The organism is Marinobacter changyiensis, from assembly GCF_009193265.1.
Taxonomy (GTDB): Bacteria; Pseudomonadota; Gammaproteobacteria; order Pseudomonadales; family Oleiphilaceae; genus Marinobacter; species Marinobacter changyiensis.
The window spans coordinates 1-110,669 of the sequence record NZ_VZZZ01000001.1; the positions used below are offsets into that span (position 1 = coordinate 1).

119 protein-coding genes and 3 pseudogenes (1 of these 122 running past the window's edge) are annotated in these 110,669 nt (G+C 57.0%); 58 read left to right on the forward strand and 64 right to left on the reverse strand.

Annotated elements, in window-relative coordinates; translation table 11 throughout:
- Positions 1-740, reverse strand: a 740-nt coding sequence (locus F6Y09_RS00005; RefSeq protein WP_152204898.1) for a PEP-CTERM/exosortase system-associated acyltransferase, incomplete at its 3' end; no start/stop codon positions are given.
- 117 nt (positions 741-857) lie between these two features.
- The gene (locus F6Y09_RS00010) at positions 858-2,480 is read right to left on the reverse strand and encodes an FAD-binding oxidoreductase (protein WP_152204899.1); all 1,623 of its coding nucleotides are present in this window, start codon (positions 2,478-2,480) and stop codon (positions 858-860) included.
- A gap of 581 nt (positions 2,481-3,061) precedes the next feature.
- On the opposite strand from F6Y09_RS00010, the gene F6Y09_RS00015 reads away from it, so the two are divergent.
- On the forward strand, positions 3,062-3,502 hold the full coding sequence (locus F6Y09_RS00015) for a universal stress protein (RefSeq protein ID WP_152204900.1): 441 nt from the start codon (positions 3,062-3,064) through the stop codon (positions 3,500-3,502).
- A gap of 47 nt (positions 3,503-3,549) precedes the next feature.
- Here F6Y09_RS00015 and F6Y09_RS00020 read toward each other — a convergent pair whose 3' ends face one another.
- Together F6Y09_RS00020 and F6Y09_RS00025 are read right to left on the reverse strand one after the other, a co-directional pair.
- Complete coding sequence (locus tag F6Y09_RS00020) at positions 3,550-4,548, reverse strand: chemotaxis protein CheB (protein ID WP_152204901.1); 999 nt, start codon at positions 4,546-4,548, stop codon at positions 3,550-3,552.
- 257 nt (positions 4,549-4,805) lie between these two features.
- Positions 4,806-6,107 (reverse strand): MgtC/SapB family protein, encoded by a 1,302-nt coding sequence (locus tag F6Y09_RS00025; RefSeq protein ID WP_152204902.1) that lies wholly within the window; start codon positions 6,105-6,107, stop codon positions 4,806-4,808.
- 216 nt (positions 6,108-6,323) lie between these two features.
- On the opposite strand from F6Y09_RS00025, the gene F6Y09_RS00030 reads away from it, so the two are divergent.
- The 4 genes and pseudogenes from F6Y09_RS00030 to F6Y09_RS20765 form a co-directional block, all read left to right on the forward strand.
- Complete coding sequence (locus F6Y09_RS00030) at positions 6,324-6,515, forward strand: hypothetical protein (RefSeq protein WP_152204903.1); 192 nt, start codon at positions 6,324-6,326, stop codon at positions 6,513-6,515.
- Between the two features lie 88 nt (positions 6,516-6,603).
- On the forward strand, positions 6,604-7,113 hold the full coding sequence (fabA, locus tag F6Y09_RS00035; RefSeq protein ID WP_152204904.1) for a bifunctional 3-hydroxydecanoyl-ACP dehydratase/trans-2-decenoyl-ACP isomerase: 510 nt from the start codon (positions 6,604-6,606) through the stop codon (positions 7,111-7,113).
- A gap of 62 nt (positions 7,114-7,175) precedes the next feature.
- Positions 7,176-7,334, forward strand: a pseudogene (locus F6Y09_RS20395) (beta-ketoacyl synthase N-terminal-like domain-containing protein); the annotation flags it as partial.
- Positions 7,334-7,483 (forward strand): annotated as a pseudogene (locus tag F6Y09_RS20765) (beta-ketoacyl-ACP synthase I); the annotation flags it as partial. The pseudogenes F6Y09_RS20395 and F6Y09_RS20765, both read left to right, overlap by 1 nt.
- On the opposite strand, the gene F6Y09_RS00045 reads toward F6Y09_RS20765, so the two are convergent.
- Positions 7,470-7,823, reverse strand: coding sequence for a helix-turn-helix transcriptional regulator (locus tag F6Y09_RS00045; protein ID WP_152204905.1), 354 nt, complete (start codon positions 7,821-7,823; stop codon positions 7,470-7,472). The pseudogene F6Y09_RS20765 and the gene F6Y09_RS00045 sit on opposite strands and share 14 nt — an antisense overlap.
- A 261-nt stretch (positions 7,824-8,084) precedes the next feature.
- On the reverse strand, positions 8,085-8,471 hold the full coding sequence (locus tag F6Y09_RS00050; RefSeq protein WP_152204906.1) for a cupin domain-containing protein: 387 nt from the start codon (positions 8,469-8,471) through the stop codon (positions 8,085-8,087).
- Between the two features lie 232 nt (positions 8,472-8,703).
- On the opposite strand from F6Y09_RS00050, the gene F6Y09_RS00055 reads away from it, so the two are divergent.
- Positions 8,704-9,009, forward strand: coding sequence for a hypothetical protein (locus tag F6Y09_RS00055; RefSeq protein WP_152204907.1), 306 nt, complete (start codon positions 8,704-8,706; stop codon positions 9,007-9,009).
- Between the two features lie 61 nt (positions 9,010-9,070).
- Here F6Y09_RS00055 and F6Y09_RS00060 read toward each other — a convergent pair whose 3' ends face one another.
- Positions 9,071-9,754: an NAD(P)H-binding protein gene (locus F6Y09_RS00060; RefSeq protein ID WP_152204908.1), complete on the reverse strand. Its 684-nt coding sequence runs from the start codon at positions 9,752-9,754 to the stop codon at positions 9,071-9,073.
- Between the two features lie 249 nt (positions 9,755-10,003).
- Between F6Y09_RS00060 and F6Y09_RS20030 the strand changes: the two genes are divergently transcribed.
- Positions 10,004-10,165 carry a hypothetical protein gene (locus F6Y09_RS20030; protein ID WP_179959302.1) on the forward strand — a complete coding sequence of 54 codons (162 nt, stop codon included), beginning with the start codon at positions 10,004-10,006 and terminating at the stop codon, positions 10,163-10,165.
- A 36-nt stretch (positions 10,166-10,201) separates the two neighbouring features.
- Here the strand turns inward: F6Y09_RS20030 and F6Y09_RS00065 are convergent, their stop codons facing one another.
- Entirely contained in the window at positions 10,202-11,113 is a 912-nt protein-coding gene (locus F6Y09_RS00065; RefSeq protein ID WP_152204909.1) for a LysR family transcriptional regulator, read from the reverse strand.
- 210 nt (positions 11,114-11,323) lie between these two features.
- Between F6Y09_RS00065 and F6Y09_RS00070 the strand changes: the two genes are divergently transcribed.
- The 3 genes from F6Y09_RS00070 to gloA are packed head-to-tail and all read left to right on the forward strand — an operon-like array spanning position 11,324 to position 14,083.
- Complete coding sequence (locus F6Y09_RS00070; RefSeq protein ID WP_152204910.1) at positions 11,324-11,869, forward strand: tat (twin-arginine translocation) pathway signal sequence; 546 nt, start codon at positions 11,324-11,326, stop codon at positions 11,867-11,869.
- A gap of 53 nt (positions 11,870-11,922) precedes the next feature.
- Positions 11,923-13,506, forward strand: coding sequence for a GMC family oxidoreductase (locus F6Y09_RS00075; protein WP_152204911.1), 1,584 nt, complete (start codon positions 11,923-11,925; stop codon positions 13,504-13,506).
- 43 nt (positions 13,507-13,549) lie between these two features.
- Entirely contained in the window at positions 13,550-14,083 is a 534-nt protein-coding gene (gene gloA / locus F6Y09_RS00080) for a lactoylglutathione lyase (protein ID WP_152204912.1), read from the forward strand.
- Between the two features lie 88 nt (positions 14,084-14,171).
- On the opposite strand, the gene F6Y09_RS00085 is transcribed toward gloA, so the two are convergent.
- The 5 genes from F6Y09_RS00085 to F6Y09_RS00105 are packed head-to-tail and all read right to left on the reverse strand — an operon-like array spanning position 14,172 to position 18,958.
- Positions 14,172-15,890 carry a BamA/TamA family outer membrane protein gene (locus tag F6Y09_RS00085; protein WP_246180228.1) on the reverse strand — a complete coding sequence of 573 codons (1,719 nt, stop codon included), beginning with the start codon at positions 15,888-15,890 and terminating at the stop codon, positions 14,172-14,174.
- Positions 15,891-15,903: 13 nt separating this feature from the next.
- Positions 15,904-16,050 carry a hypothetical protein gene (locus F6Y09_RS00090; protein ID WP_246180232.1) on the reverse strand — a complete coding sequence of 49 codons (147 nt, stop codon included), beginning with the start codon at positions 16,048-16,050 and terminating at the stop codon, positions 15,904-15,906.
- Positions 16,051-16,092: 42 nt separating this feature from the next.
- The gene (locus F6Y09_RS00095) at positions 16,093-17,100 is read right to left on the reverse strand and encodes an Acg family FMN-binding oxidoreductase (protein WP_218944073.1); all 1,008 of its coding nucleotides are present in this window, start codon (positions 17,098-17,100) and stop codon (positions 16,093-16,095) included.
- Entirely contained in the window at positions 17,097-17,888 is a 792-nt protein-coding gene (locus F6Y09_RS00100; RefSeq protein WP_152204913.1) for an SDR family oxidoreductase, read from the reverse strand. Before F6Y09_RS00100 ends, F6Y09_RS00095 begins: the two co-directional genes overlap by 4 nt.
- A gap of 20 nt (positions 17,889-17,908) precedes the next feature.
- Positions 17,909-18,958, reverse strand: coding sequence for a mechanosensitive ion channel family protein (locus F6Y09_RS00105; RefSeq protein ID WP_152204914.1), 1,050 nt, complete (start codon positions 18,956-18,958; stop codon positions 17,909-17,911).
- A 192-nt stretch (positions 18,959-19,150) separates the two neighbouring features.
- On the opposite strand from F6Y09_RS00105, the gene F6Y09_RS00110 reads away from it, so the two are divergent.
- Positions 19,151-19,810, forward strand: a complete 660-nt coding sequence (locus F6Y09_RS00110) for a DUF2238 domain-containing protein (protein WP_152204915.1) — start codon at positions 19,151-19,153, stop codon at positions 19,808-19,810.
- A gap of 99 nt (positions 19,811-19,909) precedes the next feature.
- Here F6Y09_RS00110 and F6Y09_RS00115 read toward each other — a convergent pair whose 3' ends face one another.
- A complete protein-coding gene (locus F6Y09_RS00115) occupies positions 19,910-20,290 on the reverse strand; it encodes a rhodanese-like domain-containing protein (RefSeq protein ID WP_152204916.1) in 381 nt (126 codons plus the stop codon).
- 335 nt (positions 20,291-20,625) lie between these two features.
- On the opposite strand from F6Y09_RS00115, the gene F6Y09_RS00120 reads away from it, so the two are divergent.
- Positions 20,626-21,195 carry an NnrU family protein gene (locus F6Y09_RS00120; protein WP_152204917.1) on the forward strand — a complete coding sequence of 190 codons (570 nt, stop codon included), beginning with the start codon at positions 20,626-20,628 and terminating at the stop codon, positions 21,193-21,195.
- A gap of 96 nt (positions 21,196-21,291) precedes the next feature.
- Here F6Y09_RS00120 and F6Y09_RS20770 read toward each other — a convergent pair whose 3' ends face one another.
- The gene (locus F6Y09_RS20770; RefSeq protein ID WP_425481792.1) at positions 21,292-21,537 is read right to left on the reverse strand and encodes a chloride channel protein; all 246 of its coding nucleotides are present in this window, start codon (positions 21,535-21,537) and stop codon (positions 21,292-21,294) included.
- A gap of 213 nt (positions 21,538-21,750) precedes the next feature.
- Between F6Y09_RS20770 and F6Y09_RS00130 the strand changes: the two genes are divergently transcribed.
- Positions 21,751-22,206, forward strand: a complete 456-nt coding sequence (locus F6Y09_RS00130) for an aminoacyl-tRNA deacylase (protein ID WP_152204918.1) — start codon at positions 21,751-21,753, stop codon at positions 22,204-22,206.
- 41 nt (positions 22,207-22,247) lie between these two features.
- On the forward strand, positions 22,248-23,753 hold the full coding sequence (locus tag F6Y09_RS00135) for a hypothetical protein (RefSeq protein ID WP_152204919.1): 1,506 nt from the start codon (positions 22,248-22,250) through the stop codon (positions 23,751-23,753).
- Positions 23,754-23,835: 82 nt separating this feature from the next.
- Here the strand turns inward: F6Y09_RS00135 and F6Y09_RS00140 are convergent, their stop codons facing one another.
- Positions 23,836-25,791 carry a sigma-54-dependent Fis family transcriptional regulator gene (locus F6Y09_RS00140; protein ID WP_152204920.1) on the reverse strand — a complete coding sequence of 652 codons (1,956 nt, stop codon included), beginning with the start codon at positions 25,789-25,791 and terminating at the stop codon, positions 23,836-23,838.
- A 406-nt stretch (positions 25,792-26,197) separates the two neighbouring features.
- Here F6Y09_RS00140 and F6Y09_RS00145 point away from each other — a divergent pair, with 406 nt between their 5' ends.
- A complete protein-coding gene (locus tag F6Y09_RS00145; RefSeq protein ID WP_152204921.1) occupies positions 26,198-28,000 on the forward strand; it encodes an NAD(P)/FAD-dependent oxidoreductase in 1,803 nt (600 codons plus the stop codon).
- Positions 28,001-28,234: 234 nt separating this feature from the next.
- Here the strand turns inward: F6Y09_RS00145 and F6Y09_RS00150 are convergent, their stop codons facing one another.
- The 4 genes from F6Y09_RS00150 to F6Y09_RS00165 all read right to left on the reverse strand — a co-directional run bounded on the left by F6Y09_RS00150 (position 28,235) and on the right by F6Y09_RS00165 (position 32,676).
- Entirely contained in the window at positions 28,235-28,810 is a 576-nt protein-coding gene (locus F6Y09_RS00150; protein ID WP_152204922.1) for an isochorismatase family protein, read from the reverse strand.
- A 35-nt stretch (positions 28,811-28,845) separates the two neighbouring features.
- Positions 28,846-30,183, reverse strand: coding sequence for a nicotinate phosphoribosyltransferase (locus tag F6Y09_RS00155; protein WP_152204923.1), 1,338 nt, complete (start codon positions 30,181-30,183; stop codon positions 28,846-28,848).
- A 125-nt stretch (positions 30,184-30,308) separates the two neighbouring features.
- A complete protein-coding gene (locus F6Y09_RS00160; protein ID WP_246180237.1) occupies positions 30,309-31,253 on the reverse strand; it encodes a homocysteine S-methyltransferase family protein in 945 nt (314 codons plus the stop codon).
- A 334-nt stretch (positions 31,254-31,587) separates the two neighbouring features.
- Positions 31,588-32,676 (reverse strand): class I SAM-dependent methyltransferase, encoded by a 1,089-nt coding sequence (locus tag F6Y09_RS00165; RefSeq protein ID WP_152204924.1) that lies wholly within the window; start codon positions 32,674-32,676, stop codon positions 31,588-31,590.
- 108 nt (positions 32,677-32,784) lie between these two features.
- On the opposite strand from F6Y09_RS00165, the gene F6Y09_RS00170 reads away from it, so the two are divergent.
- From F6Y09_RS00170 to F6Y09_RS00190, 5 genes are all read left to right on the forward strand, one after another.
- Complete coding sequence (locus tag F6Y09_RS00170; RefSeq protein WP_152204925.1) at positions 32,785-33,855, forward strand: GlxA family transcriptional regulator; 1,071 nt, start codon at positions 32,785-32,787, stop codon at positions 33,853-33,855.
- Between the two features lie 94 nt (positions 33,856-33,949).
- Positions 33,950-34,957 carry a zinc-dependent alcohol dehydrogenase family protein gene (locus F6Y09_RS00175; RefSeq protein ID WP_152204926.1) on the forward strand — a complete coding sequence of 336 codons (1,008 nt, stop codon included), beginning with the start codon at positions 33,950-33,952 and terminating at the stop codon, positions 34,955-34,957.
- Between the two features lie 243 nt (positions 34,958-35,200).
- Positions 35,201-35,392 carry a CsbD family protein gene (locus F6Y09_RS00180; protein WP_152204927.1) on the forward strand — a complete coding sequence of 64 codons (192 nt, stop codon included), beginning with the start codon at positions 35,201-35,203 and terminating at the stop codon, positions 35,390-35,392.
- A 314-nt stretch (positions 35,393-35,706) separates the two neighbouring features.
- A complete protein-coding gene (locus tag F6Y09_RS00185) occupies positions 35,707-36,303 on the forward strand; it encodes a DUF1326 domain-containing protein (protein ID WP_152204928.1) in 597 nt (198 codons plus the stop codon).
- Entirely contained in the window at positions 36,300-36,995 is a 696-nt protein-coding gene (locus F6Y09_RS00190; RefSeq protein ID WP_152204929.1) for a DUF2182 domain-containing protein, read from the forward strand. Before F6Y09_RS00185 ends, F6Y09_RS00190 begins: the two co-directional genes overlap by 4 nt.
- Before the next feature lie 90 nt (positions 36,996-37,085).
- On the opposite strand, the gene F6Y09_RS00195 is transcribed toward F6Y09_RS00190, so the two are convergent.
- The 5 genes from F6Y09_RS00195 to F6Y09_RS00210 form a co-directional block, all read right to left on the reverse strand.
- Positions 37,086-39,179 (reverse strand): FUSC family protein, encoded by a 2,094-nt coding sequence (locus tag F6Y09_RS00195; RefSeq protein WP_152204930.1) that lies wholly within the window; start codon positions 39,177-39,179, stop codon positions 37,086-37,088.
- Between the two features lie 13 nt (positions 39,180-39,192).
- Positions 39,193-40,053: an efflux RND transporter periplasmic adaptor subunit gene (locus F6Y09_RS00200; RefSeq protein WP_152204931.1), complete on the reverse strand. Its 861-nt coding sequence runs from the start codon at positions 40,051-40,053 to the stop codon at positions 39,193-39,195.
- 9 nt (positions 40,054-40,062) lie between these two features.
- Positions 40,063-40,263, reverse strand: a complete 201-nt coding sequence (locus tag F6Y09_RS00205; protein ID WP_152204932.1) for a DUF1656 domain-containing protein — start codon at positions 40,261-40,263, stop codon at positions 40,063-40,065.
- 521 nt (positions 40,264-40,784) lie between these two features.
- Entirely contained in the window at positions 40,785-40,949 is a 165-nt protein-coding gene (locus tag F6Y09_RS20035) for a hypothetical protein (protein ID WP_179959303.1), read from the reverse strand.
- A gap of 119 nt (positions 40,950-41,068) precedes the next feature.
- Positions 41,069-42,058: a LacI family DNA-binding transcriptional regulator gene (locus F6Y09_RS00210; RefSeq protein WP_218944074.1), complete on the reverse strand. Its 990-nt coding sequence runs from the start codon at positions 42,056-42,058 to the stop codon at positions 41,069-41,071.
- 152 nt (positions 42,059-42,210) lie between these two features.
- Here F6Y09_RS00210 and ltnD point away from each other — a divergent pair, with 152 nt between their 5' ends.
- From ltnD to F6Y09_RS00255, 9 genes are all read left to right on the forward strand, one after another.
- Positions 42,211-43,137 (forward strand): L-threonate dehydrogenase, encoded by a 927-nt coding sequence (gene ltnD / locus F6Y09_RS00215; RefSeq protein ID WP_152204934.1) that lies wholly within the window; start codon positions 42,211-42,213, stop codon positions 43,135-43,137.
- A 32-nt stretch (positions 43,138-43,169) separates the two neighbouring features.
- Entirely contained in the window at positions 43,170-44,450 is a 1,281-nt protein-coding gene (otnK, locus tag F6Y09_RS00220) for a 3-oxo-tetronate kinase (protein ID WP_152204935.1), read from the forward strand.
- On the forward strand, positions 44,447-45,094 hold the full coding sequence (gene otnC, locus F6Y09_RS00225) for a 3-oxo-tetronate 4-phosphate decarboxylase (RefSeq protein WP_152204936.1): 648 nt from the start codon (positions 44,447-44,449) through the stop codon (positions 45,092-45,094). Before otnK ends, otnC begins: the two co-directional genes overlap by 4 nt.
- Before the next feature lie 35 nt (positions 45,095-45,129).
- Complete coding sequence (otnI, locus tag F6Y09_RS00230) at positions 45,130-45,939, forward strand: 2-oxo-tetronate isomerase (RefSeq protein ID WP_152204937.1); 810 nt, start codon at positions 45,130-45,132, stop codon at positions 45,937-45,939.
- Between the two features lie 54 nt (positions 45,940-45,993).
- Positions 45,994-46,974, forward strand: coding sequence for a D-erythronate dehydrogenase (gene denD, locus F6Y09_RS00235; RefSeq protein ID WP_152204938.1), 981 nt, complete (start codon positions 45,994-45,996; stop codon positions 46,972-46,974).
- Between the two features lie 71 nt (positions 46,975-47,045).
- Entirely contained in the window at positions 47,046-48,050 is a 1,005-nt protein-coding gene (locus F6Y09_RS00240) for a TRAP transporter substrate-binding protein (protein ID WP_152204939.1), read from the forward strand.
- 137 nt (positions 48,051-48,187) lie between these two features.
- A complete protein-coding gene (locus F6Y09_RS00245; RefSeq protein ID WP_152204940.1) occupies positions 48,188-48,814 on the forward strand; it encodes a TRAP transporter small permease in 627 nt (208 codons plus the stop codon).
- A complete protein-coding gene (locus F6Y09_RS00250; RefSeq protein ID WP_152204941.1) occupies positions 48,811-50,091 on the forward strand; it encodes a TRAP transporter large permease in 1,281 nt (426 codons plus the stop codon). The genes F6Y09_RS00245 and F6Y09_RS00250 overlap by 4 nt, the downstream gene beginning before the upstream one ends.
- Positions 50,092-50,107: 16 nt before the next feature.
- Complete coding sequence (locus tag F6Y09_RS00255; RefSeq protein ID WP_152204942.1) at positions 50,108-51,019, forward strand: NAD(P)-dependent oxidoreductase; 912 nt, start codon at positions 50,108-50,110, stop codon at positions 51,017-51,019.
- Between the two features lie 583 nt (positions 51,020-51,602).
- On the opposite strand, the gene F6Y09_RS00260 is transcribed toward F6Y09_RS00255, so the two are convergent.
- Together F6Y09_RS00260 and F6Y09_RS00265 are read right to left on the reverse strand one after the other, a co-directional pair.
- Entirely contained in the window at positions 51,603-51,965 is a 363-nt protein-coding gene (locus F6Y09_RS00260) for a DUF4399 domain-containing protein (RefSeq protein WP_246180322.1), read from the reverse strand.
- 412 nt (positions 51,966-52,377) lie between these two features.
- Positions 52,378-53,022 (reverse strand): cation:proton antiporter domain-containing protein, encoded by a 645-nt coding sequence (locus F6Y09_RS00265; RefSeq protein ID WP_152204944.1) that lies wholly within the window; start codon positions 53,020-53,022, stop codon positions 52,378-52,380.
- 223 nt (positions 53,023-53,245) lie between these two features.
- Between F6Y09_RS00265 and F6Y09_RS00270 the strand changes: the two genes are divergently transcribed.
- Together F6Y09_RS00270 and F6Y09_RS00275 are read left to right on the forward strand one after the other, a co-directional pair.
- Positions 53,246-54,277, forward strand: coding sequence for an AraC family transcriptional regulator (locus tag F6Y09_RS00270; RefSeq protein WP_152204945.1), 1,032 nt, complete (start codon positions 53,246-53,248; stop codon positions 54,275-54,277).
- 111 nt (positions 54,278-54,388) lie between these two features.
- Positions 54,389-55,462 (forward strand): class I SAM-dependent methyltransferase, encoded by a 1,074-nt coding sequence (locus tag F6Y09_RS00275; protein WP_152204946.1) that lies wholly within the window; start codon positions 54,389-54,391, stop codon positions 55,460-55,462.
- Positions 55,463-55,491: 29 nt separating this feature from the next.
- Here F6Y09_RS00275 and F6Y09_RS00280 read toward each other — a convergent pair whose 3' ends face one another.
- The 3 genes from F6Y09_RS00280 to F6Y09_RS00290 form a co-directional block, all read right to left on the reverse strand.
- On the reverse strand, positions 55,492-55,701 hold the full coding sequence (locus F6Y09_RS00280) for a hypothetical protein (RefSeq protein WP_152204947.1): 210 nt from the start codon (positions 55,699-55,701) through the stop codon (positions 55,492-55,494).
- A 141-nt stretch (positions 55,702-55,842) separates the two neighbouring features.
- The gene (locus tag F6Y09_RS00285) at positions 55,843-56,331 is read right to left on the reverse strand and encodes a CBS domain-containing protein (RefSeq protein WP_152204948.1); all 489 of its coding nucleotides are present in this window, start codon (positions 56,329-56,331) and stop codon (positions 55,843-55,845) included.
- 169 nt (positions 56,332-56,500) lie between these two features.
- Positions 56,501-56,929, reverse strand: coding sequence for a hypothetical protein (locus F6Y09_RS00290; protein ID WP_152204949.1), 429 nt, complete (start codon positions 56,927-56,929; stop codon positions 56,501-56,503).
- A 94-nt stretch (positions 56,930-57,023) separates the two neighbouring features.
- On the opposite strand from F6Y09_RS00290, the gene F6Y09_RS00295 reads away from it, so the two are divergent.
- The gene (locus F6Y09_RS00295) at positions 57,024-57,236 is read left to right on the forward strand and encodes a penicillin-binding protein (protein WP_152204950.1); all 213 of its coding nucleotides are present in this window, start codon (positions 57,024-57,026) and stop codon (positions 57,234-57,236) included.
- Between the two features lie 228 nt (positions 57,237-57,464).
- A complete protein-coding gene (locus F6Y09_RS00300; protein ID WP_152204951.1) occupies positions 57,465-58,094 on the forward strand; it encodes an HPP family protein in 630 nt (209 codons plus the stop codon).
- Between the two features lie 77 nt (positions 58,095-58,171).
- Here the strand turns inward: F6Y09_RS00300 and corA are convergent, their stop codons facing one another.
- From corA to F6Y09_RS00315, 3 genes are all read right to left on the reverse strand, one after another.
- The gene (gene corA, locus F6Y09_RS00305; protein ID WP_152204952.1) at positions 58,172-59,245 is read right to left on the reverse strand and encodes a magnesium/cobalt transporter CorA; all 1,074 of its coding nucleotides are present in this window, start codon (positions 59,243-59,245) and stop codon (positions 58,172-58,174) included.
- Positions 59,246-59,459: 214 nt separating this feature from the next.
- Complete coding sequence (locus tag F6Y09_RS00310) at positions 59,460-60,008, reverse strand: PRC-barrel domain-containing protein (protein WP_179959304.1); 549 nt, start codon at positions 60,006-60,008, stop codon at positions 59,460-59,462.
- Between the two features lie 34 nt (positions 60,009-60,042).
- Positions 60,043-60,549 carry a pyridoxamine 5'-phosphate oxidase family protein gene (locus F6Y09_RS00315; RefSeq protein WP_152204954.1) on the reverse strand — a complete coding sequence of 169 codons (507 nt, stop codon included), beginning with the start codon at positions 60,547-60,549 and terminating at the stop codon, positions 60,043-60,045.
- Between the two features lie 377 nt (positions 60,550-60,926).
- Between F6Y09_RS00315 and F6Y09_RS00320 the strand changes: the two genes are divergently transcribed.
- The gene (locus F6Y09_RS00320) at positions 60,927-61,442 is read left to right on the forward strand and encodes a hypothetical protein (RefSeq protein ID WP_152204955.1); all 516 of its coding nucleotides are present in this window, start codon (positions 60,927-60,929) and stop codon (positions 61,440-61,442) included.
- A 101-nt stretch (positions 61,443-61,543) separates the two neighbouring features.
- On the opposite strand, the gene F6Y09_RS00325 is transcribed toward F6Y09_RS00320, so the two are convergent.
- The 10 genes from F6Y09_RS00325 to F6Y09_RS00360 all read right to left on the reverse strand — a co-directional run bounded on the left by F6Y09_RS00325 (position 61,544) and on the right by F6Y09_RS00360 (position 67,630).
- Positions 61,544-61,831, reverse strand: coding sequence for a DUF6632 domain-containing protein (locus F6Y09_RS00325; RefSeq protein WP_343031052.1), 288 nt, complete (start codon positions 61,829-61,831; stop codon positions 61,544-61,546).
- 74 nt (positions 61,832-61,905) lie between these two features.
- A complete protein-coding gene (locus tag F6Y09_RS00330) occupies positions 61,906-62,475 on the reverse strand; it encodes an OsmC family protein (RefSeq protein WP_152204956.1) in 570 nt (189 codons plus the stop codon).
- Positions 62,476-62,604: 129 nt separating this feature from the next.
- Complete coding sequence (locus tag F6Y09_RS00335; RefSeq protein WP_152204957.1) at positions 62,605-63,678, reverse strand: alpha/beta fold hydrolase; 1,074 nt, start codon at positions 63,676-63,678, stop codon at positions 62,605-62,607.
- A 94-nt stretch (positions 63,679-63,772) separates the two neighbouring features.
- On the reverse strand, positions 63,773-65,320 hold the full coding sequence (locus F6Y09_RS00340; protein ID WP_152204958.1) for a cation:proton antiporter family protein: 1,548 nt from the start codon (positions 65,318-65,320) through the stop codon (positions 63,773-63,775).
- Between the two features lie 117 nt (positions 65,321-65,437).
- Positions 65,438-65,560 (reverse strand): hypothetical protein, encoded by a 123-nt coding sequence (locus tag F6Y09_RS20405; RefSeq protein ID WP_246180323.1) that lies wholly within the window; start codon positions 65,558-65,560, stop codon positions 65,438-65,440.
- Positions 65,561-65,576: 16 nt separating this feature from the next.
- Positions 65,577-65,753, reverse strand: coding sequence for a hypothetical protein (locus F6Y09_RS20410; protein ID WP_246180242.1), 177 nt, complete (start codon positions 65,751-65,753; stop codon positions 65,577-65,579).
- Positions 65,754-65,876: 123 nt separating this feature from the next.
- Positions 65,877-66,038 (reverse strand): cation-transporting P-type ATPase, encoded by a 162-nt coding sequence (locus F6Y09_RS00350; protein WP_152204959.1) that lies wholly within the window; start codon positions 66,036-66,038, stop codon positions 65,877-65,879.
- A 15-nt stretch (positions 66,039-66,053) separates the two neighbouring features.
- On the reverse strand, positions 66,054-66,398 hold the full coding sequence (locus F6Y09_RS00355) for a PBPRA1643 family SWIM/SEC-C metal-binding motif protein (protein WP_152204960.1): 345 nt from the start codon (positions 66,396-66,398) through the stop codon (positions 66,054-66,056).
- A 216-nt stretch (positions 66,399-66,614) separates the two neighbouring features.
- Positions 66,615-66,758, reverse strand: coding sequence for a hypothetical protein (locus F6Y09_RS20040; protein WP_179959305.1), 144 nt, complete (start codon positions 66,756-66,758; stop codon positions 66,615-66,617).
- Positions 66,755-67,630, reverse strand: a complete 876-nt coding sequence (locus tag F6Y09_RS00360) for a hypothetical protein (RefSeq protein WP_152204961.1) — start codon at positions 67,628-67,630, stop codon at positions 66,755-66,757. Before F6Y09_RS00360 ends, F6Y09_RS20040 begins: the two co-directional genes overlap by 4 nt.
- Before the next feature lie 301 nt (positions 67,631-67,931).
- Here F6Y09_RS00360 and F6Y09_RS00365 point away from each other — a divergent pair, with 301 nt between their 5' ends.
- From F6Y09_RS00365 to F6Y09_RS00375, 3 genes are read left to right on the forward strand one after another with little or no spacing between them, the layout of a single operon-like run.
- The gene (locus F6Y09_RS00365) at positions 67,932-70,334 is read left to right on the forward strand and encodes an ATP-binding protein (RefSeq protein WP_152204962.1); all 2,403 of its coding nucleotides are present in this window, start codon (positions 67,932-67,934) and stop codon (positions 70,332-70,334) included.
- Positions 70,312-71,190: a universal stress protein gene (locus tag F6Y09_RS00370; protein ID WP_152204963.1), complete on the forward strand. Its 879-nt coding sequence runs from the start codon at positions 70,312-70,314 to the stop codon at positions 71,188-71,190. The genes F6Y09_RS00365 and F6Y09_RS00370 overlap by 23 nt, the downstream gene beginning before the upstream one ends.
- A gap of 39 nt (positions 71,191-71,229) precedes the next feature.
- Entirely contained in the window at positions 71,230-71,955 is a 726-nt protein-coding gene (locus tag F6Y09_RS00375; protein WP_152204964.1) for a ZIP family metal transporter, read from the forward strand.
- 28 nt (positions 71,956-71,983) lie between these two features.
- Here the strand turns inward: F6Y09_RS00375 and F6Y09_RS00380 are convergent, their stop codons facing one another.
- Positions 71,984-72,793, reverse strand: coding sequence for a bestrophin-like domain (locus F6Y09_RS00380; RefSeq protein ID WP_152204965.1), 810 nt, complete (start codon positions 72,791-72,793; stop codon positions 71,984-71,986).
- 496 nt (positions 72,794-73,289) lie between these two features.
- On the opposite strand from F6Y09_RS00380, the gene F6Y09_RS00385 reads away from it, so the two are divergent.
- Positions 73,290-73,955, forward strand: coding sequence for a haloacid dehalogenase type II (locus F6Y09_RS00385; protein WP_152204966.1), 666 nt, complete (start codon positions 73,290-73,292; stop codon positions 73,953-73,955).
- A gap of 181 nt (positions 73,956-74,136) precedes the next feature.
- Here the strand turns inward: F6Y09_RS00385 and F6Y09_RS00390 are convergent, their stop codons facing one another.
- The 3 genes from F6Y09_RS00390 to F6Y09_RS00400 are packed head-to-tail and all read right to left on the reverse strand — an operon-like array spanning position 74,137 to position 77,487.
- A complete protein-coding gene (locus tag F6Y09_RS00390) occupies positions 74,137-74,730 on the reverse strand; it encodes an Isoquinoline 1-oxidoreductase subunit (RefSeq protein WP_152204967.1) in 594 nt (197 codons plus the stop codon).
- Position 74,731: 1 nt separating this feature from the next.
- Positions 74,732-77,002: a xanthine dehydrogenase family protein molybdopterin-binding subunit gene (locus tag F6Y09_RS00395; protein WP_152204968.1), complete on the reverse strand. Its 2,271-nt coding sequence runs from the start codon at positions 77,000-77,002 to the stop codon at positions 74,732-74,734.
- Complete coding sequence (locus tag F6Y09_RS00400) at positions 76,999-77,487, reverse strand: (2Fe-2S)-binding protein (RefSeq protein WP_152204969.1); 489 nt, start codon at positions 77,485-77,487, stop codon at positions 76,999-77,001. Before F6Y09_RS00400 ends, F6Y09_RS00395 begins: the two co-directional genes overlap by 4 nt.
- 395 nt (positions 77,488-77,882) lie before the next feature.
- Here F6Y09_RS00400 and acsA point away from each other — a divergent pair, with 395 nt between their 5' ends.
- From acsA to F6Y09_RS00420, 4 genes are read left to right on the forward strand one after another with little or no spacing between them, the layout of a single operon-like run.
- Complete coding sequence (acsA, locus tag F6Y09_RS00405) at positions 77,883-79,601, forward strand: acetate--CoA ligase (RefSeq protein ID WP_152204970.1); 1,719 nt, start codon at positions 77,883-77,885, stop codon at positions 79,599-79,601.
- A 25-nt stretch (positions 79,602-79,626) separates the two neighbouring features.
- The gene (gene pdhA, locus F6Y09_RS20415) at positions 79,627-81,639 is read left to right on the forward strand and encodes a pyruvate dehydrogenase (acetyl-transferring) E1 component subunit alpha (RefSeq protein WP_152204971.1); all 2,013 of its coding nucleotides are present in this window, start codon (positions 79,627-79,629) and stop codon (positions 81,637-81,639) included.
- Positions 81,636-82,919: a dihydrolipoamide acetyltransferase family protein gene (locus tag F6Y09_RS00415; RefSeq protein ID WP_152204972.1), complete on the forward strand. Its 1,284-nt coding sequence runs from the start codon at positions 81,636-81,638 to the stop codon at positions 82,917-82,919. The genes pdhA and F6Y09_RS00415 overlap by 4 nt, the downstream gene beginning before the upstream one ends.
- Positions 82,916-83,173 (forward strand): acyl carrier protein, encoded by a 258-nt coding sequence (locus F6Y09_RS00420; protein ID WP_152204973.1) that lies wholly within the window; start codon positions 82,916-82,918, stop codon positions 83,171-83,173. The genes F6Y09_RS00415 and F6Y09_RS00420 overlap by 4 nt, the downstream gene beginning before the upstream one ends.
- Here F6Y09_RS00420 and F6Y09_RS00425 read toward each other — a convergent pair.
- The 7 genes from F6Y09_RS00425 to F6Y09_RS00455 form a co-directional block, all read right to left on the reverse strand.
- Positions 83,154-83,765: a class I SAM-dependent methyltransferase gene (locus F6Y09_RS00425; protein WP_152204974.1), complete on the reverse strand. Its 612-nt coding sequence runs from the start codon at positions 83,763-83,765 to the stop codon at positions 83,154-83,156. The two genes, F6Y09_RS00420 and F6Y09_RS00425, sit on opposite strands and share 20 nt — an antisense overlap.
- Positions 83,766-83,938: 173 nt before the next feature.
- Positions 83,939-84,172, reverse strand: a complete 234-nt coding sequence (locus F6Y09_RS20775) for a DUF167 domain-containing protein (RefSeq protein ID WP_152204975.1) — start codon at positions 84,170-84,172, stop codon at positions 83,939-83,941.
- 93 nt (positions 84,173-84,265) lie between these two features.
- On the reverse strand, positions 84,266-85,603 hold the full coding sequence (locus tag F6Y09_RS00435; protein WP_152204976.1) for an MFS transporter: 1,338 nt from the start codon (positions 85,601-85,603) through the stop codon (positions 84,266-84,268).
- A gap of 154 nt (positions 85,604-85,757) precedes the next feature.
- Positions 85,758-86,696: a sulfatase-like hydrolase/transferase gene (locus tag F6Y09_RS00440; RefSeq protein WP_218944075.1), complete on the reverse strand. Its 939-nt coding sequence runs from the start codon at positions 86,694-86,696 to the stop codon at positions 85,758-85,760.
- A gap of 238 nt (positions 86,697-86,934) precedes the next feature.
- Positions 86,935-87,747: a substrate-binding periplasmic protein gene (locus tag F6Y09_RS00445; RefSeq protein WP_152204977.1), complete on the reverse strand. Its 813-nt coding sequence runs from the start codon at positions 87,745-87,747 to the stop codon at positions 86,935-86,937.
- Positions 87,748-87,983: 236 nt separating this feature from the next.
- The gene (locus F6Y09_RS00450; RefSeq protein ID WP_152204978.1) at positions 87,984-89,516 is read right to left on the reverse strand and encodes an arylsulfatase; all 1,533 of its coding nucleotides are present in this window, start codon (positions 89,514-89,516) and stop codon (positions 87,984-87,986) included.
- Positions 89,517-89,753: 237 nt separating this feature from the next.
- Positions 89,754-91,982 carry a tetratricopeptide repeat protein gene (locus F6Y09_RS00455; protein WP_152204979.1) on the reverse strand — a complete coding sequence of 743 codons (2,229 nt, stop codon included), beginning with the start codon at positions 91,980-91,982 and terminating at the stop codon, positions 89,754-89,756.
- Positions 91,983-92,228: 246 nt separating this feature from the next.
- Between F6Y09_RS00455 and F6Y09_RS00460 the strand changes: the two genes are divergently transcribed.
- The 5 genes and pseudogenes from F6Y09_RS00460 to F6Y09_RS20260 all read left to right on the forward strand — a co-directional run.
- A complete protein-coding gene (locus F6Y09_RS00460; protein WP_218944076.1) occupies positions 92,229-94,118 on the forward strand; it encodes an amidohydrolase in 1,890 nt (629 codons plus the stop codon).
- Positions 94,119-94,152: 34 nt separating this feature from the next.
- Positions 94,153-94,965, forward strand: a complete 813-nt coding sequence (locus tag F6Y09_RS00465; RefSeq protein ID WP_152204980.1) for a transporter — start codon at positions 94,153-94,155, stop codon at positions 94,963-94,965.
- Positions 94,966-95,151: 186 nt separating this feature from the next.
- On the forward strand, positions 95,152-95,718 hold the full coding sequence (locus F6Y09_RS00470; protein WP_152204981.1) for an outer membrane beta-barrel protein: 567 nt from the start codon (positions 95,152-95,154) through the stop codon (positions 95,716-95,718).
- 280 nt (positions 95,719-95,998) lie between these two features.
- The gene (locus F6Y09_RS00475; protein WP_152204982.1) at positions 95,999-96,232 is read left to right on the forward strand and encodes an SDR family NAD(P)-dependent oxidoreductase; all 234 of its coding nucleotides are present in this window, start codon (positions 95,999-96,001) and stop codon (positions 96,230-96,232) included.
- A pseudogene (locus tag F6Y09_RS20260) lies at positions 96,208-96,336 on the forward strand (SDR family oxidoreductase); the annotation flags it as partial. The gene F6Y09_RS00475 and the pseudogene F6Y09_RS20260, both read left to right, overlap by 25 nt.
- Here the strand turns inward: F6Y09_RS20260 and F6Y09_RS00485 are convergent.
- The 7 genes from F6Y09_RS00485 to F6Y09_RS00510 form a co-directional block, all read right to left on the reverse strand.
- Positions 96,333-96,788, reverse strand: coding sequence for a GatB/YqeY domain-containing protein (locus tag F6Y09_RS00485; RefSeq protein WP_152204983.1), 456 nt, complete (start codon positions 96,786-96,788; stop codon positions 96,333-96,335). The pseudogene F6Y09_RS20260 and the gene F6Y09_RS00485 sit on opposite strands and share 4 nt — an antisense overlap.
- Positions 96,789-96,879: 91 nt before the next feature.
- The gene (locus F6Y09_RS00490; protein ID WP_246180243.1) at positions 96,880-98,163 is read right to left on the reverse strand and encodes an NADP-dependent oxidoreductase; all 1,284 of its coding nucleotides are present in this window, start codon (positions 98,161-98,163) and stop codon (positions 96,880-96,882) included.
- 29 nt (positions 98,164-98,192) lie between these two features.
- Positions 98,193-98,840: a glutathione S-transferase family protein gene (locus F6Y09_RS00495; RefSeq protein WP_152204984.1), complete on the reverse strand. Its 648-nt coding sequence runs from the start codon at positions 98,838-98,840 to the stop codon at positions 98,193-98,195.
- 77 nt (positions 98,841-98,917) lie between these two features.
- Positions 98,918-99,070 carry a hypothetical protein gene (locus F6Y09_RS00500; protein WP_246180244.1) on the reverse strand — a complete coding sequence of 51 codons (153 nt, stop codon included), beginning with the start codon at positions 99,068-99,070 and terminating at the stop codon, positions 98,918-98,920.
- Positions 99,071-99,211: 141 nt separating this feature from the next.
- Positions 99,212-99,691, reverse strand: a complete 480-nt coding sequence (gene ybiA, locus F6Y09_RS00505) for a riboflavin biosynthesis intermediates N-glycosidase (protein WP_152204985.1) — start codon at positions 99,689-99,691, stop codon at positions 99,212-99,214.
- A 30-nt stretch (positions 99,692-99,721) separates the two neighbouring features.
- Positions 99,722-99,859 carry a hypothetical protein gene (locus F6Y09_RS20045; protein WP_179959306.1) on the reverse strand — a complete coding sequence of 46 codons (138 nt, stop codon included), beginning with the start codon at positions 99,857-99,859 and terminating at the stop codon, positions 99,722-99,724.
- Positions 99,859-100,773, reverse strand: coding sequence for an NAD(P)-dependent oxidoreductase (locus F6Y09_RS00510; protein ID WP_152204986.1), 915 nt, complete (start codon positions 100,771-100,773; stop codon positions 99,859-99,861). Before F6Y09_RS00510 ends, F6Y09_RS20045 begins: the two co-directional genes overlap by 1 nt.
- 274 nt (positions 100,774-101,047) lie before the next feature.
- Between F6Y09_RS00510 and soxC the strand changes: the two genes are divergently transcribed.
- The 4 genes from soxC to F6Y09_RS00530 all read left to right on the forward strand — a co-directional run bounded on the left by soxC (position 101,048) and on the right by F6Y09_RS00530 (position 103,800).
- Positions 101,048-102,328, forward strand: a complete 1,281-nt coding sequence (gene soxC / locus F6Y09_RS00515) for a sulfite dehydrogenase (RefSeq protein WP_152204987.1) — start codon at positions 101,048-101,050, stop codon at positions 102,326-102,328.
- Positions 102,315-102,902, forward strand: a complete 588-nt coding sequence (locus F6Y09_RS00520; protein ID WP_152204988.1) for a c-type cytochrome — start codon at positions 102,315-102,317, stop codon at positions 102,900-102,902. Before soxC ends, F6Y09_RS00520 begins: the two co-directional genes overlap by 14 nt.
- Positions 102,903-102,919: 17 nt before the next feature.
- The gene (locus tag F6Y09_RS00525; protein WP_179959307.1) at positions 102,920-103,285 is read left to right on the forward strand and encodes an aspartate racemase/maleate isomerase family protein; all 366 of its coding nucleotides are present in this window, start codon (positions 102,920-102,922) and stop codon (positions 103,283-103,285) included.
- Between the two features lie 131 nt (positions 103,286-103,416).
- On the forward strand, positions 103,417-103,800 hold the full coding sequence (locus F6Y09_RS00530; protein ID WP_152204989.1) for a PAS domain-containing protein: 384 nt from the start codon (positions 103,417-103,419) through the stop codon (positions 103,798-103,800).
- Between the two features lie 127 nt (positions 103,801-103,927).
- Here the strand turns inward: F6Y09_RS00530 and F6Y09_RS00535 are convergent, their stop codons facing one another.
- Positions 103,928-105,088 (reverse strand): mechanosensitive ion channel family protein, encoded by a 1,161-nt coding sequence (locus tag F6Y09_RS00535; protein WP_152204990.1) that lies wholly within the window; start codon positions 105,086-105,088, stop codon positions 103,928-103,930.
- A 252-nt stretch (positions 105,089-105,340) separates the two neighbouring features.
- On the opposite strand from F6Y09_RS00535, the gene F6Y09_RS00540 reads away from it, so the two are divergent.
- From F6Y09_RS00540 to F6Y09_RS00565, 5 genes are all read left to right on the forward strand, one after another.
- A complete protein-coding gene (locus F6Y09_RS00540; protein ID WP_152204991.1) occupies positions 105,341-105,790 on the forward strand; it encodes a hypothetical protein in 450 nt (149 codons plus the stop codon).
- 116 nt (positions 105,791-105,906) lie between these two features.
- On the forward strand, positions 105,907-106,395 hold the full coding sequence (locus F6Y09_RS00545; protein WP_152204992.1) for a hypothetical protein: 489 nt from the start codon (positions 105,907-105,909) through the stop codon (positions 106,393-106,395).
- Positions 106,392-107,072: a hypothetical protein gene (locus F6Y09_RS00550; protein WP_152204993.1), complete on the forward strand. Its 681-nt coding sequence runs from the start codon at positions 106,392-106,394 to the stop codon at positions 107,070-107,072. Before F6Y09_RS00545 ends, F6Y09_RS00550 begins: the two co-directional genes overlap by 4 nt.
- A gap of 469 nt (positions 107,073-107,541) precedes the next feature.
- The gene (locus F6Y09_RS00560) at positions 107,542-108,429 is read left to right on the forward strand and encodes a hypothetical protein (protein ID WP_152204994.1); all 888 of its coding nucleotides are present in this window, start codon (positions 107,542-107,544) and stop codon (positions 108,427-108,429) included.
- Positions 108,430-108,493: 64 nt separating this feature from the next.
- Positions 108,494-109,261, forward strand: a complete 768-nt coding sequence (locus tag F6Y09_RS00565) for an SDR family oxidoreductase (protein WP_152204995.1) — start codon at positions 108,494-108,496, stop codon at positions 109,259-109,261.
- Here F6Y09_RS00565 and F6Y09_RS00570 read toward each other — a convergent pair.
- Positions 109,258-109,713, reverse strand: coding sequence for a GatB/YqeY domain-containing protein (locus F6Y09_RS00570; RefSeq protein WP_152204983.1), 456 nt, complete (start codon positions 109,711-109,713; stop codon positions 109,258-109,260). The two genes, F6Y09_RS00565 and F6Y09_RS00570, sit on opposite strands and share 4 nt — an antisense overlap.
- Before the next feature lie 39 nt (positions 109,714-109,752).
- Complete coding sequence (locus F6Y09_RS00575; protein ID WP_152204996.1) at positions 109,753-110,052, reverse strand: hypothetical protein; 300 nt, start codon at positions 110,050-110,052, stop codon at positions 109,753-109,755.
- A 78-nt stretch (positions 110,053-110,130) separates the two neighbouring features.
- Here F6Y09_RS00575 and F6Y09_RS00580 point away from each other — a divergent pair, with 78 nt between their 5' ends.
- Both F6Y09_RS00580 and F6Y09_RS00585 read left to right on the forward strand, forming a co-directional pair.
- Positions 110,131-110,343 (forward strand): hypothetical protein, encoded by a 213-nt coding sequence (locus F6Y09_RS00580; protein WP_152204997.1) that lies wholly within the window; start codon positions 110,131-110,133, stop codon positions 110,341-110,343.
- 212 nt (positions 110,344-110,555) lie between these two features.
- Positions 110,556-110,669, forward strand: the 5' end (the start) of a protein-coding gene (locus F6Y09_RS00585; protein WP_152204998.1) for a multicopper oxidase family protein. 1,686 nt of this gene lie beyond the right edge of the window; the window shows 114 of its 1,800 coding nt (coding positions 1-114); it begins with the start codon at positions 110,556-110,558; its stop codon lies beyond the right edge, outside the window.

Below are 110,669 nucleotides of genomic sequence, written 5' to 3' on the forward strand. Positions count from 1 at the left end.
TTTCTGATGCCTTCGATCAGTGACGCAGCTTCAGTGAAAGCAGGACGGCGACGACCGTGATACTCCATCACAGGCCCCACATGATCAAACTCCACACCAAATTTCTTTAGAACACGCAGCAGAGCTGGCTCCATGACCGCCATCCAGTGCGTTATACCATGTTTGACAGACATCTGAAGAATAGCGGCGAAAATCCCCAGACTGATATAGGGCATGGCGCGTTTGCCATTTTCCGAATCGCTGTAACAGACCAAATCGCTGATGCCAGAAGCTGATTTGTCCTCGTTAAGACGCCGCCGAAATTCCCGGCTAACCGCCATCCTGGATATCTCTGCTACCTGCTCGCGGCGTGCGCCTGCAAAAGCGTCCCGCGCATGCTGGTCCATCCGATGGAGACAGGGGCTTTCCATGGGAAAATCGGCCTGCACGGGGTTGTCGCCCGCCATAACGAGACGAACGGCGGCGACGCTCTCTCCCGTCCTTCGGTGCCGGATCAGCGCGTGGGCGGATCGCGGGTCGTATGCGTCGTGCTCGCGTTTATCGGCGAAGCAATTGGGGTCTTCAAAAGGCCGGTCGATGCAATAAACTTGATACCGAACTTCGAATACTTCGTTAATCACCTCTGGAGATGTCGCCAACTGGACGCTGAATGCCGAGTTAAAAATGGTACTGACGTCTTCGTGAGCTTCTTGGTTTTTTGTGTTTTTTATTTCATCTTGAGTTGCAAACCCTGTTTTCATTTTTTGGTCCTCATTCTTTCCCGATCAGGGAGCTGTTATGGCGATAGTCGCAGTGAAAAAAGCGCCGTCTTGATTCCATTTGACGGAGTACTACGGGTGCATCGAGGTTACAGCTCATCAGACCTCGGAATGCTTGATCCTGGGCACGTAACGTCCGGGCGCCAGGATAAAATTTGGGTCGACTGCAGCTTTCAGTTGGCTGGCAAGCCTGGAGAAAGCAGAGCCACCGGTATTCAGAATACCCATCGCGTCAATGTTGAGGCGGTAAGGCAGAAAGCCTTCCTTTTGCCCCGCCTCGCACAGTGCGCGATAACAATCGTTGGCCCGCGCTGTCGCATCCGCGTCCCTGCGATCAAAAAGCAAGGGAACGGTAGAGTCGAAACAGCGATCATTTACCGTCGTCAATGTAATGAGCGGATTGACACCGTACTGTGGGCAAATTCTTTCAATCATATTGATATAGCTGCGAACGTCTTTTCCCCGTATCGGAACCAGCGGCGCGAACCATATGAGCCCACAGCCATCGCGTGCGGGGTTCTTGGGTTGCCCGGGTTCTGGCTGAGTCCCTGAGCGCCAATATGCCAGCGCCAACGCGACGTCATTAGGGGTGCCGTGCATGATTTGCAGTGCCCCCGAAAGCGTATCCGCCATGCCCTTGACCCGTGTAGCAAGCCTATCGGGCAGCACGCGGGCAATGTTCCTCGCCAGGCCAACTTTTCGCCGGTTGATAAAGACGAGACGGTCAGTCACTGGGCCGAGAAGCCGCCGTAACGTGCGTCGGGCCGCTCGGGCCACCTCCTTTGACGCGTAAATCGCGCCGACCCCGCTCCACGCTGAAACGCCATGATTGTTGGCGAGACTTGCGATTTCGTGAGCAGGCAGAACACCGTCAACGGCTTTGTCTTCAGGGAAAGGCGTCATCATCGAGAGCATGCGTTGGCTGTTGAGCAGGTTAACCGCCACAACCGAACCGCCGAGCGCTCGTAACACAGCCCTGACGGTTGGCACCAGCGCTTCCAGATTGGCGTCGTTTTTTGTGGAAAAGAAAAATGCGGTCACGGTTTCGGGAACTGGCGCAAGGACAATGGTCATCTTCACGACCACGCCGAAGTTCCCTTGGCTGAAAAGCCCGTCGAGATAAGGGCCGAGGCCCCATTTGAAAAGCCCGTCTACTTCCGCAGCACCAAGTTCGCTAAGCGGCGTCTGGTAAAGGCTGCCATCGGGCAAGATCGCTTCTATCTTTGTTACCGCCGCAAAATGGTCAGTTATCGGCGTGATGCCGTAACCCCGCTCAAGCGCATTACCCATAATGCTGCAGGTAGGGCCCGCGCCAGTCACCGGAACAAGGTAATTGCCTTCATGACTATCAAGGAAGTCCCTGAGAGCGCCCTGGGTGACACCGGGCTCAACAGTGACAACACCCATTTCGGGATCAAAATCGGAAATACGGTCGAGTTGGCTAAGATCAAGGATGACGCAGCCGTCTTCAACAGGGTTGGCGCTACCATAGCCCCAGTTATTGCCTGTGCTCACGGGGTAGACGGCGACGTGCCAGCGCTGGGCGATCTGGAGAACCGCTGCGACCTGCTCCCGGTTCACTGGGCGAAGCACCGCGGGAATCGATCGCTTCGTTCCTGTTGTGGAGGCGCCAAAGTCTTCAGCACTGGCCGCGACGACGCCGGCTTCACCCAGGAGAGTGACCCACTCGGCAATTGCAGATTGAGTAAAGGTGCTGTTCACTGGCTTTTCCACGGTCGATCGATGATTTCTATAAAAGTTCGATTAATGTTCGATTAATGTTCGCAAGCGCACTGATAATCAGTGGTTGGAAGAGTATAGACGAGATAAGGATGGCAAAACATGTCGTAGCATTACGACTTTGAAAATAATTTTTATCAAGTAATTAATATGGAAACAAACAGTTGGAGTTAAGTAACAATAATACGCTGGAGGTTTATTTATTAAAACAACTTAACTTGGGTTAAGTTCTGTATTGTTAAAACGAGTAAACTAATGTATTTTTGATGACCTGTTATTGCATAAGTAACTGAAAAATAGTGCATTTCAATCTTATTGGCTGTGATGACTGCGGTGCTGTCGGCGATCGAAGTCGGTCCAGTCTTTGGAGCAGAGGCCACAAGAGCGTTTGCAGGCTTCAAAATAAGCCTGTCCTCGTTTCTCGAAAAAAATGGCCTGCACTTAATCGTTATCCCTCATTTTCCAGACTCATAAACCATTCGCCGGTATGACGTGAGTCAACCCTACGGTATACGCATCAATGTTAGATTAGTAATACATTCCATAGGAAGAGAGAGCGTATCATGGCCAATGTTACTTCGAGCATCGTTGTCGCTTGCGACGGTTCAGAGGAATCGTTACACGCAGCAAAAATGGCAGCCGAACTGTCAAAAGCCACCGGTCACCCGCTCAAGCTGTTAACCGTATTCCCAGGCTCAAAGGTAGAGAGGATGGTCATCAGCGGCGTATGGCCCAGTGATCTTGAGGAAGAGCAAAAGGATTTTGGGCGCAAAGTGTTCGATGCCGTGAAAGAGGCCGTGAGAGGGCAAGCCGATCCAACCGAAGAAATTCTGCTCAAAGGTGAACCGGCCCACGAAATCATCGAGTATCTGCAAGCCAATCCGGGCATTCATCTGGTTTTGGGAAGGCGCGGCCATTCGATGGTGCGCAGCCTGACTCTGGGCAGCATCAGCGAAAAGGTCGTCAGGCACGCCACCGGGCCGATTACCGTTGTAAGCGCATAACAGCGGCCCTGCTGCGGGATCAGGTCAGGATGCCAGAAGCGCCAGGCTCATGCTCCGTGATCGTCTGTGTCGGTAGCCTTTAACATGGCACGAATGCGGTCAATGTGGACTTGAGAATCTTTAGCCCGCAAGGAGATTGATGAGGCAGATTTTTTGCTTTCAATTTTACTCATGGTTACGAGTAGGTTCTGGCGCTCTTCAAACATTCTCAGCGCAACCCAGAGAGTTTCTTCGAGCTTTTCAGTTTGTTGAGCAAGCAACGCTGAGGAGGTAAACGCATGGCCGGTATGACAGCGATACCTCAGAAGTTCCTCTTCCGCCACTTTCCACAACACCCCACCACAGTCCGGACAATTATACGGCACCTGCTCGCCGAGCGCCTCGACAGAAGGCAAATCGCTTAAAACCCGCTGTGCAATCTTTGCCTCGATCACTATGTCTTCCGGAGGCTGCTCGTTCTCCGGTAGTTGTCTCCTTACGAGATCGGATAGCAACGCCCCCATCTCGGCTATTGGCAAGCAATAATCGGCGCCAACATTCGCTATTACCGATTGCGACATGTCCGGATAAGACGCTTCCTCAGGATCTTGTGCGATGCAGACTCCTCCGCATCTTTTGATAGCCATCATGCCACTGGTGCCATCATCCAGGTATCCTGTGAGGATAATTCCTATTACCCGGTTGCCATAGGCCACTGCTGCAGAACGAAACAAGGGGTCAATAGCTGGCCGGGAACGGTTTTCCCTGGCACCTTTGGTGACGAGGATCTTTCCTTTCACAATCAGCATGTGTTGATCTGATGGCGCCAGATAAATATGTCCGTTTTTGAATGCTTGTTTATCGTGCGCTTGTACACACGTAAGACTGCCACTCTCATTTAAAACTTTGACTAACGCATCTCCGGTAGTATGCGCACCCATGTGGTTGACTATAAAAATGGGTGCCGGAAAATGCTTCGGAATTTGCGCTACGAACTCCTTTAATGCTGCCATGCCACCGGCGGACGCTCCAATGACAATGAGCATTGAATTTCTGTTTTCCTGCATCGCCACCTCCATCGATGGAGCGGGTTCTAAAAGCCGGGTTTGAGACCACGGATGAATCAATGAGTCAGGCTTAATATAGCCCTGAGCATCCGCCTCCGCATTCACAAAAGCAAGAATCAGGGCAGATCACTCTTGCGCGATCACTGAGCCAACTTTAACCACATTCTTGTAGGAGCCTGGTAAGCCTTATAGGCAACGGATTACAAAAGCGCAGGAGCGAGACAGATTTTGTTTCTCAAGGGCGATGCATTACAACGTCAATTCATTAGCCACGCTGTCACTACCGCCCCAACCACCGCCAATCCCAAAGGCACAACCAGATAGCGGCCCAACCCTTCGCCGATAACCGACGCCATGCCCGCCTTCACCAGACTGTTTACCACTGCTGCAATCAGGATGCCGTAAGTGGCCACCTGCAAGCCCAGCTCGCCCTCTGACCCCGTACCTGCCATGCGCGCAAAGGAAAGGGTGATGGGATCCACATCTGTAATCCCGGTGGCCGCGGCCAGCAGATAGATGCCAGTATCCCCCAGCCAGGATCGCAGCAATTCCGCCAGCACCAGCACCAGTGTCAACACCAGGCCCATCAGCAGCGCCGCTTTCAGGTCCAAGGGGTTAGGCCGCTTGTGGGGGCTGAAATCGTTGCCGTCAGCCAGATTCGTGTGTTTGCGCCACTGGCGCCAGGACAGCCCGTAAAGAATGACGACCGCCACCAGCAACGGCGGCCCCAGCAGCCAGGCCAAAGGCGGGTGAATGATGGCGCTGACCAGAAGGATGCGCGGGAACATGGTGCCCCAGGCCAGCATGATGCCGGTGGCTAGCAGTGGCGTCAGTTCGGGCATCTCCCGCGACAGCCGGGCGTAATGGAGGGTCAGTGCGGTGGAGGAACTGAGTCCGGCAAACAACCCGGTAAACACAATTCCTTTGCGGGCGCCGCCGATGCGCATGGCGAAGTGGCCAACAAAGGAGATCGAGGCGATCAGCACGACCATCCACCAGATTTCGTAGGGATTGAGCACGCCGCCGGGCCCAAAGTCCTGGTTGGGCAGGTTAGGCAGCATCACCACACTGATCAGCAGCAGTTTAAGGGCGGCATCGAGCTCTTTTTCTTCCAGCAGGGTCAACAGGCGATGGATCTCGGCCTTGTTGTCGAGAATGATCGCGGTAACCACGGCCGAACCTGCGGCCAGGGCCACATGCCCCTGCATGGCCAGGGCGCCGAAGGTAAAGGTCAGCAGCAGGCTGATGGCACCGGTAATGCTGACATTCTGATCCTGAGCCGCCCGCAGCCGATAACCATTGACCGCAACAATAGTCAGACACAGCAGCACGACCGCCAACAGCCACTCGCCCATGGTCCGGGCCAGCAACATCGACAGGCCACCGAGCAGGCCGGTGAGAGTATAGGTGCGAATACCGGCGACACGCTCGCCGGCAGAGCGCTCGCGCTGGCTCCAGCCACGCTGGATGCCGATCAGCAAACCCAGCAGCAGGGCCACTGCAAGGCCGGCCAGGTCCGGGTGACTGTCCAGCAGAGGGTTGGCGGCAAAGTCGGGCATAGACGTGGTCTTTTGGGCAAAGGGAAATACGTTTAAACAGTTAATAGATAATAAATGAAAGAGCCATCCGTCTTTATGATGTCCCTCAAGTGTTGCCTTGATAAGCTTTTCAGGCAGCTTGGATCGCGGCATTCAGGACGGAACACTACCTCTCGATGAGGTTGCAGAAAGCCTTAGGCAGTGCTCGGAATGCCATTCGCAAACCGGGAGACTGTTATGCACCAACCCCTGACTCCGAAAACCCTCAGCGTTGGTGCCGAACAGCTGGCGAAGATTGATCCCGATCTTGGGCGCTTATTCCTGCGTTTGGGCACCCCGCCTTTGTGGGCGACGCTGGTACAGATCATTATCTGGAGGCTCGAGACCAGCTTTGATGCAGAAACCGCCGCAATCGCCAGTACAGATTGAGCGAAATAACATCAACCAGAGGTCAATAGCGTCCACACACATTCGGGCTAAGATGATGTAATAGACTTCTCAAAAGAGACGAAACGCCATGCAACCGGACCATTTTGATAAAGAAGCACTGATCGAATGCGGCCACGGCCGACTCTTTCCGGGGGCGACACGACTACCCCTTGACCAGATGCTGATGCTCGACCGCATTACCCACATCAACGACAGCGACGGCCTTTATGGCAAAGGCAGTCTGATCGCCGAGCTGGACATCCACCCCGACCTCTGGTTTTTCCGCTGCCACTTCGAGGGTGACCCGGTGATGCCTGGCTGTCTGGGCCTGGACGCGCTCTGGCAACTGGTTGGCTTCTATCTGGCCTGGGGCGGGGGCAAACACAAGGGCCGTGCCCTGGGCGCGGGGGAAGTGAAATTTTTCGGCCAGGTGCTGCCCCACAACAAACTGGTGCGTTACCACCTGGACATCAAGCGCGTCATCCGGCGCAAGCTGACCATGGCCATCGCCGATGGCCGCATGGAAGTGGATGGCCGTGAGATCTACACCGCCAAGGACCTGCGTGTCGGCCTATTTGAGTCCACCGATGATTTCTAATCCAGTGTGGACAAGGAGCAGTGAGCAACTGAACAGGAGCTTTTGATATGCGGCGCGTCGGAATTACCGGCGTCAACTATGGCATCACTTCTGCCTGCGCTACTGGTGCTCACGCCATCGGCCAAGCCGCCGACCTCATTGTCTGGGGGCGCCAGGACACGATGTTTGCCGGCGGCGGCGAAGATCTCCACTGGACCCTCAGTTTGCTGTTCGATGCCATGGCTCCGCCAACATAGCGAACCTGGATCCCGGCGCAGAGGGCTTTCCCATTGTTCACGAGCGGAAGGACAACGTGTCGCTGCCCTTGGTCATGAGTAACAGCTTCGGCTTTGGTGGCACCAACGCCAGCCTGGTGTTCAGAAAGATTTAACCAACCCGGGGAGGGGCAGCCTAGCCGACCGGAAGGCGGCTGGTGACTGCCCCATCCAGCGCTTGAAGGCACGGCTGAACGCACTGAGTTCCGAGAACCCAAGCATCTCCGCCACCTCAACCAGCGGCCGGTCGCGGTCCTGAATGTAGGTCAGCGCCAACTTGCGCCGGACCTCCTGCAACAGCCCGGCAAAGGTCTGGTTTTCTACCTTGAGGCGTTTATGAAGTGTGTAGCGACTCATGCACAGCTCGGACGAGATCGACTCGACCTTTACCCGCCCCGATTCCAGCTGGCTGGTAATGAGCGCCGCCACTCGCTGGCCCAACGATCCTGAACTCATCTGATCCCCCGATACAAACGTTCAATAATGTCATCTTGCCACCTAACTCATTCAGCGTACACATGTTAGCTTAATCAGGAGTCTCCGTCCTTGAGACTGGTCAATTTGCAGCTGCGTTCGTGGCTTGCCAAGAGTATGGAGGGCTTCCGCGGTGTCGACGATCAAATAGGGGCGTCCGGAAAAAGGATAAAGCAGATGGCAGCCGAAATTTAATTGGGGACTTTTGCAACGAAGGCAAAAGCCCCTTAAACCTTGGATGGGTTAACTGCTGAGTTGTTGCTTGATGTGATCCAGCACCAGACCATGTCCATGTTGAGGACTGAATATTACAGTGTCGGTATCCTCTTCAGCCCGAACGCTGTGTCCCGGAGGCCAGCAGAACATGTCTCCCGCCCTGGAGGTTTCCTCGGTATGATCAGAATATAGCGCTGTAATCGCACCTTTTACGACGTAACCCCAGTGTGGGCTCTGGCAACTATCCCCTTCCAGCCCGTGCAACAAGTCGGTGATATCGGTACCGCCGCCAAATGAGAAATACTCAGCGCCCATCTTCCCGAACCCCGTCACATCGCCAAAATTCTTTTGCTGTCTGGCAACGGCTCCGGGTACATCAATCTGGACAGGAATATCTTCTTTCGCTGTACGCATAATGTGTCCTCCTTATCCGAGGTACCGGGCCACGTGGCCCACACAGAAGTGCAGTTGAGCTGCGGATGAGTTGCCTGATGAGTTGACTGATGAGGCAGGATAATAGAATTGATTCCCGAAGCCTTGGGCCACAGGGATTCGTATCCCTGTTAATTGGCGAGGTACGCGATTACTGCACCTGGTATCGCAGCAATTTCTCTGCTCGTTCGCACTTGAACTACACTCAGAAAACATGGCAGTCAGCGCAGCGGTGCCATCCATTCAGGTGGCAGCCTCTGGCCTGGCGAGTGCGATACTGACAGGACTCTTGCTGTTCAGCGTACAAGCCGCCCATTATCTGGCCAACCCCGCCTTTCTCGTCAAACTGACCATCGTGGCCGCCGGAGTGCTCAATACCATCCTGCTTCGCTTGTCACCCGGGTGGCAAGTCGCGCTTGATGACAGACCCGTGCCGGGCCGGGTAAAAGCAGCAGCGGCAATTTCCCTGGTCGCCTGGGTGGCCGCTGTTTTTGCAGGGCGGTGGATTGGTTTTCTTTGACCCCATCGCAATCCTGATTGGTCAGACTTAATCGGCTGCCCGGGGGATCACGCCCGCCTCATCACACCGTCGCCATTTTGGCGATGCGCAGGATATCCGTGTATTCCCGAATCTTCACAACGGGGCCGGGGGCCGCATTTTCCCCCAGCATAACGAGTTCATTCACCATGGCGGCTGCCACCGTCGAGGCTTCGATCGCCCGGTATTTGCGCAGTGGCCCGATCAACCCATGATTGGCTACCGGCATAAGCGCCATGCCTAATGATTCCGCCGGGCGTTGCTCCTGCCGATTGCCGAGCAACAGGCTGGGATGATAAATCGACAGATATGGGAAATTCAGCGCCCGCACCGCGTCTTCCAGTTCCCCTTTTACCCGGCTATAGAACACCTTCGAGGTTGTGGATGCGCCCACGGCAGACATCAGAATCAGCGCCCTGGCACCAGTGTTTCTGGCCAGCCTGGCGGCTGTCAGTGCGTAATCGTAATCCACCTTGCGAAAGGCCGCCCTGGAACCCGCCTTGCTGATCGTCGTTCCGATACAGCAGACCAGGGCGTCAACATCGAATATCTCGGCATGGGCGTCCATGTTGTCAAAGTCGATCACATGCTGCTCCAGCTTCGGTTCATCCGGCGCCAGCCATCGCCGCACCGGCACTACCACAGAGCCCACTTCCGATCTGGCCAGCAAGTTCTCCAGTACCAGATTACCCGTCAAACCCGTGGCACCAAGGACCATTACTTTCATTGGATTCTCCGCTGCTTGTTCTCTCTCACTTTATACAGCACGCCATCGTTGAACGCGCTGTGCCTGCATGCGCTGAAGGAAATGAAGTGTCTCGAGGGCAAAGAGGTCTGGTGCTCTATCCCCTCCCCTTACGAACACCCCAAAACAGTGTCCGCCTCGAATCTGCGCTGGCTTGAACATGATTTGTTGTTCATGTTCAAAGCCCTGAATGCATTTGGCGCCAATCTTTAAAACGGAATTTACTACGACATGGCGGTGGAAGACGGGCTGATTCGTGGCAAGACAAAGGCGGTTGACCTCAACTACATTGCGGGGCCACCTGATGAACTGTCGGTACCGCCATACGGAGAGTTCGATATTGGCGAAGTGGAGGCCTCGGCGCGATGGTTGCCCTTTATCGAGATTCGGTGACGGCGGCGGGCCAAGACATAGTGGCATTCCGTTTTCCTAGATGCGGGACGGAAACCACTTCTCGTCGGCAAAGCTGTCCGCCAGAGTGTCGAAGACCTTTCTGACTCGAGGTGGAACAGGTCCTCTTTGGGGCCGATAAACATAAAGGGGTAGCGGCGGTGGCTCAAACTGGCGCAATACAGGAATGAGCAATCCCTCCCTGATGTAGGGGATGACCAAAAAAGCAGCAATCTGGCCAAACACCCAACCGTTGAGCACAGCTTGCAGTTCCGCCTCAGGATCATCGGAGACGAACCGCGGCGACGGAGGCGTGTGAGTGAAGCCATTGAACCGCCACGGCCAGATCCTCCCGAAATTTCGATCTACCCGACCGGATACCGGCCTCTGGATCAAATCCATAATTTGCAAAGGTTCACCGACCTGCCTGATCAACTTCGGTGTTGCTACCACCATCAAAGGCACCCGAGCTGCCTCACGGGCGACAAAACGGTTATCTCGCAGTGCACCAACCCGAATGCCGATGTCAATCTGCGCACCCACGGTATCTGTCACTTCATCTTCCAGCCGAAGATCAATCAGACATTCTGGCGCTTCACGAATGAGCGGGCCGAGCAAGGGTAGGACGTAGCGGCGGCCTACCGAGTGAGGCGCCGTTATACCGACTCGGCCTGCGTAGCGCTCAGTTTCGGAAGTCCTTGAGTGTTCGAACAGCAACTCCAGCTCCGAAATCAGACTGCTCGACTCTTGCAGGAATTGCGCACCAAACTGCGTAATCTGAATCTGCCGGGTGCTTCGGTGAAAAAGTAACTCGCCAAGCTGATCCTCAAGCTCTTTCACTGCCCGGCTTATGGTTTGTGGCGAAGTTCCAAGCTGGAAAGCGGCGTCCCGAAAACTACTGGCGTGAGCTGCTGTAGTAAAAATCTTCAGCAGCCGGAGACGGTCGTGCATGGTAACCCCTCAAACATGGACCAACACTAACGGGCCAGTGTTCCATTTTATGGAATTAAGAAAGCCAGAATCTTTCCTACCAGACTCTGCTCTTCCCTGTCTACTCTGAAATCACTCCATAGCGAAACATCATAATCACAACAACAAACCAGAGCTTCGGCGGCCAGCCATTGCGTGCAACGAGGCTGTCGTAAGCTGGAGGGAGTGTACATGTCATTGTCCCGTAGGAATTTTCTCAGAAACAGTCGCAATTTTCTCGTAGGCACGCTCGCTTTCAGCAATGGCGCAATCGCGCTGCTGGCTCCCTCAAGAGCCTGGTCCATGCCCCTGAACCACCTGACCAGCGCTGAGGGCGAAACCATCCTGAAAGTTACCCGCCATATTTTCCCCCACGACACACTGGAAGATGCCGTTTATGCGTTTGTTGTGAAGGATCTGGACAAAGCGGCTTCTGACGACGCTGTACACAATTTGCTGACGGAGGGCGTGAAGGACCTGAACCAGCGTGCCGGAGGTGACTGGTCTTCACTCAGTGCCAGTGAACAATTCCGCTACGTGGAAGAAATAGCCGGAGCCCCGTTTTTTGAAGCAATCCGCAGCACTGCTGTGGTTTCACTCTATAACAATGAACTGGCATTTGCGCACTTCGGATATGAGGGCGCGGCTGGGGACGGCGGCTATCTCAATGCCGGGTTTGATGACCTCGACTGGTTACCAGCCCCGAGCCCCGCGGATAGCGGCGTAAAACCAGGCTGAACTCAGGCCTCTCTCACCAATAACTCATACAAAAACGCAGTCTGGAGAGCTCCATGTCACTGACTGAAAATCAAAAGACGTTTTCCCACGATGACGACAATGTTGTTGTGGTCATCGGATCTGGCGCCGGCGGCGGAACTCTGGCAAATGGTCTCGCTCAGCAGGGCATCAATACCGTGGTTCTGGAAGCCGGCGCGTTGCACACAACAGCCGATTTCCTGGCCGATGAGTGGGCATCCTTTGGCCAGCTCGCCTGGCTTGACCCCCGCACCACCTCTGGCAGTTTTCGCCTCGCGAAAGATTTCGCCGGCCTGCCCGCCTGGATTGTTAAAGCAGTGGGCGGAACCACCATCCATTGGGCGGGTGCAAGCCTGAGGCTGCAGCCCCACGAATTCAAAGCACTCACCAACTACGGGGCCGTGAAGGGCGCCAACCTGCTTGATTGGCCCATCAGTTACGACGAACTGACGCCCTACTATGCCAATGCTGAAGACCGCATGGGGGTCACCCGCACTAATGACATCGGGGGTTTACCCGGCAACAACAACTTCAAGGTAATGCATGCCGGAGCGCAGAAGCTGGACTACAACTGTAATACCGGCCATATGGCCATAAACAGCCAGCCCCGCGATGGCCGACTGGCCTGCCAGCAGCGTGGCTTCTGCTTTCAGGGCTGCCGTTTTGGCGCCAAATGGTCAACACTCTACACTGAGCTGCCCGAGGGCATTGCAACAGGGCATATGGAATTGCGGCCCGAGTCCCACGTTGCCCGCATTGAACACAACGAGGAGGGCCGCATCACTGCGGTGATTTATTTCGATAAGGACGGCAAGGAGCAACGCCAAAAAGCGCGGGTGGTTGCCGTCGCCGGTAACTCTATCGAAACGCCACGCCTGCTGTTGAACTCGGCTTCCAGCACGTTTCCTGATGGCCTTGCCAACAGTTCCGGACAGGTCGGCAGGAACTACATGCGACACATGACGGGGTCGGTGTACGCCACCTTCGAAGAACCGGTCCATATGTATCGCGGTACTACTATGGCTGGCATCATTCAGGACGAAGCCCATCATGATCCGGACCGGGGCTTTGTCGGAGGCTACGAGCTGGAAACGCTTTCTCTTGGCCTGCCGTTTATGGCTGCCTTCCTGAATCCCGGGGCCTGGGGACGTGAGTTCACCCACGCCATGGACCAATATGACCACATGGCAGGTATGTGGCTGGTGGGAGAAGACATGCCCCGCGAGACCAATCGCATCACCCTGAACACCGACGCCAGGGATCTCTTCGGTATGCCGGTGGCCAACGTTCACTATGATGACCACGACAACGATATTGCCATGCGCGAGCACGCGTTCGAACGGGGCGAAGCAATCTACAACGCGGCCGGTGCAGTGGAAACCATTCGCACACCGCCATACCCCTCCACCCACAACCTTGGCACCTGCCGCATGAGCGCAAGTGCTCAGGACGGGGTGTGCAATGGTATTGGCCAGACCCACGACATTCCCAACCTGTTCATCTCCGATGGCAGTCAGTTCACTACCTCTGCAGCGGAAAACCCGACGCTGACGATTGTGGCGCTGGCACTGCGCCAGGCCGAGAAAATGGGACAAATGATAAAGCAGGGAGCGGTCTGATCCGTTCCCGAATCCGTCTACCAATCAATAAAGGAAGTGACACATGGGATTTAACGGTGAGAACTACCCCGGGGTTAAAGCTCCCCCAAATGAATCAGCAGGCTTTCGCCTAAACCACACAATGCTTCGCGTCAAAGACCCGGAAAAATCACTGGCGTTTTACACCCATGTACTGGGCATGACAGTACTGCGCCGGCTTGATTTTGAAGAGATGCAATTCTCACTCTACTTTCTTACGAAAGTACAGCCAGACCAAACCGTACCCGATGACAAGAGCGAACGAACCGTCTGGACCTTCGGCCAGACCGGGATTCTCGAGTTCACCCACAACTGGGGAACGGAACATCAGGAGGACTTCAGTTATCACGATGGCAACGCCCAACCTCAGGGGTTCGGGCACATCTGTTTCTCGGTTCCCGATCTGGATACCGCCATCGCCTGGTTCGACGCAAACGACGTGACCTACGTGAAGCGTCCGGAGCAGGGGAAAATGCGCGACGTTGCCTTTATTAAAGACGTTGATGGTTACTGGATCGAAATTGTAGAAGCCGCCCGATTGGGGCACTTGGGTGATTAGGCACTCTTGCCAGATACCGTTGAGGCACACTCCAGCCTCAACGGCCTGACACCCGGTGCACTTCCCGTATTGGCCATGCATGGTCCCGCTAAAAACTCGTTCGGCCCCGCAAGAGCACCTGTAGCTGATCTATGCTGTCATCGCCATCCAGCGGGAAGGCAAAATCCAGATGCAGCATTCGCTGAACCTCGATACGGCTCGAAGCCAGTCGCAGGCCGAAGCCCACGTCTTTCAGTACACCGTCATCCGGGCCATTGTTGCGGCCGTCGTCGAACCAGGCTCGTCCCACGTCGATGAACAGAACGCCGCCCAGGCGAAAGAGCTTGAAAGGGTGCCAGTCCGGAAAGTATCGGCGCTCCAGGGTCCAGAGTGCCATACGGTTGCCCTGCTGATAATCGCTGGGATAGCCACGAAGTCCGTTATCACCGCCGATCAGAAGCTGCTGGTCTACCGTCTGATTGTGGGCCACGGTGTATGAGAGATTGGTATACCAACTGGTCCAGTTCACCGAGCCGCCATGGAAATACTCCAGCGTGAGCGTACCCAGAAGATTTTCGAAACGGCTTTCATCAATCCGCCATGAGCCACTCTGATTCAGGCTGTAGCTGGCGTAATTGGTTTCGGTGGCGAGAAGTGCATTCTGGAAATCCATATTCAGCACAACACGATCCTCGGTGGCACCAAGACCAGGTGAGGAGTAACCCAATTCCGTGCGCCACACGAACCCGCCCCGAACATCCTCAATCCGCTGCAAGCGGGTCAGATTCGTCATCTCCCGGAACTGATTCTCGCGGTAGTCAAAACCGATCCACGGATAACTCAGAGTCCTGTCTGTGGGCAGTATGTCCAGATCTGGTTCATCCGGCAGACGTTCGAAATCCATGGCATCGTACCGGTAGCCGGCCAGTAGTCGAAGTTGTCGATTGTTGCGCTCTGCCAGCCGCCACCCCACATCGATACTGGCGAACTCCCGGCGGCGGCGATAGTCGGCAATGGCCTCTGCACCCACGTAACGTGATTGTTCGCGGACGTCCTCTTCGCCACTGAGCCCAAAGCGCCAGTCTGATTGCTCGCTGAAGAACGGGCGTTCCAGGTAGACACTACGACCACGGCCATCGCTCCGATTTTCATAAAAAAATCCGGTCTGCCAGTGAGAACCGAGAACGTTGGGATCATCGAAATACACACCGGTTCCGCTACGATCGGCATCCTTGGTGTAGGAAATGCCCACACTTTTGCCGGAACCCAGAAAATTCGGGTCAGACAACCCGGTGTTGGTGGTGTTCTCTCCACCCGCCCGAGAGGCCCCGACACTCGGTAGTAGCGTCCAGGTGTCCCGCGCCAGAACACTTACCTCAACTTCGTTCCCGCAAACACGGGTAACGCCAACCCAGGCGGCGGTCAGGTACTCGCGCTGGCGGAGAATGCGTTCGGATTCGGCAATTGCGTCCGGCTGGTATACATCGCCCTCGTTAAACACCAATTGGGCACGCAAAGCCGACTCCCAGGTTGGCGTATTGAGCGTGTTCAGGGTGCGAAACAGGAAGTTGTCCTGGTCGGGATCGCTGATATCGAAAATGGGCTGGCGAATAATACGGATACTACGGATAAGAGCGCCGTCAGGAATTGACAGATCACTCTGGCGCGCCAACTGGTCCCGGGGCTGGTCAAGGTCAATCGACTCTGGCTGAACTTCGCTAGCTACACATTGTGCGCCATCAGGCGCGGCCCCCACACCAGGGACGGAGAACGCTATAGCAGCAAACAGAAGGGTGCACCCCGGGGCTCTAGCCATGGTGGGGGTCATGGTTGCTCCCGGACTATCGAATGCCTTGCGACTGCAGCCACTGACTGATCTGCGCCTGATTCATGGCGCCACAATTACCCCCGGATGCCAGCCTGTCGTCGGGCACACGGTTCACTTTGTGGCAGTGGGGACACACCAGATGTCGGATGTCTGTTGTCATTGGTCAGCCTCTGTTCGTCTGGCGAACGATATTGTTCGGATCCTAATCAATAACCTGCTCTACCGGCCGCCGCAGGGATCGTGGCGTTTCAGCACCACGACCAATTCTCACTACAAGATCCGGCCGTCGATTCCCGATGCCCAAAAAACGGGCAAACTTCGCACGCAAGGGGGTCACCTCAACCGGCTGGTTTATGAAGGCCGTCCTCAGGTCAAGCGCAGCTGCCTGCAGGGCGAGTCGCTCATAGCAACGACCCGCTTCAATCCAGTGAGGTTTGTCGTCAATATCAGACACCAGTATAGCAATGGCAGAGGAGCTCCGGATGTGCCGGAAGTCTTTCTGGTTCTGCTTCTTCGCAGAGAACCCGAAGTGCATCGCCAACAATCCCAGCCATCGGGGCACGGCGGGATTACCCATGACCGGTCCATACAGACCGTCCCCTTTCCTCACTGCCTCTCGCCCGTTAAAGCGAACCCAGGACTTAAGCTCCCGGGCCCATGCAGCGTCGCCAAACTGGGCGGTGTTGCCCTCGGCCACAAACTGGGCTATCTGTTCTTTCTGGTCATCATCAGTGACCAGCATGATGGAGACTCCCTCGCCCTGCCCGGCTCTCTCCAGCTGCTGCAACTGCTCGGCAGAGAGTCGCGAGCCATCGTATTCGACCCGGCTGCACTGTCTTTTGGGAATGGCCTCGAACAAAGGCGAACGGAAAGGGGTCGTTTCCTCGAAATCAATTTGCACACCCGAGGTCGAGTCGTCATAGGCGCAGTCGCCCGCTAGCCCCGCCGCTTCCGCCGCCAGCAACAGATTCTCGGAGGCACAGCCCAGGCTCGCATACAGGTGGTGGTCGTCGGGATCCACCGCCGGACAGCGCCGTGACAGATCCGGAAGAATCCGGATCCGGTTGGTTTCCAGTTTGAATATCCAGGGCTGTGTATTGTGACTGGAGGCCGCCAGCGTCGCATAATGCACGAGCGCTGAATAATCATGCGCTGCGTTATCGAGCGCCAAGTGACGCCACGTCTTCGTTGCATAGTCCGAATAGTTCATCTCGCCCTGGTAATCCGGTACAGCGCCTCCGGTGAAACCCGCTTGATCCAGAGCGCAGCCATTTCCTTACCCTTGCCTACCGGAATCTCCCGTTTCTTTGCCTGGAGGCCCTTGAAGATCACCTCGGCGCATTCGTTCACATCCATACCGCCAGCAATCTCCTTATCCTCCTCGCCATGAGCCGATCCATCACCAGCGAGGGCGTTGCGGGAAATATCGGTGCGTATAAAACCCGGAGTAATGGTGGAAACGTGCACGCCCTGCGCTTCCACTTCCGCGCGCAGGGCATCGAAAAACCCTATCACCGCGTGCTTGGCAGCACAGTACCCCGTTCTCAGGGCTACGCCTACCTTGCCGGCGACACTGGAAGTCACCGCTAGATGTCCGGCCCCGCGTTCCAGCATATGGGGCAGTACCGCTTTGGTCAGTGCAATCTGACCCATCACGTCCACATCCATCAGCTGCTGGTAGACCGCCATATCCGTGTCTTTGCACAATGAGCGCTGTGAAACCCCGGCGTTGTTAACCAGCAGATCAATGCTGCCGAAGGTATCAAGCACAGTCTGGACTGCCCCTGGCAACGACGCCCAGTCTGTCACATCCAGTGGCAACACCAATACTTCATCAGCCGCAAGCCCTGCTTCACGGCAGCGACGGGCAACGCGCTCCAGCTCGTCCTTACGCCGGGCAGAGAGCACCACTCGGGCACTATCCTGCGCAAATCGAGCAGCAAGTGCCTCGCCAATACCGGCGGAGGCGCCGGTAATCCAGACAGTTTGTACGGTCATGACAGCCCCTCAAGAATTGTTCAGTTTTCAACCAGGCGAGCCCTCAGGCGGGGCAGTTGGTCCGGATAGTTTTCCTGGATGAAAGTTACCAGACCCTCTCGAACGGCACATCGCAGGTCCCAGTTCGTGCTGGAGTCTTTAGCGCTCATCAGAAACCGCACCTGCATGGCCTGGTCATCGGAGTCGGTAACCTGCACTGTTGCTACCTTGCCATCCCAGCGATTCGACTTGTCCAACAACCGATTGAATTCCTGCCGAAGCGGTTCCACGGGCATTGTATAATCCACCCAGACAAACACGGTTCCAAGCAGATCAGCGGAATGCCTGGACCAGTTCTGGAACGGATTTTCGATAAACCATTGCAACGGAATGACCAGCCGCCGAAGGTCCCAGACCCTCAACACCACATAGGTGGCAGTGACCTCTTCCACCCAGCACCATTCCCCCTGAACGTACAGCACATCGTCAATGCGGAAAGGCTGGGTGAGCGCAATCTGCATCCCGGCCAGCAAGTTACTTAGCACTGGGCGGGCGGCAAAGCCCAGAATCAGGCCGCCAACACCCGCCGAGGCGAGCAGGCTTGCGCCCATGTGCTGGACGGAATCAAAGGTCATCAAGGCAGCACCCAAACCGGTAATTACAATGAGGATGTTCAGAGTGCGAACGAGAAACCGGGTTTGGGTCTCGACCTTGCGCGCCCGTTTCCACTGCCCCTCAAGTACCGGGTTCAACGCAACGATGACGTCACCAATCGCAGAAGTCAGCCCGACCGTCGCCCAGGTGATCGCAAGAATGAACAATAGAGTGCTGACTTGCTGAAGTGCTGCCAACAAAGGCAAATCTGCCGGCGCCGCCTTGAGCGCCGCCATCAACGCCAGCGTACAGAAGACAACGCCGAGAGCCCGGGCAGCCGCATCGAGAAACAAACGCAGCACGGTTCCCGACTCGGAAAAAAAACGAAAAAGCGCCAGAGCCAGCCGGTAAATAACATACGTGGCGACTACGGCGATAATCGCCGAAAGCCCCGGCCATAGCCATGCCTTGAAACCGGTCTCGAACGCTTCCAGCATCAGCCCTCCGGGAGCCCGTTATTTGCAAAAATCAACAGACCAGCCGAGCAACCCACAGGTTGCCCTGCTACCTGGAAGCCTAGACCAGCCCTTGTTCCCGTGCCATGGTCATGGCCGGTACTGCATTAAATTGCAATCGAGCGTTCAAGGCAAGAGTTGGATTGATGCACTAAATTCTGGAGCATTCGGCCCATGCACATTCGCATTACCCATCAAAGAATCACTATTGCCTTACAGTTGATACTACTGGCGGAGGCAGTGTTCGCTATCTGGGGCCAGCGCTGGTTTACCGCATTCCTGACAGCCATGATCATTGCCATCACCTTTTTTCCGCTGCTATTTGAACGCCGTTTCCGGATTCACATTCCGCCAGAGCTGCAGCTTGCCGCCATCGTGTTTGTGTTCGCCTCCCTGTTTCTGGGCGAGATACGTGACTACTACACCCGGTTCTGGTGGTGGGACATGGCACTACACACACTGTCCGGTTTTTTGCTTGGCATTCTCGGCTTTCTGCTGGTGCACATCATGAATGAAACCGAAAAAATTCACGTCCATATGAACCCCGGTTTCGTGGCTTTCTTCGCTTTTATGTTTGCGCTTGGCATGGGTGTGCTCTGGGAGATTTTCGAATTCGCCATGGATTCTTTGTTCGGCATGAATATGCAAAAACCAATGTTGGGCGACCCATCAGGGCTGACAGACACTATGTGGGATCTGGTCGTTGATGCCTTAGGTGCGCTGGTTATCTCGTTCTTGGGCTGGCGCTATCTTAAGAACCCCGATGGGCGGTCGTTCCTGGAACGGTGGATCGACGCCTTCATCGAGCGCAATCCCAGGTTCTTCAAGCGTTGAAGGCGCCGGAAGCAGATAACAGGCAGGTCGATCTGAACGTCACTATCAATCATCTTTGACCGGGAGCGGTTTTTTATGCCTGCCAGTCCAAACAGTTGATCAATCGAAGTCCGGTAATTCAGGCTTGACCACAAGCTTATCTGCCCCCTGCCATGCATCGATTCCTCCGGCAATGGACTGTACGTGGATATAGCCCATTTCTTTCATGGCCTTGGCCGACAGGGCCGAGCGCCCACTGTTTTTACAGTAGATCACCATCTTCAGTCCTCGATCCTCAAGGGCGGGATCGTTGGTCAGCTTGAATTCCAGGATACCTCTGGGAATATTCACCGCCCCCGGAATGTGGCCGGCGTGAAACTCGTCGGGTTCGCGAACATCAATCAACAGATCTGCCTGTTTGATTGCGTCCTCGGATTGCGCCAAAGGTACTTCCCGGATTTCGGCCTTGGCGGCCGCAACCATGTCATGAACATTTTTCATCGTGAAATACACCATTCAATTGTCGTAAAAAGAGCCGCTACCGCGAGAGGGTTAGCGGCTGACCTGAAAAGCACAGGAAAGTGCTCTTTAGACCCGGTTATCCGTTGACACTACCAGGATAGATGTTGGGCTTCATCCAGCCGAGGAACCACTTTATATCATCTCGATATGTGACTTCTATCACTCAGGGAGGAGGAGAAGATCTGTTGCATCCCCTCACTTTTTATTAACAACTACAATATCAGTCGACATCAGGTAGGCTGGAGGTGAGACCAGCTGGGCCGATATCGGGTTGCCCTATGCCATCATCGTTCAACAACAAGGAACATTGATAAATGACCACCCTGATCGTTGGCCTGGTTCTGTTTCTCGGCGTGCACTCACTGTCCATCGTCAACGAACCGCTGCGCAATCGCTTGCACGCCTCCCTGGGCGAGGCCGCCTTCAAGGGGCTCTATGGACTGGCGTCCCTCGTCGGCCTGGTGCTGATCGTTTGGGGCTACGGCGCTGCCCGCATGGATCCGACCGTGATCTATACGCCGCCGGGCTGGCTCAGGCACCTGGCCATGTTGCTTTTGGTTCCGGTCTTTCCGCTGCTGTTTGCCACCTATTTTCCCGGCAAGATCAAAGCAAAACTGGGGCACCCGATGCTGGTGGCCGTCAAGCTCTGGGCGCTGGCACACCTGCTGGCCAACGGAATGCTGCACGATCTGCTGCTATTCGGCTCCTTCCTGGCCTGGGCAGTGGCCGACCGGATCTCCATGAAGCGCAGAACCCAGCGGCCGATTCCCACGCTTCCGGCCCGCAAGGCGAATGACGCCATTGCGGTTGTAGGCGGCCTCGTAGTGTATGTGGTAATGGTGTTCTGGGCTCATCAGTGGCTCTTTGGGGTGGCACCGGCCTGAGCGGAGTGTCCCACCCGCATACTGATCACGATGGCTCAGTGTGAATCATCCGGAAGAGCCTCATCATCTCGTTCCAGCCACTCCCGGAACCATTGCTCACGCAACCGGACCGTTTGAGAGTACCAACGGTGGTCCCGGATAACGGCATTTTCTATGTGTTCCGGAGCCGTTGGCATGTGGGGACGCATTGGCAATCGCGGCGGCCACCCCGCAGGCGATGGCGATGGAGCGCTGGTGACGAAGGTTAAGTCTGAGGTGACAGGCGGGGTTACCGAACATAGCCCCAAGGTATACCAGGGGGCCGTACTGCCCCACCGAAGCCCCACTGCCAAGGGATACCAAAGCCGCCAGGGTGGACGCCAGGAAGCTGCGAAAACCGGGCTTGGGTTGCCGAGGGCCAGTGCTTTTACCTCCCTCAACCAGATACCAACTATTTCAGAGGGTTGACGAGCCTGTCGTAAGCTCCGTCCGGAATCCGACAGCGACCGGATCACGTGCTAAACTGTTAAGTGTATGCATCGTGGAACTTTCACTGAGGTGGGGGAGGATATCGCCATGATTAACCAGAAACTTCGGGAATTTCTCGACAGCAATGGGGTGAGTTACCGGACTGAAGTCCATGAGCCCACTGTTGACGCTTCACGTACTGCCCAAGCCGCCCATGTACGGGGCCGCGAATTTGCCAAGACAGTGATTGTAAAAGCAGATGGCCGCCTGTTCATGACGGTTCTGCCATCCACAGACCGCGTAGATGTAGATCAGTTGAAACGGGCGCTGGGCGCCAAGGATCTGGAACTGGCGGATGAGGATGAGATTAATGCCGCATTCCCCGACTGTGAGATCGGAGCCATGCCGCCTTTCGGCAACCTTTACAACATGGACGTTTTCGTCAGTCAGCACCTGCGGGAGGATGAGCACATCGTCTTCAACGCCGGCAGCCACAGCGAGGTCATACGGATGAGCTATCAGGATTACGACCGCCTGGTGCACCCACAAGTGCTTCACTTCTGAGGAGCATAAGACCGGCACGGTCATCCGAGGCAGCTAGGCAAATGCTCGAACTCCATAGGCCGCACCAGGCATTCAACTGCCACCTCCTGACCCTGATGCTCATGGCCTGGGTACTTGGTGGCTGTGCCAGCCAACCGGCCACACCGCCGTTGGTATCGCTGACCAGCGACGCCTGCACCATGGCCTGGCAGGATGTTGAGCGGCAACTGCAACAGGCGGGCATTGAGGATGCCCAAGGCAGCCAGATTCCCGGCTACCCGTATCTGCGGGCCAACCGGACGCTGGCGGACTTCGACCTGGCTGCACTCACGCCTGCAGAACGCCAAGACTGGTTACACCATGCACTATCCAACGGGGAGCGGGCATTGCGCGTCCGGCTCGCCCGGCTGGACAGGCGTTATATGTTTGACCCTGGTTGGCTGATGCACTGCGCCACTCAACAGGTGACTGCGCTGTCCGGCGATTCGCACCGCTGGAAAGCCCTTGCTTCCAGTGTGCAGCAGCCGGATGCCTACCTGGACTGGCGCCGCACCATCGGCGCCTACCCTCTGATACGCCCCTTGCTGGCTCACCAGGTCCGCAAACTCCAGGCGTCACAGGAGAAGCAGTTCGGTGCGCAGGCTGACCACGCCGAAGCCCGTCAATTCACGCCAGCTCCCCCGGAACCCGATCCTGCTCAAGTAGGGTCAATTTTACGCCATCAGCATTCCCGGGACCGGCTTGGATTGCCGGTGTTTTCACAGCAAGAGGCCGCGAAACTGCTGGCGTATCACGCTCCCCATCTGATCATGGCAAGTGACGAACCCTATGACCGGCCGGGAACACCCCGGTGGAAAGACAGCCGGTGGGTGATAGAACCACCCGCTCGGGCGTATACGCTGATCACCCAGGTTCGCTGGCAGAACCGGTGGCTGCCGCAGCTGGTCTATGTGTTCTGGTTCGATGAACGACCCAAACCCCACCCCCTGGATATATACGGCGGTCGGCTCGATGGGCTTATCTGGCGCGTCACGCTGGATGAAAACGGACAGGTCCTGATGTACGACAGCATTCACCCCTGTGGCTGCTATCACCAGTGGTACCCCCTCTCGGACCGGCTCCGGCTCAACTCCGGCGCCGTGGGGGACGAGATCATGACGGTACTGCCTCTGGAAGCGCCGGCCAACCAGCGGGCGATGTCCCGCGCCGTTGTGCATCTGGCCAGCGGTACCCACTACGTTACCAATGTGAGTTTTTCAGCTCCACCGGACTCACTAACTGAGGCTGCGCCCTACTCGCTGGTTCACTATGACCGGCTCAGGGCATTACCGGACAATACGGGCATGCACCGAAGCCTGTTTTTGCCCAACGGTCTGGTGGCCGGCACAGATCGCCTGGAGCGATTCCTGCTTTGGGGCACCGGCGTACTCTCACCCGGAGCCATGCGCCAATGGGGCCACCACGCCACCGCGTTTATCGGCAAGCGCCATTTCGATGATCCGGATCTGCTCAACCGCTACTTCAAGCCCGCTCAAGTATCGGAAAGCAGGTCCGAACAGGCCTGGTAATGGGATTCGCCCGCCGAGCAAACGCCGGATTCAAGAGTGTGTGGCCGCACTGAAGTCAGGCCTGACAGGCATTGGGTGGCAATTACCGCTTGCCCAGAAACCTCGGTGTCTCAATCCCTTGCCGTTGCATCCAGCGATAGATTGTCGGCCGTGACACTCCGTAAGAGCGTGCCACCTCGGATACGTTCCACTGATATTTTTCCAGGGCCGCCAACAATGGATTGCTAACGTCCTGCTCGATGACGAGGGCAGAGCCTGTTGCGGTTATTGCATGATCACACAGGCACTCTTCTGGCAGGTCATTGACGGTGATCTGGCCATGGTCACAGGTGGCTTCGGCAAACGCCAGAGCATTAACGAGCTGGCGAATATTGCCCGGCCAGTCATAGGCAAGCAGCGCACTCATTGCATCTGCCCGAATACGGACCTCGGGCAGCTCGCCCTGAGCAATCAGGTTCATCAGCACCCGGTTAATGACATGCTGGCGATCGGCTCTTTCACCGAGAGCAGGCAAGCGCAAGGTAGCGCCATTCAAGCGGTAATACAGGTCAGCCCGGAAAGCACCGCGTTCAATCAACTGGGCGAGATCCTGATGGGTAGCCGCTATCACGCGGCAGTTCACTTTAACGGGGCTGTCAGCACCCACAGGAAGAATCTCACCTTCGGCCAGAACCCGAAGCAGGCGCGTCTGCAGCTGCAACGGCATATCTCCGATCTCATCCAGGAACAAGGTGCCGCCATCTGCCTGCTGAATCATTCCCCGCATGCCCTTGGGCCGTGCACCGGTAAAGGCACCCGCAACATAGCCGAAAAGCTCACTCTCGATCAGTGACTCGGGAATGGCGGCGCAGTTTACCGCTACAAAAGCCCGCCTGGAGCGGTGGCTGGAATCGTGAACTGCCCGAGCAAGAACCTCCTTGCCGGTGCCGGTCTCGCCCAGAATCAGCAGCCCCACATCCCGGTTTCTGAGGCGTTTGGCAAGACCAAGGGTGCGCCGCATCACCGGATCATCCGCTGCCAGTGCGTCCAGTTCGGGCACAGATTCATCCGCGGACAAGACCTCTGACGGTGGCGAGACCGGAGACCTTGTTCTGGGCTGGATCAGTGCCGCAAAAAATGTAATTCCACTGGTGCAGTGCCTGAACGCTTTTACCTGATCATCGTGATCGTAAGGGATGCTCCAGATATCCCTCAGCTCACATTCAAACAGACTCGTCAGGTCCGGCCGGGGCGCTGCGCCATTGTCGGAATTCGGGCTCAGCATGAGCGAGCGTCCCGCAGTATTGGCCGCCTCCACGCATCCATCGTCATCAATGGCAAACAGGTACTGACCGTTCACCTGAACAAATTCGCGAGAGGAGTCGCACCGGACAATCGTCTGATTACGATAACGTCGTAGAAAGTAGGCATCCTCAATCATCCGGGCATAGAGCTGAGTCAGGTGTAACGCGAAGGTCTGGCTGCTATGGGCGTCGGGTGAATCCAGGGCCGAAATATCCAGCACCGCCAGCAGATTGCCAAGGGGATCGAGAATTGGGGCGGACGTACAGGTCAGATTGATGTGGCTGGCATCAAAATGGTCGACCCGGTGACACGTCAGGGGCTGCTGCTCCTCGATACAGGTGCCCACGGCACAGGTACCGGCATACTGTTCACTCCAGTCCGCGCCCAGATACAAACCGGCTTTGCGCAAACGCTGATCATAACGGCGGTCACCCAGATACTGCACGGTAATGCCCTGGTGGTCGGTAAGCAGCAACACATAACCGAGATTGGCAATGTTCGTATACAGCTGCTCGACACCTGCCCTGGCGACGTTGAGAAACTCATCTACCGAGTCCTGGTGCTCTTTCAGGGTTTGCTGGGTCACAATCCGTGCACTGCGTGGCTGGCTCGGATCCAGTCCGTACTTGTTGATACATCGCTTCCAGGAGCGACCAATAAACTCCGATCCCGATGGTAAGCCCAAAGACGAGTGGTCATCTGCAAAATTCAGAATCGCATCAATATGGCGCCGCTGTGCCAGTTGCATAGTCATGCCAAGCTCCTGCATCGCTCTGAAATTGTTATTGTCATTCACGAGAGATACTGCTTTGTCTCTGAAACAGCCTATACCTCAACGCCCGATATCAACATCCTTCTTTAGTGCTCGATTGATAGTGCCCGATTGATAGCGCTTCATTGGTCATTACACCTGTCACGCGTTCACCGCCAGGGACATTACAGGTGTAACGCAAAAAGCCTGACCTTGCCCCCTCCCCCACCACTCAAGGCCACTCCTGAAAACCCGGAACTTGCACTTGAATTCAGCTACTTGAAACTTTCAATGCTCCTGGAGGCAGAGCTGGCACACCACCTGCTATGTTTCGGTTGAAGGATTAATTCCTGCACTGGGCGCCACAGCCACCCAGCCAACAAAAACAATGCGACACCGGAGAATCGAAATGAGCGACACACCAATCACTCCTACCCAACGAGTTCAGCAATGGCTTGACGGGTTCAACGAGACCCTGCAATCGAGCGACCCCGGCCGAGCTGCCGAGCGGTTTGAAACCGACGGCTTCTGGCGGGACCTCGTTGCCCTGACCTGGAACATCAAGACCGTGGAAGGCCGGGACGGCATCCGTGACATGCTGGAGCACACGGCTGGGCACGCCCGCCCCGGAAACTGGAAGGTGGCAGAAGAGGCCACCGAACAGGATGGGGTGACCGAGGCCTGGATAACCTTCGAGACCAAAGATGCGTTTGGCAAAGGCCATGTTCGTCTGCGGAACGGCGCGGCGTGGACCTTACTGACCACCATGCAGGAGCTGAAAGAGTTCCCGGAGAAGCGCAACTTGCTGCGGCCAAAAGGCGCCCAGCACGGCGCGACCAAATCGCGACAGACCTGGCTTGAGGCAAGCCAGGAGGAAGCACGGGAACTCGGATACAGCCGCCAGCCCTATTGCGTGATCATTGGTGGCGGACAGGGTGGCATCGGCCTCGCCGCGCGACTTCGGCAACTGGACGTGCCAACGATCGTTATCGAGCGCAACCCGAAAGCCGGCGATTCCTGGCGCAACCGCTACAAATCACTGTGCCTCCATGACCCGGTCTGGTACGACCATATGCCCTATCTGCCTTTCCCGGATCACTGGCCCGTTTTCGCACCCAAAGACAAAATTGGCGACTGGCTGGAAATGTATACCAAAATCATGGAACTCAATTACTGGAGTTCCACGGAATGCACCAGTGCCCGCTATGACGAAGCCAGCAAGGAATGGGTGGTGGACGTAATCCGGGACGGCGAAAAAGTTACCCTTCGACCCAAGCAGTTGGTCCTGGCCACGGGCATGTCAGGCATTCCCAGCATTCCCGACGTTCCTGGAATGGACAGCTTCGAGGGTGAGCAGCATCATTCGAGCCAGCACCCCGGAGGAGCTGCCTACAAGGGCAAAAACTGTGTGGTTCTTGGGGGCAACAACTCTGCTCACGACATCTGCGCGGCACTCTGGGAGAACGATGCCGACGTCACCATGATCCAGCGCTCGTCCACCCACATCATCAAATCTGACACCCTGATGGACCTGGTGCTCGGCCCGCTTTATTCAGAGGAAGCAGTGCAGAATGGCGTGACCACCGAGAAAGCCGATCTCACTTTTGCGTCGGTTCCGTTCAAGATCATGCCGGACATGCACATCCCGGTATACCAGCAGGTTGCCGAGCAGGATGCGGACTTCTACCGGCGCCTGGAGCGGGCCGGTTTCCTGCTGGACTTTGGTGACGACGGTTCTGGCCTGTTCATGAAATACCTGCGCCGTGGCTCCGGCTACTATATTGATGTGGGTGCCTCCGAGCTGGTTGCCCAGGGCGAAATCAAACTCAAGAGCGGTGTCAGCATTGAACGCATCAACCCTCGCTCTGTGACGTTGACCGATGGCACGGAACTGCCGGCAGACCTGATCGTCTACGCCACCGGCTTTGGCTCCATGAATGGTTGGGCGGCACGGATCATCTCCCAGGAAGTCGCGGACAAAGTCGGCAAGTGCTGGGGCATGGGATCCGATACCACTAAAGATCCCGGGCCCTGGGAAGGCGAGCTCAGGAACATGTGGAAACCCACGCAACAGGAAGCACTCTGGTTCCACGGTGGCAACCTGCACCAGTCACGCCACTACTCGCTCTACCTGGCGCTTCAGCTAAAAGCCCGAAAAGAGGGCCTTGAAACGCCTGTCTACGGCCAGGAAGAGGTTCATCACCTTTCCTGAGTCCTGGAGGGCTGGCTTCGGCCAGCCCTCTCATCGCCAACTGGCGATAACATGTCTTTCTGATCGCCACCAGGCGCAATTGCGACCACGCCCTTGCCAGAACTTGCTGATTCGGTCACAACAGCCCGGCGGTTCAACAAATCGGTGAGAGCGTCGACGTTGCTCAGCCAGCAGTGCCGATGTGGTTGGACCGGCGGCCGGGACTGCCAGTATAGGTTCGGCCTCACGCTCTGATCAATCTGCCGCCTCCAAATGCGCACCGGCAGCATGCATTTTCCTGCGCGCTTCTTCGCCCGCCGGGATCGTCACCGGCCGGGTTGCATCCGGAATCAGAACGACTTCAAAGCCTTCTTTACAACCATCCAGGACAGTCGCCAGCACGCATACGTCTTCGGCGAGACCGCCGACAAATAGGCGTTTAACGCCGTCGTGACGTAATTGCTCGGCAAGACCGGTCTGATCAAAGGCCGAGTTTTGATCCTGATCGAAGCGTACGCCCTTGGTCACTTTGACTGCGGATTCCGGCACTCTCAAGTCCGGGTGGAAACCCGCTCCGTCGCTGTCCTGGATGCAGTGTGGTGGCCAGGGACCACCCCGTTGTTCAAAGCTGATGTGGTCGACCGGATGCCAATCACGGGATACGTAAACCGGTACATTGTGGGCGGTGGCGCTTTCAATCCAGTGGTTGAGGACCGGGACAACCTTGTCACCCTCTTCGATTGCCAGCGCGCCACCGGGACAAAAATCGTTCTGTACATCAACCACGATCAGGGCGTCACCGGGACACAGCGTTGCGTTACTGAGAGTCATGCGGCACCTCCATTAATTGTCGGTCAATAAGGACGTCACATTGCCCTCACACCAGCTTCAACCTCGTTCTGGTACCTGGATAATGCCGGGCTGACCTCAACAAGATACGGCGGATCGGCCGGTGTAATGACACGGACATGGTCCGGGAGACGGGCGATCTGCTGGCCGGCATAGGCACGCGCCGTTTCGATATCGACACAGCCTGCAGCCAGGCGCTCACCATTGCGCATTACGATCTCAAGCAATGGCTGCCCCGGTTGCTCCTCATCAGCCTGCGCCACTACATCATGGGTGGCCTTCCCGTGCTCGCTCACCCGGAAAACCTGCTTGCGCCCCGGCAGTATCGGTTTCCCGGGGCTCAGCTTTAACCGGCCCCTGCCGGCATATTCACAAAGCTTGTAGGCAATATCCAGATCAGGGGCATCGGTGGAAACGCCCATGCTGGTGCCTACGCCGAAGCCGTCAATCGGGGCTCCCGAGGATACGAGTTGCGCGACCTTATCCTCGTCGAGTCCGCCGCTGACTATGATTTCTACGTTACCAAGTCCCGCCTGGTCGAGCAGCCCGCGTACTTCCCTGGACAGACTGAGCAGATCGCCTGAATCAATGCGCACCCCGCTGACCTTGAACTCGTCGCCCAAGGTGTTTGCCAGTTCGATAACCCTGCGTACGCCCTGCAAAGTATCGTAGGTATCGATCAGCAACACTGTGTCCGGATAGAGTTGAACGAACCTGCGAAATGCCTCCCTTTCATCATCATGAGCCTGTATATAACTGTGTGCCATAGTGCCGGCGACCGGCACCTGATACACCTTACCGGCAAGCACATTAGAGGTCGCTGCTACCCCGCCAATGTAAAACGCGCGGGCGGCTTTCAGGGCAGCGTCTACCCCATGCATCCGACGAGGACCGAAATCAATCACCGGACGACCTTCGGCCGCCATCACCATACGCTGGGCCTTGGAACTCAACACGGTCTGAACGTGCATCTGGTTCATGATGAAGGTCTCGATGATTTGCGCTTCCAATATAGGTGCCACGATTTCCAGAATCGGTTCATCGGCAAATATCGGCGTTCCTTCGGGGACCGCATAGACCGTTCCGCTGAAGCGGAAGTCGCGCAACTGAGCAAGAAAACGATCGGAGAACTTCCCGAGTGACGCCAGGTAGGCAAGATCCTCCTCGTCAAACCTCAGGTTCTCCAGATAATCGAGCACCGTGTCGAGGCCGCAGGCCAGCAAAAAGTTCCGACAGGGCGGCAGGCGGCGAACGAACAGGCTGAAGACCGCGTCATCGGTCATACTTTCCTCGAAGTACGCCTGTGCCATGGTCAATTCGTAAAGATCAGTGAACAGAGCGAGTTTAGTCGTCATTACTTAACTCTAGCAGGCCGCGCGCGACTTTGTGAACATAACCATTCGCTTCTTCCAAGCCTCCACCGCATCAGATGATTCTGCCTGGCACAGCTTCATGTTCTGAGTATGCATAACGCGCATAATCAAACGGCCCCAATGTTTGGGTCCAACTGCGAAAAACGAATAAAGTTGCACTCGCCTGCAAGCACATGCGCCAGGTGCCGAATGTGCGCAGGCGTAATCTCACAACAACCGCCAACAACACTGGCACCGTCCGCCATCCACTGACGTACATGCGCAACATAGGCTTCCGGAGATATATCAGACCGCACCTCCAGGGCATCCGCCGAACCGCCTCTCGCCATGGCCTCAACAGATTTAAAGGCATTGGCGTAACCGCCAACAGTCGGGTACAGATCCACCAGTTCCGGCATGGCGTCGGTCATCAATTCGGGTTCAAAGCAGTTCAACATCACTGCAGCGGGCCCATACCCTTCAATAGCAGTAACTGCTTCAGCCAGGGTTTCACCAGATTTGAGCCTGCCGCTCCGTTCGAGGCGAAATGCCACTCCAAAGGGTTTACCCAGCTCGCCGGCTGCAGCACACGCGGCCCGTGCTTCGAGCGTGTTGGTCATGGTCTCAATGAGGAAGACGTCAGCGTTGGCCTGCAGCTGAACCAGCGTGGCGTATTCGTTCCGCAGGTCATCAAAAGAGCGGGCCGGCTGGCCCTGATAGCTTGCAGTCAAAGGAGGAAGGCAAGCGGCAATTTCCACCTGCGCGCCAGTGGCGTCGATCGCCCGCTCGAGAGCCTGGAACGCCCGCTGATGAATAGCCTCCAACTGGTCATACACCCCCTGCTTGCGCAAACGGGTTGGTGTGGCTGCATAGGTATTAAGCGTCAGCGTTTTTGCCCCGGCCCGGATAAAATCCGCGTGCACAGCCGTGACAACCTCGGGCTGCTCCAGCATGACTGCTACGGACCACAGCGGAGAACTCACACCAAGAGCCCTGCGATAGATTTCCTGGCCAAGACCACCGTCAAGAAGTGCAATGGATCGCATATTGGCTTTAGCTTCTTTACTACGCATCGAAATCTCCAAGTGAATGCTGAGAATACCTGCATGTATGACAAGGTTATGACGCCATGAAAATTAATCTACTCCGCTAACGTGGATGCAGCCATCCTGGCAGCAGTGTATATGGGTCTATCGTGATATCACTGCGGCAAGGAATATCCAGCTGTTGGAGCTTTTCTATCAGACTTCCAGTTCAGAAGGTATTTCTCTTGGTGGGTCATGCTGGTTTTCCTATGTTATTTGATTGGTGTTGTGCTGACCCTGGCGACCCGGAGAGCAGGGTCAGCACAACACGTCAGAAGCAGAGCGATAACGATAACTCTGCGGACACGGGAGAGCCTGAAGGTCAGGGCCTCAGTACCCAGTAGTCGTTCTGGACGTCGTGGGGCAACTGGTGCACAGAGATCTGGCCAAAACCTGCCTCGGTAAAGTACTCCCTAGCCTTTTCCCGGCCCCACATGGTACCCAGACCTTCTCCGCCCTGAGCCAGCGATACCGTCATGCAGTGCATCAGCGACATGGTATACAACAGAGTACCCAGAGGGTGATCGCGATCCCCATGATGGTGACTGGAGCCATGAATGTCCTGGGCCAGGTAGACCCCGTCAGGTCTCAGTGTCCTGCGGATTCCCCGAAGCAGGTTCAAAGGCCTGGCCTGGTCATGAATCGCGTCGAAAGTGGTGACCAGATCGTAGGCATCCGGATCTGCGCTTTCATCGAAATCACTCAGGTCCCGCTCATCGTAAGTGACGTTTACCAGGCCCTCGCGACGGGCTCGGGCACGAGCCCACTCAATGGCTTCCAAAGACAGATCGTATCCGGTAAAGCGGGAGTTGGGGAACCGCGCTGCCATCTTCATCAGGGCCAGCCCCCGGCCACACCCCAGATCCAACACATCAATGCCCTGCTCAAGACCCTCGACCAACCCCTCGGCCAAAGGCAGAATGCCGTCGAACAATGCCGGCAGCACGGTCTGCCCGCTGTCCTCAGCCATCATTTCATGAAAGCGGGCATAGCGTTCATAAGGTACGCCGCCACCCCTGCGGAAGCAGTCCAGTATGTCGTCCTCAACGACACCCAGCGACGGCAGATACTGGGCGAATACCGCCATGTTAGCGTCGCCAGCGGAAGTGATCAGTGCGGAATGGGCCGATGGCAGGCAATAGGTCATGGAATCGGGTTCGTGTTGAAGAATGCCGGCGACACTCAGGCCGCCCAACCACTCCCGCACGTAGCGCTCGTTCAGCCCCGACTTGCTGGCCAGCTCTGCACTGGTGACCGGTTCGCCGTCACTCAGGGCATCCAGCAGACCACTACGGTGCCCCAGACTGATCAATTGCAGCATGGCGCCCTCGTTGAGAGCGTTCAGAAGACGTTGCTCAAAAGCTTCGGTAGTGATTGCCGGCATATCGGATGTTTGAAAGTTGACACTCATGATGACCTCCCTGGGTTGTTCCGGAATTGGAGCGGATCAGGTCATATTCTGTGCTGGCACCTTGCGCTAGACTAAAGCTGTTATAGACAAGAAGCGGTCTTTTCTGCCATGTCGGATGATAAGTTATCAATCGGTCTTTTGGCGGTACCGGAGGTCGCCGCCTCCTCGCTCTACGGCATGTATGACGTCTTTGCTGCTGCCGGGCGAGACTGGGCCTACCTGATGGAGGGCAAACCGGGTAACCCGCCACTGGATCCGCGGGTGGTGTCCCGATCTGGCGCCTGCGCCATGACCATCACCAACGGCATTTCCATCGTACCTGACCTCGGCCTGGACCATATTCCCGAGGTTGCCTGTATCCCCGAAATAACCCTGCCACCTGACACCGCCCTGAGCGAGCGTTTTGCCCCGGAAATCGACTGGGTCAGGCGCTGCCATGCAGCCGGCAGCCTGATTGCGACCGCGTGCTCCGGAGCGCTGCTGCTGGCCGAAGCTGGTTTGCTCCGGGGTGAAATTGCCACCACTCACTGGGCCTATTGCGATGCCCTAGCACGTTACCCGGGCGTTCGCGTACACCAACATCAGGCGCTGGTGGTGGGTGGCGTCGGCAACCGTCTGATCATGGCTGGCGGCGGCACCTCCTGGGAGGACTTGTCACTGTATCTGGTGGCTCGTCTGGTCAGCGTGGAAGAGGCCATGCATCTGGCCAAACTGTTCCTGATCGACTGGCATGACACCGGCCAGTTGCCCTATGCCGTACTTTCCCAATCCCGACAGACTGAAGACGCCGCGATCGGGCAATGCCAGGCATGGATTGCCCAACACTACGACAGCGAACGGACGCCGGTTACCGCCATGATGCGCCGTTCCGGCCTCAGCGAACGCACGTTCCACCGCCGTTTCAAACAGGTAACCGGCCTCACCCCCATGGATTATGTGCATACGTTACGGCTGGAAGAAGCCAAGCACTTGTTGGAGAGGGACACGCTATCGGTGGAAGCGATCGCAGAAGAGGTAGGCTACGAAGACTGCGCATTCTTCGGCCGACTGTTCAGACGCAAGGTGGGGCTCACCCCAAAACAGTATCGGCGCCGCTTCGGGAGTCTGAGAGTCCTGCTGACTGAGGCGAGCAGCTTATCCAGGTCTGACATGTCAACAGAGTCTTCCCGGCACTTGTAGGCATCAATATGGATTGATCGGCTTGCTACCATGATCCAATCTGCCCCAAAAGCACTATCCTTACCCCACCTGATAAACAAACGGAGGCTAAACCATGAAACTCGCTAATCTTTCCCAACCCGGCGGACTGGATAAGTTACAAATCACTGACGGCCCGGAGCCCGGCGCACCAGGCCCCGGTGAGTTGCGGGTCCGGATTCACGCCAACTCCCTCAATTTTCACGATTACGCGGTAGTTGTCGGTGCTATACCCACCGAAGAGGGGCGCATCCCCATGGCGGATGGTGCCGGTGTGGTCGAAGCGGTCGGCGCTGGCGTGAGCGAATTCAAGGTAGGGGATCATGTGGTTTCCACCTTCTTCCCCGAGTGGGAGGACGGCACCGCCCCGATCGACAATTTCACCACCACACCCGGCGACGGTATCGACGGTTATGCCCGCGAGTTGGTAACTGGGCCGGCGCAAGGATTCACCCACGCACCGGAAGGCTTCAGCCACGCGGAAGCGGCAACCTTGACCACTGCAGGCCTGACCGCCTGGCGCGCCTTGGTCGTCAACGGTGGGTTAAAGGCCGGCGACACCGTACTTACCCTCGGTACCGGTGGCGTGTCGATATTTGCCCTGCAGTTCGCCAAGATGATGGGCGCACGAGTGATCTCGACCTCATCCTCCGATGAGAAACTCGAACGGCTGAGCGCTTTGGGAGCCGACCACACCATAAGCTACAAAACGACTCCTGCCTGGGGCCAGCGAGTGCTCGAACTGACCAGCGGCCAGGGTGTGGATCATGTGATCGAAGTGGGTGGCCCGGGCACCCTGCCGGAATCCATCGACGCCGTGCGCATCGGTGGCCACATATCGCTGATTGGCGTACTCACCGGTCGTGCCGGCGAAGTGCCCACCGCAAAACTCATGGCCAAACAGGCTCGCCTTCAGGGCTTGATCGTGGGCAGCCGGACACACCAATTGGAGATGATTCGCGCGATTGAAGCCAACAACATGCACCCGGTGATTGACCGCTCCTTCACGCTGGATGAAATTGCCGATGCATTCCGCTACGAAGAATCCGGCAAGCACTTTGGCAAGATCTGCCTGGAATTTTAGGCAAACCCCGGGCTGTGGCAGTTCAGCCGAATTCTTAAACTTTTATAATTAAATACAGTCGCTTATATATTTCAACATCTTAGTTATGGGTTAGCCGGTTCACGACAGTTTTCACAAACCCGTGTTATTGTCGGAAATCATGTTGTGTGTCAGGTTAAATGCAGCAGTTACACACTAGCGAAACGGATTGGCGTTAGTGTGGAATTCAGTTTATTCCAATCTGACGGAAAAAGGACTACCAAAATGAACACCGATATTCTGGAAGGTAACTGGAAGCAGCTTAAAGGCAAAGTGAGAGAAAACTGGGGCAAGCTGACCGATGATGAAGTTGATGAAATCGGAGGCCGCAGAGAGCACTTTATTGGCAAGATCCAGGAAAAGTACGGCATGAAAAGAGATGAAGCAGAAAAAGAGTGGGATAAGCTCACTAAGTAACCGCTAATTTGGTGCTTAATGTAAGGCCGATGGTATCTCGCATTCGCAGCCATCGGCCTCTGCCTGACCCTAGTGTTCCCAATGCAGCGCTCAGCCTGGTTACTAAAACGTTTCGTCGTGCCATAGAGTGGACAAAAAATAGGCTCCCCTAGCACCGTCCAATTTTTTTACAGTTTCGCCACCACCGATTTCCCCCTCTCTCACAGCCTTATGATAACCATGGCCACAGCTCGGCCTGGCCTGCTTTATGCCTAAAAATTGAGCAGCGAGCAACGCTCGCCCGGAAGAGATGGCACCGGATTGGAGGATCAGCTATGAGCTGGAAAATCAACGGAACGTATTTTGAAAGCTGTAACTGTGAGGCGGCCTGCCCCTGTGTCTTCCTCAGTAAACCAACAGAGGGTGAATGCACTGCGCTGGTTGCCTGGCACATTGATTCTGGTCAGTTTGACGACGTGTCACTGGACGGACTGAATGTCGTTTTTGCCGTGCATTCCCCCGGTAAAATGGTGGAGGTGAAGTGGAACATTGCGGTTTACCTTGATGAGCGCGCGGACGACAAACAGAAGGAGGCGCTGACCAAGATTTTCGCCGGACAGGCCGGCGGCCACCCCGAGCGGCTTGCATCTTTTGTTGGCAACATTCTCGGTGTAGCCAGTGTACCCATTACCTATGCAGGTACCGGCAAACAGCGCAGCCTGAGTATTCCCAATATCGCTGACGTCGTCATTGAGGCCATTGAAGGCCAGGGTGGCGAAGAGATTACCATCACCAACCACCCCCTGTGTATTGCACCGGGCAATCCTGCGGTCACGGCGCGTTCAAGCAAAATGAGTTACCAGGACCATGACATGAAGTGGGAGCTATCCGACAAGAACGGTTTCTATTCGCCATTCCAGTACGCCTCATGACGGAGCGGGCGTTACCGATCGTGGCCATGGTTGCGGTCGTGGCACTTGCCTGGATTAGTTTGGTGGTGGTCGGACAAACAATGCCTATGCAGGGCATGTCCATGAGCATCATCACCCTGGCGATTATGTGGGCGATGATGATGATGGCCATGATGGCTCCGGCAGCCGCGCCGTCATATATTCTTTATAGTCGTATGTCCCGGCATCCGTTGGCGTCGCTGGCGTATTTGATGGGCTATCTCGCCATGTGGTGTGTGGTCGGCATTGTATACGCGCTGGCACACTGGACGCTCCAGCAGGCCGAGCTACTCAGTATGGATCTGCGTATCACCCAGGGACCGTTTGCAGGCGCGTGTTTGATTGCTGCAGGGGTCTGGCAGTGGTCCCCGATCAAAGCCCGCTGTGTCGCGCGCTGTCGTTCGCCACTTGGCTTTATGATGACGGATTGGCGTGACGGCGTCGCGGGGGCTTTTGGTATGGGCGGGCATTACGCCATCTGGTGCGTCGGCTGTTGCTGGCTGCTCATGGTTGTGCTGTTTGTGGTTGGAGCCATGAGCATTGCCTGGGCCGCGGTCATTTCAGCTTACATACTCGCGGAACGGTTATTGCCCCTTGGTCGTGCATTTGACCGAATCGTTGGTGTGGCGCTCACTGGGTTTGGAGTCTGGGTGGCGAGTAGCGCTTTTATCTAGACACGGTTTCAATTTGAGGCTGCCCCAGACCTGGCCTGTCCTCAGCATCATTTCCTGGATTGGGGAGATTCAGTGTCCATTCTGCGTTCTTCAAGCCACCGGTTCAGGCACTGGGGAGGCTATTTGCGGCTGGCCTGTCGCCTCAGCCACCGTTCTGGCGGTTCGCTCCAACGTCAGTGCCAGCCGCTCAAACATGCCTTCGATGGTAATCGTTTTCTGGTCCGGGTCCCTTTGGGCACGAATTGCCTCGAGTAGTCTGGCGCTTACCCTCCGGAAAGCTGGATTCACGGCACCCCGGGCACTTAACAGGTAGGTTTCGGCCAGGGTCTGCTGCCACTCCTTCAGAAGCATATCCACCGTGGGGCTGCGATGGTCCTGTATCAGCTTTCGCAGTCGAATGGACACATGTCCGAGATTAAGCCCGGTAAATCCCAGGTCTGTCATATAGCGATCGCTGCTTTCCGAACTCTGGTCATAATTGGCCAGCCGCAACAGACGCTCCCCCATACGACCATTGAACCAGTTTTCCGGCTGTTCGTGATCATCAATTGCGGTCAGATCACGAGCCGTTGATCTCAGCAGGCGGCGCTGCATAAACCGGCTGCCTGGCGGGGTAATGAGTTTGAATACCCAATAGAGAATACTGATTCCAACAAACAGGCCCAGTGCAATATTCACCGCATTTTCGGCATTGAATGTCATGCTGTTGCTGGGCTGGGTGATGATGGTGAACGAAATGCAGAAGCCCAGCCCATAAGGCAGCGTGGGGCGATTGGCAATGGCCAGCAGGCCGAAGAAAAAAGGGCCGGCCAGAACCAGTATCAGGAGTTCGACATTGCCACTGGCACGGGATAACAAGCCCAGCCCAAAGATCAGGGCGACGGGAATAGCCACCGTTGCACCCATCAGAATCCGACGCAGAATAGGCGTTAGCTCAACCAGCGAGAAACGGGCGAACATCACGGAAAACACCACCGGCATGATCATGATCATCAAAGCCGCCGAGCTTGCCGTCTGGATCCAGATCACTGCCCCGATGACAAATATCAGGGCCGTGCGAAACCCGTTGATCAGTGCGACCAGCGGATCCCGATGGGTTTCCAGCATCGGTGCCTTGAGCAGCGTCCGGTCACGGCTTTCCAGTGCGTTATAGGCCCGCAATACGACCACCAGATCGCTCACCAGCTCCAGCGCCGTCCTGGTCAGACGTGTCACGATGGCGGACTCATTCCTGAATCCGGACCGCTGCTCCAGCAAAGACCTACGCAGCACATGGGCAAGCCGGTAACCTTCCTGGTAGCTGTCGGCTTCCGCAATTGCCCTGAAGTATTGCCGCATCTGGCTCAACACCTCACTGAACGCGGGTGACACCAGGTCACCATGATTTCTCTGGAAGCGCCCCATAATCTGAGTAACCGCCAGCAGTGACATCACCTTGTTGCACAACAAATTGGTTGCCCTGCTCCGGCCGGAGCCTTCCGGGCCCTCATAGGTAGCAGCGCTGGAATCGTCATTGAGCACCACCAGAGTTTCGAGAATCTCGTCCGCGTGCTGGTGCCGCTGCTCGTGGGAACTTCCTGGCTCCAGTTCCAGCGTGAGATAGGCCAGGGTTTTGTTGATCACCTTGCGGGCATTCACCCGCAGGCCCTCTTTTACGGTCACTGGCCATAACAACTGGCTGACCAGCATGGCGCATACGGCGCCGGTGGCGATCTCGCTGATCCGGGCCTGGGCGATGGCAAAAACCGCCTGACTGTTCGTTGTGCTGGCATCCGCCATCATCAGAATAACGACCAGCCCGGCCGTCATCCCCGCCATTGCGAACGCGTAGATATAGTTGAGGTTGTGCACCATGGAGGAGGCTGCCGAATTCACGCCAATCCACAGAGCTAACATGCCCAGTGCCAGCAGGGGGTAAGGCGTCAGGAGCGCCAGCACCAGAATGCCAAAACCGCCGCCAACCGCCGAACCCACGATCAGGCAAAGCGCTTTCTCGATCACCAGCCCGCTTTCCGGGCGGATCTGCAGGAAAATCGCCGCAACCATCGCCCAGTAGGGACGGTCCAGTTGCAGGGCCATCGATACAAACAGCGCCAACGACATGGCGACCACACCCTTGATGGCGAAGATCACGGCGTATCGGTTCGGCGTCAGGAGTTGCGCCAATAGAGGATGCAGAGACATAGGCGCCGGCCCGCTACTCGGAGTCCAGATTAATCGACACCGTCATCCCGGCACTCAGATGTATATCCTCCGGCACCGGGTCCAACGCGATATCCACCGGAATCCGCTGGGCCAACCGCACCCAGTTGAATGCCTGTTGCACCTGGGGAAGCATCTGGGCGTTGCTGCTGGTGTTGATATCGGCAATCCCCGGGGCAATGCTGATGACGGTACCCTTCAACGTCCGGTCGCCACCCATCAGTGTCATCCGTGCGGACTGCCCCACCTGTACCATCTGCAGCTTGGTTTCTTCAAAGTACCCGGTGACATAAAACGAATCGGTTTTCAGCTCAGACAACACCGTCGTCCCTCGATTGACGTAATTGCCCTGGCGCAGATAGAGGTTGCTGATAATGCCGTCTGCTGGCGCCACAACCTGCGTACGCTCCAGATCAATACGTGCCATCTCCAGTTTCGCCCTGGCGAGTTCAAGACGGGCCTTCGCAGATTCCATATTGATGCGGTAGGTTTCCAGGTCTTGCTCGGTGATGGCCTGGGGGTCAGACAGCCCTTGTCGGCTCTGGTACCTATGCCTGGCCAGCTCCAGAGCACTGTGTTGCTCTGCAACTTTCGCCCTGGCTTCGGCAAACACAGCCTGATAGCGCGTATCGTCAATGGTAAAGAGCGGATCGCCCTGGTTTACAGCCTGGTTATTCTTCACGCTCACTTGCGTGACCCAGCCTGAAACATCTGGCGCAATCGTGATGACATCAGCCCGTATCCTGCCGTCGCGGGTCCATGGCGAATAGAGGTAATGGTTCCAGACCCAGCTACCGGCAACAACCGCTATCGTAACCACCAGCAACGTAAGACCAACACGCAGTAGCTTTCCCATGAATCTTCCCTAGCCCCCAAACAGATAAACGATTATTGCCAGGTAGCACACGAACGCGGCGACATCGAACCATGCTTCTTTCCAGATGTGGCGGCGCAGGTCCAGGCGGTGCAACGCCAACCGGGTGACAGCGCTCAATATAAACGCCATTGGCACCAGCACCAACAATGGACTGAACAGCATTCCGCCAAAACCCAGTTCGTGAAGCATGCATCCCTTATCGTTGTGTGGTGATGGTGAGGTGGTGGCCTATCATGATCCAATCCGGTTCAGAAAGCCTACTTTAGGAGATTTTTATGCCTGATAACAAAACCGTTGTCATTACTGGCACCAATCGCGGCATTGGCCTGGAGCTGGTTCGGCACTATGCCAGCAAAGAGTTCGGAGCTTGTCATTTAAATGTCTTAAACGGCTGATAGCGTTTGGCTCGGTTCCGGCGGTTAGCGGCTCGTTTCGGTGGAAAGCCTGCATTGCTTCAAGGCCGCCGGGTGTGACATTGCCCAGGGTTATCACCTGAGCCGGCCAATGCCTCCGGGCGAGTTGCCAGACTTTCTGCAAGACTTCGCCCGGGAGAAGGTGGTGGCTTAGGAATGCAGCATCATTAACTATCGCAAGGACGGCACGCCGCTCACCATTGAATGCCACGCATTACGTGGCGGTGCAGCGAGCCGTTGATCAAGGCTGATAAATGTACCGCAGGTGCGATTGACCCGCTGTTTGTGTACACCGCATCAGGCAAGTATCCTGGTTTCCAGGTTCAGACACGCGACATCATCAATAATACCAAACCAGAAACCCGTGCTTTTTACTTCGTTGTTATGTGCAACGGCGTGCTGCAGGAGCCCTACCTGCCCGACTTTGATAGCTCCCGTGACTTCGAGGGGGACGTCGTCCATTCCTGTAACCTGCAGGACGAGAATAGCCTTTCAGGGCAAAAGCGCCGACACCGCGGGAAATTAACATGGGCCCGGGCATCGTCGAGGAGCTGGAAGCTTGGTCCGGAATTCGAAACCAACTACGCACTTTCGCCAGCATGCAATTCAAACCCCACATCATGACTGAGTGTGGCCAATGGTTGGCCTTCCAGTCGGGCAATAATGGCGTGGGCAGTGAGACGGCCGATCGTTTCCCGTGGAGAGCGGATAGTGGTGAGGGTTGGGGAAATGTGCTGGCCAATGGCCAAACCATTGAAACCAGCAATTGCGACATCCTCAGGCACACGGATCCCCCGGCGCTGGGCATGCAGGATCGCACCGGTCGCCAGGTCGTCGTTGGCGAAGTGGATGGCATCGGCGTCAGGAAGTTCCGCCCTCACCTTATCCAGGGCCTGAGCACCGGTCTCGAACTGGCCCAACTGGTCCATTTCGATAAGCGGGGCCTCAAGACCGGCCGCCTCCAGAATTTCCCGGTGGCCCTCGTAACGCAGGCGGGCCCGGTAGTCATTGGCCATCTGGGCGGCGACATAGGCAATACGTTGATAGCCTCGGTCGAGGAGATACCGTGCCATGCAGCGGCCCGCTTCAGGATGATCAAGACCAACATTGATGTCCAGCGCTTCCCCCAGTTCCATGATTTCAGCGATGGGGTTGGGCCACTGGCCGAGAATTTTCTGACACGCATCATTGTGCCGCAAGCCGGTAATGACCAAAGCGGAGGATGACCAGCCCAAAAAAGTTCTGACCAACTGGCATTCCCGCTCAAGGTCGTAGTCGGTGTTGCCGAGCAGGATCTGATAGCCGTATTTCTCGAATTCATTCTGTAAGCCTTCGATGACCTCGATGAATACGATGTTGGACAGGGATGGCACCACTACCGCAATAAAACGGGAATTGGCGGATGCCAAGCTCCCGGCCAGCATATTGCGAACGTAACCAACTTTGTCGATGGCAGCTTCCACCCGGGCGCGGGTCTTGGCGCGAACACTATCCGGCGCATTGAGCACCCGCGACACCGTGATGGCGGAGACCTCAGCCTCCCGGGCGACATCGGCGATGGTAGGTTGCATAGAGCCTTTGCGCGGTCTTTTTGGTTTCTGGATCGAGTTGGACATTAGTCGGTGTGCCTCATTATCTCTTGCTTCTTTTCAATGCTTGAGCTATCAATATGGTAGCGCTAACATTTGACAATTCCAAAGATAATAGCAGGGGCTTCCCCCGGATGATGCAACAAGTGCAATCTAAAACAGTCGGCGTAGTGGGACTTGGCGCCATGGGCATGGGCACGGCACTGGCATTGCTTGACGCCGGCTTTGACGTGATTGGCTATGACGTTTCCGAAGCGGCCCGAGAGAGCTTTGTCCACAGTGGCGGGCGCTGTGTCACATCAGCGGCTGCACTCAGCCCCGAATGCCACATTGTGCTACTGATCGTGGTAAATGCCGATCAGGTGGAAACCGTGCTGTTCGGGGCGCAGGGACTGGCCATCGAACTGGCAGCCGGGAGTCTCATTCTGCAATGCGCCACCGTGGCCCCAAGCTATGCCACGGCCCTCGGTGAGCGCCTTACCGACCGGGGGTTGCTGATGCTGGATTCGCCCCTGAGTGGTGGCGTTGCGAAGGCAAGATCGGGTGAGCTCTCCGTCATGTCTTCTGGCAGCACCATGGCTTACGCCGCGGGTGAATCGGTCCTGGCCGCGATGGCGGCGACTGTTTATCGTCTCGGCAATGCCCCAGGCGCAGGTTCCAGCGTCAAATTGGTCAATCAGCACTTGGCTGGCGTCCACATCGCCGCCGCTGCCGAAGCCATGGCCCTGGGCATCCGCATGGGCATAGATCCGGACACCCTCTACGACGTCATCACCCATTCCGCCGGTAATTCATGGATGTTCGAAAATCGGGTTCCGCACATTTTGAAGGGCGATTACACGCCGCTGTCGGCGGTGGATATTTTTGTCAAGGACCTAAATATTGTGCACCAGGCGGGGCGTGAGTTGAAGCTGTCAATGCCCGTCGCCGCCAGCGCCCTCCAGCAGTTCACTGCAGCAAGTAGCGCAGGCCTGGGGCGGGAGGACGATTCCGCCGTGATCAAAGTTTACCAGCGGTTGTCCGGCATCAAGCTACCAGCAGCCAACGATGCCGTCGCATGAGCCGCGACCATGAATCAGCACGAGAACTGGCTATGAAGATTGTACTGGGCGCTATTGCCGACGATTTTACCGGGGCCACCGACCTGGCCAATAACCTGGTCCGGGAGGGCATGCGCACGCTTCAGGTAATCGGCGTGCCTGCCACCCCACTGCAGCTTGATGACGTGGATGCGGTGGTTGTCGCGCTGAAGTCACGCTCCTGTACGGCCAGCCAGGCGGTTTCCCAGTCACTGGACGCCCTGAACTGGCTGAAAGCACAGGGTGCCCGGCAGATTTTCTTCAAATACTGTTCCACCTTCGATTCTACCCCACGAGGCAATATCGGCCCTGTGGCGGACGCCCTGCTCGAATCCCTCGGCGCCAGCCAGACGGTCATGGTGCCAGCATTCCCGGTTAACGGGCGCACCGTCTATCAAGGCCATCTGTTTGTGGGCGACCGGCTGCTCAATGACAGCGGCATGGAGCAGCATCCGCTGAACCCAATGACTGACGCCGATCTGGTGAGGGTTCTGTCGCAGCAGAGCAAGTGGCCCGTGGGCCTGTTGAACCATTCCGTTCTTAAGGGGGGTGCCACTGCCGCGCGGGCCCACCTCGATCAGGCCAATGACAAAGGCCTGCGCCACGTCATCTGCGACAGCCTGGATGAAGACGACCTCCAGGCCATCGCCGGGGCCGTTGTGGATTTCCCATTGGTTACCGGTGGTTCCGGATTGGGGCAGGCCCTGCCCGCGGAATATCGTGGGCGAGGCTGGTTCAGCCATACCGCTGATGCCGGTCAACTCGAGCCAGCCAGCGGTGGCGCACTGGTGCTCTCCGGCAGTTGTTCACGGGCAACGCTGGTCCAGATCGCTGACTTTCTCAAACACTACGAGGGTTTCGCCCTCGACCCACTGGCACTGGCGGCCAGCGACGCCCATTATCACGAAGCGTTGAACTTCGCACGGGATAGAGTTGGCCGCGGTGTTCCGCTGATTGTTTATGCATCTGCCGCAGCGGACAGGGTCCAGCAAGCCCAGGAGCGGCTCGGTGTTACGGCATCTGGTGACCTGGTTGAGGCGGCCCTCGCCAACCTGGCCAAGACTTTAGTGAACGAAGGCGTTGGTCGGTTGATTCTGGCGGGAGGAGAAACCTCCGGTGCCGTGGTGTCCGCTTTGGGCATCAAGGCCCTTCGAATCGGTAGCCAGATTGATCCTGGTGTTCCCTGGACCCAGGCGCAGATCGACGGCCGGGATAAGCCTCTGTCACTGGCTCTGAAATCTGGCAATTTTGGCGCAGAAAATTTCTTCACCCGGGCCTTTGAGGTGCTCCAATGAGCTGCCATGACATCAATCGCCTCCGGGAGCAGGTCGTGGTGTACGGCCAGTCGCTTTTCGATCGCGGCTTGACCATGGGTTCCAGTGGCAACATCAGCGTGCGACTGGAAGATGGAGGCTGGCTGATGACGCCCACCAATGCCTGCATGGGACGACTGGATCCGGCAAAGCTGGCGCGGCTGGATGCCAATGGCAACCTGGTGGACGGCGATGCTCCCACCAAAGAAAGTTTTCTGCACATGGCGATGTATGACGAGCGTCCCCAGTCCGGAGCGATTGTCCACTTGCACTCCACCCATTCGGTGGCAGTGTCCTGCTTGCCGGAGACCGATCCCTGCGACTGCATACCCCCGCTGACCGCCTATTACGTCATGCGGGTCGGCAAGCTGCCCCTGGTGCCTTATCACATACCCGGCGATCCGGCGCTGGCGGGTGCGGTCCAAGGGCTGGCAGGCAAACACAGTGCGGTGTTGCTGGCCAATCACGGACCAGTGGTGGCGGGTAAGACCTTGGAAGCGGCGGTTTATGCCACCGAGGAACTGGAGGAAACCGCGAAACTGTTCCTGCTGCTTCGAGGCCAGAACCCCCGGGTTCTCAGCGCACAGCAAATTGCTGATCTGGAGGCACGTTTCCCTCGTGACTGACTACCCATGGGCTTGATACCGATGAGGACCCTGATGTGATCCGACTGGCCGCCAACCTGAGCATGTTGTTCACTGAGCACGACTTCCTCGACCGATTTGCGGCCGCGGCGGCGACCGGTTTCCAGGGGGTCGAATACCTGTTTCCTTATGCCTACAGCACCGAGGATTTGAGGGCAGCTCTGGATTCGCCGGGCCTGAGCCAGGTGCTGTTCAATCTGCCACCGGGGGACTGGGATGCGGGTGAGCGAGGGCTGACAAGCCTGCCCGGCCGGGAAGCTGAATTCCGGGATTCTGTTGCCGAGGCCCTGCACTATGCCGAGGCGCTGGACTGTCCGAGGGTACATGCCATGGCGGGCTTGCTGCCGGAGAATGCCGACGAGACAACCCGTGCGGCGTATTGGGAAACCTATATCAGCAACCTGCGTTATGCGGCATCAGAGTTCTCGAAAAAAGGTAAAACCCTGCTGGTGGAGCCAATCAATCCCCGTGACATGCCCCGATTTTTACTTAACACCCAGGCCCAGGCCCGGGCTGTCCTGGAACAGGTGGGGGCGAAAAATCTGCGAGTGCAGTTTGATCTTTACCACTGCCAGATTGTCGAGGGCGACCTGATCCGCAACCTTGAAACCCAGTTTGCCAATATTGGTCACGTCCAGATCGCCGGTGTGCCCGAACGCCACGAACCGGATCGGGGTGAGGTGAATTACCCGGCTGTTCTCGATCGCCTGGAGGCGCTGGGTTACGAGGGCTGGGTTGGTTGTGAGTACCGGCCAGCCGGCGCCACGGCAGCGGGACTGAGTTGGGGGCAAGCCTACGGGTTAACCGGCCAGGTGCTTGCAAGGTAGCGAACCCAGAGAATCTCGAACTAGATTGACCACAGCAATAACAAGGATTTGATCATGCATATTCTGATAACCGGCGCCGCTGGCTTTCTGGGCCAACGCCTGATCCAGGCTTTGATGGCCCGCGATGAGTTGGCCGGCAAGGCCCTGACTCGCCTGACGCTAGTTGATCAGGTTACTGCAAGCGTGCCGGACTCCAGTGGACCTGAATCGAACGCTCCCAAGATCCACACCCATGCTGTGGATATCTCCGTCCCTGGCAGTCTTGATGCCATCCTCGATAGCCGTCCAGATGTGATTTTCCACCTTGCCGCTGTGGTCAGCTCCGCCGCCGAGGCGGACCTTGATCTCGGGTGGTCCGTCAATTTCGGTGCCACCTGTGCGTTGGTGGAAGGATGCCGTAGCCGGAAGCTGTCAACGACCCGGCTGATCATGGCCAGCTCGGTTGCGGTTTATGGCGGCGCTCTGCCGCCAGTGCTGGACGACATGACGGCCCTGACGCCCCAAAGTTCCTATGGTACCCAGAAGGCCATGTGCGAGCTGATGATCAATGATTACAGCCGCCGTGGCCTGATTGATGGCCGGGTGCTGCGCCTGCCCACTATCGTTATCCGTCCGGGCCGGCCCAATGCTGCAGCGTCCAGTTTTGCCTCCAGTATCCTGCGGGAACCCTTTAACGGGGAGGAGGCTATTTGTCCGGTGCCAACGGACCTGAACCTGTTTGTGATGTCACCGGGTCGGGTCATCGACGCACTGATTCATGGCGCCGAAGTGCCGGGGGCAGACTTCGGGCTGTCCCGCAGCGTCATGCTGCCCGGGATTACCGTCAGTGTCGCCGGCATGCTCGAAAACCTACGGGAGCATGGCGGAGACCAGGCACTTGCACTGGTCCGCCATGAACCGGATCCCCGAATCACCGCGATTGTTTCCAGTTGGCCTGCAGCATTCGATGCGCGCCGTGCCCGGGACCTGGGTTTTTCCGGTGATACCAGTTTTTCAGATATCGTCGATGCTTTCCTTAATGAGCGCTCGCCTTAACGAACGCTCCTGAGCCCCTCGGCCGCCGGTCGAGGGGTACCCCAAGCGTGAAACCAAGAAGAGGCAAACCCATGAAAACAATAATATCTGCTCGCCGTAAGCTAACCACTGCCATTGCAGGGCTGTCTGCTGCCACTCTGACCTTCGCGGCCATGGGCCTGCAGGCGGAACAGACCGTCAACCTCGGACATACGCTGTCGGACAGTTCCCACTACTCTGTCGGTGCTGATGCTTTCAAGGAAACGCTTGAGCGGCTCAGCGACGGTGAATTCAAAGTTGCGGAGCACCCCTCCGGCTCCCTCGGTGGCGAACGCGCCATGATCGAGGGCCTACAGATCGGCACTGTGGACGTCGTCATCACCTCGTCCGGGCCTCTTGGCAATTTCGTGCCTGAGAGTTATGTGCTCGATCTGCCGTTCCTGTTTGCGGACTACGAAGAGGCGCGCTGCGTGCTGGACAGTGAAATTGGCCAAGACCTGCTGGCCAAGATGGGGGACCACAATCTGGTTGGTCTGGCCTGGTCGGAAAATGGCTTCCGCCACATGACCAACAGTAAGCTTCAGATCAATAGCCCCGAGGATGCCAAAGGCCTGAAAGTCCGCACTATGGAAAACAAAGTCCACATGGCCGCCTTCGAGCAGATGGGTGTACACCCGACGCCAATGGCCTTCCCCGAGGTATTTACGGCGCTGCAACAAGGCACCGTCGATGGTCAGGAAAACCCCATCACGGTCATTGTAGCCACCAAGTTCTGGGAAGTGCAGGACTACCTGACTCTGACCGGTCATGTTTATTCGCCGGCCATCGTTCTGGGCTCACCGGTTCTGCTTGAAGGCCTCAATGAAGAGCAGCGGTCTTGGTTCCAGCAAGCGGCTGATGCCTCAGCCGAAGCTACCCGCGATGAAGTAACCCGGCTTGAAAAAGACGGCGTTGCCCTTCTGCGGGGAGAAGGCATGACGGTAACCACTGATGTGGATAAAGCGCCGTTCCAGAAAGCGGTTGAGCCAGCCTATAAAGTGTACACCGACCAGTACGGGAACGAGATGTTGAAGCGGATTCGTGCCAGCAGTTGCTGAATACAGGACCGCACCAGGACAGGGGCGCCTGATAAGGATCAGGCACCCCTGTCCACACATCCGGTGTTGTGATGCGTTGCTTGCATCACAACACCCGGGGCTTGCTGTGTTTTGATTGTGATCTGACGGTGACCACGATGGTTGAACTCTTTTTACGCTTTGAAAGGCTGACCACGAAGATCGCGCTGATTGCCGCGGTGGTCATGCTTGTCATCTCGGTTACCCTCGGTTTCTACCAGGTACTGACCCGATTTCTGCTGGACCAACCGTCGACCTGGTCCGAAGTCATCTCCCGATCGGCGATGATCTGGTGCGTATTTCTCGGGGCTGCCGCCGGTTTCCGCGGGGGCTTCATGATGTCCGTCGAGGTCATCTACCGGTTATTGCCTGCACGCCGCCTGATCTGGCTTGAAGCCTTGATTGCAGTGTGCTGCGCCATTGTACTGCTGGTGCTGTTGTACTATGGCACGGCCATGGGCTTCAGGGTCAAGACCCAGATGCTGTCAGGACTTGGCGTCTCGATCGCCTGGGCTTACGCAGCTATGCCGGTCGGCGCCATGTTTGCGCTCGTGGCAGTGGTCGGACGGCTACTGGCCCAGGCAACCGGCTGTGAGCGCATTGGCCCCGACAACAGTGAGCTCCCCGAGGAGCAGGCGGCTCGGGAGCGGCACGCCGACATGGAGCGCTCGTCAACTGCAGAACCGAGGGATGGCTGCAGCGCCAACCGGAACTCGGCCCAATTTGAAAAAGGAACACGCCAATGAATGCGGCCATTGGATTGGGATTGATCCTGTTCTTCGCGCTCGGGGTCCCGATCGCTATTTCGATCGTACTGGCGTCCATCATCGGCATCGAGTTTTTTACCAATATGCCGTTATTACTGGTGCCCCAGCAAATGTTCGTCGGGATCGACAACTTCCCGTTGATGGCGATTCCGTTCTTTATCCTTGCGGGCAACCTGATGGCCGATGGTGGCATTTCCGGGCGCCTGGTTGACCTGGCCAAGTCGATTGTCGGCGGGCTTCAGGGTGGTCTGGCAATGACCTGTGTGCTGACCTGCATGATGTTCGCCGCGGTTTCCGGATCCAGCATCGCCACGACCTTCGCCATCGGCTCGATCCTGATTCCGGCGATGGTCAAGCACGGCTACCCGCGGCCCCTGGCAGCGTCAATCCAGGCCTCTTCGGCTGAACTCGGGGTTCTGATTCCGCCCTCGATACCGCTGATTCTCTATGGGGTCAGCACGGATACGTCCATCGGCAAGCTCTTTATTGCCGGCATCGGTCCGGGCCTGCTGATCGGCGGCGCGCTACTACTATTTCTGTATGTGTTTTGCAAACTGCGTGGCTACGGGCTGCGGGATCACGAAGACCGTTCCTCCTTCCTGGTAGCTTTCAGGCGCGCGTGGGGTGCCCTGCTGATGCCGGTGGTGGTGATTGGCGGCATCTATGGCGGAGTCTTCACTCCGACTGAGGCCTCGGCGGTTGCCGTGGTCTACGCCCTCATCGTCGGGGGGCTGATCTACCGGGAACTGAGCCTGGCTGACCTCTGGCCTATCTTTCGCGCCAGCGTCATCTCCACGGCTGCGGTCATGCTGATCATTGCCGCCGCGGCGTTGTTCAGCTTCCTCATCACCCGCTCCGGCTTACCGCGGGAGGTGGCCGCCTGGGTCACCGAGGTGTTCGATAGTCCGGTTTCGTTCCTGCTGGCGGTGAACGTCATGCTGTTGATCGTCGGCATGTTCGTCGAGACCTCCGCGGCCATCCTGGTGCTGGCGCCGATCTTCACGCCCATTGCCATCTACTATGGTATCGATCCGGTGCATTTCGGGCTGATTGTAGTGGTCAACCTGGCCTTGGGCATGTTCACCCCACCCCTGGGGGTCAACCTGTTTGCCGCCTGTGCCGTGGCCAAGCTCTCGATCGATCAGTTGCTACCCTGGCTCATGCGCTTTGTGCTGGTGGTGCTCGCGTGCCTGATCGCCATTACCTACATGCCCTGGATCTCCATGGGCCTGGTCGATTTACTCTACGGCCCCTAAGGGGAGGACTTTCGCCATGGGCGTTGCAACAGAAACACGGTCTCCAGACGCTAGCCGCAAGATCGGTCTGATCGGGGTCGGCCTGATGGGCCACGGCATTGCCAAGAACCTGATGGCTCATGGCCACGAGCTCTGTTTCCTGGACCACGTCGGCAACCAGCCGGTTGCTGATCTCCTGGCCCAGGGCGCGGTTTCTCTCAGCAGTGCCGCGGCGGTCGCGGCCCGGTCAGAGGTGGTGATTCTCTGTGTCACCGGCAGCCCCCAGGTCGAAGCCGTCCTGTTCGAGCCCGAGGGTGTCATGGTGGGAGTCAGCGCCGGGGCCCTGATCATTGACTGCTCCACCGCCATACCCAGCTCAACCCGGCAGATCGAAGAGCGGGTAACAGCACAGGGCGTACGTTTTCTCGATGCGGCCATGACGCGCACACCCAAGGAGGCCGAAGAGGGTAGGCTCAACCTGATCGTCGGCGCGGCGGATGAGCTTTTTGCCGAAGTGAAACCGCTGTTACAGGCCTTCGCCGAACACATCACCCATGTCGGGCCGGTCGGCATGGGGCATCAGGTCAAACTACTGCACAACTACGTATCCCTGAGCTTCTGTGCGGTACTGGCCGAGGCGGCGGCGGCCGGTCGGCGGGCCGGCATTGATGCTGCAGCGCTGGCAGAAGTGTTAGGCAATGGCGGCGGCGGTGGTGCGGCGTTTGAGCGGCTAAAACCCTTTATGCTGGCGAACGACCCCTCGGGGTTTCGCTTCTCCCTGGCCAATGCCCTCAAGGATCTGGACTATTACGCCCAGATGGTGGATGAGTTGGGCGCTTCCCACCGGGTCTCAGACAGCGTCGGCCAGCTTTATCGGCAAGCCAATGAACAGGGCCATGGCAATGCCATTGTGCCGGAATTGATTGATTTGTTGGCGCGCGACCAGTGAGCTGGGATGCGGCGATATTGGGCTGGCTAGTAGGTGTCTAGATGTCAACCGCCAGCCTTGCCACCAAATATGGGGCCTTCAAAATTGATGCCAGTCCGCATGGATCGAGGCCATGACAAGCCTGAACTGCCGGCTGCGATCATCGGGCCCGACGACGGCAGTCGAATCGATCCATGATCTAAACCAATCACGAGCTCGACTTCATTTAAAAGACCAGGAAGAACTCAAAGTCTCAGACTATCAACTACTCCGCGACTTACCATTTCCCTCGCCATTGGAAAGCTCCGGGACTGACAAAGAGTGCAGTCTTCCGTATCGACTGCAGCACCCGTTTCAACATAACGGAGCTATGACAGCCCCTGCCCCGATTTGAGGACACAGGAAATTTCTGGTCAAAACGTTCCGGCGCCTGATCTGCAGATTGATGCGCGTTTTTTGAGCCTGCCATTACGAACCCTCTCGGTATCAGTAAACTAATGATGAGGGTTGCCTGAAGTTTGGCAAGCCCCAAAAGTAAATCTGAAGATCCCGAGTTTCCATCACAATTCGGCTGGACCAGCCCGCTACAGGCCTGTCATTAGGATCATTCCACCGTAACAGTGATCTTTTCCGACATAACCGGAGGCTCGTGGGGCACGTGCCCGGAATCGCCCATTATCAACTGCAGCGTATGTTCACCGGGCTCCAGTTCCAGCTCGGTACTGGTCTGGCCACCGCCAAAATGAACAATCTGATCCGTAGACGGCAAGGGTGCATCCATGGGTGGCAGCTCATCCAGATCAACTAAAAGATGGTGGTGCCCGGTATTCTCCTGGTCACTGCCCGCCTCGGCAACTTCCATACCTTCCAGGCCGAATTCCACAGTCACCGGACTGGTGACAGAGGCGCCATCCTCTGGGCTTAGTATGGTAACTTCGGCGTCTGCCGGTGCGCTCTTGCGCTCCATGGACGTAGTTTCAGTTACTCCTTCTCTCTCCTCCGTGGTTGCCTGTTCCTCCGGAGCCGCCTGCTCACCCATGGTCGTTTGTTCATCCGGGGTCGTCTGATTCTCCGACACCGGTTCTTCTTCCTCACCGTTATCGGAACATCCTTGCAGCAGAATGCCGGTGGTAAACAAGACACTGATCAGCAAGACCTTTAATGGAGCACGCATGGCGAATTCCTCCTTGTGCTGTTTTTGGATCGGGAAGAGCCCGCTCCGCGAATGGCTGCGGCTGGCCCCGATTCGGTCACACACACCCCAAAGTAACAAAAAGAGGAAGATGAAAAACTACACAGTATTGCGGTAGATGTGCGGTACGCGTGAGGCAATTCACTGACTGAAGAGTGTCGGCTCCAACGCTGCGTCCGCCAGTTTTTCAACGCAGTACCCGTCTGACAAGCACCGGTCCGATCAGCTCAAAAAAAATGGTAGAAGCAACCACCACCGGAAGAATAGAACCGCGGAATTCCGGAAACCGTTCCGCCTCCAGCAACGCCATACCGATCGCCACACCTGCCTGGGGTGTCAGCGCCAGGCCGATATTCCGGGGCAGCGCCTCGTGCCCTGCGGGACTGAACCTCACTGCAAGATAGCCTCCTGATACCCGGCCGGCCAACCGTAGAAAGACATAGGCGAGAGTCAGCAGTATTGCATCATCCACCTTGTACAGATCAACGCTTGCCCCGGAAAGCACAAAGAAGAACACCAGGAATGGCCCCTCAATATGCTCGATCTCCCGGAATGACCGGCTATGGTGGTGGGACAGATTGGCAACCAGGCTTCCGGCAATCATGGACGCCAGCAGTGCAGACACGCCCAGCAACGAGGAGAGCCCGGCCAATAATAGTATGATCGCAATTGCTTCCACCTGAGTGGGCTCTCCCCTCTTGAGGCGACCAGTCAGCCATGCTACGGGCAGGCCAACGGCGACCCCTATCAGTATCGTGCCACCCATCTCCCAAAGGGCATGCAACAAAGCCAGTTGGGCATCACTGCCAATCACCCAGCCGAGAACCGCCATGCTCAGCCCGAAAACGACAATGCTTGATCATCCGGATATCTCAATCCTGTGCGTTACGAAGTCACTGTATAACCGTTTTTAACACAGCTTAGAACGTCACGTTCCTCAACAAATTGACCTGAGGAAACTTAAGGCGCTTTCCTTCTCCGTTTATGATTGAATAAATTTTGATCAGAAATTCGGTTGCGGATCTGGGCAAAAGCCAACGACCAGGGCAACAATCATGAGCGAGGATGTGCTTTCCGGACTACTTCGTTATATTCGTCTGCGCGGAGCGCTGTTTTTCAATGTCGAATGTGTCGGGGCCTGGGTTACCGAGGCGCCTGCCTCCGCGCTGATTTCCAGTGCCGTCATGCCGGCGTCCGAGCACATGATGGAATATCATATCGTACTGGGCGGAACCTGTTGGGCGGGCATAACAGGGGAGCCACAATTTCAAATGAATGCAGGGGATGTCATCCTCTTTCCCCACGGCGATCCCCACGTGATGTCCAGCGTTCCGGGGTTGCGTGCAGCGCCTGATCTTCCATTTCTGATGGCAAACCTGAAAAAGCGCGAAGGCTTACCGTTCATGGTTCGTCAGCAAGACGATCGGCACATCCAGCCTGCAATACCTTGCCCCGAAACCGTATCAAATCCGCCTAGCGCCACATTGCTGTGCGGTTTTCTGGGTTGTGATCGCGGCCCGTTCAATCCCTTGCTTTCCGCACTGCCTCGGGTCATTCATGCCCGCGCCAGCGAATTATCAGTAGACAGCTGGGCCGGTCAGCTCGCCAGGCTCGCAGAAACCGAGTCCCGCACCGGTCGACCCGGTGGTGAAGCCGTCCTCGAACGGATGAGCGAAATGATGTTCGTTGATCTCATCCGGCTCCATCTCAGCACTATGTCAAAAAGTCAGACTGGTTGGCTGGCCGCGTTGCGTGATCGACATGTTGGCCGGGTTCTCAGCCTGATGCACAGCCAGCCGGCGGAAGCCTGGACGCTGGAAAAACTCTCTAGCCATGCTGGCCTCTCACGCTCCGCACTGCAGGACCGGTTTGTCGAACTGGTCGGGCAGCCCCCCATGCAGTATCTGCGATGCTGGCGCATGCAGGTTGCCTCCAACCTGTTGGTGGAAAGCAACGCCAAGATGGTCACCATCGCCCGTGAAGTCGGTTATGAATCGGAAGAAGCCTTCAGCCGATCCTTCAAGCGTGCCGTCGGCCAGCCCCCCGCAGTGTGGCGTCGTGAGCGGGCGGTTCAAGAGGTTCGGTAATTCAGTCATACACTCCGGACGAACGATCATTCAGCCGTATGGCTGATCCCCCCATGATAGTGACGTCCGCTGCGACAACGTCATACCTCAACTATTACCGGGAGAAAAATCATGGAAGCATTACAAGCTTTCGATGAAAACAAGCTCAATGCCTTTGTGGGGCAAGTTCTTGGTGACCTTGGCGGCGCCTACAGTGCGGCATTGGTGAAACTTGGCGATCGCCTCGGCCTGTACAAGGAGCTGCAGAGTGGAGGGCCTGCAACCTCGTCCGAACTTGCCGAGCGAACCGGCTATTCCGAACGGTACCTCCGTGAATGGCTGGCCCACCACGCGGCCTCAAACTACCTGGACTATGACCGGTCCACCAAACGCTTCCGGCTGCCCCCGGAACAGGCCATGGTTTTCGCTGACGAAGACAGCCCGGTCTACATGATCGGAGGCTTCGAGAATGCCTACACCACCTTTGCAAACGAGCCCAGGGTGAGCGAGGGTTTTCGGACGGGCGAGGGTGTTGCCTGGGGTGACCAGGCTCACTGCATGTTCTGCGCTGTTGCCAAGTTCTTTCGTCCCGGCTACATCCATAACCTGGTACAGAGTTGGCTACCGGCGCTGGATGGCGTGGTCGAGAAACTCGAACGCGGAGCAAGAGTGGCCGATCTTGGCTGCGGCCATGGCCATTCCACGCTGCTGATGGCGGCGGCGTTTCCGAACTCGACGTTTATCGGGTACGACTTCCACGGAGCATCCATTGATGCTGCCAACGCCCACCGTGACGAGCACGGCCTGGATTCCCGCCGGGTGCGCTTCGAACAGGCGACGGCGAGCGATTTCGAGGAGGGGGATTTTGATCTGGCGACCTGTTTTGACGCCCTGCACGATATGGGGGACCCGGTTGGAACAGCTGCGCACATCCTGGAGAAACTCAAGCCGGATGGCACCTGGATGGTGGTCGAACCCATGGCCGGCGATGAGCTCAGCGATAATTTCAACCCGGTTGGGCGGTTGTTCTACGCGGCTTCAACCAGTATTTGCGTGCCTACAGCACTGGCGCAACAGACCGGCTTCGCGCTTGGCGCCCAGGCTGGTGAGCGCAAACTGACGGAAGTTATCAAAGAAGGAGGGTTCCGAGCGGTCCGCAAGGCCGCAGAAACGCCGTTCAATATCGTACTGGAAGCGCGCCCCTGACGCTTGCAATCAAGGCCCCGGACTATCAACTATTCCGGGGCTTCTTTTTCCCGGTCTTTGGAAAGCTTCGGAACTGACTGACAAAGAGCGCAGTCTTCCGTATCCACCGCAGCGCCGCCCGTTTCAATATACCGGAGTTTATGGCTACCCTTGCCCCGATTTGAAGACACGGAAAATTTTCGGTCAAGACGTTCCGGCGCCTGGTCAGCGGGTTGATGTGTGTTTTCTTTGTCTGCCATAACGAACCCTCCCGGTATTAGTAAACTAATAATGGGGGCTGCCTGGCGTTTGGCAAGCCCCAAAAAAACCCGGCTCGGTTTTCCCGAATACAGCGCAGCCGCCGCTCTAACAGGCAGTCGACGGCAGTCTGAAATTGGCCCCTACATGGCCACAGTGGCCTTGTGGAGAGAGTGATGCGCACTGATGTGCCGAAGGAATTCGATTGTCTCTTTTGAGGAAATCTTTTTACCTCCGGGTTTCTTGTCGCTTTCGGTAACCGTGAAGGAGACGATATCCCCCAAACTCACCATACCGCAAAGCTGGTTGTATTGATTGACCACGGGAAGGCGCCGCACTTCGTGCGCCTCCATCAACTGGAGCGCTGTTTGAATGCTGTCGTCCGGATTGCAGCAATAGAGTTCCCGGTCGCTGGAAATGTCCTCGCCGCGAAGTTCCCACAATGGTTTGTGTTGAAGCGCAGCGCCCATGGAGATGTCCCGGTCGGTGATAATGGCGACTGGATGCTCTTGGTCGTCAACCAGCGGAATGGCACCACAGTCGTTATTCCACATCAGCATGGCGATGTCTTGCAAAGTCGTTTGGGGGGAACAGCTCGCCACTTCGGTAACCATAATTTCATTGACGTTCACTTGGATGTCCTCCGTCCTGAGGGTAGCTTTCAAATGTGTGCTCAGACTTGTTGAATGTCCATGACGCAAGTCAAAGCAATCGCTCCTGGCACGCAGAGTGCGATGGTATGGAAGTGCCCCTCGGGAGAGGCAAGCATGTAATCCGGCGAGGAGCGTCACATGAATAAGCTCATCCCGAACGCGCTTTCAACATTCCCGGCCGGAACAGAGCCGTACCCAACACCAGGAAAAACGAAGCCAGCACAAACACCTTGTTCACAAACCAGTTGGTGCGCCATATGGACCACTCCGGGTCAACCAGAAAGCGGGTGAACAGAGTGATGATGATCAGGATTTCAACCACCGACATGCCGATTGCCAGCATACGCGTATACCTCGGGCGAGCCAGTAACGCCCAAGCCAGCCAGACGTGAGCAACCGGCCACAGGTCCCAGTAGATATAGGTTGCCCACGCCTCACCGCGGGCCAGCGCATAGGCGATCGGGAACAAGTATTTGATAAAGAGGGTCCAGGCCACGAGAATGAGAAACAGGTGCGCGAGAAACGTAGTCCAGGAGCTTGCAGACAAGTTACGGGGGGTTTCGGTGGGTGATGCCATTACGGCTCTCCTGTACTTTGAAATCTCGGCGTTCAAACACTCTAGCAGACCAGACTGGAGCCCCAATGACACGACCCAAGCAAGGCAGATACCAATGATCGATGAAGACACCCTCAAGGCCCTGAAAACCGCCTTCACCTTCATGCCCCACGCAATGGAGATCAACCGGTTTGAATACGGCGACGATGCTGACAGAATTCTGGCTCAGGTAAATTTTGTGCGGGAGGTTCTAACAAGCCACGGGATTGACCCCGAAGAGGTGGCCGGGGAAATCAACCCGAGTTCTTCACCGAACTCCTGTTACTAAGGGCACACCAGAAAGTCATCCCGCGCGCTACGCTCAAGTAAGGCAAGCAAGAGACTCAGGGCCGTTGGGTATTCTTTACGGACCTGAGTGAGCTTGTCCGGGTTTTTCCGACGACACTATCGTATCCGGAACTTTGGCACCCACCGATAGCCCTCATCTAAGTTTACGGTTTGATAAATGTCAGGGAGTCGCATACCGTTACGCTCTTTTTGGGTGCAAAGGCGTTTCATGGGACTTAGAAACGAAAAGCTGCGCTGGCAACTGGTCAGCGGTGTGCTGCGGGCGTTTCATCTCGAGCGCTTGATGTCACGATACAGCCCAAAGCTCGTGATGGCTGTATTCAACCTCGTCAACAGCGGTGTAAGTATCGCATTGGTCGCCATGCTGGCCCTGATTACGCAGGAGCCATTTATCTTCCCTTCGCTGGGAGCCACTGCTTTTATCCTTTTCCATGTACCTCTTGCGCAACCGGCCTCACCTCGAAATGTTCTGTGGGGACATTTTATCGGTGCCTTGATGGGACTGGTTGGTCTTTACCTGTTTGGACTGCAAGACGCTCCCTCTGCTTTCCTGACCGGAGTGGATCTCAGCCGGGTAGGCGCCGCCGCAATAGCCATGGGGCTCACAAGCTGCCTGATGGTGGCGTTTAACGTGGTGCATCCTCCCGCAGGAGCCACGGCGCTTATTGTTTCCCTGGGCCTTATGACCAACCCGGTGCAACTTTCCGTCCTGATGGGGGGTGTGCTGATTCTGCTGATGCAGGCATTCTTCATGAACCGGCTGGCCGGTATACCTTACCCCCTGTGGTCGACCCGGGCCACTGTCGCTGGTTCCGCGAAGCAAGCGCCCCAGGGATAAAACTCGCTTCAGTGCCTCATGCTTCAAGATACTGGAGGTAATGGCTGATCTTGTCCCGGTTTAGAAGTGCGCGACGGCTATATCCAGTGCCGACGTCTGAAGAACCCTAACAACCCCAGAACCGTGATGATCATGATGCCCCAGACCATCGGGTAACCGTAATACCAACGCAGTTCCGGCATCGACCAGGGGCTGTCCGGGTGGTTAAAATTCATGCCGTAGACACCTACCACAAACGTCAGTGGAATGAAGATGGTCGCGATAATCGTCAGCACTCTCATGGTCTCATTGGTACGCTGGCTGATACTGGAAAGATAGATATCAAGCATACTGGTGGCCATGTCCCGGAAGCTTTCCAGTAGTTCGATTATCTGAATGCTGTGGTCGTAACAGTCCCGGAAATACACCAGCGTGCCCGCCTGAATCAATTCGTCCTCGCCTCGCATCAGCGTCGTGATCAGTTCCCGCTGGGGCCAGAGCAACCGGCGCAGGGTCAGTAGTTCCCGTTTCATCTCATGCAATGACGACAGCATTTTCTGGCTCGGGCGCTCCAGCAACTCTTCCTCAAGGCTTTCAAGCTGGTCTCCGAATTGCTCCAATACCGGAAAACCGGCGTCAATAATGAAATCCAGCAGGGCATAAAGCAGGTAATCGATACCGCGGTTGGCGAAGCGGCGGTTGCCGGGTTGTCGCATGCGCTTGCGCACCGGGTCAAAAGGGTCTTCCGCCAGAGGGCAAAAACAGATCAGATGGCTCTTTCCAATAAACAGGCTGACCTGCACCAACTCCAGGTTCTGACCGTCGTAAACAGGTAGCGCAGCGATGATGAAAATCTGGTCGTCGTAAAGTTCGATTTTGGGGCGCTGGCCACTGTTGACGATGTCCTCCAGCGCCAGGTCGTGGAGATCGAATATTTCACCAAAATTTCGAAGTGTTTCCGGGTCGATATGCCCGTTCACCTGAATCCAGGTTTTGGACTCCCGGGCCAGGAATGGCTGGCAATCCATCGTTGACGCGAGGCGGTGCTCCTCAACCGAGGACTCCGTGTAATCGATCAACTGTATCGAAACCGGCGCTACCGGTTTCCGGGAGGTCACCAGAGTTCCGGGTTCCGTGCCGGGGCTGTGATAGTGTTTGTTAAAGTAGGCCATACATCTTTCTCCGAGCCTCTGTGAAGCTTTCAGGAGAAGCATAGCCGAGCTGCGGACATTGGAAAGCATATGAACTCAACCCCGGCAACGGGATTGAGTTCAGCCCTGCGGTAGCGGGCAAAAAGATAGTAATCAGCATCCATTAATTTCTGACTGACGGGGACTGTCTGTGCATCTGCCCCAAGGCTCGTGCACAAACAGTGTTCAGAGGCTCTTAATTGTTGCCAGTAGCTTCTTTGGCCTTGTCCCCCATTTTCTCGGCACCTTCTCGTATATTGTGCCACGCCGAGGAAGTTGCTTCCTTGGTGTTTTCCCAGGCACTTCCGCTGATATCTTTCGTGTTCTCCCAGGCCTGGCTCAGGCTTTCCCTGGTCTGGTTCCACCACCCTTCATTATATTCCGGAAACGCCTTTACTCCGTCCTGAGTGGTTTCCATATGCACTTCGTAGTCAATATCGTCAAAGGCTTCATTGCCCTCCTGCTCTTCGACCCTGACGGTAAAGGTTCCACGCTCGGCTACCACCTCGCGACCACCCATTCCCAGTACCGCACCCGTTTCGATGATCAGGGAATGAATCGACATATCGTCGCTTAACAGGATGTCCTCTACTTCACCAATTACCTCGCCGTCAACATCATAGACATCGGCATCCAGGAGTGCATCGACCGAATACAAGCCTTCAGTCGCGGCTGCAGAAAAGCTTAACGCCATACTGCCTGCCAACAGGGGTACGCTCAATTTCCGAATCAGTTGAGTACGCATAGTGTCTTCCTTTTCCTTGCTTTGGGTTGATTTCCTACCAGCAGCCCATCTGCTTACTGGGGCCGAACTTCTCGTGCTCACCCAGGTTCGGGCTTTCATCCTGCACTTTGGCTTTCGCTATTTCGAAGAACTTCACCATCTTGCTGGTGTCACTGTTCCAGAACTCGCCTTTATGGACTTTGATTTCCAGCAGGCCCACGTTGGGGGCGTCTTTGCCCTCGGGAAACCAGGACGACACAAACGGATTCCAGAATTTATCAATCAGGCTCCTGTCACGGCTCACATGCCCTACCCCGGTCAGCGATACATAGGTGTGATCATGAGGGTCGCTGAAGGACACGCAGACGTCGTTGTCCGCCTCGAGCTCAAATACCTTTTCAGAATCCAGGTCACTGAAAAACCACAGTGTACCGTCGTACTCATCCTGAACCAGATACATGGGTCGTGAGCGGAGCTCGCGGCCGTGCAATGTAGTCAACATGCCCGCCTTGATGGGCTTGATCAGCTTCCAGACTTTTTCCTTATGTTCCGGTACAGACATCCGTTCTCTCCTTGTTGCATTAAACTCTGATATGGCACCCTGCATTCACTGAGGCTATCCCGTCTCTCTTTCAAGCGTTTACCAAGAAGACAGACCAGAAAAGCAGGCCTGAAGCCGCTCATCTTTGTCGTAGTGCCAATCGGTAAAACTTACCGCAAATTCGGTAGGTTTTACTGATTCAGTCAACCAGAAGTAACCTGATAACCCTGCCGACACAATGAGAAATTGCTTTAAATACGATAGTTAACTGGTTACTTCACATCATTTTCCAAATATTTCCTGCCAATTCCTATGGTGGCATGTCTTCTGCATAACCTTAGTAGGACGCAGCGCTGCGAGCGTTTGTCGAACCTTTTACTCGCATGAGGAAACTAATAATGTATAAACTCTTGAAAGCCACTATTGTAGTAACAGCCCTTGCTCCCGCACTGGTGTTTGCCGGGGCAACCAATGGTGACCGGGAAATCACCATCAGTGGGCAGGGTCAAAGCGACAAGGATTTTGATAACAACGCTTTTTCTTTCGTTGCCAGCTTTGGCAAATACATAAGCAGCAAGAGCCAGTTCGGTCTGCGTCAGTCCCTCAGCATCTCCGACCCTGAGAGTGGAAGTACCGATGTGGATGGTTCGACTGTGGGCTTTTACGACTATCACTTCGGCAGAGGCGACTTACGTCCCTTTATCGGCGCCAATCTGGGCTATAGTTATGGCGATCGCACCGATGAAACCTTCTCCGGGGGTCCTGAAGCTGGCCTGAAATACTACGTTCTGGATAAGACCTTCATTCAGGGTCTGGTGCAGTATCAGTTCCTGTTTGACAGCTCCGACGACATAGAAGACAACTATGACGACGGAATTATCTATTACAGCGTCGGTATGGGTTACAATTTCTGAGCAAGGTCAGGTTCGGACGTTGGCCCACCACGGGCCAGCGAATCCGAAGCTTTATTTTTTTGGCCGCTGGCTAATGAATGTTCCGGTTTTTCTGTTGCCTCTCACCGAGGCGGAGTTCCTTTCGGCATGAGATACCATAGGATAATCGCTACGAGAAACAGAGCAGGTACATCCCCTACCAGGTTTGCCCGTTCCGTTTCGTCAACGACTGCTTGCGCGAACATAATCCAGCCATGAACAATGCTCGACCAGATCGTGAACCATATCAGGCTGGCATTGGCTAATGGGGCTTTCGCAGCCCGAATGAGGAAAATGCCCAGAGTGGCGTAAATCCCCATAATCATCTGTTCGTATTCGGGTTGTCTGGGCGTCCATGCCCACATCATCATCAGGTAGACTCCTGCGATGAAAAAAGATGCCGAATATCACAAGAGCTACTTTCAGATACTTGAGCTTTAGTTCGTCATTCAGGAGGTGTTTCCTGTTCAACGTGCCAGAGTGTCTTCACGTCGGTCCCTGCCCGGATGGTCTGCATGACCACACAGCAGGCTTCCGCTTGCTTCATCAGGGCTTTTAGCCTGTTTTCATCGGTTGGCGTAGAGAGCTGCAGCGACACAGTGCAATCCATGCGCTGAAAACCTACCGGCACGGAAGAATCCACCATGAGAGCACCCCGCACATCGCATTCCGCCCCGACGGCCACCTCGATATCAGCGAGCTCGATATCGAGCCACTGCGCGATCATGCGAGTGGTCGAGTGCAGACATGCGGCCAGTGCTGCAGCGAGCAGATCTCCCGGATTCGGGCCATCGTGATCGCCCCCGACCGCCCGATGAATCCCGAAACGCCAGCACTCTCCTGCGTTGTTCGCCGGCTCGATCTCGCCGTGAAAGGGGTCGGTACCGGCTGCCATAACCGCCCGGGCTTCATCCCGGATCCATGCGGCATCAGGATCTTTACGATAACGTTGCTGTAACGGCTGCTGGCGGGTTGGAACCAATCTTGGGTCGATGTTCTTGGTAGTTGTTGTCATGATCTGACTCCTGTTGTTTGAAGCTTACGACTTCAAACTACGTCACAACAGGAGCCCAGGGCATGAGGCAATTGTCCCGGCTGGATGGAAAGTATTGCGGTTATACGGGACAAAGGTCCCGGATGGAGATCATTCCGCGCCGAAACCCCTCTCCCGTGCCTGCACGATCAGTTGTGCACGGGTCTGGATATCGAGGCTGCCGCATATGGCACTGACATGATTGCGTACGGTTTTTGTCGCAATAGACAGAGCCTGGGCGATTTCGGTATTCGACTGTCCCCGCGCCACCAGGTTGAGCACCACCCGCTGGCGACTCGTCAACTCGCCAACCCAAGGCGCAGTCCCGCTACCCGGTAGCGTCGGAACGTCGGCAAGAAAGCGACGCAGTTCACCAATGAACACTGGCCAGGCGCTGTCTTCAAGCTGCAGTATGTGGCTGGCTCCCTTCAGCGGTAAAAAATGCGCATCAGGCAGTTGGGATGCCAGGCTGCGCCCCAGCTCGAAGGGCACCATGGCATCGTTTTCAACATGGGCAACCAGGGTCGGGGTATGGATATGTGGGAGCACGTTACGGATGTCAATCTCGTGAAAGCCGCGCCACAGTCGGACGGCATTCTCGGGTGAGGCAGTCGTTCGTTGGAGTTCGTCCCACCAGTCAATCTGCTTCACGTCATGGCCGGGAGACAAGCGGCGGGCAAATAGCTCGCGAAAGGCACCCGTTTTGCGTCCCCAGCCAATTTTTATCATGCTCGCCAGTGCCTCGGCCTCTTCCTTATTCCGTTCGCTGGAGCCAGGAGTGAACGCCCCGTTGGTATAGGCGTTGTAGAGCACCAGCCTGCTTACCCGCTGAGGATGACGGAAAGCGTAAAGCAAAGCGATGGGGCCGCCCTGGCATAGCCCGATCAACGAAAAGCGCTTCCATCCCAGGCTGTCGGCAACCGCCTCGAGATCCCTGATCCAGGCCTCCAGGTTCTGGTCCGCAACATCATGATCGGACAAACCGCTACCACGAATGTCAAAGCGAGCGAGCGTGTGGCCATGGGTTAATTCACGCAACCAATGTTGCCACACAGGACTACCCCAGTCCCGCTCCACATGAGTCAGCCAACCCCCGACGCGTATGAGTGGAGGGCCACTACCTGCAACAGCGTACGCAATGCGTACACCATCCGATGTGGAGCAAAAACTGATTCGCTGTCTCATAGGTCACCGTCGCGCGCTGGGTCAGACTGTGTCATGTAGGTCGCGCCTTAAGCAGTCTAGCAGACCTGAGTGCTGTGTCTGATAAACCCGAGGGCTAATCCGACGCGGTTCTCTCCAGCAGATGACTGGCCAGCGCGACGCCGGTTTCGCTCATGGTGAGGTAGGCGTCATCGGCGCCGGCCTCCCGGATCTGGCGGGCTTCATCTTCATACATCGTGTGCGCCACGATGTAGCCGCCGAACCCCATGTTGCGAAGGGTACGAGTAGCGATCACCTTGCCTTCAATATCCCCCATGGCCAGGATTACGGCTTCGACGGCCGGCATATGCAGGCCTCCCCAGAAAGAGGCATCCTCAGCATCGGCGAACATCACGTTGCGACCATTCTTATGGTGTTTTTCAACTTTAGCCGGGTCCGAGTCGAGACCCATCAATTTCGGCTCCTCGTCCTTTAGCCAGTCGTAGGCAGCTGTACCTGTGCGGCCCATCCCCATGATCAGAATCCGGGTATCGCCCAGTGACATGGGCTGCTCATCAGGGTGGTGCTTTTTGCCCTCGAACCGGCTCAGACCGAGCCCGAAGCGCTCGTAAACGTTATGGGACAGGCGATTCAACGGAGCGGAGATCAGGAACGAGATAGATACGGAAATGGCCAATGGCACCAGCCATTCGGGCAACGCGACGCTGGCAACAATCAGCCCGAACTCACTGTAGTTGGTCAGTGCCAGGGAGCTGAGGAAGCTGCTCCTGGCCCTCAACCGGAAGACGATCAGCAGGAGGAAAAACAGCACGCCCTTCAGGGGCAGAACCAGGCTCGCCACGGCGGCAAAGACAAGGGCCTGGCTGTCCGGAAGCCCGCCAATGCCGATCTGCAGGAAAAAGCCCACCAGGAACATCTCCTTTACGCTCCACAGGGACTTGGCGAGTTCCTGGGCCCGGGGGTGATTGGCCAGCATGGCACCGAACACCAGCGCCCCCAGCTCCGAGCTCAGGCCGACGGCCTCAAATCCGGCGCCGCCCAGCACCAGTGCCAACAGCAGGCCGAGCAGCACCAGCAGTTCATCGTGACCACTGGCATCCAGGAGACGAAACAGCAAGGGGCGCAATAACGGCAGGCCGAAGACAATCAGCGCCCACCCGGACGGCGTCTGCCCGGCGGCCAGGCTCATCACCACCAGAGCAATCAGATCCTGCATGATGAGAATGCCGATGGCGACGCGGCCATGGAAGGCGCGCAGCTCCCGTTTTGATTCCAGTACCTTGGCGGCCAGCACCGTGGAGGAAAACGAGAGAGCGATGGCCAGCAACAAGGCCGTCTTCCAGGAGACTTCCATGAGCAGGTAAATGCCCGGGGCAAAGACGGCGCAGGTAATTGCGAAGTGAAGCAGGCTGCCGCCGATGACTTCGGGACTCACAATGGAGCGCAGCTTGAGCTTCAGACCAACGGTAAAAAGCAGCAGCAACACACCGAGATGGGCGATATGGTTGAGGGCATCGGTAGCCTCAATGTTGATCTCAGTGGCGGCGGAAAGCCCGCTGAGCACAAAGCCGGCGGCCAGATAGCCCATCAGGGGAGGCAGCCCGACAGTCTTGACCAACAGGCCGAGACCAAAGGCAAAGGAAATCCATATCGCTTCAGGCATGGGGCATCGGCTCAGACATAAAGGGCACAGTGGATTGTAGGCTACCCTGTTTTGTCGTGCCCTTGTAGTCGCTGAAGATGGCATTCGGTTTTCAGCGGGCCGGATCGATACATTTGGTTAGTACCGCCATCGACGCCTGAGCCAGGTTTCCAGCTCCAACCCCACCAGCAATGACTCATTTCGCGGCCGTGGCTGCCGCTTCATCACATCTGGTTCGGCAGGCTCGAAGGCCAGGGGCATTGCCAGGATAATCGAGCTAACCAGTTTGACCCAGAGAATCTGCAACACGGAAATAGGCAACGCCAGCCCCGGTCATAGCGACCACACCGTGCAACGGCTGCCATGCCTCTACCAGGCGCAATTGGTGTTCCGGGCTGGTGCGGACACAGATATCCACCTCACCGGCGGCCGGCTTGCGGGCCAGAGCCAGCACCCGAAGGTCTTCGGAGGCCAGTTCAGAAATAACATCGGTCCACGCCTCCCGATCCAGCTGGCTGCATATGGTTGGTTTTGTCTACCGATTCGGATTCTCCTGTCAGCACGGCCTCTGCTATTTTCAGGTTATGGCAGCGTTCCAGCCGAAGGTCAGCACATAAATCAGGAAGTTTTTGAGCTGATTGCCAAGGCGGGCCAGTGGACCACGGCGGTGAGCCTCTGGCGGGCGATTGTAGCCATATTGGTCCAGTCTTTCCGCTGCTGGCCGCGCCGGCGTCTCCATTACCCCCCGTTGCCCTCAGCCACAGCACTTCTTGAATTTAAGACCACTACCGCAGCTGCAAGGGTCATTGCGGGAAGGCACTTTCGCCGCAGTGACGGTCGCCCCTTTATTCAGAAGCGCCGTCAGTTCGGCGATGGATTCAACAGCGCCCTCACGAGCATCAACCGTAATGTCCGCACACAGCTTGGCCTCGGCCACCTGGGCTTCGATCTCTTGCTTGCGCGCCTCACTGGTAACCACCAGCGTTAGCGGGTACTTCTTGCTGCCACTCTTCTGGCTGGCCTTGGTCTGGAAGCCGCCATGAGCGGTGTGGGGCTGGCGGGCGTCCTGCCGGCCCTTGAAGAAAAATTTGTCTGACATGCTGAAATCCTGATGAATGAAAGAGTACCCGGCCGCTCAAAGAAACGCGGGCTACCACTGGGCGAGATCTTTTAGCATGCTTACCGAATTGGTTATATAGGCAGAAGCATCCGAAAGTAAATCTGTGCCGGGTTTTCTGGTGGACCCCGACCAGATGTACTTTCCTGGCGATCCTGTTACAAAAAACCTGCTTTCTTATTTATCATCTATCATCAGTCAACGCTTTTTCCAGGTGCCATCCGGCTGACACACGAAGGGCCCGATAATCGTACCGGTTGGATAGGAGCGGCCGTCATAGACACAGTCCGCCAGTGTTGCGGATGCGAAAAAGACGCTGGCCAACAGAAAAAGTACTTTCATTTTTCACCTCCAACTCCGGTTAAACCCATTGAAACAACCGGCTCCTGACTGACAAACGCCTTAACTTGATAGCCCAGGGGGACGATGTAAATCAAGGCTTGCCGGGGCCACTCCTGCGCTAAAGTTCCAAAAAGTTCCTCGGCAATGTTGGTATTGATCATGATGACTTCTCTGGCATCCGGGTCAGGTGGCGGGGTGCAGTGGAAGGGTTTCTCCGCGTAAACAGAGACAAATTTCGGGATTGACTCGGTGGACTCGCCAATGGTCAGAAGCAGATCATGACCGATGAACTTGTGCTTGCGGGGCGAACACACGGCGGCGTAATTATCAGAAAGTTGTGACTCGGGCACAAAAGTCACCCGAACAGGTATACCAACCTGGTTGAAAATACCCTCCTGTTGGTTCGCAGCCTCCCTGAGGCGCACTGCAGCCGGGGAATCATAATCCAGGCCGATGATTTCAAGGGCGGCACTAAGGGAATGGATGTTTCGGTAGGTATGGAACTGATGATCAAACGGGCCTGCACCATCCACCAAAAGGCCAATGATCTCTTTTGACACTTCATCTTGTGGCGAAAGCCTGCGTAAATAGTCGACAAATTCGATGCTATCGACACTATACAGACCATAACGTTCTCTGAGCATCGCCTTCACAATGGTGGGCTGCCCCTCATCCCCCATAAGTTTGTCGAGGAGGTCTGAAAGTTCATACCCCCGATTACTGAAATCAAGAACAATCGAGTTCCCGCCTTTAAGCGTTATCTCTAATTTGCCCGGGCCGGAACTGCTCAGCATCATGTAGGTAAAAAAAGCGGCGAACACGAGCACCGCTACAATAACCAGGTTGGTGTTGATTTTTATGCCTTCACCCACGGCGACAACCCTCCTTGCAGCATTCGGCTGAACATTCGGAGGATTCCCAGACGGCAAGAGCGTCATCGTAAGGAAACGGGGCTCTAACAAAGGAATCAGAGGCGCCCCAGAATCGGGTCACGCTAACCGTTACATCCTGGCAGGCGGGCTGCAGTGCGCTATGGGGCCTCACAAATTAATGCTAGTTCATCCCCTGAAGAACTCCAGCGAGGGCTTGCCAAAAAAGTGTTGTCGTAGTCTATCCTTGAGTTAGATTCTTCGCAGCTTCGCAGGCTGCCAGCCACTCATCAGGAGGATGCTGATGACATTACCCATGCCCTTGACCCCGGAACAGGTCTATCACCGCTGCCCACTCGACCAACTGGATTTCGACACCACCGACTCGCTAGAGGACCTGGAACTGCCTTGTGGCCAGGAGCGTGTGCTGCGGGCCCTGGAGTTTGGTGCCAGCATGCAGGCGGACGGATTCAACCTGTTTGTTCTGGGGCCCTCCGGTGCTGGCAAGCACGAACTGGTCGAGCGTTTCCTGGCTAAGCATGCCGAGCAGCAACCTGTACCTTCGGATTGGTGCCACGTTCACAACTTTGAGTTCCCGGACCGGCCGAGGTCCATTCGTCTCGCAGCTGGCGAAGGGCGGCAATTCAAGAAAGACATGAATGATCTTTCCACGGAGCTGCGCACAGCGATTCCGGCGACCTTCGAAAGCGAGGAGTATCAGGCGCGGCTGCAGGAGCTGCAGGAGGAAGTGACAAAACGCCAGCATCAGGGTCTGTTTGAAATCCAGGAAGAGGCCAACGCCAATAACATCGCCATGATAACGACGCCCGCCGGCTTCACCTTTGCACCGATGCGCAATGGCGAGGTTATTGATCCGGAGGAATATAAGAAGTTCTCTGATGAAGAAAAAGCAATCGTTGAAGCCAAGGTAGAGGAACTCCAGAAGAAACTGCAGCAGACCATTCAGCAGGTTCCACGTTTACGTAAGGAGGTCCGGGAGCGGGTTCATGCGCTGAATGAAGAGATGGTTCAGCTCACTCTCGGCGGCCCGATTGGCGAGCTTCGCGAAAAATGGCGGCACCTGCCCGCGATTGTCGATTATCTGGATACCATACGTGAGGATGTGGTGGAACATGCGGAAGTGTTCCAGGACAGCGAAAACGGTCCACCCAGTGGTCTGCTGGGGCGGTACACAGTCAATTTGCTGGTGGATAATGCGGAGACAATAGGGGCGCCGGTCATTTATGAGGACCTGCCGAACCATCAGCACCTGTCGGGCCAGATTGAGCATCGGGCCCGACAGGGCACCCTGTACACCGATTTCACTCTGATAAAGAGTGGTTCTGTTCACCGGGCTAACGGTGGTTACCTGATCATTGATGCCCGTCGGATACTGAGCCAGCCGATGGCATGGGAGAGTCTGAAGCGCATTCTTTTTTCCTGCGAAATTCGAATCGAATCCCTGGAACGCCTGTATGGCTTGGCGAGCACCATAAGCCTGCAGCCAGAGCCCATTCCGGTATCGGTCAAAGTCGTGTTGCTGGGCGACCGCCTGCTGTATTACCTGCTGTCCCACTACGACCCGGATTTCCTGGATCTGTTTAAAGTTGAGGCCGACTTTGAGGACGATCTCGATCGGGACGACGCTAGCTATGAGCTCTATGCTCGTATGATTGCCACCATGGCGCGGAAGCTGAAATGCCGGCCGCTTGGTCGGGACGCGGTGGCAAGGCTGATAGAGCAAGCAAGCCGGCTGGCGGCGGATCAGCGCAAGCTGACGGCACACGATCGGGTGCTGCGGGATCTCGTCAGTGAGGCTGACCATTGGGCCGGCCGGGCAGGTATGGCCACCATTGAAGCGGCGCATGTCCAGCAGGCGATCGATGAGCGGGAATTCCGCGCCAGCCGCGTTCGCGAGCGCAGTCGTGAGCAGATTGCCCGCGGCATCGTGATGATTGCCATTGAGGGTGAGACCGTGGGCCAGGTGAACGGGTTGTCGGTGCTCAAACTCGGTGCTTCCATGTTTGGTCAGCCAACCCGGATCACGGCCACCGCCCGGCCGGGAAAAGCACAGGTCGTGGATATCGAACGGGAAGCCAAACTGGGCGGTCCGATTCACAGCAAGGCCGTGATGATTCTTTCCCGCTTTCTGGCCAGCCGATATGCGGGCGATGGCGAGCTGTCCCTGTCGGCAAGCCTGGCGTTCGAACAGTCTTACGGGGGCGTGGAAGGCGATTCTGCATCCGTCGCAGAAACCTGTGTTCTGCTGTCGGCGATCAGCCGTCTGCCGTTGCGCCAGAACTTTGCCGTCACCGGCTCGATGAACCAGCATGGCGAGGTCCAGGCGGTGGGCGGTGTTAATGAAAAAATTGAGGGCTTTTTTGATGTCTGTCGTGAGGCCGGAAAAATTCACGGACAGGGTGTCATTTTACCCGCCAGCAATGTCGAACACCTGATGCTCAACTCGGAAGTTCGCATGGCCATTGCCGATGGCGATTTCAGTATCTACCCGGTTTCGCATATCAATCAGGCGATTGAACTTTTGACAGGCATCGAAGCTGGGCAACCCAACGAGAACGGTGAGTTCCCAGAGGCGTCCTTCAACCGGATGGTCGCCGATCGACTGCTCCGGTTTGCCGAAGTCAGCAAGAAGCAGGATGACGGCGAGGGAGACCGTGCCCGCAATGGAGACACAAGCCGTGATTAATGCTGAAAAGCCCGAAGATCGGGCGGCTGCGCCTGGGCGTGTTCTGGTGCTTATCGACGGTTCACGGATCAGCTATGCAGCCCTGGACGCCGCCGCTGACATTGCCGGAAAACGGGGTGCCGACATCCTGGGGGTGTATGTCGAGGAGTTAAATCTGGTGCGCAGCGCCGGATATGGTTTTTCCCGGGAGGTTGGCTCGCTTTCTGGTATCAGCCGGCCACTCGATCCCGGCATTCTGGAGCAACGCATGCGACGGCTGGCGGATCATGCGCGGGCAGCACTTGCCAGGGCAGTAAAGCAGCGCGGAGGCAAAGCGGCGCTCAGCGTTGCTCGCGGTCGTGTGGTTGATGAGGTACTGGCGCTGGCCGGCCCGGATGATCTCCTGGTACTCGGCCGTGCCGGTTGGTCTTCCCCGGCTGGTGCTCGGCTGGGCTCCACTGCACGGGGGTTGATTCGGAAGTCCCCGGGGCGAGTGTTGTTGTGGTGCGAACATAAGTTGCCATATCAAAACCGGGTGGTTGTTTTCCTTAATGATCACGAGGAGGCAAATCACCGGGCAGCATTGGCGGCCGCCGAGATCTCCCGGCACTATCACCAGCCGGTAACCATCATTGTGGGCACTGACAATGAACCAGCCGCCGATCGGCTCGACACTATCAGGCGTGATCTTGATGTGCTCGGGGCCGGCACCCGATTGCGGGTTATTTCTGATACAAATCCGGTCACGGTCGCACGGGTGCTTCGGGAGGAGCGCGCCTCGCAACTGGTGATCAGCCGGGGGTGTGCGCTCTTTAACGAACCTGGCGCAGAGCAACTGTTGGCAGTCCTTAGCCTCCCCGTGACCGTAACGCCCTGAAAAAAAGCTTCTGCGTAATTTTAATCTTGGACGATTGTGATGATTCTGGATATTTTGCATATTGTCGGGCTGACAGTTTTTGCCGGTGGCTGCATTCCCCTGGGGGGATTGTTGGCGAGCCTGGAGCAGGTGCGCCCCCACTGGCTTGATCAGGAGTTCCGTCATTTTGTGATTGCCTTTGGCGGTGGGATTCTCCTGGGTGCTGTTGTGGTTGTTCTGGTGCCTCAGGGGCAGGAAGCGGTCGGAGACTCTTTGCTGGCCATCCCCGCCATCGTGGCCGGTGGCATTCTGTTTTTCGCGGTGGAGCGAATGCTCGGACTCAGACGCCGGGAAGCGCCACAATTAATGGGTGTAATGCTGGACTTTGTACCGGAAGCGGCGGCACTCGGGGGGCTGGCCGTTGTCAGTCCGGGCATGGCATCGTTGCTGGCCTTGCTGATCGCTTTGCAGAACCTTCCGGAAGGTTTCAACGCCTACCGAGAGTTATGCGAGCGTCCCGGCTACACCTCACGCAAAACCCTGATGTTTATGAGTACACTTGCGCTGGCAGGACCTCTTGCCGGACTGCTGGGTTATTTTTTCCTGTCGGGCCACCCGATTGTTCTTGGCACCATCATGCTGGTGGCATCGGGCGGCATTCTCTATCTTATTTTTCAGGACATTGCGCCCCAGAGCCGGCTTGACCGGCACTGGGGCCCGCCACTGGGTGCGGTTATCGGGTTTTGTCTGGCATTGTTCAGTCACGATCTGGTTACCCACTTCTGAACACCCATGCCGTGGCGCCAGCCGTCTTTCAACCGTTGCGTTTCAGGTTTGGCGAAGCAGTTACTGGCCATGTTTCAAGCTGCGACTGCAGATCAAGCCAGGGCTGTTGATTCACACGCCCTGAACCGCTGACACCACGATCCAGGTCCATTATCAGGGTTACCACCGCGGCAAAAATTATGGCTAAAACAGCATTTACCGCATGCTGTTTCTGACGCTGCTGCGCGCATTGATAACCAACCAGCATCATGGTAAGTAACGTGACCGCGAACAAGCCTATCCAGATGGTTAATGGAATTCGAAACTGAAGTCCCACCACAACCCTCTGAGTATGTAGGTCTATAACTTCGTTCAGTGACCGCACCAGCAGGCCCGCAGCCATTGTCAGTGGCTGCTCGTGATTCATTATTTCTATTAGCGACCACATCCGCTGGTGGATCGCCTCCGATCTCTTGATAGCGGTCTGGACGGCTTCTTGGTCGGCATAGTCAACGGTGCGCTCACGAACATAATCCCGCAAAAGCTGACGTATCTCTCGATCGTAAGGGGCAGGCAAAAACCCCGCTCGCAAATAACTGGTGCTGATTGCAGAGATTTCGTTGATAAAGAGCTGTTTGCGAACATCGAAACGATCGGCCGTCATATTGAAGGTAAAACCCAGCATAAAAGCAAGCAGGCCCAAGGCGGCGCCGACAGTTGTGCCCACAGACTCTTTGATACCTTTGTGCCGCATCGCACTACCGATACGTAATCCGACAAGGATCGAACCCGCGACTGTCAGCACTGCTCCACAAAACAGGGCCCATAGGGGAGTTAAATCGAGCCAGCTGCCATACATAATTAGAACCTTCAGCGTTTTCTCAAACAGTTCTATGAGCTTAGGTTAAAGAAATTGGCCCTTGGCCGCTGGCCGTCGAAAACAAATTTGTCCCGATTTTCTATAATCGACTCCTTATCTCACGACATTCACGCTTTATTCTCGCCCGTCACGGCCCGAACACCAGCGCGTTGTTAGATTTTTTATCGATTATGGCGTAGCTGTTAGAGCGTTATGGCATAGAGCATGGTGCGGATCGGTCCATAACCAATGCTGAAATAGCGGTCAGGTCTTTTATCGTGTCCTGACTACGGCTGGCTGATGGGTGTCGGGTTTATATCTTCAGCAAACCTGCAGCACAGGTGGCCAGCCCGGGGACGGCGCCGGCGGTGATAGCGGTTGCTGCAGGTTTGCGAGTAATAGTGCTAGGGTCGACGGTAGGATGCCTGATTCACGCGGTCGATAGGATTGAGCTGTTATCCGAGCCAACAAACTCACTGAACACACGAGGATAGTCATGACACAGCATTTGGTATTTGATGTGAACGAAACCCTGCTTGACGTTTCCGCCCTGGATCCCTTGTTTGAACGGCTTTTCAATGATGCGTCAACCCGCCAGGAATGGTTTCTGACCCTTCAGGAAAACTGGCTTACCGCGACCATAATCCATAATTACCTGCCGTTTGGTGATCTGGCGAAGAGTGCGTTAGTGATGGTGGGCAAACGGCGTGATATTGACGTGTCGGAGGGGGATCAGAGTGCTCTTATTGACGGCATTCTCAGTCTGCCAGCCCATGAAGCTGTGCCTCAAGCACTGACATTGCTTCGGGACAACGGTTACAAACTGAGCGCGCTGACCAACAGCACACTTGCAGCCGCCAGGAAGCAGCTGGCGTTTGCAGGCCTGAGTGACTTTTTCGACCATATCCTGTCGGTGGATGAGGTCAAGCGCTATAAGCCTGCCCGTGAGCCCTATGACATGGCAGCGGAAATACTCGGTATACAGACCGGTGACTTCATGATGATCGCAGCGCACGCATGGGACATTTCGGGCGCCGCGAACGCTGGCTGCAAGACAGCTTTTGTCGAACGTCCCGGTAAGGTGCAGAATCCAGCCGGGGCTAAGGCCGACATTCATGGCAGGGGTGTGCTTGGTGTAGCCCATCAGCTGGGCAAGCAATAGCACCATACCAGACCGGGGCCCTTCAGTTGGATCGGGCCTGCGTGCTATCTCGGTTCGAAAACCAGGACAGGTTTATATAAGACAGTCAGCGGCCAAAAAAACAGATCTGAAGATCATGTAGCCAGCCTCCCATAGCCCGTCATCCTGAATCGGCTAATCGACATTCACCGTGCACCGACCATTACTCCGGACAGACGGCTCCAGTTTCGATCCAAAATTTAGTCAATTCGCCAAAAACTTCTTGCGTGCCAGGTGCCGGGGTGCGTCCTTTACCGGGATTCCATGCCCAACCCACGAGGCCATCCGTGGCATTATGTTCCTCGATCTCGGCAAGTGTCCGGTTACCGTTGCGTTCCGGGTCCTTCAGCTGAGCGCAGATCTCGCCGACGCTTAGCCCAATCCAGCCCATGCTAACAGGAGGCAGGTGCCACGGCTGATGGCCCGGAATGCTACCTTCGCTGCCGACGAAATCAGCGTTCTCAGTACCGTGGCAGGATGAGCAATGCAACCCCGGAGGACCAAAGCCAGCCTCATTCCAACGCACGACTGGCGGATTGTGGGGCCGCATCTCATCACCCTGCATCGGAAGATCTCCGACGGGATGGCAGTTCATACAGCGGGGGTGGGTGATGACCTTCGCCATTTCATTAAACAAAGCTTGCGAGCGTTCAGACTGATCTTCAATGCTATTGAACTGATCGGGACCGCGCAATTCCTGTGCCGCGACCGGTGTGGCCAGAACGATGGCCGCGATTATCAGGCTTGTCACGCGCATTTCAGGACTCCAATGCTTTGAGGATGTCTTGCGGGCGCATCGGGATAGACCGTAAACGGGCCCCCGTTGCGTGGAAAATTGCATTGCCAATGGCCGGCGCTACTCCGATGACGCCCGGCTCGCCAAGGCCGACAGGCATGTAGTCGTTCGTCACGAAATCGATGTCGAGTTCGGGAACCTGATGCATACGCATCGGTGTGTAGGTATCAAGATTCTGATCACGTGGCAGGCCGTTTTCGATTTCAGTTCCTTCGTGAATTGCCATAGAAGCCCCCCACAGAAGCGCGCCTTCTGCCTGGGCAAGCGCTCCGTCCGGATGCGCCAGCGTGCCCGCATCAATACTGGCCCAGAGATGCTCCAACGTTACCTCGCCGGTAGCGCGGTCAACGCGAACTTGCGCGACGGTGGCGATCCAGGTGGGCATTGCGCGTTCTTGACCGGCGGTAATCGCGATGCCCATACCGGTGCCCTCCGGAAGGTCCTCCCGCTTGGCCCATCCCGACCTTTCGACCACACGATCGAGCACCTCGCGCAAACGGCCAGCACCGCCAACGGCGTGCGGAGCTTCACCGGCGTTGCGGCCCGCGGCATTCAGCAAAGAACGACGGAATGCCGCCGGGTCTTGTCCAAGACTGTTGGCGACCTCGTCCATATGGGTTTCAACAGCCCAAAGCGTATAACCCGGTGCGACCGAGCGCAGGTTACCGGGCAGAAAGGTTTCATGAACTTTCTCGTTCTTCGCCGTGCGAACACGCATCGTCTCGACTGTGTACCAGTGATCCGCACCGCTGATCGAGAACGGGTCAACCTTGCCTCCGTTTATGCCGTCAGCCAGGAAGGCGGGCGCAATCGGCGCAGTGGACCAACCCGACGCACAAGCGTGGTCGTAAGCCCGCATCGCACCGCTTTCATCGGTGACTGATCTGACTTTTTGCACAGTCGGAGAACGGGGGCAGTCGAACTGAGCGTCGTCGGGGCGGGCCATGACCATCTTGACCGGACGGCCGATGGCTTTTGCCGTCAGTGCCGCTGGGACCACGAAGTCACAGAACAGACGCCGCCCGAACCCGCCACCGAGGTATGACGTCTCAAATACCAGGTTCGCCGGGTCAATCTCCAATGCCTTGGCCACAAGGGGCAATGTCAGTGACTGCCATTGATTCCCTGCGTGCACGCGCCACGTGTCACCATCCTGCCAGACAAGCGCGTTACCCGGCTCGAGCTGCATGTGAAGGACTGTGTGGGTCTGGTAAAGCCCTTCGTGCACCTTGTCGGCAGCATCGAGCACAGCATCGGGCTCGCCCTCGAGCATGAAAAGTGACCCGGCGGTGTCGTCGTTTACCAATCGCTTGCCTTCAGCCAGCAGGTCTGCCTCGCTGGTCTCTTTACCCGAGCCACCCGCCCAAGTAACGTTGAGCGCATCGACAGCCTTTGAAGCGGCGGTCCAGCTTTCGGCTACTGCCACCAGCCAGCCTTGGCAGGTGTTGGTAGGATCGTCGATTTCGACAGTCTGGAGGTATCCCGGAATCGCCTTCGCGGCGGAGTCGTCCCAGTGTTTGACAGTGCTACCAAAGCGAACCGGCGGCATCACCGGACGGGCATACACCATGCCTTCGATGGTGCGATCGATGCCGTAGATCGCGCTGCCGTCGACCTTTTCCGGCACATCACGTGCGAGGGTGTCGCGGTTCAAAAGTCTCCGTTCAGACGCGGGTTTAAGCTTGATCGCCTCCAGCTCTGTCTTACTGAACTGTCGGTCGACGGCGCCCCGGGCCACAAGCTCACCATAGCTGATCGATTGATCACCGTGGATCACCTTACTCGCGCGAGCCATGCATTCCTCGGCGGGCACGCCCATTTCACGCGCTCCCGCCTCAATCAGGGCCATGCGCCCGGCCGCGCCAGCACGGCTGAAAGCAAAAAAGTTGTGGTTCACCGACCAGGATCCACCAGTGACCATGTAACCCCACTTGGGGTCGGTATCGACGTGGACGAACTCGACGTCGTCCCAGTCGGCCTCAAGTTCCTCAGCGATGATCCGGGACAGTGCCGTACCAACGTGCTGACCCATCTCCGCCATATGGATGTGCATGGTGATCCTGCCATCGGCCGCGATCGCATACCACACCGTTGGTTGGAAACCTTCGCCCATGGTTTGCCCAACGGGAGCGCGGGCGAAGGCCAGACTACTCAGAACCCCGGTGGTAACACCGGCGCCGGCCAGGGCAAGGAACCAGCGGCGCGTCATTGAAAAATTTGAGTGCTCGGTCATTGTTTGTTCCCTTTGCTCTGGGACGCTGCGGCAAGTTTGATTGCCTGGCGAATCCGGACGTAAGCCATGCAACGACACAGATTTCCTGCCATACCTGCAGAGATCTCTTCGTCCGTCGGCTCGGGGCTTTCTGCAAGCAACGCGGCCGCCTGCATGATCTGACCAGACTGGCAGTAGCCGCACTGGGGCGCCTGCGCCTCAATCCAGGCAGTCTGAACCGGGTGAAGTTCACCGTTGTCCCTGCCGGCGGAGGCTGCGAGACCTTCAATCGTTATGACGGCGGCACCATCGAGGGTAGAAATTGGTGTAACACAGGATCTTCGCGCCTGCCCGCCCACGTGAACGGTGCAAGCGCCGCATTGAGCGATACCGCAGCCAAATTTTGTTCCGGTCAAGCCAAGTTCGTCGCGCAGAACCCACAACAGCGGGGTATCGCCTGGAACGTCGACCTCCACCGCTCGTTCATTGAGCGTAAATTTGATCAAGTTCAGTCCTCCTGTTGGTACGCGGCATCGGCACGACCCTTAGCTTCGAATAATGGGCACCTGACCGACCCAGGGTCTGTTCGCTAGCGAACACTCTGGCCAGAAAACCGGAACAGATTTGTTTCCGTTACTTGGCCACTGTGGGTATGGGTGGATCCGGACCGGGCCATCCTTCTGCACCGTGCGACCGGGGCTATGGTGCGGCCTATTGACTCCGACTGGCTGATGGGCGTCCCCATTTTCTCGGTTTTCCCCCCTTTATGAATTGACCTGAGTCAAGGGTTCGTTGCGCCCTCTGAGTGATGCTTGGGGGCATAACTGGGGAGCAATGAGGAGTACCCGGGTCATCAGCCATGTGGCGTCGCGTCGAAAGGAAACCATAGGGGAAGCAAAAGATGGCGGCAAATCTTCGGGATTACCAACAGTTCTGCAGCGATTTTTCCTGGGACCAGGCTCGCCGGGAGCTGGCCGGGATGGGCAATGGCCGGCTCAATATCGCCTTTGAGGCACTGGACAGGCACATGGACACGGATGCAGCGGAGCGCACCGCCATCCGCTTTCTGGCGCGCGACAGCGAGACCCCGGTGGACATAAGCTACCGGGCGTTGAACCAGCGCGCCAACCGCTTTGCCAACGTGTTGCAGGATCTGGGGATAAAGCCCGGCGAGCGGGTCTATGGCCTGGCCCACCGTATTCCCGACCTGTACGCAGCGGTGCTCGGCACTCTCAAGCATGGTTGCGTATTCACGCCGCTGTTTCCCGCCTTCGGCCCGGAGCCGGTGCGCCAGCGGGTAGAAATCGGAGAGCCGGCGGTGCTGGTCACCAGCCAGCGACTGTACCAGAAGAAGATCGCCGACTGGGTGGCCGACACACCCTCGGTGCGCCATGTGCTGCTGATTGATGAGCTTGACGAAGCGCCCGAGGGTACGCTGGACGCGGCGGCATTGATGGATGCCGCCAGCGGCGACTACGCCACCCGCGCCATGGAGCCGGAGGCCCCCGCCCTGCTGCATTTCACCAGCGGTACCACCGGCAAGCCCAAGGGCGCTTTGCATGTTCAGGAAGCCGTGGTCACCCATCACATGACCGGTCGCTATGTACTGGACATGCACCCGGATGACATCTACTGGTGCACGGCGGACCCGGGCTGGGTCACCGGCACTTCCTACGGCATCATCGCCCCGCTGACCAACGGCGTGACCATGGTGGTGGACGAGGCGGAGTTTGACGCCGAACGCTGGTACCGGATCCTCCAGAACCAGAAAGTGGCGGTCTGGTACACCGCTCCCACGGCGATCCGCATGCTGATCAAGCTGGGGCCGGAATTGCCCCGGGCCCATGACCTGTCCTCGCTGCGATTCATGGCCAGCGTCGGCGAGCCGCTCAATCCCGAGGCGGTCATCTGGGGGCAGAAAGTGCTGGGCCTGCCCTTTCATGACAACTGGTGGCAGACCGAGACCGGCGGCATCATGATCAGCAACTACGCCGCTTTGGAGGTCCGCCCCGGCTCCATGGGCAAGCCCATTCCCGGTATCGAGGCCGCGGTGGCGCGCAGGACCGAAGACGGCATCGAACTGATTGATGAGCCCAATGAAACCGGCGAACTGGTGCTGAAAAAGGGCTGGCCTTCAATGTTTCGCGGCTACCTGCATCAGGAGGAGAAGTACCGCAGCTGCTTTGTCGACGGCTGGTATCTGACCGGCGATCTGGCGCGCCGGGATGCCGATGGTTACTTCTGGTTTATCGGTCGCAACGATGACGTGATCAAGTCTTCGGGGCACCTGATCGGGCCCTTCGAGGTGGAAAGCGTGCTGCTTGAGCACCCGGCGGTGGCTGAGGTCGGTGTGATCGGTACGCCCGACGAAGTCGCCGGCGAAACAGTGAAGGCCTTCGTGGCCCTGAAACCGGGATACCAGCCGGATGAAGCCCTGCGCAAAGAGCTGATGGCGCTGGCCCGCAAACGCCTGGGCCCGGCGGTAGCGCCGCGCCATATCGCGTTCCGCGATGACCTGCCGCGCACCCGCAGCGGCAAGATCATGCGTCGGCTGCTGCGTGCACGCGAACTGGGCCTGCCCGAAGGCGACACCTCCACCCTGGAGGGCACCAGTGAATGACCAGAACCGACACGAGGAACCGACCATGAACGAGGCAAGCGCTGCGCGCAAACCCCGAGTGTCAAAGGAACATGCAGTAACACTGTTGCGAGACATGCTACGCGTGCGCCGCTTCGAGGAGCGCTGCGTGGAGCTGTACACCCAGGAGAAGATCCGCGGCTTTCTGCATGTCTGCATTGGCCAGGAAGCGGTGGCCGCCGGCGTCATGTTCAATATAGCGAGCGACGAAGCGGTGGTGGCTGCCTACCGGGAACATGGCCATGCCTTGCTCAAAGGCATCGCCATGGATCGGGTGATGGCGGAAATGTACGGCAAGGTGTCCGGCTGCGCCATGGGCCGGGGCGGCTCCATGCATCTGTTCGATGCCGACAGCCGCTTCTTTGGCGGCAATGCCATTGTCGGCGGTGGCATTCCCCTTGCCGTTGGCCTGGCGCTGGCGGAAAAGCTGCGGGGCAGCAACCGCGCCACGGTGTGCTTCTTCGGAGATGGCGCCGCCTCCGAGGGTGTCTTTTACGAATCTCTGAACCTGGCTGCCCTCTGGCAACTGCCGGTGGTGTTTGTGTGCGAGAACAATTACTACGCCATGGGCACACCGATTGCGGTGGAGCACGCCCAGCCGGAGATATACCGTAAGGCAGAGGCCATCGGGGTGCCCGCCGAACGGGTTGATGGCATGAGCGTGGTCCAGGTGGAAGCGGCTGCCCGCAAGGCCCTGGAGGCGGCACGTGCCGGCGAGGGCCCGCGTCTGATTGAATGCGAGACCTATCGTTTCCGGGCGCACTCCATGTTCGACCCCCAGCTTTACCGGGATCAGGCAGAGGTGGATGAATGGAAGAAAAAAGACCCCATCGACCGGCTGGCCGACTGGATGACCCAGGCTAACCTGATCGACGAGGGCGAGCGCAAAGCCATGGAAGCGGAGATCGCCGAGGAGGTGGAGCAAGCCGTTCAGTTCGCCGAAGCAGCAGAATGGGAGGCCGAAGCAACGCTGTTTGAACATCTCGGCCAGCCGCTGCCAGAGCCGCTGCCCCCGCCCCTGGCGCCGGCAACCGAAGCCACGGAAACCACTCTGCGCGAAGCCTTTCACCGCGGGCTGGAGGAAGCCCTGGAACATGATGATCGGGTTTTCCTGATGGGCGAGGACATCGGCCGCTACGGTGGCTGTTATGCCGTTACCCATGACCTGTTCGGGCAGTTCGGTGCTGAACGTATAATCGACACACCACTGGCGGAGAATGGCTTCACCGGGGCCGGCCTGGGCGCTGCATTGGGCGGCATGCGTCCGGTAATCGAAATCATGACGGTGAACTTCAGCCTGCTGGCAATAGACCAGATCGTGAATACCGCCGCCGCCCTGCTGCACATGTCCGGTGGCCAGTTCAATGTGCCCGTGGTTATTCGCATGGCCACCGGGGCCGGCCGCCAGGTAGCGGCACAACACTCTCACAGCCTGGAAAACTGGTATGCCCACGTACCCGGCCTGCGGGTGCTGGCACCGGCCACCGTGGAGGACGCCCGATACATGCTCTGGGCGGCATTGCAGGACCCCAACCCGGTGGTGATCTTCGAGCATGTGATGCTCTACAACCACAAGGCCGAGCTGACTCCGCAAGCGCAAGGCGTGAATATCGAGAAAGCCGCGATTCGTCGGCCCGGAAAGGATATCAGCCTGATCACCTACGGCGGCTGCCTGTACAAAACGCTGGAGGCCGCCGAGCAGCTTGCCGCCGATGGCATCGAGGCGGAGGTGATTGATCTGCGGGTGCTGCGGCCGCTGGACACCGACACCCTGATCGAATCTGTGAGCCGTACCCGGCGCGCGGTGATGGTGGATGAAGGCTGGAAGACCGGCAGCCTGGCCGGCGAACTGATGGCGATACTCACTGAGCAGGCGTTCTGGGAACTGGACGCACCGCTGGCCCGGGTGTGCAGCGCCGAGGTGCCGGTGCCCTATGCGAAACACATGGAGCAGGCCGCCCTGCCCGGGGTGGCCGACATTGTCGCCGCCGCGAAACGGACGCTCGGAGAAGCACCGTGAGTGATTTCATCATGCCCTCGATGGGCGCCGACATGGACAGCGGAAAGCTGGTCAAATGGAAGGTCAAACCCGGTGACCGGGTGAAGAAAGGCCAGGTCATCGCCGCGGTGGAAACCTCCAAAGCCGTGCTCGATGTGGAGGTATTCGAGGACGGCGTGGTCGAAGAACTGTACGTGGAAGAAGATACTGACGTGGATGTGGGCACGCCGCTGGCCCGGATCGGCGATGGCAGCCGTGTCGGCAAGCAGGAACACGAAGTCGCAGGGAAAGAGGAAACGAAGCCGACGACTGAAACGAAAGCCACGCCTGAAAAAACCCCAGTAAAGGAAACAGCCGAGGCGCCGGCCGTCAGCACGACAACCGAAGGCCATCCGGAACAGGCTCAAGCAAGGAGCCAGCAACCGGTGCCGCCGAAACCGCCCTCGACGCCGGCCGCAGCAAAGCTCGAATCCGAAGGCCGTGTACCGGCCTCCCCCGCCGCCCGCCGCAAGGCCCGGGAGACCGGCATTAAACTGGCGGAACTGCGCGGCAGTGGCCCCTCCGGCGCCATCGTGCTCCGGGATCTGCAAGGCGCGCAGCCCACCAGGCCGGATATCCGGCCGGCAGCGGGCTTCGACCGCCAGCAGATGCGTACCGCCATTGCCGCTGCCATGAGCCGCGCCAAGCGCGAGATACCCCATTACTACCTGGCCAACACCGTGGACCTGCACGCCGCCGAGCAATGGCTCACCGACTACAATGAACACCAGCCGCCGGAGAATCGGCTGCTACTCTCCGCACTGTTCATGAAGGCCACCGCGTTGGCCCTGGCCCGCTATTCCGAACTCAACGGCCACTATGCTGAAGACGGCTTCACGGCCGCGACCCGGGTCAACCTCGGGATGGCCGTGCACCTGCGAGGCGGCGGCCTGGTGGCCCCGGCCATTATGGATGCCGACACACTGACCCTGCCCGAACTGATGCACCAGCTTCACGATCTGGTGCGCCGCGCCCGCGGCGGCGGTCTGCGCGTCTCCGAAATGGCGGGCGGAACCGCCACTGTCACCGCCCTCGGCGATCGCGGCGTGGACACCGTGTATGGCGTCATCTATCCCCCGCAGGTCGCCATGATCGGTATCGGGCGCGCGCACCGACGCCCGCTGGCGGTGGATGACGGTGTCGCCGCGCGCCTGGCCGTGGATATCACCCTGGCGGCGGATCATCGGGTCTGTGATGGACACCTCGGCGCCCTCTTCCTCAACGAGATCGAACAACTGCTACAGCAACCGGAGGCACTGTGAATCGGGATGAACTGCGCAACGCGGTACTGGAAGAACTGTCCGGCATCGCACCGGACATAGACCTGGTATCGTTCGATGACAATGCCAATCTACAGGACGAATACGATCTGGATTCCATGGACACGCTGAACCTGGCGGCGGCTGTGCACAAACGACTGGGAGTGAATATTCCTGACCAGGATTATGCCCGCATGCACTGCGTCGCCGAGCTGCTGGATTATCTGGAAAAAAGGCTCAACCATCCGCAGTCTTGAACCAGCTATAAACCCGCATCGGCGGGATGTTTAGTAGTTCCAGCGTACAACTGGCAGGCGCCCCCATGATCGGATCGGTAATCCAGGCCACATCCCGGCGGAATTGATAGGCAATGAAACGCCCGTCCTCGGTAAGGTTGTCTTTCACCGCCTGCGCCACGCAAGTGGCAACAGCTTCCGGCATTTTCGAGAAGGGAATACCGGAGATGATCACATCCGGTTGCCCCATATCGTGCAATGCCAGAATCTCTGCGAGATCTTCAGCCTTGCCCAGGTGGTTGGTGAAGCGTGGGTCTGCGATCTCGTCAAGCAGTTCATGGAAGTAAGGACTTAATTCGATTGAGAGCAGGTGCGCATCCTGACCAAGGTGCCGCAGAAACGTTCGCGTGGTGCCGCCGGTACCGGGCCCCAGTTCCACTACCCGTCTGGCAGCAGGCAGGTTCGACGCCTTGACGATCCGTTGCTCCAGGAATCGCGAACTGGGGATAACCGAGCCCACCTGACGCGGCTCCCGCAAAAATCCACGTAAGAAGGCCGCTGGACTTGTTCTCCGGTTTGAATCGTATTTCGGGCCGTCGCGTTCCTCAAACATAGGATTCTCTCAACCTGGCCGCCTGGATTGTTAATGGATTATAGCAGTGAGATCGGGTAACCGGTGCTATCCATCACGGCCGCCTCCTAGGGGCCGGTCGCAAAGAAAAGCCAACGGTAACAGGCTGCGCGTGGGGTCGGCTGGAACGCATTGTTGGGCCAGCAGCGCGCTGGTCATTGCGTCTCAACCCTAATCAGCTTCGTCCGACCGGACGTGCCAGCCTTGATGGTTACCGCAGCCTTCCCACACTGGAACTTCTCTGCGACAAGCCTCACCAGTTCGTCATTGGCTTTTCCATCCACGGGTGGTGACTTCAACCTGGCTATCCACGTGCCGTCTGTGGTCTGGGAGAGCTCCGATACCCGGGCTTGAGGCTTTACTTTGACCTGAAGCATTACAGTGCCCATCTGTTACCTGCGGTCCAATGCCGCGCACACGGGCGCGAGCTTGCGAACGTCCGACCGCTGTTTGCGGCGGTGCAGTTGTAGTGCTGTACCTGGTTATGAGTGAGGGCTCTTGTCTTTGGCGTCGTCCACAGAAAGCTCCGGAACCGACTGACCAGAAGCGCGTTCTTCCGTGTCATAAGTGAACGGCTTTCCCTTCTTGTCCTGGAGCTGATAATCGTACGCCGCCTGGAGACCGGTTTCCTCCTCTACTTTTATTTCTACATCTTCCTCAGACCCTTGGTCAATGTTGCGCGGATACAATGGCGACAGGAGTGCCACGAGAATGCCGATCCCGGAGAAAATGGCAAACGCATCGCTATAGCCGAAGTTGTTCACCAACACGCCGACAATGGGTGAGCCGGTCGCCTGACCGAGCGATATCGCCATGAATGGCAGCACGGGACCCATCGACAGTCGGCCCGGCAACAGCCGGATGCCTGTCATCAGATACAGCCCCGTCAAACTCATATAGGCCAGGCCAAAGACCAGCCCGGAAAACGCCGCAAGCACCAATTGATCGGGACTGGCCGCCAACAATGCCAGGCTCGCTGCCAGCGTCATCAGCATCAGTGCCTGAGTGATAGGCGGGTTGTTTCGATCGGCCAGGTCAGCCACCACAGCGCCTCCGAGCCCGGCGACACCAACCGCCAGCCAAAGCCACCCGGTTTCCGAAGACGACAGATCACCGAGGGTGACCACGAGATCGGGCGCAAAGATCCAGTAAGCAGAGGAGATAAACCCCATCACAAAGGCAAACAGCGAGAGTCTGAAAAGACGCCACCACTGCAGGGCGCTGATTGGGGGCGGCGGCGCCGCATTCGATGGAGTAACCCGAGACACTGAGGGAATAACATACCAGGCGGCCAATACGCCGATGACTGCCATGATGGCAAAGGACATGTACGCGTAGCGCCAGATACCCGCCATAAACAGAACGGCGGGCACTGCGACCGCTACACCGATACTCGTACCCGCATTCATCACAGAGCTGACGCGCCCGTGCATGGAACGATCGACCAGCACCTGCATGGCGGCCGTTAGCGCTGGCATCATCAGGCCAGTGCAGATGCCGCAAGCAAACACGCCAACGCCGAGCGACAAGGGGCCAGAGGCCTGACTTATCAACGCCAGGCCGATAGCGCCGAATCCACCAGACAGAACCGCCGTGTTGCGGGCACCGAGTCGATCAGCTGCAAACGGTGCAACCAACGAAGCCAGCAGGAAACTGATCAGCGGTAGCGCACCGATGATACCGATCAGTTCAGGTGTCAGACCCAGCTCAGCGCGAATGGGCGGGACAAACAAGCCGAAGGCAAAACGCGCAAGACCGTAACTGATCGCAATCAGCGATGCGCCGAAAAAAGCAAATCCTGTGTTCGATACGGACTTCAAAATACTTTCTCCAGCGGCAGCACACTTTAAAATCAGCCCCTCTAGAGTAGGAGCTGTTAATTTGAGCTTCAAACCTTTTTAACAGACACCCTTCGCCGGACACCGAAAAAGATGAAAGCCAAGGTTGTCGGGCATGAAATACTCAATGATGGTGCTATCCAGCACCCCCCATCGTTTTCAGTGCGTCGAGCATCTCGCCAATTTGCTGATCATGCTCGATCAGACCGCTGCCATAGAAGTCATGCTCGGTCGTATAGTCCGCAGCGAGATAGCGGCTCTCGTCACTCAAGCGCGTGTACATATGCATCCGGCTCGGGTTGAACCAGACAAAGAACGACTTGCCCTCGTCCTTGGCGCGCTGGATGAAGTCCAGACTGGCCTCCATGAACTCCTGATCCACGGATTTCATCCGCTCTTGGGAAAGCTGGCCTGTATCCTCAATTCTCTGTTTGCCGACCTTGCCAAATCGAGGATCAACGGTCTCGTTGTCAACGTCGGTCGCATAGGTATGGAGGACGCCACGGGTACCAAACTTGTTGAAGAATTCCGGGTCTTTCGGGTAGTCGACCTGTTCAAATTCTTCCTGGGTGTTGAGGTGATAGAGATTGCCGAAGAACTCATCGAAGCCGTGAACCGTGGGTAAATGCTCATTGCGATCGCCCAAATGATTCTTGCCAAACTGACCCGTGGCGTAGCCGAGGCCTTTCAGAACCTCCGCCAGCGTATGGGACTCGGGCTTGAGGCCAAGCTCCGCACCGGGACGCCCCACCGTGGTCATCCCACTGCGTATTGGATACTGCCCCGTTATGAGCGCCGCCCGACCAGCAGTGCAGGAGGGCTGAGCATAATGATCGGTGAACATGACCCCTTCCCGGGCGATCCGGTCAATATTCGGCGTTCGGTATCCCATCGTGCCATGGCCATAGGCACTGACGCTCTGCCAACCAACGTCATCTGGGAAAAGGATCAGTATATTCGGCTTGTCCTGAGCGGACGCCAGGGAGGTTATCAGGCCCAGAAGACCCAAAAACAGCGTGATAGCGAGTCTCGATAGGGAACGGCGGGGACCAGTACTCCGTCGAGAGGTTTTCATGACAAATCTCCATTGTCTGTCTTTACATCAAGCGAAAGCCGGCACAACCGGCGGTTCCTGAATCAACAGAGGAAATTGCACTGTAATACCAGCTCAGAGCACTACGGAGCCCAGGTCGTTTATCTGTTCCCGACATTCCCTCTGCATGAACAGTCTTTTTGCGTTTTGCCAAGGCTCGTAGACCTCAGCCATTTATGTAATTGATTTAAAAAATAAATCTATCCCAGTTTTCCGTTGCTCACCGATAGCGACTTATTAACTGCTCCAGGCGCAACTGAAACATCGGTCGATCCATCACAGACTCAATCTGGTTGATGATTTGCTCCGCCCCTGGAGAACTGCGGGAAATGCCAATGTGGAACGGAACCAACGATTCGGTGATGAATTCCGCAGAGCGCGTCCGTAACTGCGCGGAGTAGCCGTGCTTGGCTGCGAGGAACTTCGCGCCCTCCTGCGTCGTAACCATGTAGTCACCCGCTTTTCTGAACATCAGCAGATGCATCATGGTATCGCCATCCTTGCCGACAACCCGATCGAGATCGCCGGGAATATTATCTGCTTCCCATCCGGAATCTTTCTCAGTAATCACAGTCAGCCCACCAAGAGCGTCAAACCCCGTTGCGGATTCGATAATGCTGGCGTTCGGGTTTACGTCCGAATAGACAAGGTTGCCAAAGTTCTGAACATACACCGGCCGATCGGTAAAAAGGGCGTATGCTCGCCGCTCGTCCGACGGATAGGTCAGCAATCCTTCATAGCGGCCATGCTGTACATCGTACTGAGCGCGAGCCCACGGAAGGACCTTTGCCAGCGGCTCCATTCCGGGGATGAATTCAAAAACAAGCCTGACAATATCCGGTAAAAGGCCAACCGCCTCGCCTTCCTGCTTGGAACTGTAGGGTGAGGCATGCTCACTGAAAGCAAAGGTGACAGTCTGTGCAGCCAGAGAACCGGCTGGCCAGAAAAGCATCCCGGTCAGGAAAAGCAGCACTCGAACATGAGAAGCGGACGACCGGGCCCTGCCCTTTAAAGGGGTTGTGAACTGCAGCATCACGAAAAGCACCTCAAATATGAATTGGCAAGCGCCCTCAAGTATAGGGCCTTTTGCTTGATTGGCCCGCTTCACCCGGAGTCATAAATTCCGACAGCCTCCTCCGCAACATTGGGGTGCCGACGGGCCAGTTTCGAATGTCCAATCCCGTAACCGCGGCTAATCACCGTGACGACTGGAATACCCTGTCATTTCAGCTCACTGAGCACGAGGATCCCGCGGCCGGACCTCATCGCCTACTGACGATAAACCGTCGACTTGGCCCTTTCGATCGCCTCGTTGATGTTCAGTGATGCCGCCTCCTGACGTGGTGGGAATTCCTTGAAGGTCTCCAAATGCTCGGTCAGCATCGCAATAATCGGCTGAACAACCCAACTCTTGCGCATAATCTGGTGAAAACCAGTCACACCGTCGTAATACTCGGTAGGGTCTTTGCGCAGGTTGAACAGCTTGGGCATGGTGTGGAAAACCAGATCCTCGTAATACCGGCCTCCGGGCTTGGTGGCAAAGTGCATTTTCCAAGGCCCGACGCGCACAGCCGTGAGACTGGACTCATAGTAATACAGGAAGTGATTACGGGCTGATTTCTCAGCTTGACCGGTCCAGTAATCGAGGTTGTTCACGCCATCGATGTGGACCTTGTGCGACTCCGCCAGCTCTTCTGCGAGATTAGAACGGCCGACAGCCGCAGCAATCGTGGGCATCACATCTTCATGGGCAGAAATGCCATTCAACTTGAGGCCGGCAGGAATTTTATCAGGCCAGCGCACAAGGAAAGGTGCCCGAACCCCGCCCTCCCACGTCGTCATTTTTTCACCACGGAACCAGGTGGTTCCGGCGTCAGGCCATGAGCTGGACTCCGGACCATTATCGGTGGTGTATATCACAATCGTATTATCGGCAACGCCCAGCTCATCCAGGGTATCAAGCAAGTTTCCAACATGGCCATCATGTTCCATCAGGCCAGAGCCAAAGACGTCCTCGGCGGAACTGATGGGCGTGGCCAGATTACGACTTTCTTCTTTTAGATGCGTGTAAACATGCATACGGCTGGTCGCATGCCAGACGAAGAAGGGCTTGCCCTCCTCCTTGGCGCGCTTCATGAAATCGATACTGCGGCCCAGAATCTCCTCGTCGAAGGTTTTCATCCGCTCGACAGTGAGTTGGCCAGTATCTTTAATTTTCTGCGTTCCCGAGCCGGTTGCGTATGATTCGATGACACCACGCGGAAAGAATTTCTCCCTGAACTTTTCGCTTTTCGGGTAATCCGCCTGCTCTGGCTCTTCAGACACATTTAGGTGGTAAAGGTTACCCAAAAACTCGTCAAATCCGTGCAGCGTTGGCAGATGCTGGTCCAGATCGCCCAAGTGGTTCTTCCCGAACTGGGCGGTCATGTAGCCTTCTTCTTTCAAGACTTCCGCGAGCGTTGGATCCTCTTCACGGATGCCCAGTGGGTTTCCTGGTTGCCCCACCGTGGTGAGACCTGTCCGGATCGGAAGCTGCCCCATCAGGAACGCCGCTCGACCCGCGGTACAGCTTGGCTGGGCATAGTGATCGGTAAACAGGGCGCCCTCTTGGGCAATCCGGTCAATATTGGGCGTGGGATATTGCATGCCGTGGCTATAGGCACTGAGGGAATTAGGCGCAACGTCATCCACCATAATGGCAAGAACGTTAGGTTTCGCCGCATTGGCTAATGAGCTTACCACTACTGTGGCCAACAGCAGAAGCCAGCGGCCTGAGGCAAAGCTCCGTCGAGAGGTGTTCATGGCAAATCTCCATTGTCTGGTCTCACATCAAGCGAAAGCCGGCAAAACCGGCGGTTCCTGAATCAACAGAGGCATTTGCACTGTAAAACCAGCTCAGAGCATTACGGAGTCCAGGTTGTTCCTCTGTTCCCGACATTCCCTCTGCATGGTCAGCCTTTTTGCGTATTGCCAAGGCTCATAGACCTCAGCCGATTATTTACATGATTTAATCAGTTACGCTGGTCTGACGGTAATGGCTCACAGGGTTTGCTGTAGTCGTTGCTCATAATTCCTGGCTTTATCCGTTTCACCCAGGGACCGATGAAAACTCACCAGCGCCGATAACATGTCACGGTTGTTGGGAAATTTTTCGATCCCCTGCTCCAGCACCGCGATGGCCTCGCGGGTCTGTCCGCTGGACTCCAGGGCAACCGCATAGACGTAGATGTAGCGATCGGTCGCGCTGCCGCCCTCAGCCGCGCTACCGAGATGGTTCAGCGCTTCGGCAAGCTTGCCCTCGCGCACCAGCAGCAGTCCCAGAGAGTGCTCAATCGGCGCCGGATCGCGAACGGCAGTGAGGCCATTTTCCAGAACCTGCCTGCCCTCACCGTCTCTGCCGTCAGCGCGCAGAAACTCCGCCAGATTAACGTAAGCTGGTGTGTAATAGGGCGCCCGTTCAATGGCTTTTCGGTAGTAAGATTCGGCCTTGTCGACCTCACCCTTGCGCCACAGATACTCACCCAGATTCAGCAGCGACTCAGGCCTGTCTGAGTTATTCAGCTGGGACTGGACATAGTCCGACAAGGCACGTCGGTATCGCTCTCGCACTTCTGTCGGACGCTCAGGCAGGGCCGGTTCCGAGAGCTGACTGGCGGTCAGGCTGCTGATTACCCGGTGTTGATCATACAAACCGGGCACACCAAACATCGGTCGGTACTCTTCCGGCAATGAGCCAAGTGCTCGTGCGGCGCCCAAGGCCACCAGCGGATCGTCGGACCGGCTGGCCTGATGCAGCACAACCGCTGACTGCCGGGACAGATACCCTGGCAACAGAGTCACTGCGGTAGCCCGCGCTATGGCGGGCTGCGTGGTATCCAGGATCAGTTGCGCCAGCAAAGCCTCAGCCTGGGGACTGCCGTATCGCCCTGCCTGCAGAGCCAGGGCAAAGTGATCCTCATCGGGCGCGCCATGGCGCGTCTCCAAGACATTTGCGGCCCATTCCGCTGTTTTATCCGTGTGGCATTGATTACAGGCATTGGGCACCCCCAGCTGCAGGGACAGATCGGGCCGGGGCACCCGGAAACTGTGATCCCTGCGGGCATCCACCCCCATATACACTTTGTCTGGCATGTGGCAGTTGACGCATTGCGCGCCGGCACTGCCTTCGGGATGACCGTGGTGTTTTTCGACAGCAAATGTCGTCGGCAGATGACACTGGCCACACACGGCATTACCCGGCGCTTTCAACGACAAACTGTGTGGATTGTGGCAATCGGAACAGGTCACGCCCGCATGGAACATGGCGCTCTGAACAAATGACCCATAAACGAAAACCTCACCGTCAATCTGACCGTCTGCGTGGTACAGGCCTTCGTCCAGAAGTGCCGGCATAAAATGCTGGAAAAGGCCGTCTGCCGGACGTGCACCATGGAACTGGGTCACCCGGCGTGAATGACACTGGGCGCAGGTTTCAAGTTCCGGCTGCGATGCCGCGCCGGAACGTCCGGGGGTTGGGCTACCAGTCTGAGGATCAGGGAACCAGTCTTTGGTCTTCGCCCGGGAAAGCGCCAGCTCAAAGCCCGAAAACGGCAGGCTCCTGTTGCCATCTTCCATGGCCGAGACATGTACCTGCCCGGGGCCATGACAGGCCTCGCAGGCGACATTCACCTCACTCCAGGTGGTGTTATAGCGATCGAGCTTCAGATCGTAGTTTTTTTGCAGGTGTGTGGAGTGGCAATCCGCACACATAAAGTTCCAGTTCTGGTTCAGTCCCGTCCAGTGAAGCTCATCGCCAGCCCGGATGGGGTCGTCCGGATACAGGTGATACCAGCGCTGTCCACCCATCTCCGATGACCGGGTATCCCAGACAATGCTCAAAGCCTGCAAACGGCCGCCGGGCATTTCAATCAGATACTGCTGCAACGGGTAAACGCCAAAGGTGTAGGCGATGGGATAGTCCGTCAGTTCGCCATCAGGCCCGTCTGTCCTGACCATGAACCGATCGCCCCGGCGAAAGAACCTGGACTCTACCCCAAAATACTCAAACGAAACGTCATCAAATCGGCCGAGAACCGTCTCCGGGCTGGCTGGCTGCATCGCTTTCTCGTGGTGGGAGTCCTGCCAAAGCGCATACTCAGACTGATGGCACCCGGCGCAGACCGCCGCGCCCACATAACCGGCGGCACCGCTGGCATCGAGAACGTTTACGGCGTTTTGGGCCGGAAAACTGGCACATAGCAACAGCAGCAAAAGCACTGTTCTGGTCATAGGCCTTCCCTGACGAACTATCTTGATAATAATGGCAGATAAAAATTCGAATGCACTGAGAATGACAAGAGTTAATAGTGCCATTGTCATGATCATGATCAGTTTTATCCGGTGCAGGCGCTTGCGGCCGCGCCCAAACTGTTCTAGATTTTGAATCACAAACCCGCCCCATTGCCGCTGGAGTAAGCGTTGTTCGTCACGAGGGCTGCCGGATAGTGATCCGCCCCTGCATACAAGGAGGCTTCCGTGACCGTTCAACATCGACTAGCGCTTATCCTTTTCTTGTTATTAAGCCTGACAGGCCGATCCCAGGCAGCAACCGAAGCAACTGCCGAGCCTGACGCCAGCGCCGACACGATTTATCAGGGCGGGCCAGTTATCACCATCAATGACGCGCAGCCGAGCGCCGAGGCGGTCGCCGTTAAAGACGGCATCATCATTGCTGTAGGCACTCAAGGCCAGATTCAGCGTCTGAAAGGGCCTCAAACCAAAGTCCATGACCTCCAGGGAAAAACCCTGCTTCCCGGGTTTGTGGATTCCCATGGCCACGCTTACCTGCAGGGCGTTCAGGCAACCACCGCAAACCTGCTGCCACCGCCGGATGGGGCCGGAAAAGACATCCCCGCCCTTGTCAACCTGCTGTCCGACTGGGCGGTAAACAATCAGGACGCCATCGAAAAGGTCGGATGGGTTGTCGGATTCGGGTATGACGACTCCCAGCTGGCTGAACAAAGACATCCCAACCGCGACGACCTGGATAAAGTTTCCACCGAACTGCCGGTATTGATCATTCACCAGTCCGGCCATCTCGGCGCGGTCAACAGTAAAGCACTCGAACTGGCGGGAGTGACCGCCAAAACCCCGGATCCCAAAGGGGGGGTATTCCGTCGCCGGGAGGGCTCCAATGAGCCAAGCGGCGTCAGCGAGGAATACGCGTTTTTCTATCTGCTCAGCAAACTGGCCGCCCGCTTCAACGATGAAATCAACGATGCGCTGGTGGAGGCAGGCACAAAACAGCTTGCCGCCTTTGGCTACACCACTGGCCAGGAGGGCAGAGCCACCGGTGCAGGGCTGGCCGCCATGAGCCGGGTTGCGAGCAAAGGAAACCTGCCGATCGATCTGGTCGCCTATCCCGATATTCTGGAGGTGGAAACCATTCAGCCAACGTTGGACTATCAAAACAGGTACCGTGTGGGGGGCGCAAAATTGACCATCGATGGCTCGCCGCAGGGCAAAACAGCTTGGTTATCAGAGCCTTACCACGTGCCTCCTGAAGGCAGGGAACAGGGTTATCGAGGCTATGCGGCGGTGGACCAGGCGACGGTGGACACGGCGGTAGACAAGGCCTTTGCCAACCGCTGGCAGATTCTCACCCATGCCAATGGGGATGCAGCAACCGACAGCCTGATCAGTGCCCTCAGCAAAGCCCGGGAGAAATACCCCTCGGTGAAGAACCGCCCGGTACTGATTCATGGGCAAGTGCTTCGAAGAGACCAGGTCAAGAAGCTGAAGGCGCTCTCCGTTTTTCCATCCCTGTTCCCGATGCATACCTTCTATTGGGGCGACTGGCACCGCGAATCCGTACTCGGTCCAGAGCGTGCCGAAAACATCTCGCCCACGGGTTGGGTGCTGGAAGAAGGCATGATGTTCGGGACCCATCACGACGCCCCGGTGGCACTGCCCGATTCAATGCGAGTGCTGTCCGCCACCGTGACCCGCACAACCCGCAGTGGGCGCGTCCTGGGGCCGGAGCACAAGGTGCCCGTGCTGACAGCCCTCAAGGCCATGACCCTGTGGTCAGCCTGGCAGCATTTTGAAGAGCAGCAAAAAGGCAGCATCGAGGTCGGCAAGGTTGCAGACTTCGTCGTATTGTCAGAAAACCCGCTGGAAACGCCGGAACAGGATCTAGCCGACATCAAGGTCCTGAAAACCATCAAAGCTGACCACCTGGTGTACGAAAGGCCATCCGGCATGACCGCAATCTCCACACCTGCTCTGTTCGGACTGGTCCGGGGCTCTGGGTATCACGACCATTCGCCGGGTGCGCTTACAGCAGCGCTGGGCGGAGACGGCTGCTTCAATGACGCGCTGAACCTTTTATACCGTGCAATCAATAGTCCTGCACCGGAACTCTGAATCCAGACGACCCGAATAGGGCCAGGAGATGAACATGCCGAATGTCCTTTTCAGAACACTCAAGAGTCTGTCGTTGCTCTTTCTCAGCGCATCTGCGTTCAACACAATGGCACAGGAAGGCAGCGCGGATCTTGCCAAACAGCTGGCCAACCCGATAGCCGCGCTGGTCAGTGTGCCCCTGCAGTTGAATTATGACGACCATATCGGCCCAAAAGATGACGGCGAACGCTGGACCCTGAATGTGCAGCCGGTAATCCCTGTTGAACTGAACCCCGAGTGGAACCTCATTTCCAGGACTATTGTGCCGCTGATTTCACAAGACGATATCGTACCGGGCGACAGTCAGTCAGGTCTGGGTGACGTTGTTCAAAGCGTCTTCTTCTCGCCAAAGGCGCCAACGCAATCAGGATGGATCTGGGGTGCGGGGCCGGTTGCGTTGTTGCCAACGGGCACCGACGATGCTCTTACGGCTGACAAATGGGGCGTAGGGCCAACGGCCGTCGCACTGAAACAGGACGGTGGCTGGACCTACGGCGGCCTGGTCAACCATATTTCATCCTTTGCCGGAGATGACGACAGGGCCGATATCAGTGCCAGCTTCGTCCAGCCCTTTGTTTCCTTTACCACCCCCGACGCCGTCACCTATTCGCTGAACACAGAAAGCACTTATGACTGGAAAGGCAAACAGTGGAGCATCCCCGTGAATGCGACCGTGTCGAAAGTCACCAAGGTCGGTACGCAGCTGCTGAGTGTTGGTGGAGGTGTTCGATATTGGGCCGAATCCCCTGCCGGTGCTCCGGAAGACTGGGGGTTCAGAGCCGTCATCACACTGCTGTACCCCAAGTAAAAGTCCTGGCGGTTAATGGTTTCAAGAGCCTGGCAATCCATTGAAATGTAGCGATAAGCTGCACACGGGCCCCAAACAATGGGAGCGTTAAGGAGAATTAAGAATTTTCCGACTTATTAATTCGACAAAGGCCAGAGAATTGTCTAATTTTCAATCGATGCTCTCTTGGCATAGGAGGCTAAGACCATGAAAACTGTCATTCCCCTTATGTTTGCAGTTCCCCTTCTGATAGTATCCGGCACCACCCTCGCAGGCAGCGACAGCGGCCTGTACCTCGGCGCCTCAGTCGGTCAGGCTCAACTCGACTTCGACGACGAACTCCCGGACCCCGACAATGTTGACGTTGATATTGACTTTGATGATGACGACACCGCCTTCAAGATTTTTGCCGGTTACAACTTCGGCCTGATTCCGCTGGTGGATCTTGCCGTTGAGGGTGCTTACGTTGATTTCGGCAGTTTTAACGGCAGTGTCGGCACCTCCAACAACTCAGAGCTTGACGTTGACGGCTGGACCGCTGCCGGGCTCGCAGGCGTCAAGCTGGGCCCTGTTGGTGTGTTCGGCAAAGTCGGGTTTATCAACTGGGATAGCGACGTTGACAACTTCGGTGGCGACGACGGGACCGATCCGCTGTATGGCATCGGGGCACGGTTTACCCTGATGTCCTTCCAGGTTCGGGCCGAATATGAGCGCTACGACCTGGACAACATCGACATCGACTACTTCTCCGTAGGCGCCGCCGTCACCTTCTAATCTCACCTCACCTCACCGGGCGACGCCGCAGGCGCTGGTTGTCCCGGCAATTTCACTTAAAATATGCTCCACAACCATCTAGTGGATCTTAACCGCTTTTGTCAGCCTTAATATTACTGTTGGCAAACAAGCCTGAATGCCGCTGATGACTTTGGGGCCCCTGGCTCAACATTGGGGAGACGCCCTTCTGGGGAGTATAGGACTCGGCTGGTAGTCCCGGACCGCAAAAAAAATAGGCCCTACCCCATTTCCATTTTCTGATCACGAGAAGGTAGGACACATGGCACAGCAACTCCCGGTCATACTCATAACCGGCGGCGCCCAGGGCATCGGCAAGGGCACTGCCGCCTTCTTCCTGGACAAGGACTGGCGAGTGGTCGTCCTCGACCAAAATGCCGAAGCCATCAAGGCATGCCGACAGGACCTTCGCAATCCGGACAACCTGCTTCTGATCGAAACGGATGTGGCCCGCGAATCCGAAGTGGTCTCCGCGTCGGCACACCCGGCGACGTAGCGGCCATGGTGGCCTACCTGGTCTCGCCTGAGGCCCACTTTGTGACCGGCCAGAACTTCGTGCTCGACGGCGGCATGACCCGCAAGATGATATACGAGGATTAGCCCGCCAGCGCGGCCCGCACCTTCTTGCTCAGATGGCCCATGTCGACCTGGCCAAGCACCTGCGGGCGCAGATTGTTCATGACACGACCCATGTCCTGCATGCCCTGGGCGTCGGTTGCGCTGATGGCCATACGGATCAGGGCGTCCAGGTCATCCTCGGTCAGGGCGGCGGGCATGAATTCCTCGATAATCACCATTTCTGCCCGTTCCTTGTCGCCCAGCTCCTCGCGACCGGCATCATCGTACTGACTGGCGGCATCGCGACGTTGCTTGAGCATTTTGTCCAGCACCTGCAGAACGTCTTCGTCATTCAGGTCGCGGCGCTCATCAATCTCGATCTGTTTGACCGCGGCCTGAGCCATACGCAGGGTGACAAGGCGGGTCTTATCCCTGTTCCGCATCGCGGTTTTCACCGCGTTGCTCAGTTGTTCCTTGAGTGACGGTTCCGCCATTGTCTAACTCCTGTTCTACAGGTTAAGAGGACTGACCTCGTATTAAGCCAGGGGATAGGTATAACAAGTCACTAACCCGGGAGAGATTTATTCAAAGCTTCACCATCAACTTACCCTTGTTCTCACCGGTCAGGAACAGGTTCAGACCGTTCATGGCCGACTCCAGCCCTTCCAGAACATGTGCCCGGTATTTGATCTGTCCGTTCTGAACGTAGGGCGTGAGTTTGGCGTGCAGCTCTTTCGTCTTGTGCCTGTGATCAGGCATGGTGAAGCCCTGGATCGACAGACGCTTCTTGATGATGCGCATCCAGTTGGGGCCGGGACGCGGGTTGGCTGAGGTGTAATCAGCAATCATGCCGCACACCACAATCCGGCCATGCGCATTCATCCGCTCGAACACATAGTCCTGGATCGGACCACCGGTGTTCTCGAAGTAGACGTCGATACCTTCCGGTGCCAGTTCATCCAGTTTCGCACCCAGGTCATCGGTCTTGTAATTCACCGCGCCGTCGAAGCCCAGCTCATTGACGATCCAGTCGGCCTTCTCGTCGCTGCCGACCACACCGATAACCCGCAGGCCATCGGCCTTGGCCAGTTGCCCCACGATCGAGCCGACAGAGCCGGCTGCACCGGATACCACCAGGGTTTCGCCCGCTTTGGGATCCCCGTAACCATACAGCCCCTGGGTGGCGGTCAGTCCTGGCAGGGCAAAGACCGACAGTGCCATTTCCGGCGGTACGCTTTTATCCACCTTGTTCACACCCGTACCATCGGTCAGGGCCATTTCCTGCCAGCCAAACATCCCCATGACCTGATCGCCCACGGCGAAATCCGGGTGACGGGAGGCGACGACCTCGCCAAGGCCTGACGAACGCATGACATCGCCCAGCTCCACTCGCGGAATATAGCTATTCGTGTCTTCGCCCATCCAGCCCATCATGGCCGGGTCGAGGGACATGTAGGTCTGCTTGACCAGAAATTCGCCCTCGGCAGGTTCCGGAACGGGTTTCTCCACCACCTCGAACAGCTCCGGACCGATGGTGCCCGCAGGCCGCTTCACAAGGTTAATCGCTTTGTAGGTACTCATCGATGAATCTCTCTTTTGTTGATTGGTGATTGCATCATTGCATGATTGCATGATTGCATGATTGATCAGTACACCCGGATATGGGGATGAAAGCCCCTTGTTAAAAGGGCGACAGTGTACCGGCCACAAGTCTTCTTCGCTGCTGACGAACACCAGGCCATTATTTCGCAGAAAAAACGCATCCTCCGCGACCACGGATTTGAGGGCATCGACCCGCTGGATACCGATCCGGTGTTCGCCGGGCACGAACCGAAGCGGGATCGCCCGGTGATCACAGTCACTTTTCAAGTGATGTGTTCAGGAATTGCGTACAGTGACTACTCAGTATTTGTTGAGTCCCCGGCCAGATTGTCATCAACGGCCTTCGCTGCGATAAGAGCCGGTCGATTGAGCAACCTGGCCACATAAGTCTCAAACTCTGGCCGCGTGGGAATCGAACCAAACTCCATGCCCCACATCAGATGCGAGCCTATATAGACATCAGCAGCTGTGAACCGGCCACCGGCCACATAGTCTGTTGCTGACACCGCAGTCGTCAGGGTATCAATGGTTTTCTCATAGGTACCGTAACCAACCATCCGTTCCTGGTCTTTGCTAACGGCGACGTTCAGCACCCGATCCATAACGGCCGCCTCCAGGGGGCCGGCCGCAAAGAAAAGCCAGCGATAATAGGCTGCGCGGTCCGTCGGTTCCGGTGCCAGGCCTGCATCGGGAAAAGCATCCGCCAGATAGGCGCAAATAGCAGCGCATTCCGTCACGACCCGGCCCCTGTGAACAAGCGCCGGCACCTTACCCATGGGGTTTATGGCCAGATAATCGCTGGCTTTCATTTGCGCGCCATAGTCGACCAGGACCTGCCGGTAATCCGTTCCCAGTTCCGCCAACATCCAGCGAACGATCCGCCCGCGGGACATGGGGTTGGTATAAAAGACCAGATCACACTCTCGCGATTCGGTGATGGCCATGACAGCGCTCCTTGTCAAAGAAAATCATCCTGTAGAGTCCAGTCGGGAATTGGTTGATCCCGGAAAACCGTTCCTATCTACAGGCCCTCAACGGCCTTGAGCAGGGCATTGAACGCCCTTGAAAAACTGCGCTCGGCGAACCTGTCCAACACGCGGCCAAGCAATGGAACCTGCACATGGCCTTCCGATATCCAGGTGACCCTGGTGCGCTCACCCTCGGGTTGCAACACGATCTCCCCCCTTGTGTGCAGGACAGGGAACGGTATCGATGTTCCTGGCAAGCATGCGTTCAACGTGAATACGAAACACCCGGCTCCCTATAAATCAGATAGAGGGCCTTCCATACCCGGGTGGCTCCCGCCTGCGGATATTCACGCGTGTTCCTCCTGCTCTTGCCGCAACTTGGCTCGCACATTCATCAGCACTTTCCCGTAGTGGTTCTCGCCCCGACGATCACGGCCGCAGCCCCAGAAGTAATCAAAATTGCTGTTTTCCACAATCTTCTGCTCGCCGGTTTTGAGCAGTGCCTCCGCCAGCTCCGGGTGAGTGCGGCAGCGCACATACACCCCTCGCGTCATGACGGTTTCCCGCACCTGCTTCCAGTCCCGCCGCAGGCTTTTGTGACGCTTGCGTCCAAGCTTTCCCGCCTTGGCGCACGTATCCGCTGATCGCACCTTTTCCTGCCGGTTTTCGTCGGTAAATTTCATACCCTGAAAGTAGTGTTCCAGGGTGGGCCAGACCTTGCCCTCCAGTTCAAAGCTGAAGGGGGCATGGGTTCCCAAAGGGTTTTCTGGATCAGTTCGTGACATAAACAGATCATTCTCGCCGTTGTCGGCCGGAAAAAGAGACATGATGACGACCCTTCGGAAAAGCGGTGGTATTCAGATATCACCCAGTATCACTGAGTCGGAGCCAATGGTCACGCCAATAAAGCCGTCGCTGCTTTCCGACTGGGGTTCCTGCAAAACCCCAAGCCCGAGCAGACGCAGCAATTTGCGGACACCGGATACCCTGGCCATCAGGCAGAGCGATCAGGGACCGCCGCTCTGCCTTCCCCAAGAGCCTGGCCAGGCTTTGCCAGGTATTCGAACACTGACGAAAAATCATCGCGACCATGCCCGGCGCGGTTGGCTTGCCCATAGACGGATTTGGCCAGACCGGCCAGGAACAGTGGCTGTTTCTGTTCGTAGGCGGTCACATCCAGCAGATGCAGATCCTTGAGCATCAGCTCCAGCGGGAACTGGGTCTCGTAATCACCCTCCTTGATCAGCGCGGCCTTACCCTTCAGGAAAGGCGCTGTCACCGGCAGGTTCGGCAAGGTATCCATCAGGAAATCCCGGCTGAACCCGAGTTTCTCCCCCAACAGGGCCGTTTCGCAATACACCAGCATGCTCTGGGCCAGCAACGCATTCACCAGCATCTTGAAGGCACTGCCCTGACCCGCGGGGCCCACGTGGAGAATTTTCTGGCCCATGTGGTCGAGCAACGGCCGAACCTGATCAATATCGGAGGACTCCCCGCCCAGCAGGAACGTCAACTCACCCATCTCCGCCGGCATTTTTGTCCCCGCCACAGGCGCATCCAGAAAGCGTAATCCCCGGCCGCGGGAGCGTTCATCGCACTCACGGGTATAGGAAGGATTCACCGTGGAGCAATTAACCCAGAGCGCGCCCTTACTCATGGCATCGACAAAACCGCCATCACCAAAGGCAACCTTTTCGACCACTTCCGGCGCACTGAGCATGGTGAACACCACATCCGCCTCAGCCACCGCATCCCGGGCAGAATCTGCCGCCTTCGCACCGACTTTTTCGAGGTGGGCCGCAGCCTCGGGAGACCGATTGAAGACCGTGAGTATGATGCCATCGTGCTTGAGCAGATTGTTGGCCATGCGGCTGCCCATGATGCCAAGACCGATAAACGACACGTTCATACAACTCTCCTTTGTGGTTCCGGTAGGTATAGCTTAGCCGGATTCGTCAAAACCCGGCCGAACACGCCGAAGCCTATTGACTGAGGCTGGCTAATGGGTGCCCCCGTTTGGGTGTCATTTGACAGGCATCGGAATCACTGCTAACAAACTAACAAACAACTGATCAAAAAATGCACAGAGCATCTCAGCCAGCGTTGTTCTGGAAATTGATAACGGGCCCTGAGCATCTGGTGCAGTGGGACGGCCGCAGTAATAAAAAACGAGGGATTGGGCTATGGCTACCGATAACCGCACTGATGGACAGATAGAACGAAGGCAGTTTCTCAAACGCTCCCTGGGTGTGGTAGCGGCAGCCAGTTTGCCTTTACCCGTCAGCCAGGCGCTGGCGGCCAGCAATGGCGGCGGAAACCTGGCACCCAATGTGCCGGAATGGACCCGGTCTCAGGGCGCGCCCATTCTTTCACCGGCCTATGGCCAACCCTCCAGGTTTGAAGACGGCGTCGTCCGCACCCCGACGGACCTGACCCCCACCACAACCTCGTCCTGGAGTTTTACCCCTTTACAGGATCTGAACGGCGCCATTACCCCCAATGGCCTGGTCTTCGAGCGCCATCACGGCGGGGTTCCGGATATTGATCCTGAGCAGCACCAGCTGATGCTGCACGGCATGGTCGAGAAGCCGATGATCTTCAGCATGGCCGAGATCAAACGCTTTCCCCAGGTCTCGATAAAGCGGTTTCTGGAGTGTTCGGGCAACACCCTGACGGAATGGAAGCAGCCCACCGGCAAGACCGTTCAGGATACCCACGGCCTGCTCAGTTGCTGTGAATGGACGGGCGTGCGCCTGTCGACGCTCCTGCGGGCAGCGGGTGTCGGGGATAAGGCCAAGTGGATTCTGGCAGAGGGTGCCGATGCCGCCGCGATGACCCGCAGCATTCCCATGGAAAAGGCTCTGGACGATGCGCTGGTGGTCTACGCCCAGAATGGAGAGGCCTTGCGCCCCGAGCAGGGCTATCCCCTGCGGCTGATCCTGCCCGGTTTTGAGGGCAACACCCAGATCAAGTGGCTGCGCCGGCTTGAAGTCAGTGACGCGCCTTATATGACCCGGGAAGAAACGTCCAAATACACCGATCTGATGCGCGATGGAAGCGCCCGCCAGTTTACCTTCGTGATGGAGGCCAAGTCGGTCATCACCTTTCCCTCCGGGGGCCACACCCTGCCGGAAAAGGGCTTTTACGAGATCCGCGGGCTTGCCTGGTCTGGCCGAGGCAAGATTACCTGGGTCGATGTCTCCACCGACGGGGGCCGCAACTGGACACAGGCGGAGCTCGAAGGACCGGTGGAATCCAAGGCACTGACCGCATTCCGGCTCCCCTGGCGATGGGAAGGTGGCAGCGCGCTACTACAGAGCCGTGCCATCGATGAAACCGGATACGTCCAGCCCACCCGTCAGGCACTGATTAAAGCGCGCGGGCTGAAATCCGTTTATCACCTGAATGCCATACAGACATGGGAAGTCAGCTCTGACGGAGGGATCAGCAATGTTCACGTATAAAACCATCGCATTCACGGTGCTCGCGTCTCTGGTTGGGGCGGGCACCATTATGGCTCAGGATGAGGATTACGGCCTGGGCCGGGAAGCCACCACAAAGGAAATCGCGGGCTGGAATATTGATGTGCCGCCCAGCGGCGACGGCCTACCCGGGGGCTCCGGCACCGTGGCTGAGGGCAAAGAGGTGTACCAGACCCAGTGCCAGAGCTGCCACGGTGCCGACGGTAACAGTGGCCCGATGGATAAGCTGGTAGGTGGCAAGGACACACTGACAAGTGATTCCCCGGTCAAGACCGTGGGAAGCTACTGGCCTTATGCCACCACACTTTACGATTACATCCACCGTGCCATGCCGTTCAATTCTCCACAATCGCTCTCGCCGGATGACACCTATGCGGTCACCGCCTATGTACTCTTTCTCAACGGCATTGTGGACGAAGACACCACCCTCGACGCCGACTCGCTGCCCGATATCAGGATGCCCAACCGGGACGGCTTTGTTAGCCCGGACCCACGCCCGGATGTTCTTGCCAACGCGTGTATGACTGACTGTGGGAGTGACGAGACTACTCCGTAGGTGAGGATGATTTCCCTATGATGGGCAAAATGGTGGACCCGCCGGCCGAGGTCCATCTCATCCACACCGGGTTTCTCGAAGACGCCCACACCGTCGAGGTGATGCATCTGTCGAGCCGGGGCCTTATGAGAATAGCCGAAGTGGGCACCCTGGTTAAAGAAGACGTGATTGACCTGGCGGTGACAGGCAGCCACACGGATGCAGACGCGCTCCTTATCCCCGACACGGCGCTGCACTCTGCGGCCTGGCTGAGTGACCTGGAGCAAGCCACCGGGAAACCGGTTCTGACGGCCAACCAGGTCAGTTTCTGGGAGGCTCTGCGGTTGTGCGGCAAACTGACGCCTCAGCCCGGACTGGGTAAATTATTCGCCGAGGTTCCCTGAGCTATCGCCTGCCTCTGCGCCGATGGCTACTCCGTTTGCGCTGGCCAAGAACTGATACAGTGCCGGCCGCCGTTCGTACATCCCCCGGTAATTCTTTCTTAAAAATCACTTTTCTATTCAAATGGAGATGTATGACTAATTCCAAAGAACTGCTTCAATCCCCGCTTTTTCAGTCCGTCGCAGACCTGACGTTCGATTCGGTGATGGTGACCGAAGCCACCGCTGATCATAAGAACTCCGTGATTATATATGTGAATCAGGCGTTTACCGATCTGACCGGCTATCCGGCCGATGAGGTGCTGGGGAAGACACCCGGGCTTCTCCAGGGGCCGGAAACCGATAAAGCGGTGACCGAGCGTTTGTCTGAAGATCTGAAGAACAATCGGACCTTTCACGGCAGCACTGTCAACTACCGCAAGGACGGCGCGCCCTTTACCATTGAATGGAAGGTCTCCCCGGTAATGGCTGGCACTAACGCCACGCATTATGTGGCGGTACAGAGAGCGGTTGATTAGGACAGTGATGTGCGCCTGAGCAGGGGCGGGGCAAAACGCAAGACCTGCCCCCAGCTGCAGACAGGAGGATCTGAATTGGCCGAAGGTTTTGGAGTAGGCATGCGGGACAAACTAATCCGGGACAAATTTATTTATTGACCGCTGGCTTCGCTGCCAGCTTCGTGTAGAGGGGCTCCAAGATCGGCTTCAGCCCTTTGGCATCGTCAATAAACAACTGCAAATGGGGAAAAGGAATCTCGATGCCGGCGGCGTCCAGCACCTCTTTGATCTGTTCCAGAATGTCCGCCATGATTCTGGGCTGCACATCCAGGTTGTCCGGGGTAATCCATACTTTGACTTCCAGATTCATCGAGGAGTCGCCCAGGCTCGTGAGCATCACGCGGGGCTCCATACCGGCCCCCTGCAACACTTCCGGATGCCCGAGCAACACCGGCATAAGGACTTCTCTGGCCGCCTTCACAGACTCCTTGTAAGCAATGCCCACGGGAATATTGAGCCGGGTCACTCCCTCGGCACTGTAATTAACGATATCCGATGACGCCACGCTGTCGTTTGGAATCATTGTGAAGATATTATCCCGGGTCCGCAGCCAGGTGGTACGCAGAGCAATCTTGATCACTTTGCCGTCCTGGCCGTTAATGGTCACCCAGTCACCGATGTGGAAGGGTCGTTCAATCAGCAGGGTGATGCCGGCAATGAAATTTGCCAGGGTAGATTGCGCCGCAAAGCCAACCGCAATACCGACAATACCCAGACCTGCAATAATCGAAAGCACATCAAATCCGAACTGGGCCAGTACCGTCACCACGGCCAGTGTTCCGGCCAATACCAACAACAGATTTTCGACCAGCTGACGGATCGACGGGTCCATCCCGTAGCGAGCCACTCCCTCCTTCATCAGCCGCCCGACAATCATCCAGGCCACAAAAAATCCGAGGGCCATCAAACCCGCCCGGGCCATGGCCTTAAGAAACTCAGGCGAGGCCCCGAACTGGGCCAGGATTGCCAGCAACGCCCCCAGGCCGGCAAGATAACGGGCGCCACTACGCACTTGTGAGAACAACGGCTTTTGGGCCCGTTCCTTACCAATCACCAGCCGGATGGCGCCTATCAGCAACAGATAAGCTCCGACAAACAGCGCAAGGTAGAGGATGGAGATCAGCAGTTGGCTCAGCAACTGAGCCATCAATTCGCCCCACCCCACATGCTCACCGGTCAGGGCCTGGAGTGCATCGCCAAGGTTTTGACCCACCTGTTCAGCGACAGCCGCAGTAAATGTTTCAGCCATAGGCTTATTACTCGGTTCAAACGTCAGTCAAATTATGAATCGGATGCAGGTTCAGCATATCCCTTGCAGCAGGATAGTTTAAAAATATATCAGTCCCAAGTTTACTCCAGCATCGTTATGAAATGGTGACGATTGCCTTATCGTTATGTGAGGAACTCTCTTTGCAACGGGTAGAAGCTACACCTGGCCCGTTGGAAATCCTGCGGGCTGGAATGCGACAAGCGATGACTTTACCGCTAAGGAGGATCCGTTATGTCACGTATCGCCATGCTTGTACTGGGAAGTTTTCTTCTGGCCACTCTGGCTCACGCCGCCCCCGGTCAGCCGAATTTCATGCCCGCCCTCTGGGGTGATGGCGAAGTCTGGAGTACCAAGGGAACCACCGCCTTGCCGGCTCCCACGGCCAACAACCTTCAGTCCTTCGACACCCTCTACGTGGTGACCAATTCCAACAACCCCGAAGGTCAGCTGCCGGTCTCCGAAGCAGCGCCTGGCAATCCGGCCTATAACGGGGGACGTTGGTTTACACACACCGTGGAATGGACCGAAGCTGCGTTTATGGATCATGGCTTCGTGCCGGTTCTGACGTCCTATGAGGACATCCAGTACCACGAGTCGATAGGCCACCTGGCCATCACTCCGGGATCTTTTCCGGATGGCCCGCCGGTATACTTCCAGTGTCCCTTGCTTCCCGTGAAATGAGGTAAAGCAGAGAGCGGGCTGAGTCGATCAGCCCGCTCTCTGCTTGCTGTAACAGCTGCATTTTGGCACTGGATTGGCTAAACTTCAGTCAGATACAGTGCACGGAGCGTGTGCCCATGGAACATTCTCCTGATCTTACGCTGCGCCTCTCAAAGCGGCTTTCATTTCCACGTTCGAGTCAGGCGTTTTTCTGGCTGGCGATTCTTCTGGCTTTCGTTACCCCTGCTCACCCACTTGCTGATGACCAGACTCCACTGCACATGGCGCTGGATGGTAAATCCTTCCAGAGCAGGCTCGGCCCGATCGGGCAGCCCGCTGACGTTGATGACCTGCTCGTGTTCGAAGATGGCTATTTCGTATCCGAAGAGTGCGAACGGCGCTGCGGTTATGCAAAGGTCGAGTACTGGGTAAGGGCCCAGGATGACGGCATTCAGATGCGAGCCGACGTTCCGTGCACAGAGTCGGGCGCGATGATGTACTGGCGGGGTACTGTCCGGGGAGACCAGATCGAAGGCTCGTTCACCTGGGTAAACAAGCGTTGGTACTGGACCTTTGAGAAAGAGTTCTGGTTCAAGGGCCGGCTAGTGGAGGCTGGCAAGCCATGACCCGGTCAGTCATGCCAGCCAGACGACGTGTGGCAGGACTGCTGAAACTCACAATCCTTATTATAGTCATTGTAGCGGGCAACCTGCTGACACGCGGCGTTATTGATGGTCTGGACATGGACATTCGACCCTCCAACGAGCCTATACTGCACCAGATTATCATGACCTCCATCGCCGCCTATATCCTGTTGATGGCGATTCCCTTCGTGCCTGGTGTCGAAATCGGGCTGGCACTCATGATGATCCTCGGGCCCAAGATCGTGCCCCTGGTGTATGGCTGTACTTTGCTCTCGCTGTGTCTGACCTTTATGGTCGGCCGACTGTTACCGGAAAAAAGTATCACCCGTTTTTTGCGAGAAGTACATCTTGTTCGGGCCGCGACGTTCCTGGAGAACTTTCACGGGCTCGATGCCGAGCAGCGACTGGCCTGCCTGACGGAAAAATCGCCCCGGCGATGGGTACCGTGGCTTATAAAGCACCGCTACCTTACCCTGATGCTAATTATCAACCTGCCGGGAAATATGGTTCTGGGCGGAGGTGGGGGGCTGGCGCTGATAGCTGGGATGAGCAGGATGTTTTCCATTCACCGATACATACTCATCGTGGCGGTTGCGATTTCACCTATCCCTCTCTTTCTGATGATCTTTGGAGATAAAATTGCCAACTGGCCGATTTAAGTCGTTGCTCGTCAAATAAAAACAAACTTAAGGGTGTCCCGGATTTTTCTCTTCAGCCCTATTTCCCTGTCCGTTTATCCGATCGTCGTAAGTGACTCAGCAGGGCCAAGTTGGGCATTCTGATCACCAAAACAAAGGGTTTCGAACATGAGCAACGACTATTTCGCGCACAAGGCGCAAAGCTACGAGCAGAATCCCGACCGTGTCGATAACGTCTCATCTCTTCCATGACCATGCACCACCTGGGAGTTCCAATTCGGGTTCGAGCAGGAGGCGATTGCCGCCGCCTGAGCAGGTCTCTCCCTACCCGCTCTTCTATGGGTTAAGGGGGCTGACTTCGTATTAAGCGAAGAGGTGGAGGTGACGGAAAACCGAGGCAGATTCAATCGCAGGTATCCGGGACAGGTTTTCTTTGGAGCAGTTGGTCCTAAGAAACGCTATTGTTGATAAACAAGCCTGAACACCTCTGATGACTGGGGGCAGTATTGTGCTCAAGGAGCGTGGTTTTCAAACCACAGGTCGTGCGGCATCGTGGTTTTTTCCTCTGACGTTTCTTCTGATCGTCGCCCTGGCCTTGCCGCGCGCCGTTCAGGCCTCAAGTGACGTCTACCTGCTGTACCGCCAGTGGCAGTCCTACGACTGGCCGGAAGAAGTGCCGTCGGCCACCGACGTGAGCCGTTCTCAGCGTGGACTGGGCTGGCGTCGCCAGGGTGCTGCGGGCGCGATCGGCGTTGATTACGATTATCAGGCTCTGCGCATACGCACCGGTGAACCGGCGAACAATGGCCATTTGCATCGGTTGACGTTCGGAGGCCGGTGGCAGCAACGGCTTTACCGAGTGCAAGCGCGGGCTGGCTTTGCCGGTACCTCCAATATGTTCAAGTATCAAACATTTCATCGCGATGTGGTGAATGGACGGGTGGCGATGTTCCGGGCAATGAGTGAAGGCTCGCCCCTGAGCCTGGGGCTCGGCGGCGATCATCGTTTCGGTTCTTTCCGCTGGCATCCCAGGGTACGCTGGGAACACGCGAATAATAGCGGCCACTGGCTGATGGATCTGCCTGTCCTGCTGCGATGGCAAAGCCCAGGTGAACGTTGGGAGCTTCGACTGGAACGCACAGGGGATCGCTGGGCCACGCTTGATCAGGCTCGGGAGGTCGAAAGCGCGCTCTATCTGCGCGAGTGGAGAGCAGAGCTAACCTACCGGATCAGCTCGGGTGGCGGATTGAGGCCAGCGGTGGTTCTGGGCATTGGCGCGAGTGTGGATACCCGTGCCCGGTATCGGGACCTGGAGGCGGGGACCCTGGATCAACGTTTGGGCGATGCCCTTCTGGGGAGTATAGGGCTCGGCTGGTAGACCCAGACCGCAAAAAATAGACCCGACCCCCTTTCCATTTTCTGATCACAAGGAGCCAGGACACATGGCACAGCAACTCCCGGTCATACTCATAACCGGCGGCGCCCAGGGCATCGGCAAGGGCATTGCCGCCTACTTCCTGGACAAGGACTGGCGAGTGGTCGTCCTCGACCAAAATGCCGAAGCCATCAAGGCATGCCGACAGGACCTTCGCAATCCGGACAACCTGCTTCTGATCGAAACGGATGTGTCCCGCGAATCCGAAGTGGTCTCCGCCGTGGCCGAGGCCATGGGATGGGGTGAGCGGCTGGACGCGATGGTCAATAATGCGGGACTTGCGGACCCCGACACCGGGCCCATTGAATTGCTTGAGCTTGCCCAGTGGCAGCGGCGAATCGACGTCAACCTGACCGGCGCCTTCCTGATGGCAAAGCACACGGTACCGCACCTTCGCCAAAGCCGGGGCAGCATCGTCAATATGGCCTCCACCCGCGCTCTGCAGTCCGAGCCCCATAGCGAGGCTTACGCCGCCAGCAAGGGTGGCCTGATCGCCCTGACCCACGCTCTGGCTGTGAGTCTGGGCCCGGATGTCCGGGTCAACAGCATCAGCCCGGGCTGGATTGATGTCCGTGCCTGGCAGGCCCATGCGCCCTCCGAGCCGCAGCCCCTGTCGGCCTCCGATCACAAGCAGCACCCCAGTGGCCGCGTCGGCACACCCGGCGACGTAGCGGCCATGGTGGCCTACCTGGTCTCGCCTGAGGCCCACTTTGTGACCGGCCAGAACTTCGTGCTCGACGGCGGCATGACCCGCAAGATGATATACGAGGATTAGCCCGCCAGCGCGGCCCGCACCTTCTTGCTCAGATGGCCCATGTCGACCTGGCCAAGCACCTGCGGGCGCAGATTGTTCATGACACGACCCATGTCCTGCATGCCCTGGGCGTCGGTTGCGCTGATGGCCATACGGATCAGGGCGTCCAGGTCATCCTCGGTCAGGGCGGCGGGCATGAATTCCTCGATAATCACCATTTCTGCCCGTTCCTTGTCGCCCAGCTCCTCGCGACCGGCATCATCGTACTGACTGGCGGCATCGCGACGTTGCTTGAGCATTTTGTCCAGCACCTGCAGAACGTCTTCGTCATTCAGGTCGCGGCGCTCATCAATCTCGATCTGTTTGACCGCGGCCTGAGCCATACGCAGGGTGACAAGGCGGGTCTTATCCCTGTTCCGCATCGCGGTTTTCACCGCGTTGCTCAGTTGTTCCTTGAGTGACGGTTCCGCCATTATCGACCTCATGCTCTATGAGTTATGGGGGGAGCGCTATTACTCCACCTCTTCTGCTTCGTCATTAGGTGCGCCAATTCCAGGGCCCCTGGGAGGAAGATTTTCAGCAATCGCAATGTCCGCGTCAAACAGTGTTCCATCGGCCATGGCCGCCACGACGGCTTTGGCAGCATTGTACGCGGTCTTGGTGATGTACCCGTTGCTCTTGGTCCCAATACCACCACGCATCTCGAATAACACCGATCCGGTGATCAAGTCGCCGTCAACATCAACGTAAGAGCCCTGGTGGTGGAAATCGATAACCACCGAAGGCTGAAATTCGTCAAACAACAAACGCATGGCTACCGTCTCAGGAACGGGGTTGGGATCTCCAACATATGGATCGATGTCTGGGTTTTCTGCAAGAAACGAATGGTAATGGTTGATGTCATATCCGCGCCCGCGCTGATAGAAGGCAGGACAAAGGCCAGTAACACAAAACGGATCGTAATTCTGGCGCCACGGTGGCGTATTCCCGAGAGCATCTTCGACACTCGCGTCAAACCCGTCGACATTGACTCTGGAGAGCGCTGGTCAGATCGTGATTCCCTGCTGGACGGAGCTCCACTCAAATTTCAGCAAGATTTCTGACCTAGAGCAAAACCAGCATTATTGGGCCGTTGACCGCAGCGGTGGCTGCTCATTAAAGTTTAGTTGTAGTTTCGATCTATCTCTCATCGACTGAGCCTGAAGCTGAAGGAATCGCGTTTGCAGACCCCGTTCGTTGCAAGATAGTCGACTCGAAATCCGCGTACTTGGTGATAAAACGAAAACTGACAAAAAATAACCAGGAGGGTTTATTTATGTCAAACAAGCAGCTTTTCGATTCGTCGCGTCGTAGGATTCTGAAAGCAGGGGTGGCCGCCGGCGCGGCAGCCGCTTTTGGCCCCTGGGTCTGGACCGGCCGCACCGCAAGT

Excerpts from the sequence above, each read along its gene's own strand:
- F6Y09_RS00185 (WP_152204928.1), top strand. The coding sequence starts at position 35,707 with ATGAGCTGGAAAATCAACGGAACGTATTTTGAAAGCTGTAACTGTGAG.
- F6Y09_RS00520 (WP_152204988.1), top strand. The coding sequence starts at position 102,315 with ATGTTCACGTATAAAACCATCGCATTCACGGTGCTCGCGTCTCTGGTT.
- F6Y09_RS00510 (WP_152204986.1), bottom strand. The coding sequence starts at position 100,773 with ATGAACGTGTCGTTTATCGGTCTTGGCATCATGGGCAGCCGCATGGCC.
- F6Y09_RS20035 (WP_179959303.1), bottom strand. The coding sequence starts at position 40,949 with ATGGACGACGTCCCCCTCGAAGTCACGGGAGCTATCAAAGTCGGGCAG.
- F6Y09_RS00525 (WP_179959307.1), top strand. The coding sequence starts at position 102,920 with ATGATGGGCAAAATGGTGGACCCGCCGGCCGAGGTCCATCTCATCCAC.
- F6Y09_RS00030 (WP_152204903.1), top strand. The coding sequence starts at position 6,324 with ATGCACCAACCCCTGACTCCGAAAACCCTCAGCGTTGGTGCCGAACAG.
- ltnD (WP_152204934.1), top strand. The coding sequence starts at position 42,211 with ATGATGCAACAAGTGCAATCTAAAACAGTCGGCGTAGTGGGACTTGGC.
- F6Y09_RS20775 (WP_152204975.1), bottom strand. The coding sequence starts at position 84,172 with ATGGGCACTGTAATGCTTCAGGTCAAAGTAAAGCCTCAAGCCCGGGTA.
- F6Y09_RS00330 (WP_152204956.1), bottom strand. The coding sequence starts at position 62,475 with ATGACAACAACTACCAAGAACATCGACCCAAGATTGGTTCCAACCCGC.
- F6Y09_RS00095 (WP_218944073.1), bottom strand. The coding sequence starts at position 17,100 with ATGAACTATTCGGACTATGCAACGAAGACGTGGCGTCACTTGGCGCTC.
- F6Y09_RS00280 (WP_152204947.1), bottom strand. The coding sequence starts at position 55,701 with ATGGCAGACAAAGAAAACACACATCAACCCGCTGACCAGGCGCCGGAA.
- F6Y09_RS00375 (WP_152204964.1), top strand. The coding sequence starts at position 71,230 with ATGATTCTGGATATTTTGCATATTGTCGGGCTGACAGTTTTTGCCGGT.
- F6Y09_RS00310 (WP_179959304.1), bottom strand. The coding sequence starts at position 60,008 with ATGCGTACTCAACTGATTCGGAAATTGAGCGTACCCCTGTTGGCAGGC.
- F6Y09_RS00530 (WP_152204989.1), top strand. The coding sequence starts at position 103,417 with ATGACTAATTCCAAAGAACTGCTTCAATCCCCGCTTTTTCAGTCCGTC.
- F6Y09_RS00540 (WP_152204991.1), top strand. The coding sequence starts at position 105,341 with ATGTCACGTATCGCCATGCTTGTACTGGGAAGTTTTCTTCTGGCCACT.
- F6Y09_RS00425 (WP_152204974.1), bottom strand. The coding sequence starts at position 83,765 with ATGTTTGAGGAACGCGACGGCCCGAAATACGATTCAAACCGGAGAACA.
- F6Y09_RS00165 (WP_152204924.1), bottom strand. The coding sequence starts at position 32,676 with ATGAGTGTCAACTTTCAAACATCCGATATGCCGGCAATCACTACCGAA.
- F6Y09_RS00075 (WP_152204911.1), top strand. The coding sequence starts at position 11,923 with ATGTCACTGACTGAAAATCAAAAGACGTTTTCCCACGATGACGACAAT.
- F6Y09_RS00100 (WP_152204913.1), bottom strand. The coding sequence starts at position 17,888 with ATGACCGTACAAACTGTCTGGATTACCGGCGCCTCCGCCGGTATTGGC.
- F6Y09_RS00320 (WP_152204955.1), top strand. The coding sequence starts at position 60,927 with ATGTATAAACTCTTGAAAGCCACTATTGTAGTAACAGCCCTTGCTCCC.
- F6Y09_RS00105 (WP_152204914.1), bottom strand. The coding sequence starts at position 18,958 with ATGCTGGAAGCGTTCGAGACCGGTTTCAAGGCATGGCTATGGCCGGGG.
- F6Y09_RS00240 (WP_152204939.1), top strand. The coding sequence starts at position 47,046 with ATGAAAACAATAATATCTGCTCGCCGTAAGCTAACCACTGCCATTGCA.
- F6Y09_RS00120 (WP_152204917.1), top strand. The coding sequence starts at position 20,626 with ATGACCACCCTGATCGTTGGCCTGGTTCTGTTTCTCGGCGTGCACTCA.
- F6Y09_RS00315 (WP_152204954.1), bottom strand. The coding sequence starts at position 60,549 with ATGTCTGTACCGGAACATAAGGAAAAAGTCTGGAAGCTGATCAAGCCC.
- ybiA (WP_152204985.1), bottom strand. The coding sequence starts at position 99,691 with ATGTCTCTTTTTCCGGCCGACAACGGCGAGAATGATCTGTTTATGTCA.
- F6Y09_RS00060 (WP_152204908.1), bottom strand. The coding sequence starts at position 9,754 with ATGAAAGTAATGGTCCTTGGTGCCACGGGTTTGACGGGTAATCTGGTA.
- F6Y09_RS00340 (WP_152204958.1), bottom strand. The coding sequence starts at position 65,320 with ATGCCTGAAGCGATATGGATTTCCTTTGCCTTTGGTCTCGGCCTGTTG.
- F6Y09_RS00445 (WP_152204977.1), bottom strand. The coding sequence starts at position 87,747 with ATGCTGCAGTTCACAACCCCTTTAAAGGGCAGGGCCCGGTCGTCCGCT.
- otnC (WP_152204936.1), top strand. The coding sequence starts at position 44,447 with ATGAGCTGCCATGACATCAATCGCCTCCGGGAGCAGGTCGTGGTGTAC.
- gloA (WP_152204912.1), top strand. The coding sequence starts at position 13,550 with ATGGGATTTAACGGTGAGAACTACCCCGGGGTTAAAGCTCCCCCAAAT.
- F6Y09_RS20040 (WP_179959305.1), bottom strand. The coding sequence starts at position 66,758 with ATGAAAGTACTTTTTCTGTTGGCCAGCGTCTTTTTCGCATCCGCAACA.
- F6Y09_RS00250 (WP_152204941.1), top strand. The coding sequence starts at position 48,811 with ATGAATGCGGCCATTGGATTGGGATTGATCCTGTTCTTCGCGCTCGGG.
- F6Y09_RS00385 (WP_152204966.1), top strand. The coding sequence starts at position 73,290 with ATGACACAGCATTTGGTATTTGATGTGAACGAAACCCTGCTTGACGTT.
- F6Y09_RS00465 (WP_152204980.1), top strand. The coding sequence starts at position 94,153 with ATGCCGAATGTCCTTTTCAGAACACTCAAGAGTCTGTCGTTGCTCTTT.
- F6Y09_RS00135 (WP_152204919.1), top strand. The coding sequence starts at position 22,248 with ATGCTCGAACTCCATAGGCCGCACCAGGCATTCAACTGCCACCTCCTG.
- F6Y09_RS00270 (WP_152204945.1), top strand. The coding sequence starts at position 53,246 with ATGAGCGAGGATGTGCTTTCCGGACTACTTCGTTATATTCGTCTGCGC.
- F6Y09_RS00355 (WP_152204960.1), bottom strand. The coding sequence starts at position 66,398 with ATGTCAGACAAATTTTTCTTCAAGGGCCGGCAGGACGCCCGCCAGCCC.
- F6Y09_RS00350 (WP_152204959.1), bottom strand. The coding sequence starts at position 66,038 with ATGGAGACGCCGGCGCGGCCAGCAGCGGAAAGACTGGACCAATATGGC.
- F6Y09_RS00245 (WP_152204940.1), top strand. The coding sequence starts at position 48,188 with ATGGTTGAACTCTTTTTACGCTTTGAAAGGCTGACCACGAAGATCGCG.
- F6Y09_RS00160 (WP_246180237.1), bottom strand. The coding sequence starts at position 31,253 with ATGCGTAGTAAAGAAGCTAAAGCCAATATGCGATCCATTGCACTTCTT.
- F6Y09_RS00200 (WP_152204931.1), bottom strand. The coding sequence starts at position 40,053 with ATGGGAAAGCTACTGCGTGTTGGTCTTACGTTGCTGGTGGTTACGATA.
- F6Y09_RS00380 (WP_152204965.1), bottom strand. The coding sequence starts at position 72,793 with ATGTATGGCAGCTGGCTCGATTTAACTCCCCTATGGGCCCTGTTTTGT.
- F6Y09_RS00180 (WP_152204927.1), top strand. The coding sequence starts at position 35,201 with ATGAACACCGATATTCTGGAAGGTAACTGGAAGCAGCTTAAAGGCAAA.
- F6Y09_RS00145 (WP_152204921.1), top strand. The coding sequence starts at position 26,198 with ATGAGCGACACACCAATCACTCCTACCCAACGAGTTCAGCAATGGCTT.
- F6Y09_RS00055 (WP_152204907.1), top strand. The coding sequence starts at position 8,704 with ATGGCAGTCAGCGCAGCGGTGCCATCCATTCAGGTGGCAGCCTCTGGC.
- F6Y09_RS00370 (WP_152204963.1), top strand. The coding sequence starts at position 70,312 with ATGGAGACACAAGCCGTGATTAATGCTGAAAAGCCCGAAGATCGGGCG.
- F6Y09_RS00335 (WP_152204957.1), bottom strand. The coding sequence starts at position 63,678 with ATGAGACAGCGAATCAGTTTTTGCTCCACATCGGATGGTGTACGCATT.
- F6Y09_RS00295 (WP_152204950.1), top strand. The coding sequence starts at position 57,024 with ATGATCGATGAAGACACCCTCAAGGCCCTGAAAACCGCCTTCACCTTC.
- F6Y09_RS00365 (WP_152204962.1), top strand. The coding sequence starts at position 67,932 with ATGACATTACCCATGCCCTTGACCCCGGAACAGGTCTATCACCGCTGC.
- F6Y09_RS00575 (WP_152204996.1), bottom strand. The coding sequence starts at position 110,052 with ATGCGTTTGTTGTTTGACGAATTTCAGCCTTCGGTGGTTATCGATTTC.
- F6Y09_RS00025 (WP_152204902.1), bottom strand. The coding sequence starts at position 6,107 with ATGCCCGACTTTGCCGCCAACCCTCTGCTGGACAGTCACCCGGACCTG.
- corA (WP_152204952.1), bottom strand. The coding sequence starts at position 59,245 with ATGGCCTACTTTAACAAACACTATCACAGCCCCGGCACGGAACCCGGA.
- F6Y09_RS00205 (WP_152204932.1), bottom strand. The coding sequence starts at position 40,263 with ATGCTTCACGAACTGGGTTTTGGCGGAATGCTGTTCAGTCCATTGTTG.
- F6Y09_RS00045 (WP_152204905.1), bottom strand. The coding sequence starts at position 7,823 with ATGAGTTCAGGATCGTTGGGCCAGCGAGTGGCGGCGCTCATTACCAGC.
- F6Y09_RS00455 (WP_152204979.1), bottom strand. The coding sequence starts at position 91,982 with ATGACCAGAACAGTGCTTTTGCTGCTGTTGCTATGTGCCAGTTTTCCG.
- F6Y09_RS00580 (WP_152204997.1), top strand. The coding sequence starts at position 110,131 with ATGGTTGATGTCATATCCGCGCCCGCGCTGATAGAAGGCAGGACAAAG.
- F6Y09_RS00255 (WP_152204942.1), top strand. The coding sequence starts at position 50,108 with ATGGGCGTTGCAACAGAAACACGGTCTCCAGACGCTAGCCGCAAGATC.
- F6Y09_RS00190 (WP_152204929.1), top strand. The coding sequence starts at position 36,300 with ATGACGGAGCGGGCGTTACCGATCGTGGCCATGGTTGCGGTCGTGGCA.
- F6Y09_RS20405 (WP_246180323.1), bottom strand. The coding sequence starts at position 65,560 with ATGCCCCTGGCCTTCGAGCCTGCCGAACCAGATGTGATGAAGCGGCAG.
- F6Y09_RS00065 (WP_152204909.1), bottom strand. The coding sequence starts at position 11,113 with ATGCACGACCGTCTCCGGCTGCTGAAGATTTTTACTACAGCAGCTCAC.
- F6Y09_RS00450 (WP_152204978.1), bottom strand. The coding sequence starts at position 89,516 with ATGAACACCTCTCGACGGAGCTTTGCCTCAGGCCGCTGGCTTCTGCTG.
- F6Y09_RS00020 (WP_152204901.1), bottom strand. The coding sequence starts at position 4,548 with ATGCAGGAAAACAGAAATTCAATGCTCATTGTCATTGGAGCGTCCGCC.
- F6Y09_RS00535 (WP_152204990.1), bottom strand. The coding sequence starts at position 105,088 with ATGGCTGAAACATTTACTGCGGCTGTCGCTGAACAGGTGGGTCAAAAC.
- pdhA (WP_152204971.1), top strand. The coding sequence starts at position 79,627 with ATGAACGAGGCAAGCGCTGCGCGCAAACCCCGAGTGTCAAAGGAACAT.
- F6Y09_RS00475 (WP_152204982.1), top strand. The coding sequence starts at position 95,999 with ATGGCACAGCAACTCCCGGTCATACTCATAACCGGCGGCGCCCAGGGC.
- F6Y09_RS00390 (WP_152204967.1), bottom strand. The coding sequence starts at position 74,730 with ATGCGCGTGACAAGCCTGATAATCGCGGCCATCGTTCTGGCCACACCG.
- F6Y09_RS00140 (WP_152204920.1), bottom strand. The coding sequence starts at position 25,791 with ATGACTATGCAACTGGCACAGCGGCGCCATATTGATGCGATTCTGAAT.
- acsA (WP_152204970.1), top strand. The coding sequence starts at position 77,883 with ATGGCGGCAAATCTTCGGGATTACCAACAGTTCTGCAGCGATTTTTCC.
- F6Y09_RS00115 (WP_152204916.1), bottom strand. The coding sequence starts at position 20,290 with ATGAAAAATGTTCATGACATGGTTGCGGCCGCCAAGGCCGAAATCCGG.
- F6Y09_RS00260 (WP_246180322.1), bottom strand. The coding sequence starts at position 51,965 with ATGGAGCGCAAGAGCGCACCGGCAGACGCCGAAGTTACCATACTAAGC.
- F6Y09_RS00175 (WP_152204926.1), top strand. The coding sequence starts at position 33,950 with ATGAAACTCGCTAATCTTTCCCAACCCGGCGGACTGGATAAGTTACAA.
- F6Y09_RS00150 (WP_152204922.1), bottom strand. The coding sequence starts at position 28,810 with ATGACTCTCAGTAACGCAACGCTGTGTCCCGGTGACGCCCTGATCGTG.
- F6Y09_RS00050 (WP_152204906.1), bottom strand. The coding sequence starts at position 8,471 with ATGCGTACAGCGAAAGAAGATATTCCTGTCCAGATTGATGTACCCGGA.
- F6Y09_RS00195 (WP_152204930.1), bottom strand. The coding sequence starts at position 39,179 with ATGTCTCTGCATCCTCTATTGGCGCAACTCCTGACGCCGAACCGATAC.
- F6Y09_RS00130 (WP_152204918.1), top strand. The coding sequence starts at position 21,751 with ATGATTAACCAGAAACTTCGGGAATTTCTCGACAGCAATGGGGTGAGT.
- F6Y09_RS00470 (WP_152204981.1), top strand. The coding sequence starts at position 95,152 with ATGAAAACTGTCATTCCCCTTATGTTTGCAGTTCCCCTTCTGATAGTA.
- F6Y09_RS20030 (WP_179959302.1), top strand. The coding sequence starts at position 10,004 with ATGGCGGTGGAAGACGGGCTGATTCGTGGCAAGACAAAGGCGGTTGAC.
- otnK (WP_152204935.1), top strand. The coding sequence starts at position 43,170 with ATGAAGATTGTACTGGGCGCTATTGCCGACGATTTTACCGGGGCCACC.
- F6Y09_RS00440 (WP_218944075.1), bottom strand. The coding sequence starts at position 86,696 with ATGAAAACCTCTCGACGGAGTACTGGTCCCCGCCGTTCCCTATCGAGA.
- F6Y09_RS00395 (WP_152204968.1), bottom strand. The coding sequence starts at position 77,002 with ATGACCGAGCACTCAAATTTTTCAATGACGCGCCGCTGGTTCCTTGCC.
- F6Y09_RS00275 (WP_152204946.1), top strand. The coding sequence starts at position 54,389 with ATGGAAGCATTACAAGCTTTCGATGAAAACAAGCTCAATGCCTTTGTG.
- F6Y09_RS00085 (WP_246180228.1), bottom strand. The coding sequence starts at position 15,890 with ATGACCCCCACCATGGCTAGAGCCCCGGGGTGCACCCTTCTGTTTGCT.
- F6Y09_RS00550 (WP_152204993.1), top strand. The coding sequence starts at position 106,392 with ATGACCCGGTCAGTCATGCCAGCCAGACGACGTGTGGCAGGACTGCTG.
- F6Y09_RS00155 (WP_152204923.1), bottom strand. The coding sequence starts at position 30,183 with ATGACGACTAAACTCGCTCTGTTCACTGATCTTTACGAATTGACCATG.
- fabA (WP_152204904.1), top strand. The coding sequence starts at position 6,604 with ATGCAACCGGACCATTTTGATAAAGAAGCACTGATCGAATGCGGCCAC.
- F6Y09_RS00485 (WP_152204983.1), bottom strand. The coding sequence starts at position 96,788 with ATGGCGGAACCGTCACTCAAGGAACAACTGAGCAACGCGGTGAAAACC.
- F6Y09_RS00090 (WP_246180232.1), bottom strand. The coding sequence starts at position 16,050 with ATGACAACAGACATCCGACATCTGGTGTGTCCCCACTGCCACAAAGTG.
- F6Y09_RS00290 (WP_152204949.1), bottom strand. The coding sequence starts at position 56,929 with ATGGCATCACCCACCGAAACCCCCCGTAACTTGTCTGCAAGCTCCTGG.
- F6Y09_RS00110 (WP_152204915.1), top strand. The coding sequence starts at position 19,151 with ATGCACATTCGCATTACCCATCAAAGAATCACTATTGCCTTACAGTTG.
- F6Y09_RS00015 (WP_152204900.1), top strand. The coding sequence starts at position 3,062 with ATGGCCAATGTTACTTCGAGCATCGTTGTCGCTTGCGACGGTTCAGAG.
- soxC (WP_152204987.1), top strand. The coding sequence starts at position 101,048 with ATGGCTACCGATAACCGCACTGATGGACAGATAGAACGAAGGCAGTTT.
- F6Y09_RS00560 (WP_152204994.1), top strand. The coding sequence starts at position 107,542 with ATGACTGGGGGCAGTATTGTGCTCAAGGAGCGTGGTTTTCAAACCACA.
- F6Y09_RS20045 (WP_179959306.1), bottom strand. The coding sequence starts at position 99,859 with ATGGCCAGGGTATCCGGTGTCCGCAAATTGCTGCGTCTGCTCGGGCTT.
- F6Y09_RS00210 (WP_218944074.1), bottom strand. The coding sequence starts at position 42,058 with ATGCAACCTACCATCGCCGATGTCGCCCGGGAGGCTGAGGTCTCCGCC.
- F6Y09_RS00495 (WP_152204984.1), bottom strand. The coding sequence starts at position 98,840 with ATGGCCATCACCGAATCGCGAGAGTGTGATCTGGTCTTTTATACCAAC.
- F6Y09_RS00170 (WP_152204925.1), top strand. The coding sequence starts at position 32,785 with ATGTCGGATGATAAGTTATCAATCGGTCTTTTGGCGGTACCGGAGGTC.
- F6Y09_RS00265 (WP_152204944.1), bottom strand. The coding sequence starts at position 53,022 with ATGGCGGTTCTCGGCTGGGTGATTGGCAGTGATGCCCAACTGGCTTTG.
- F6Y09_RS00325 (WP_343031052.1), bottom strand. The coding sequence starts at position 61,831 with ATGATGATGTGGGCATGGACGCCCAGACAACCCGAATACGAACAGATG.
- F6Y09_RS00545 (WP_152204992.1), top strand. The coding sequence starts at position 105,907 with ATGGAACATTCTCCTGATCTTACGCTGCGCCTCTCAAAGCGGCTTTCA.
- F6Y09_RS00070 (WP_152204910.1), top strand. The coding sequence starts at position 11,324 with ATGTCATTGTCCCGTAGGAATTTTCTCAGAAACAGTCGCAATTTTCTC.
- denD (WP_152204938.1), top strand. The coding sequence starts at position 45,994 with ATGCATATTCTGATAACCGGCGCCGCTGGCTTTCTGGGCCAACGCCTG.
- F6Y09_RS00300 (WP_152204951.1), top strand. The coding sequence starts at position 57,465 with ATGGGACTTAGAAACGAAAAGCTGCGCTGGCAACTGGTCAGCGGTGTG.
- F6Y09_RS00565 (WP_152204995.1), top strand. The coding sequence starts at position 108,494 with ATGGCACAGCAACTCCCGGTCATACTCATAACCGGCGGCGCCCAGGGC.
- F6Y09_RS00570 (WP_152204983.1), bottom strand. The coding sequence starts at position 109,713 with ATGGCGGAACCGTCACTCAAGGAACAACTGAGCAACGCGGTGAAAACC.